Source organism: Shewanella sp. 3_MG-2023 (assembly GCF_030548765.1).
Classification (GTDB): domain Bacteria; phylum Pseudomonadota; class Gammaproteobacteria; order Enterobacterales; family Shewanellaceae; genus Shewanella.
The window spans coordinates 1-93238 of sequence record NZ_JAUOSH010000021.1 but is presented as its reverse complement, the minus strand read 5'-3'; the positions used below and the strand labels follow the sequence as shown (position 1 = coordinate 93238).

Sequence of the window (93238 nt, the reverse complement as noted above, 5' to 3'; positions counted from 1 at the left end):
TAAATGGCCTTACGAATATCCTGAGGATAATTGAAAAACGTATTTAAGTTGTGCCAATGATTATGCCATGACTTGCTGATTTGGGGGTATTGCTCATCCCAGGTATCGCTGAAACGGTCTAATTCAAGTAAAGCTTCCTCCTCCGTTGTTGATTGGTAGATGCTTTTAAGGTCCGCAGTGACTGCCTTGTAGTCTTTCCACGATACGTACTTTAATGAATTTCTGACCATATGTACGATACAGAGCTGTACATGAGTATCTGGATAAACGGTATTGATAGCATCAGGGAAGCCTTTTAAGCCATCAACACAAGCGATGAGAATATCCTCAACGCCTCGTTGCTGTAGTTCAGTGAGGACACCTAACCAAAATTTAGCCCCTTCATTTTCAGCTATCCAAAGCCCCATTAGCTCTTTGTGACCTTCAAGGTTAATGCCTAACGCTAAGAAAATAGATTTGTATAACGCGCTTATCCTGACGGATTTTTACGAGGATACAATCAAGGTAAACGATTGAGTAAATGGCATCTAAAGGTCGACTTTGCCATTCAATAACTTGCTCTAGAACGGCGTTGGTAACGCGAGAAACTAACGTGGGTGATATCTCTGCGCCGTACCATTCATCAAAGGCTTGAACGATATCACGAGTACTCATGCCTTGAGCGTAGAGCCACAATATTTTATCGTCCATAGAGGTAAATCTGGACTGGTGTTTTTTAACTAACTGAGGTTCGAAACTGCCTTCACGGTCTCGCGGCGTATCAAGCTCAAATTGACCATCTTCAGTTTGAATGCGCTTGCTGGTTTTACCGTTACGGCTATTAGCAGAAGTCGATTTATGGTGTTTCTCATAGCCCAGGTGGTCATCCATTTCGGCATTAAGAGCGGCTTCGACCGTTATCTTTTTGAGCATCAGACTGAATTGATTTAAGTCTTCTGGTGTTTTAATGCTTTTAGCAGCTTCTTTAGCAAAAGCTTCAATATCTTTTTTGTTCATGAGTGTCTGCCTATCCTTGACTCTCTATAGAGTACGTGTTGATAAGCAGTTACACAAAATTAGTTACAGTCTCTAACAGCATTTTTTAAAACACCTAATAGGCCTAACTATCTATTTAGTGGTGGTTTTGTTTTTTATCGAATGTCATCAACGAATAAATTAATATCCCTAAACAAACAATAAGCGACATCCCAACTGCAACAAAAGGCATCCAGTAGTTTACTGCTCCTGTGAACATTAGGTGGCTCCTAATATGAGTAATTCCATATCTTGATTATAGAATTAGCTCATATACCATTCAAAATCATCAATACTTCTCTTGATTTTTTAGCTCAAACAGCAAAACAAAAGTTGCTGATTTGCTTTGTTGTTATGTTGATTGAAAGTTGTGTGAAAGGACTTGAGCACAATTGTAAGAATATTAGCGCTTTCTAAGCTACTACCAGCGTTTCGCTTAACTCATAAGTGCCTTCTGTTTAGAATGTACATTACTTTAGAGTTGAATAAGATTTTAACACTTTAACTCACTTTTATTACTCCCCGCCCAACTAAGAAATGACATGAAAAAAATACTACTTATTACTATCTGTATGTTACTTACAGCGTGTGGGTCTGATTCTGAGACTCAGAAACCGCTACCGCCTAATGAGGGCACTCCGATCTCACCACCTTGTACAGTAGATTGTGGTGATGAAGGGGATAAGAACCCTGGTGAGGGGGAAAGCCCTATCGTACCTGTAATGCCAGCTTTTACTATTGAGCATTCCGATGATTCATACATTGCTGAAAGCACAGTGTTATTAAGTGTTCAATGGGAACGCGATTATCCTGCTGATGTCGAATATCAGTGGACACAGGTATCGGGTCCTGCAATTAGTATCACTGGCAATGACAAAACAGAAGCTAGTTTTTATGTGCCAACTTCTGGAGGCGCTGAAAATATAGGGATCCAACTTAAAATAACGAGTGAATATGAGAACAAAATTACCTCGGTAAATATTCCTGTTTATGCGCCATTAGGTTTAGTTGACATTGGAACCGTTAGATTACTTGATAATGACAAGAAACTAACGATTAATGGTGGGCATGATGGTGATTTGCTTTTTGAAAGCTCGCAGGATGAAATATTAAGTACTGACTCAGAAGGACTGTTAACTCCTCATGCTGTGGGTGAGTCACAAGTCACTGTGACACAGTTAGCTACAGATGTGTACCCAGAGCTATCTTCAACAATAACTATCACCGTAAACAAAGCAATTCGTGAACCAGTAGACTTACCTTTAATTAGCTTTTACTTTGGTGACTCTGAGCAATATCTTTCATTACCAGTAGATGATATTTCTGACATTGAATTTGAAAAGCCTTATGTTGTTGCCCTAGCTGATTTAGCCGCTCATGATATGACTCAAGCAGGGTCTAGCTTATTACTTGATATTCAAGGTGAAGGTGAAACCACCGTGGTTTATCACCAATCTGAAACTGACATCTATGAAGCGACAACATATGAGCAAGCAATAGAGGTACAGCATGCGGTATTTTCAAGTCAGCGCTATGAATACCCCATTGTGCCTTTAAGTGCAGAGTCAGTTCAAACGACCTATAAAAAAGGTGACAAGCTTAATTATAAATACAGTGCACGAATAATGAGTACTCGAGAGGAAGGAGAGCAATGCTCTACCTACTGGACCGATGAACAAGATGAAATAGGTTATTGGATATTTAAAGAATACTGTGTTGATCCTGGCGAGCAAATTGAATTACCTAGCGGGGTATTTAGTGCTCAAATTAAAGATGAAGACATAGATAATCAAAAAATAATTTGGGATACAGTACCGACTTACTTGCCGTTTACGAGCAAAGTGCTTGCTGCGAATTGGAATCGTTGTGAGTGGAGTTTTGCAGAGCAAAACTATATTGGTTATGCCGATAATGTAAATAACTATGAAGGGAATCAGACTTGTTCTTTTTTATATCATCAACAACCGCTTGAGTGGAAAAGCTGGCGGGAAGATGAAGAAGGGCGTTATAGCTTATCCACCTATGCATTTAAACCATCAACTTACCAAGGCATGATGGAAGTATGGGATAACCAATTATCTGAAATGGTGTACCTAGAAGTCAATTATGCGCAGCTTACTGTTGAGCGAAGTAACCGTAACCCTGATGATACTGAGCGAACATTAGAATTAGAAGTATGTGATGTTTGGTTCAATCCAGAAGTCGGCCCAGTAAGAGTGACTTGTGATGACCGTGCAAAAGATCCTACAGTCTACCCACGAAGAAGTCATCCCTTACTAGAGTTAAGGCTTGAGATTGAATCTATTCGAGAGCAGAGAGAGCATGACTATCTGACTTGTATAGAGTGCCACAACGATTCTTCTGTTGTAATGCATATGGAGTCAATGGGTTACCCAGAGCCGAGTATGTCTTGTTATGCTTGTCATGATGATGGAAAACCGATTGCCGTGCCACATGACTGAAGTTATCATGTTTTGCAATAAGTGGACGATGCAGTTGGCTTCACACTTAATCGCAAGTATAAAGAATAAAATATTTTAATTCGGTAGCAATATTCATGGCATTTAATTATGGTAATCAAATATTAATTTATCATAAGTAAATGCCATGAGTACGAACCTAACACACCTAAACTACCTGTACTGGTCAACCCAAACTGGACACTTTTAGTTGAGAATTTTCAAACGCTACTGGTGACAGATCACCATTAGCGGAATGTAGCCGTTCTAAGTTGTAATATTTCATATAAGTAGCCACGTCTTTTTCGAGACTGTTACACCCTCCCAGATTTCTTCATCCACTACAGATAGCAGCACTACATAATCACCATTTTATATTTTTGAATTCTTTAAATACCAGTAAGGCTGCACCAAATCACTTTGCTGCTTTGCTTTAACCCACAAAATCCAATAAAGATTGCTGTGGCTTAAAAATGTCACAATTAGATGAGTAAATGCGCGGGCTTTTCGTATATAATTTGCGTCCACTTAAAAAAGTGACCTTACTTTTGTTTTATACCAACATGGACTGTTGGTTTTGGAGTTGTTATGTCTCGTAAGTATTTTGGCACCGATGGTGTACGAGGAAAGGTGGGTGAGTTTCCGATTAACCCGTCTTTTGCGATGAAATTAGGTTGGGCTGCTGGGACTGTTTTAGCGTCAGCAGGTACCAAAGAAGTAATTATCGGTAAAGATACCCGTATTAGTGGTTACATGTTAGAAACCGCGATGCAAGCCGGCTTTTCTGCCGCAGGGATTAACTGTGCCTTGGTTGGCCCGATGCCAACGCCTGCTATTGCCTATTTAACATCGACCTTTAGAGCTGATGCAGGTGTGGTGATCAGTGCATCACACAATCCGTATTACGATAACGGCATCAAGCTGTTCTCAAACTCGGGTACCAAGCTTAACGATGCTCAAGAATTAGAAATTGAACACTTACTTGATCAAGCCATTAATCATGGCGCAATGTCGTGTGTTGATTCGGCAAAGCTCGGTAAAGTGCGCCGTATTGGTGATGCTGCAGGGCGTTACATTGAGTTTTGTAAAGGCACTCTTGATACCAATAAGTCCCTTGCGGGTTTGAAAATCGTGGTTGATTCAGCCAACGGCGCGGCGTATCACATCGCTAAAGAAGTGTATGCAGAGTTAGGTGCTGAAGTGATCAGTATTAATGATAAGCCTGATGGGTTAAACATTAATGAGCGCTGCGGCGCAACTCACCTTGATAGCCTTCAAACTGCAGTAATGGTACATGAAGCTGATTTAGGGATTGCCTTAGATGGCGATGCTGACAGGGTGTTGTTTGTTGATCACAACGGTCATGTGGTTGATGGCGATGAAATCATCTTTATTTTAGCGCAAGCGTTTCAACAAGCTGGTGAGTTAAATGGCGGTGTTGTCGGTACCTTGATGTCAAACCTAGGTTTAGAGCTGGCACTTAAAGAAATGGATATTCCCTTTATTCGCGCTAAAGTGGGCGATCGCTACGTGGTTGAGCAGCTGAAAAAAACCGGTTGGATGTTGGGCGGTGAAGGCTCAGGCCATATCTTAAGCCTTAAACATACCACCACGGGTGATGGTATTGTGGCATCGCTGCAAGTGCTTGATGCTGTAATTGAGTCAGGTAAAAGCTTAGCTGAAGTTAAGTCAGGTATGACAAAACTGCCGCAAGTGCTGATCAATGTGCGCTTAAGTGCCAACAACGCCGATGAAATTATTGCCTCTGATGCCGTGCAGCAAGCAGTAACAGCTGCTGAGCAAGTGATGGGTGATAATGGCCGTGTGTTATTGCGTAAATCGGGTACTGAGCCATTAATCCGTGTAATGGTTGAATCAACCGATGCGGATATGACCCAAACCCAGGCGCAATCAATTGCGGATGTGGTTAAAGCGGCAAGTTAATAATTTGTCTTATCAATCAGGGTAGATTTATCTATGCTATTAAATGCCAGAGTATTGATACTCTGGCATTTTTGTTATGCGCTAGGCATCAATTTCTATTGATAATTGGCGTATAATACCTTTAAAGCACTTTGATATAAGTACTTTGATACAAGCGCTTTAAAGGTCATTTTAATGTTGAAGGTTTACTGAGTATGATTTTAATCACAGGTGGTGCAGGTTTTATCGGTAGCACCTTAATACGTTACTTGTTAGCTCATACTCAAGAATCTATCGTGAATCTTGATGCCTTAAGTTACTCAGGTAACCTTGATTCATTAAAAGATGTCGCGAACTCAGAACGATATCACTTCGTTCATGCAGATATTTGTGATGCCAATAGTCTAAAACAGGTTTTTGCCAAGTTTAAACCGACAGCGGTAATGCACCTTGCTGCAGAAAGTCATGTGGATCGCTCCATTGATAATGCCAGTGCTTTTATGCAAACCAATATCATCGGGACATTCACATTGCTTGAAGTGTGCCGTGAGTATTGGAACACGCTAGCAACTGATGCTAAAACTGCGTTTCGATTTCATCATATTTCAACCGATGAGGTTTTTGGTGACTTAGATAGTGATGAACTGCCATTTTCTGAGCAGACGTCATATAAACCAAGCTCGCCTTATTCTGCCTCAAAAGCTTCTTCCGATCATTTGGTCAATGCTTGGCAGCGTACTTATGGTTTGCCAGTGCTGGTTAGTCATTGCTCAAACAATTATGGTCCTTACCAATTTCCTGAAAAATTGATCCCCCACACCATTTTAAATGCCTTAGCGGGTAAGCCGTTAACCGTTTACGGTAATGGCCTGCAAGTAAGGGACTGGTTACATGTAGAGGATCATGTTCGCGGCCTTTATCAAGTGCTGACACATGGCGAAGTAGGCCAAAGCTATAATATTGGTGGTCTTAATCAAGTGACCAATATTGATGTGGTTAACAGCATATGTGCGCTATTAGAGCAATTGGCACCAGAGGCTAAGCAAGGCTGCCAATCTTATGCTGAGTTAATTACCTATGTTGACGATAGGCCTGGTCATGATAGTCGCTACGCCATTGATGCATCGAAAATTCAAACACAGTTAGGCTGGCAACCCGTGCATGATTTTAATTTGGGGTTAGCTGCAACGGTTAAATGGTACATCGATAATCCTAGCTGGTGGCAACAGATCTTAACTGGTGACTACCGCCTTAACCGACTTGGGCTCGCTAATGGAAATATCAATGAGTAGTTTAAGCGCTGTGCAGCCCATCACTTCTGCACAGTATAAAGGCATTATATTAGCGGGTGGCACGGGCAGTCGCTTATTTCCGCTAACCCTTGGCACCTCTAAACAGTTATTACCTGTCTATGATAAGCCGATGATTTATTATCCCTTATCGGTACTCATGCTGGCGGGTATTAATGACATTTTACTGATCTCAACCTCTGAAGATCTGCCCAGCTTTAAACGCTTATTAGGCAACGGTGAACGCTTTGGTATTAAGCTCAGTTATGCAGAGCAAGCAGCGCCAGAGGGTTTAGCGCAGGCGTTTATCATTGGTGAGCAGTTTATTGGTGATAGTAACGTGGCATTAGTGTTAGGCGATAATATTTTCTATGGGCAAAACTTTACTGAAAAGCTAAAACAAGCTACAGCCAAAGCGTCTGGTGCAACCGTATTTGGCTATCATGTTAGCGATCCCGCGCGATTTGGGGTCATTGATTTTGACGATAAAGGTATTGCCCTAAGTATTGAAGAAAAACCGACCGTCCCTAAAACCAACTTTGCCGTTACGGGGCTTTATTTTTACGACAATGAGGTCGTATCCATTGCTAAAAGTATTACACCCTCACTAAGAGGTGAACTTGAAATTACCGATGTGAACATGGCTTATCTGGCTAAAAAAGCCTTAACTGTGGATATATTAGGACGTGGTTTTGCTTGGCTTGATACCGGAACCCATGACGCACTGCTTGAAGCGAGTCATTTTGTGCAGACCATTGAGAAACGCCAAGGATTAAAGGTGGCCTGTCTTGAAGAAATCGGCTTCATTAATGGTTGGCTATCTGTTGATGAGTTAGAGCAACAAGCACAATTTCATCAAAAAACGGCATATGGCACTTACCTAAGCCAACTCGTAGAGGAACATCGTTGATGAAGGTTATTGATACGACAATTTCTGATGTCAAAATCATTGAGCCTCAAGTGTTTGAAGATGAACGTGGCTTTTTTATGGAAACCTTTCAACAAGCTCGTTTTCAACAATTGCTAAAAGCCAATCAATCCTTTGTGCAGGATAACTATTCACGCTCACATTATGGTGTGCTTAGAGGGCTTCATTTTCAAACCCAGAAGCCGCAAGCTAAATTAGTCAGAGTCGTTAGAGGAAAGGTGTTTGATGTGGTTGTTGATATCCGTCCACAGTCCCCCTCTTATGGCGCTTGGGTTGGGATTGAGTTATCTGAGACCAACCGACGACAATTATGGGTGCCAGAAGGCTTTGCCCATGGCTTTGTGGCCTTAGAAGCGTGTTGTGATGTTGAATACAAATGTAGCGATTATTATGACCCTAAAAATGAAGCCTGCCTTAGCTGGGATGATGCTGATTTAGCCATAAACTGGCCTGTTAGGGAGGTCATTCAATCTGCTAAAGATCAACAAGGGTTATCTTTTCAGGCATTAAAAGCAATCCACAATGATCAGCAGTTAACCCCAAAAGCGGATGTCACAAAGTGAAGCTGTTATTGACAGGCGCTAATGGTCAATTAGGCTTGAGTATCAGACGCTGCGTTGCTGATCATAACGCCTTTTTAGCCACGAATAATGACAATAATCATAGACATATTAGCAGCTTTCTTAACACAGACTTGTCATCTCAATACATGCCAAATGAGCTACAACTTCTCACGGCAGATAAATCAGATTTAGAGATCAGTGACGCTAATGCGGTCATGGAAATGATTGATAGGCTTAAACCCGATTTAATCATCAATTGCGCCGCCTACACCCAAGTGGACCAGGCTGAAACACATCAGCAGCTTGCTGATGATGTGAATGCCACAGGGGCGAAGAATCTTGCCTTAGCGGCGCTAAAAGCATCTATTCCACTTATTCATATCTCAACCGATTATGTGTTTGATGGCAAAAGTGGCAGGCTGCCATCTCAAGCTGCAAGTTCAGCGCTGCCTGTAGATGAGCCCAAGCTTGCTGGTGGCCTTGAAGCAACCTTTGCAACCGCCTCTAACACTGCTATTGAAACTGCAATTGAAAACAGTCCAAGCCCATATTCTGAAACTGCTGTGCCAAATCCGCTGAATATTTATGGCGAGTCTAAGTGGCGCGGCGAGCAATTGATTACTGATATTCTGCCGCAGCACATTATCATTCGAACGTCTTGGCTGATAAGCGAATTTGGGCATAACTTTGCTAAAACGGTGCTGAGATTAGCCAAAACTAAACCGACTCTGGCGATGGTGGCCGATCAAATAGGTTGTCCTACTTATGCGGGGGATTTAGCCAAAGCGATATTAAACATCGCTGCGCAAATTCAGCAGGGTAAAACAGTTTGGGGCACTTTTCATTACTGCGGCGATACAGCTACCAGCTGGTATGGTTTAGCAAAAGCCATTGTCGATGAAGCAAGTGTACAAGCTAAGTTACTAACAGTTCCTACACTCAAGGGGATTGATACTCAGGACTATCCTTTGCCTGCTAAGCGGCCACCCTACAGTGTGCTTGATTGCCAGCAGATAAAAATGGCTTGGGGTATCGATGCTTGTGATTGGCAAGTATCCATTAAAACTTTGATTAGAAATCTCGATATAGATGTTTTATAACTTTTTTTAAGAGTATTTATAACGGTTTACAGATTTTGGTCAAGCTCAGCTTAAGTAATCTGCTACACAAATGCTAACTCATTAATCGGCCTAATCCTCCCAGTGTCTTTGGTTAACATCTAACCTTTCGCAGTTAGCTTTTCAGTTGTAACTCTCTACCACTTAGATGATTGGAGGAGTTAGTTATTACTTTTTAGATCATTATTCCAAACAAACCTTTTCATCCTTTTTATTCCTTTTTGTTATAGCTAACCCTTCATTAATAACTTTTACTATCAGTTGATACTGGTAATATGATTGCATGCAACTTTGGATTAACAATCATGGCTATGAGACGGATCATCATTTGTCTGTTTAAAGCGTATGAATTATTAAAGGTTTATTGGAATAGATATGTCGACACAATTGACTCATTTAAAGCAACTTGAAGCAGAATCCATTCAAATTATGCGTGAAGTCGCCGCAGAATTTGATAACCCTGTCATGCTCTACTCGGTAGGTAAAGACTCCTCGGTTTTATTGCACCTTGCGCGTAAAGCTTTCTATCCCGGCAAAATTCCATTTCCTTTGATGCATGTTGATACCAACTGGAAGTTTAAAGAGATGATTGCTTTTCGTGATCAAATGGCCGAAAAGTACGGCTTTGACTTAATCGTTCATAAAAACCCACGCGGTTTAGAAATGGGCTGTAGCCCGTTTGTCCATGGCAGCGCTAAACACACCGATATCATGAAAACTGAGGGCTTAAAGCAAGCATTAGATATGCATGGTTTTGATGCTGCTTTTGGTGGTGCACGTCGTGATGAAGAAAAATCCCGTGCCAAAGAGCGTGTGTATTCTTTTCGCGATAACAAGCACAGATGGGACCCTAAAAACCAACGTCCTGAGTTATGGAATATTTATAACGGTAAAGTGGATAAAGGCGAAAGCATTCGCGTTTTCCCATTATCAAATTGGACTGAATTAGATATCTGGCAATATATTTATCTTGAAGGTATTGAAATCCCATCGCTTTATTTAGCAGCAGAAAGACCAGTTTTAGAGCGTGATGGCACCTTAATCATGGTTGATGATGACCGAATGGAGCTTGAAGAAGGCGAAGTCATTGAGCATAAGATGGTGCGTTTTAGAACATTAGGTTGCTATCCACTCACTGGCGCAGTTGAATCGGTTGCACAAACCTTACCTGAGATTATTCAAGAGATGCTGCTTTGTACAACATCTGAGCGTCAAGGGCGAGTGATTGATAATGATTCATCCGGTTCAATGGAAAAGAAAAAAATGGAAGGGTATTTCTAAGCTTTTTAAAACCTCATTTTTATGAAGTGTTTGGCACTTCTGATTATTTGAACCATTACATTACCAATGTGTTGCTGCAGTTGAATATACGCTCAGAGCAGCGCGTTAGCTTAAGGAATTTATGATGTCTAATACCGCTTTAATCGCTTCAGATATTGAAGCTTATTTAAACGTCCATGAAAATAAAGATATGCTGCGCATTTTAACCTGTGGCAGTGTTGATGATGGTAAATCGACCCTTATTGGTCGTTTGTTGTATGACAGTAAAATGATTTTTGAAGATCAAATGGCGGCCATTGAAAAAGACTCAAAACGCTTTAATACCACAGATGAGTCGTTCGATTTAGCCTTATTGGTTGATGGCCTGCAGTCTGAGCGTGAGCAAGGTATTACCATTGATGTGGCTTATCGCTATTTTGCCACCGAGCAACGTAAATTTATTATTGCTGATACTCCAGGTCATGAGCAATATACCCGCAATATGGCAACGGGCGCTTCGACTGCTGATTTAGCGATTATTTTGATTGATGCAAGGCATGGGGTGCAAGTACAAACTCGCCGTCACAGCTTTATTTGCTCTCAGTTGGGTATTAAGCACGTCATCATTGCCATCAATAAAATGGACGCGGTGGATTACGACCAAAGCGTTTATCAAAATATTAAGAAAGACTATCGTGAGTTTGCTGAAAACCTGCAGTTTAACGATATTCGCTTTGTGCCGATTTCAGCATTAAAGGGCGACAATGTCGTCAACGAGAGTGCCAACATGACTTGGTACCCGGGTTCAACCATGATGAAACTGTTAAATACCGTGACGGTTGCCAAAGATAAAACCCACCCATTTCGTATGCAAGTGCAATACGTTAATCGTCCAAATCTGGATTTTCGCGGTTTTTGTGGCACGGTTGCATCGGGCGATATCCGCGTTGGTGATACCGTCAAAACCTTGCCTTCAGGTAAAGAAAGTAAAGTTAAATCTATAGTGACCTTTGATGGCGAGCTTGAAAAAGCCACTATCGGCATGGCAATCACTATCACCTTAGAAGATGAAATTGATATTAGCCGTGGTGACATGCTAGTTCGCCCTCATGAACTGCCATTATCAAGCAGCAATTTTGAGGCCGATGTGGTGTGGATGACTGAAGAGCCATTACATGTCGATCGTGAATATGCCATTAAAATGGGCAGTAAATCAGTTTATGGTTATGTCGAGAATGTGAATCACAAAGTTGATGTGAACACCCTAGAGACATTTGATGCACATCAACTTGAACTTAATGAAATGGGTAACTGTAACTTTGCAGTCAATGAAGCTGTGCAGTTTGATGCTTATGATATCAATCGAACCACTGGTGCGTTTATCATTATCGATCGCCTAACCAATGTCACCGTGGGCGCGGGGATGATAAGAAATTCATTAGAAGGCAAAGCAGCAACCACTGAAGCCAAACCTTCAGCATTTGAAATCGAATTTAATGCATTGGTTAGAAAACATTACCCTCATTGGGGCGCAAAAGTCATAGGCTAAGCTAGTACAGATGAGCACCTAGGCTTTATCAAAAAGCTGCAATGCGATTGATTAGCTTGCAGCTTTTTTTGACTTTGTATCCTTGAGGTTGGTTTCTATTTATGTCTACAGATGCATACTTAACAATAAGTATTTTCATACTAACGATTTGTGGTTTATTAAAATTTCAAAGTCGACCTGCTGCCGTGTGCGGTGTGACCTTATTATCCTTAGTTGCACTTGGGTTGGTGTCTAAAGCGCAATTATTATCGAGTATTGCTAACCCTGGGTTAATCACACTCATTCTATTAATCATTTGCTCTTTCGGGTTAGAGAAAACCCGATTGCTGAGAGTTATTGCCTCAAAAGTGATTGTTGTTGGCTATAAAGCCACTTTTTTACGGCTGTTTGGTGTCACCACGATTTGTTCTGCGCTACTTAACAATACCGCGGTGGTGGCGACGCTTTTGTCGCCAATACGTAATAACCCGCATCATTTTGCCAGTAAATTATTATTGCCTTTATCCTACGCGGCAATTCTCGGTGGCACGCTGACTTTAATTGGCACCTCAACCAATTTGATTGTAAATAGCCTGTATATTGATGTTGAAGGGCGTTCATTAGCCTTTTTCTCTTTTACCGCTATCGGCTTAATACTGGTGATTTGTTGCGGGGCCGTGTTAGCTGTGTGTGTCAGGTTTTTGCCAGAAAATGAACAGACTCTTGATGGTAATAAAGGTTATTTTATTGATGCAAAAATCATCGAAAATTCAGAGCTGATTGGCCGCTCTGTCGAGGCCAATGGTTTACGGCATTTAGAGTCATTATTTTTAGTTGAGGTCGTTAGAAAGGGAAGGTTAATCACCCCGGTCGCGCCAACAGAAGTGTTACAACAAGATGATCGACTTATTTTTAGTGGTGATATTGCAAAACTAGGACAATTAGGCCAGTTTTCAGGGCTTGAAACATTTGCCCATAAAAATGATTTAAAAGGCTCAAATCTCACTGAAGTGGTGGTAAAGCAAGAAAGTATTTTAGTGAGAAAAACACTAAAGAAAGTCGGCTTTAGAGCACTATTTGATGCCGCCGTGGTGGCGATTCGCCGAGATGGCGAAAATGTCTCTGGCAAACTTGGTGAAGTCGAGTTACAAGCGGGTGACTTTTTAGTGTTATCTGTTGGTGAGGATTTTAAATCTCGTCGTAATTTAAGCAAAAACTTTATTGTGCTTAGCGGCGTCGAAACTGAGATACGCCTTAACGGCTGGAGGGCATGGTTAGCTGTCGGTGGCTTTTTAACTTCAATAGCCCTTGCCGCATTTGGGGTCATTGATTTACTTGAAAGCTTAGTGATTTTATTAGGGCTACTGGTGTTTAGTCAGTCACTTAACGTCAATGAAGTGATGCGCCGATTACCGGTCAATATTTGGCTCATCGTCGCCTCTGCCATTTTACTTTCCCATGCATTGGTTAATGCTGGCGTTGTCGAATTAATTGGTGATGTGGTTAATCAGAGTGTCGATAAAGAGCATGCTTATATTGCCTTGATTATGGTTTATATTCTCACATGGTTGATGACTGAATTAGTGACCAACAATGCTGCTGCAGCGCTAATGTTTCCCATTGCTTATAGTTTGGCGCTCGGTTTTGGGGTGGATGTTTTACCTTTTGTGATGACTGTGGCATTTGCTGCCAGTGGCAGTTTTATTAGCCCTTACGGTTATCAAACCAATTTAATGGTGTTTAATGCAGGGCAATATAAGCTAAAAGACTTTGTCAAAGTCGGTTTGCCCGTCAGTATTGTTTACGGCTTAATCGTGAACATCAGCGTGCCAATATTTTTCCCGTTTTAATGGGCAGCTTTAAACAATAAAAACATAATATTTGTCAGTATTAACAGAACTAAAAAGTGAACAAGGAATAATCATGTCAAATACACCCTACCAAGACGTTAATGTGCTTGGTGACAAGTCAACAGATGTTGTTTGGCACTTGGCAAGTGTGTCTCGGGCACAGCGCATTAAGCTAAATGGTCATAAGCCTGCCGTTTTATGGTTCACAGGGTTAAGTGGCTCTGGTAAATCTACAATTGCCAACGCAGTTGATAAAATGCTTCATGATCTAAACTGTAAAACCTATGTGCTCGATGGTGATAACGTTCGCCATGGCCTAAATGGTGACTTAAGCTTTACTGATACTGATAGAGTTGAAAATATTCGACGAGTTGGTGAAGTATCCAAGCTATTTGTCGATGCGGGGCTGATTGTGTCTACTGCTTTTATTTCGCCTTTTTTAGCTGATCGCGACATGGTGCGAAGCCTGTTGGCAGCAGATGAATTCATCGAAATCTTTATTGATACCCCGTTAGCGATTTGCGAACAACGCGACCCTAAAGGGTTATATAAAAAAGCCAGAGCGGGCGAGATTAAACACTTCACCGGCATTGACTCAGCTTATGATGCGCCGACGAATGCTGAAATTCATGTGAAGACTGCAGAGCTAGATATTGAGCAGTGCGCTTTACAAGTGATTAGCTATTTAACAGATAACGGTTACTTATCGTAAGGCTTGGTTTTAAGCATGGTAGAAAGCACTTCTCAGCCAAAGATTTTTACACAAGGTTTGGCTTCAAAGAATCCACATTTGATCCTATGGTGCTTATGGCTAGAGTAAAAAATATTGAAGCGGCTCAAAAAGCATTAATATAAAGGATGTAAAGTGTGCCTAATAATTATTCCTGCTATTCAGAGAGCTTGAACAAGTGCGGCACACTAAAGTAACAAACTTTATTATAAGAAAACGATATCCGCCCTCAGAAAATTATTAAACTATTGAGTTATAACCGTTCATGGTAACCATATTTTTTATCAAATTTTAATACGGGCGTACAGTACTGCTATTGAGTGCTGCCATTGAATAATTAAAAAGGCCTTCACAAATATTTGTGAAGGCCTTTTTTGATAATAGTTATTGTCATCGTTTATTGATAAATAGGGACATTACTTTCTCATCATTCTCGCCACATACATGCCGTCACTATTGGCTTCAAAGGGCCATACGGTAATATGCTCAAGCTTAGCTTGGGTAAATGGGTGTACGCTGGTGATCAACTCAAAGTCACTATTGTGTTGTAAAAATTGCTGCACCACTTGTTCGTTTTCAAGCGGTGATAATGAGCAGGTTGCGTAGACGAGTTTGCCGCCTGGTTTTACCGCCTTTGAACTGCGAGTTAAAATATCTAACTGCAGTGCGGGTTTATCTTCGATACAGCTTGGCTCATCTATCCAGCGCATATCTGGGTTTCTGCGCCATGTGCCAGTGCAACTACATGGGGCATCAACCAGTACGCCATCAAAATGGGCTTTGGCTACCGGTAAAGCATCGCTTTTCCAGCGCGCCACAGTAATGCTGTCAAAGTTTGCTCGTTTAGCGCGCTTATTAAGCTCTTCTAGGGCTTTTGAACGAATATCTGATGAGGTAATAGTACCTGCTGTATTGTTGTTTGAGGCGGCATTTTGCAGCATCAATGAGCGCAGCTGTAATGTCTTACCGCCGGCGCCACTACAGGTGTCCCACCATTGCTCGTTTGCTAAAGGCTGACAGACATTGCCGATAACTTGCGAGGCTAAATCTTGAATTTCAAGTTTGCCCTGTTTGTATAAATCAACGTCATTGAGGTTAATGCTTTTGCTGCCAAGGCTTAATGCATCAGTAAAGTATTCATTGGCTAGGGCATCAATACCAGCTGCTTGTAATGTGGTAACAGCTGATGCTGTATCAATGCGCTGCGCTCTTGCCCAAATGGGAGGACGGCCACTCATGGCTTCAATCAATTTTAGTTTGTTTTGCTGATCATCAATGGTGCATAGCGCCCAAAACCAATCGGGTAATAGTTGAGTTTCAGCAAATTCAATGGTCGTGAATAACTGGCCCATAAGGCTATTTTTATGGCTAACATCAAAGTTTGTACTTGATTGCGGATTAGATGAGTTAGCAACATCATTAGCGTCAATGGTGTGATTTATCAAGCTGATTTGTTCGGGGCTTAAGCCGCCAAAGTGTTGCCACGCATCAGCAAACTGACGCCATTGATGATGCTCAAGTAAGGCACAAGTGCTGAGCATTTGATACCAAGTTTGTTGCTCATGCTGAGAACCAAGCTGTTTTAGCCAACCCCACCAACGAAATAGCCCAAATAAGGTTTCGCGGATCACGCGGCGATCTTTTGAGCCATGTTTTTTGTGCTCACGGAAGTAGTTCGCCACAATCCTATCAGCAGGCATTTTAGTGTCTAATACTTCATCGAATAACTTTTTGATGGTGGCAGAGTAGCTTAATGCTCTTTTTTCTGCGGGAGTATTAGCTTGAAGATGGGGTTGATTAACTGGTTCCATGACTCACTCAGGTTGGCTTTGCAGCGCAATGGGGATAATTGTGCTGCAGTTTACCATGACTGCTACTGTTGTTAAATCCGCGGTTGCAAGGTCAACAGCGGTTAAATCAAGGGATGTGACCTCAAATGCGACTAATCCTTAGATTAGTCGCCTTCCATTCTTGTGGATAAAAGACAATTTAGTAAAGCGCTCTTTTAAAACGGATGGTCTACCATCACCCAAGCATTGGTCGCTTCATCTGATTGGGCAAGGTCAAATCTTATGATAATCCCTGCAGTTAATGCCCTAAGTGACACGCCATAATCAAACTTTAAATCGGTTAATAATTCATTGGCAGTATAAGCTTCGCCAACGCGGCCTGCTTCAACAAAGCCCACTAATTGAAACCAATCTAGGCGTAAAAACTTAAGCCAGTTTACATCTTCGATGGGGTTGTTTTTGAAGGTATAGCGATATTCTGCAGTGCCGTATATGGAGGCTTTATCATGAAAACGACTGTTGTCATAACCGCGCATTCGATAAAAACCACCAAGTGTTGCGCCTTCGCTGTAAGGGGCATCATTGGTGATCCGCCTGCCTCCTTCGTCGTTATACTCAAGCTTCCATGAGGGCGAGTAACCTGTCCAAAAATTTAACGCTAATATACGCTGGGATGCCCAGTCGGAGGCGCCAAAAGAGAAGTATTTACTGGCTTCAAATTCGATAAATGTCCACTGATTATCAGAATCTAGCCAAGCCGCATCATGGGAAATGGCGACAAACTGCTTACTGCCGTAACTGGGGTTTCGTGAAAAGTCGGTATTATCATAAAGCAGTCCTAAACTCATCGCATGAACGGCGCCATCTAATTCTCCGTCTTCAAATTCAAAGGTTTCAAAGCGGTTAAATTGTTTCAGTGTCGCCACTGTGGCTCCAGACTCAAGCGGATTCCAGCTGTCACCGCCAGAGGGTTTTGAGCTCAGCAAGCCGCGGGTTAGTTCATAGTGTACTTGGCCTTTATCACGTGTTGCGCCAATAGGCAGAGTGTATTCAAGCTGTATATTCCACCAGTTTGACGAGCCATCAGCTTGTAAAAACTGTTCATTTGATGAGTCATTACTACCAGGGATAGGTGTGCCTGCAGGGGTATAATTTAAGGTGCCCCCTGCGTAGGCTTTTTTCTGTGGATAATAACCGACAAAGCCAACGGCACTTAAAAAGAAGCGTTCGGTTCGTGGTATTTTAAAGTTCCAAATTCCTGCGCCAACACCGTAACTGACATCGCCACCATAGACAGTAGCGCCAATCGTCATTTGTTCTTGTCCATAACCACTGACCATAGTGCCAATGCCTAAGTTTAATCCCATTGAGTCAGTGCTGAAAGCGTAGGGGAGTATCAGTTCTTCGGTACCAACCCTTGGGGACTCAGCGCGATTAACGATGGATTTAATATTCTTTGGCGCGCTATGGGCAAAAGATTGCGTCAGTAATAGTGAAAAGGCCAAAAGGGCGGTGAAATAGTATCGAGTCGAAGCTCGGGAAAAGCGCATTTTTATCATCCGTGAGCCTTTAACATTGTCGGTGAGTACGTAATTAACGGGCTGATAGTTAATCATTTTATTTATTAGATAAATATAGATGAAGTTGATTAAAAATCTAATTCGGCGGCTAATTTAGGCCATATTTATTGCGACTAGTTTGAGGGCGACGAGTGATAGCAGAGATTAAATCGCTATCACTAAATGCTATTTTGTCCCCAAAAGCTCAGTTGTTTGCTTGCAAGAATGGCTAAGATCAAGCGAAGTATCGAGTAAATGGGTATCGATGCCATACAAGCCGATAAGCGTATTAAACAAATTGTCATGGGAATGTGTCCCCTGACTCACTTGCGTGATGATACATTGACGGTCGAGTTGCTTTGACTGGGTGTAGCTTTCTGGTAACCATAGATACCAAGGCACATGGGTTTGCTCTGCTGGCGCAAAGGCATAAGGGGTGCCATGAAGATACATGCCGCTTTCACCTAGTGATTCACCATGATCAGAGATATACATCATTGCCACTTCATAATCGCTGGCATATAGCTCTAATAGTTTTACGATTTCTGACAAAATATAATCGGTATAAACTAAGGTATTGTCATAGACATTGATGATTTCTTCATCACTGCAATTTTCAAGATCGCTGCGCTCGCAGGCGGGGCTAAAATGCTGCTTATCTTTAGGGTAACGCTTGAAATAGGTAGGCCCATGGCTCCCTATCGTGTGCAATATCAATAATTGATTGGTTAAGGTTTGCTGCTTGTTTTCTAATCTCTGCTCGATATGTGAAGCGAACTCGCGCACCAGAACTTGATCATAACAGCTACTACCGTCACACAAGTCATCACTTGAGTCAGTCGGAATATTAAACTCAATCACATGGGCTGCCAGATGTTTATCACCGCCATCATTGTCAAGCCACACCACTTCTGCGCCTGCTGTATGAATAATGTCTAGTAGGTTGTCACTGGCCAGTGCTTTTTCACGGTTATAATTATCGTGAGTGAGGTCGGAAAACATGCAAGGTAATGAATGCGCGGTCGCGGTGCCACATGAGCTGACGTTATTAACAATAATGAAGTCTAAATTTTCAGTGTAAGGATTGGTGTTTCGATGATAACCGTAATAAGCCATATTTTGAGCGCGGGCTGTTTCGCCGACGACCAGTACAAATAAAGTTGGCTTAGTTGGGTTGATATCGATTAAGCGTGCATCTTGGCCTCTAACGGTATAAGGCAAGGGGGTGACAAAGTTGTTTTTATAAAGATATTTTACCGTATTGAAAGCATGGGCTGGTATGATCATTTTTTTAAGGTAAGTATTATTTCGCCCCATGGACACATAGTCCTTATAAAAGCCTAGCAGCACGACTCCTATTAAACCTAAGCCTACAACCACTAATGTTGAGCGTCTCATTAAGGATTTAACTACGCTTTGTGATGGCGTTAGGCGCACTCGCCACAACCATATGGTTGGAATTAGTCCAAACACCACGATATATAAAATAGACGTGGTGCTGATATAGGACAGGGCTTCGCCAGTATTGGTTTCAAAGATATTTTCAATCATGGCGTAATCAAAATATACCTGGTATTTCATGGTGCCATACATGGCTGCTGCAGAGGTGAGCAGTAAGATTGTCAGTAAGGGTTTAAAGATAAACCGAGACGAAAATAAGCAAAAAACAATGATAAAAATGCCCAAGAGTACGAGCGCCGGCGTAAGAGAGAACACTAAATGGCTATCAGCTGATAATTGAAAAATACGTTGGATAAGCCCAAAGTTAATCACCAGCGCAAAATACAGCGCCATCAGCACTATCATCGTTTCTTTGCTGAGTTCTTTTGGGTTAATGGCAGAATATAGGCGCGAGAATGCTGTCATATTAAATGCCTGCTGGTGATGTTAGTCTCTAGTTTTATACTAGTTGAAATTTGGATAGTCGTCCGCTAATTCACCGACACGGTTTTCAGTGTCTTGGTTAGTCTCGTTTAGCGGCGAATGTTTATCTCTTTAAAGCAAACTCTATCCACGGCCGTTTTATCACGATGATATAAGTCATTATCACTAAAAATCTAAGTCTAAGGCAAAGCATAAATAGCCCATTAAACCAATGGTATGCTTGAACTCTTCAGCGCAGAAATTAACAAAATCATCAGCGCAGACTTGCTCAATGGTGACAGGTTTGATGGCAATAAAATCTTTGCGCTTTAATTCTTCAATGAATGGATGATCTTTATCAAATCCACGCGGTGGTCTTATTAAACGGTCCCCAGATAACTCAAACCCAGCTGCGGCTAATTGTACCGAAGCCTTTTTATAACCGTTAGGGTTTTCATCAATACAATGACGAATGGCATTGAGGGCTTTTGATTCAGGATGCCATATTCCTGCCGCTAAAAAACAACCATCATTGGCAAGGTGTAAATATATGCCCGGGGCATGGACATCTTTTGCTTGAAAATGCCGAAACTGAATACCGACGTTAAGCTTATAAGGGCTTTTATCTTTACTGAATCGACTGTCTCGTTGAGGGCGCATCATACTGCCACCGACTTTTTTAGGTACTGCAGTCAGCCTTGGCGATAAGCTGAGGATGGGCCCTTGCATGGCTTCGATAAACTTAAGGGTTGGGGTGCGCACCAAATCTTCATAGGTTTGCTGATGTTGCTTAAACCATTCTCGGTTGTTGTTATCAGCTAACTGACTTAAAAAATTAAAGCTTTGTTGAGAATACATTGGCAGCCTTATTAGTCTTAATCATTCATTGTCTCATAACGGCATATGATAACCATTAGTTCAAATACTTGTTCAATCATATAGATTAAGGTTAAATTCAATCTATTAACAGCTAGGGTTAAGTATCAGAAAGGCTTATATTAAGCTAGCGCTATGCACTGTCAAAGGCTAATTATTGCAGTATTGATAGTCTAGCCTTGGGATTAAACAGAAAACGTTAAAGGTTTACCATGACGACATCGTTACAAGTGCTTGGTTGGTGTGAATGGGCCACATTTCCAGAAATTGCTAATGAACGGGTCAATATGAAAATTGATACCGGCGCCAAAACATCATGCTTACATGCTTTTAAAATTGAACCCTTTATAAAAAATGACCAAGATTGGATTAAAGTGTGGTTTCATCCTCAGCAAAAGTCGCTGCGTGAAGTTGTGTGTGAGTTTGCGGTGTTTGATCGTCGTAATGTCAAAGATTCTGGCGGACATATAACCAGCCGTTATGTGATAAAAACGCCGATTATCATTGGTGAGCATCATTTTGATATTGAGCTGACATTGACTGCTCGTGACAATATGCAATTTAGAATGCTGCTGGGCAGAAGGGCATTATCAGGAAGATTTTTGGTAGATTCATCCGCATCATACTTGCTTGGCGCTTAATTTAAATTGGTTTTTATTCACAAAACTGAGTCATAAAATAAGGACTTATCGTGGCTTTACATTCCGTATCAATCATCAACCCAACCGCTAGCCCATCGGCTTCAACTTCAACTTCAAGCCCTGTAAAGATGACGCCTTCTAAAATCGTCTGTATTGGTCGTAACTATGTCGATCATATCCAAGAGCTGGGCAATGAGATACCTGCAGATATGGTGGTATTTTTAAAACCCAATTCGGCCATCACAACAGAGCTTATTGCCTTTCAACAAGAGCCTATTCATTACGAAACTGAGTTATGTTTTATTATGGAAAACAATCAGTTCTCAGCAGTGGGTGTCGGTTTAGATTTAACCAAAAGGGCACTGCAATCTAGCCTCAAAACCCAGCAACTACCTTGGGAACGGGCAAAAGCCTTTAACGGCTCGGCGCTATTCAGTGACTTTATTCCCCTTGATTCATTAGGTAAATCAGCCTGCGAAAAGTGGGCTTTTCAATTATCAATCAACGAAAAAGTTATCCAAGTGGGTCACAGCGACTTAATGATGTATAGCACATCTGCCATTAAGCAATCGTTAACTGAATTTATCAGTTTAGAAGACGGTGATATTGTGATGACCGGTACCCCAAAAGGCGTCGGCGTGGTTAATGTGGGTGACTGCTTTAGCGTAAAATTATGGCGCGCAATAGACTACAGCGATAGCCGCTCACTTGAAAACTACATGCTTAATAATGTTCCGCAGTTAACCCAGCAATGGTTGGCTAAATAGTTTTGTTCAAGATAGTAATCTGATGCTTAGCCGCGAAAGCTTAAAGAGGAAATTTTGATTTTAAGGTCTATACTTTTAGCGAAAGACCTTTATCTTAAATCCTGCTAAAAGGAAAGTTAGTCTGTTATCAGGCTAATAAATTAGCTATAAATGAGCGGCTAATTAAATATGACATTTCCTAATTCCTGTATAGAAAAGTATTATCATTTATATCAAAACTTGTTCAATTTCTCTGGTGTGTCATGGTGGTTAATCGATTTATCTGAAGACAGTAATACCTACTATTGCAACGATAGTATGTGTGACATGTTTGCTTTAGATAAACAATTAAATCATCACAGCGTTAAAAAAACCTGTCCCATTGCTGGTGATTACAATCAAAATATTGCTATCAAAGATTCCCAAAAAGCCAACAAGATCCGCGATGATTATCTTAAATTAACAAACGGTGTCATCGAAGAGTTTAATAATCGTTTTCCTTACTACGACAGTCGCGTTGACGATGTACTTTATTTTACCAGTAAAGCAAGGGCGGTACTGCGTGATGATAAAGGCAACGCAATCATTTTATTTGGAGTAATTGAGTGTGAACGCACCAGTGCAGAACTGTTTAAACTATTGAAAATAGATAGCTTAACTGGGCTTAATAACCGCCGTGAATTCGATTCTCAATTAGATTTCGTCATTAATTTAGCCAAAAGAGAACAGAAAAATGTCTCTTTAATCATGTGTGATATTGATTACTTTAAAGCTTACAACGATAGTTTGGGTCATTATCAGGGCGATCAATGCTTAATAAAAGTGGCTCAGTGTATTGCCCGAGTATGCAGCCGTTCGACAGATGTGGTGTGCCGCTATGGTGGCGAAGAGTTTGCCATTATTTGTTATGGCGAAAATGTAGATACGGCTGCACTGGCAGAAGATATTCGCAAAGGTGTCTATGAATTAACTATTCCTCACTTTCAAGGGGCGGAATCGTTGGTCACACTGAGTGTGGGTTTTGTTACCATGACGCCAGATGCTGATACAACGGCCAGAGAGTTTATTGAAAAAGCGGATAGTGCGCTTTATCGCGCCAAAGATCAGGGCAAAAATTGCAGCATTGAATTTACACTTGAAGTGGCTTAATCACGGTGTCTTTATCAATATCTGTCGAGATCCCCGTGATCCGAGCGAAGCGAAAGTTGCGGGGTAGTTCACTAAGTTGACTGGATACGGTTTGGGCGATGGTATAAGTACAATTTTGGTTAATCTGAATATATGGATCTAGAATGTTAAATCTATAAGCCTTTGAAGTAAGGCTTATAGATTGAATTTGTATCATTCTCAGAGTTAATTCACCGCAGATTTCTCTAGCCGGCAGTATTAAAAATGTGGCTAAATGAAGGGCGTTGATGAATTTCAATTGGCACACTTAGTTTTCTTGCTAAGTCACTAGCTGCAATAATACCGCGAATATGATGAAGTTCGTGATCAATCACTAACATATGGTGCAAGCTGTTTTCTTTTAAAATACGTACCACATCGCTGACTTTTGCAGTGGCAATTTGATCATAGTCAAACGCTTGAAGATCTTCTCTTTTTACCATGACATCAGTCACTAGCACTTCATCAATGTTGTGTTCTAGCTTTTTCGCTGTCATTAATAAATTATGATGTGAGAGCTCTTGCATGGTAACCACACCAAGGAATTTATCATCCTTATCAATAACAAGTCGCATATAAGCATGGGTTTTTTCCATGATTTTACCTGTGCCTACCGCAGTGGTTGACGCATCAACTACGATTGGACGGGCAACATCAAAGTCAGTAAAAATATCTAATGCAGGTGAGTCCATATGTGCAACTTGAACTTTGGTTGACCATAGTAAGTGATCGACAGATGCGGTGCTGAATAGTTGTAAATTTCTCATTGGCTAACTCCGTTACATTAAAATAAGTAGATCTGGTAACTGAATATAGCGTTGGCTAACTTTCAGGATTGGTGCGACGTTTAAAATTGAGGGGCATCAAAAAAACCATAACCTTAGGCAGTAAGAATAGCGCTGCTTAAACATGTAAGGCAAGTACATGAATGACATTTAATATTGGTTAAGCCATTGTTGTGGTTGTGAGTTTTATGTGTGGTGTGTGCCTACTTGTGTTAATGTCGAACCTCTCTAAATTGACGAATCCATTTATCCATGGTTGGCTTGCCTACACTCATGGTTTGAGCAGCTTCAACAATTGAGTAATTTTGAGCTAGCACTAAATTGAGAAGATTCAAGTTTGAACCCTGCGCGAAAAAGTCTTCTTGTACGTTGCTCATAGTGTCACCTGTTAACTTATGAGGTGATGATATCATCTCTAACTAGGTGGCCAAATTAGCTATGACACTACTGACTCCACTCCACAAACTAAGTGCTGCTGTTGCAAGACAACGGCTATCAACAAAGTATGGCGACACAGAAATACAACACAGGCATTTTTACAAACCTAAAAACAGCTACGTTGGAATGTGCTACGACCTAAGGCCAACACTTAACGCGAATAGCGCTATAAAGATGCCTTATTGCTTTCGCATCAGTAAATACATTGCCGCACTAAGCAGTAGCATGGCAATGGTTGTATAAATCCAGTTAACATCGATATTGCCACCTGTCATTAATACAAACACCGGGATTAGAAAAACATAAGCTGAAACTTGTTGCGGTGCTAATTTTACACTGGCTTTTTGAAACAGGAAAAAGCTAATCGCAGTGGCAAAAACAGCAAGGTATAAGCACGCCAACCAAGCATTGCCAGAGACCTGTTGCCAGTTGAAGTCGATTATCTGTGGGGTTAAACAAACCGATAATATAATCGCGGCAGCGATTAGGCTCCAGCCAGTAAATACCATAAAGTTCTCTTGGCGATAGCAGGCTTTTATGACCAGAGGATTAGCTGCCATAGCAATGCAGCCCAGCATAAACAGACTGTAACCTGTGTTCCATTCAAAATCCAAGTTAGCATTCGATTGCTGCAGGACTAAAAAAAGTGACGCACTAAAGCCGACAATAAGTGCTAACCAATGGCTTAACTTACCCACCTTTCTATAAATTAGCATGGTTAATACAGCCGTAATTAACGGCAGCGCAGTGGAGAGTGCACTGGTGGCAAAGGCCGAGGTTTTAGTTAAGGCACTAAACATGGCAGAAAAATAACCCAGTGCGGGCAAGGATACTAAGGCATAACGCAATAGGCTTTTAGCGCTAGGTAAATTAAAGCGCCGAGTAACAATTAATAGGACCACAAATAATGAGGCAGCAATAACGTATCTAAGCCAAGTGGCAATCATTGGTGGAACCTCAAGCATTAATTGCTTGCCTACAGGAAAAGTCATCGCAATGATGAAGGTGAAAAATAGCATTTGGATATGGGGACGCGCCGACTTAAACATATGTAAACCTTAAATGAAAAAAGGGGCGAAAACTCGACCCTTTAGTGTTAATTCTAGCGACTTTTTCACATCGTGCTTTTTAAATAGCGACTTTGCTCTATGGGAATTAATGCTCCCTTTGAACGCTTTGTTGCCAAAACTGCTTCGACAAGTTGGCCGTTTTATTGGATAAACGAGTCATTTGCTCACATTTGATTTTAGCTTGGTCTGTTTGCGCTAAGCTGGTATTGGATAACTCATTAATCACCACGATGGATTGACTGATATCTTCGGCTACCGAGGCTTGTTGGCTCATGGCGGTGGCATTCATTTCTGCCATCGCCTGAATATTATCTAACGAGGCGCGTAACTGATCAAAAGCGCTATCGGCATCCTCTGCTAATTTCACTGAAAGATCTGCTTGTGCCTGACCTGCATCCATAGCTTTAGCTGCGCTTTGGGTACTTTGCTGAAAATTGCTCACAATGCTACCAATTTGAGTGGTGGACTCAGTGGTTCGCATCGACAATTGACGCACCTCATCAGCCACTACGGCAAAACCTCGACCAGATTCCCCCGCTCGGGCGGCTTCAATGGCGGCGTTAAGCGCCAACAAATTAGTTTGCTCAGCAATGCCTTTTATCTCACTAAGTACTGCTGAAATAGCATGGCTGTCATGTTCAATTGATTCAACAATGGTTGAGAAATGGGTCACTTCTTGTCTTAACTTACTAATGGCAGCAACTACATTCACCATACGTTCCTGACCTAATGTGGAAGCGTTATGACTACGGGTAATTTCTTGAGCTGTGTTATTGGTGTTATCACTGACTTCAGTAAAGCTGGTGGTCATTTCCTCCATGGCTGTGGCGACCTGAGTAGTTTGCTGGCATTGGCTTTGAGCACGCTCACGCGTATCAATAATAGTCTGATTAAGTTGCTCACTTTGTTCACTAATTGATGTGGCTGAATCAGCCATGCGGCCAACGACGCCACCGGTTTCAGTGATTAAGTAATTTAATGCTAAATCGATTTTGCTTATGTCAGTTTGGCTACCGGTTAAAATGCCGCAGGCAATGGGGTCGTCAATGATGGTAGTGGCTTTAACCATTAACGCTTTCAAGGGTTGGCAAAGGTAGTTTATGCCTAGTGCTGCGACAATAGTGCAGATTGTCGCGGCCGCAATGCTAAGGGCTGGAGTTGAAATCATGCTGGTGGCAATTGTGCTGATTAACAAGATAAACATTGCCCATAAACTTAGCTTGCCGACAAAACTCATGATGGGACTAGCGAGTTCTTTTGGCGCTATGCCATCATTGAGTTGCTGATAAACCTTTTCTGCAGTCGCAATTTGGGCTTTGGTTGCTTTACGACGAATCGACTGAAATTCATGTATTTCACCATTTTCATATACTGGCGAGATATAGGCATTAACCCAGTAGTATTTACCGCTTTTAGTACGGTTTTTGACGATACCAACCCAAGGTTTTCCGGAGTTAATACATTGCCACATAGACTCGAATGCTTGAGGCGGCATATCTGGATGGCGAACAATATTATGGGGCTGCCCATGTAATTCATCTGCGCTAAATTCTGAGATGTTGATGAACTCTTGATTGGCGTATTTAATGTTTCCTTTAAGGTCGGTGGTCGATAACAGAATGCAGTTATTGGTGAGTGCTCGCTCACTATTTATAATAGGTTGATTTATACGCATGGTAACCATTAGAGGATATAAAAGTGGCTACATTTTGCCTGAGCTGCATTATGGATAAATTGATAGCGGTCAAGTATTTATGATCTATTGTTAAGATTTAAATATTAGCATTTCAATATGTTAACTTTAAAATTAATCTGTTTCACCGTGTCTTATTATTACAAGGGCAAAATGACCAAGTGAGATAAAACAGCTAAGCAGCCAAAAGGGGGAATTACTTTCCTCAGGTCTTTTGTCATTCCCTAATTTGTTGCTTAGACCGAATTTTGCAATAAATAGATTAACAATTTAAAGCTTCAGAAATCACTATTGCTTATCAAGATAATCAACCACGGCCTCAGTGCGATTTTCTGCATGTTCGATTAACTCATCAATAGCGCGATAGAAGTCACTTGAGCTTTCTAAGAATGAATAACCTGACAATTCAGTGGTGGCATAGGGCTCAATTAATGCTGAGTAACTGTTGTAGATCGCCTGCATTTTATTCGTTTCATAGGCATCATTAATTACAGTGAGTAAATATTGGTTATAGGTATCGCGATAAGTGTCATCGGCATAAATTTTAGCAATCAGTGGCCAGCTGTTTGAATTAATATCGGCAAAATCTAACGCTAGAGCGCCGCCCATTTTGCCATCTTGTAAGGCTTCATTATTGTCCCATGGGATCCAGGTGAGTTTTGCGGTATCTGGGTCGTTGTATAAGTAAAAATTATGCGGCATTAGGCCATAGGTGTCCCAGTTTTGAATCACTCCGTTTACGGCTAAATACTTAAGGAACACATCCACATCAAATACAGTTTCAAGGTTTGCGCGCCAGGTTTGTGGGTCAGTGCTGGCAGTATCGTCATGTAAGGCGTCAAATAATGCGAGGATATCTGACCAATCCTCATCATCTTCATTGGTTTTCTTCTCAAAGTTGTCTTGGCTAAATGTGCCTTCAATAAACATGGCACCATCATCTTCTGGTTTATATAGGTTGCCATCATCGCTAGCAAACTGGCTATCAATCACAGTATCGTCGACTTCTTCAACCAGCGTATATAAGCCAAAATATTCAGGGCCGTCACCATGATCAACATACAAGGTGTAAAAAGCGGTATGTGATACTGCAAGGCCCGCATCTTTAAAGACATCAGCAGCGACTTTTTCACGTAAAAGTGACTCATCATCATAGTTATTTTTCAGGCTTAACTTTTTGAAACCATAAAAGCGTTGGTTATCGATTTGGGGGTAATCATCTTCAAATTCATCAAAATCTAACTTAAACGACAACTTAAGCACGCCGTTCTGCCAGCTTGATTGCAACGACGAGTTACCTTTAAAGCGGATCCCAACGCGATACCATTGCTTGCCTTCATAATAGATATCCGCAGGCACCATTATTGGGTTTTCATCGCTATCTAGAAGACTATTAGAACCTGAAGATGTGCCAAAACTGCCGTAGGTGTTCGTCATATCATCGAGCATGCTATTCCAGCGGTCTTCGGTAACCACAAAATCTAAGCGTTTGACTTCAGTATCACTGAATACTTCTTCAAAATTAGGATCGACATTTTTACTGTGAGTCTCATCAGTCCAATCAATGGTCTCAAAATCTGTGTCACTGTAATCCTCTTCTGGAATGATAATGCCAGTTTCAGGTGTGGTGTCTTCGGGCTCTGTGGTTTCGTCGTTACCGCTGCAACCTGAAAGTAATAAACCACAGCTAAGGCTTGCGAGTAATAAAAACTGTAAGGGGATCCCGGTTAATCGAGTCGATGAAAAGCAAGCAATATTGAGCATAAGAAACTCCTGATAATGACGCTATTTTTTGGTAAATGAACGGAATACAAGGTTATTGTCAGGTTAGGGTAATCAATTAAAGTGCAGAACTGGTGCAGAAAGGGTGGAACAAAGCAGTAGTTTTATTGAACTGTCTTGATTGAACCGCCTAGATGGCACCATTTTGATAGGTCGTTAGTTAAGCGGTGCAGTCAATCGCTGCAATCAACTATGGATTTAGGGGGCTGAAAGCGGTTAAAACGATGGGACTGTATTATTAACCTAGTGCTTACTCGTTGTCAGTTAAGACTATACGTGGTCAGTTAAGACTATACGTGGTCAGTTAAGACTATACGTGGTCAGTTAAGACTAGGCGTGGTCAGTAGAAACTCTAGCGACAATATCTGCAGTGGTACCGGTTTCAGCCAGCTTTGGGAATATAGAGTTAACGCTATTGTTATGAACATCCATATTAAAATCAGTAATGGCATCTGTAGCGATGGTGACATTGTAGCCCAGCTCAAATGCTTGTCTTGCGGTTGATTCCACCCCCATGCTGGTGGCGATACCACTAATGACTACTTGGGTGACTTTTAATGATGCTAAGTACTTATGCAGCTCAGTTGAAGCAAAAGCGCCCCAAGTGTTTTTGGTTAACTGTAAATCCTCTTGCTGAGGTTGTAACTCATCAATCAAGTGGCTCCAATTTTCTGGTTTTTGTTGCTGCACTCTGACTTGTTCGGTGCGCCCAGGAGCGATGCCATCAACATTAACTAATACAATGGGCAAACTGGCATAGCGAAATAATGACACTAACTTACAACTATTCTCGATGACTTCTTGGATGGGGTGGCAAGTATCTAAGGTCACCAGACCTTGTTGTAAATCGATTACGATCAAGGCTGTTTGGGCATCAATGGTGGTAATACTCATAACGATAGCTCCTAGTTGTTAAGCGGCTTTGACTGACGAGGATCAATACACCCAATATACCATCATAGCTTAACGGACAAGGGCTAGCATTTCTGAGTCGGCAGTATCGTTGGTTTTTGGTGATAAATGACAGCAGTAACGGAAAATAATTTTACTTGGGATAAGGATGATTTTGCTGCTAACTCAGAGCCCTGAGTAATAACTGCTTGAATTACCACCTAGAAGCACGTAATACTCTTGTTAGCATGTTTATTGTTCAATCCGATATGGAGCATCGATTTTGGAGCATATAGTTTGGAATTTAGACCCTGTTATGTTGTCGTTTATGGGGCTAAAAATACATTGGTATGGCGTGTTGTTTGCCACCGCCATTATCAGTGGTTTTTTGGTTATGAGGCGTATTTACGTGCTTGAAGAGCTTGATGTTGAGTCATTAGATGATTTAGTCATATATTGCGTGGTTGGCATTGTTGTGGGGGCGCGATTAGGGCACGTGTTATTTTATGAGCCAGGCTATTACTTTGCCAACCCCTTAAAAATATTTGCCATTTGGAAAGGCGGGCTTGCCAGTCACGGCGGCACGGTCGGCGTGTTATTAGCCATGTACCTTTATAAACGCAAGGTGCAGTTACCGTTTTTATTCTTGATGGATCGCATTGCCATTGCTACGGGGATTTTCTGCTTTTTCGTCCGTATGGCTAATTTTACCAATTCAGAAATTGTCGGGGTGCCAACTGATAAGCCTTGGGGAATAGTTTTTCAGCGTATTGATATGCTGCCACGTCATCCGGCGCAATTATATGAAGCAATCACCTATTTAGGGCTATTTATTCTAATGTGGCTGCTATATCGCTTTACTGAGATGAAACAAAAACAAGGGGCATTATTAGGGCTATTTCTAGCGTTGGTTTATGGCTCACGTTATTTAATTGAATTTGTAAAAGTAAGACAGGCTGACTTTGCCCAAGATTGGAGTATGAGTGTAGGGCAAATGCTTAGCGTGCCATTTGTGCTATTGGGGCTAGGGTTAGTGGTTATGGCTTATATGAAAAAGCTGCCAGATGCTTCAGTCAGTTAGCTTTAAGCGATAAAAAAATGCCAGCGATTATATCGCTGGCATTTTTCAAAAAGGGATAGATATTTTGGTGCTGCAAAATGCTAAGCGCTCACTTGAGCTTAATCGCGCAAGGTCCTACTGCGTTTCTTAAGGGGACTAGCTTTTATTGGCCAAGAGATTTTTTTACTCCCGTAGTAGCCAAGCAGCATACTGGCCATGAACCAGTAAATCGCCGACTCACCGCGTAACAAACTTGCCACCGCAGGTCCTGGGCAAATGCCTACCATTCCCCAGCCAAGACCAAAAATAACTGAGCCAATAATTAACTTAGGTGTAAGCCCCTGTGGCGTCGTTGGCATTTCATCGCCATTAACGGCATGAGTACGGGGTTTGATTAAAAAATGATAACTTGGCAAAAATACCAATAGTGCGCCACCAATAACAAACGCTAAGCTGCCATCCCAATTGCCGGTGACATCCAAAAAATTAAGCACCTTGTAAGGGTTTACCATTTGCGAAATATTCATACCTAAGCCAAATAACAGCCCGGTGATTAACCCTACTAAGACCTTAAACATGCACGCCTCCAGACAACCACACCACTAACGCCGCACTTAACATAAATATCACAGTGGCAATCATTGAGCGCATTGATAGGCGACCTATGCCGCAAATACCATGGCCGCTAGTGCAGCCATTAGCGAGTTGGGTACCAATACCGACAGCTAACCCGCCAACCAATAACCAAGTTAATGAATAGTCAGGTAAAGCGGCAGTGTGAAGGCCCATTAAAGGGTCAAACAATAAACTGGCAGCCATGGCGATAACAAAAGCCACTCGCCATGCTCTGTCTTTGTTGTTAGCGCCAAAAATGCCGCCTAAAATGCCACTGATCCCGGCTGTTTTGCCACTCAATAGCATGAGCATGGTTACCGAAAGGCCTAATAGCATTCCGCCAAATAAGGCACTCCAAGGGGTGAATTCTGTCATTCAACACTCCAATATAATTTAACGGCTGTAACACCTAATTGTCAGCGTGGTAACAATTAACGCTATCGCGCAGCATTAATTTCACACAAGCCATTGTTAAAGCAAGGTTTAGAGCAGTATACAAGAGCGGGTATATTAATAAAATCTAATCTTATGAAATTTTGTTTAACTAGTTGTGCATTAGAAAAAACTTATGGATAATGTGTTTTATTCAATATGTGAACTATATAGAACGATGAATAAAAAGTATGGCAGACGACATCGTCGCAAAACACTAAGTTGCCATTACAGTTATTTCAGTTCAGCAATCGGTTGTAACGGGAGAGAGTCATGTCAAAAATTTTAATTATCGGTGGTGTAGCGGGTGGCGGATCAGCTGCAGCGCGTGCTCGTCGTCTTAGTGAAGATGCTGAAATCATCATGTTTGAACGAGGCGAGTTCGTATCGTTCGCCAATTGTGGTTTGCCTTACCATATTGGTGGTGACATCAAAGATAGAAGCAAGCTATTGCTACAAACGCCAGAAAGTTTCTTGGCACGCTTTAACGTTGATGTTCGCGTCATGAATGAAGTAACTGCAATCAATAGCGTAACTAAGTCGGTCACGGTAAAAGATTTGATCAGTGGCAATGAATACACTGAAACTTATGACAAGCTGTTACTTAGCCCAGGTGCTGGCCCCATTGTTCCGCCTATTGCTGGCATTGATAATCCGCTGACGCACTCGTTACGCAATATCCCAGATATGGATCGCATTCTTAATACCATCAAAACCAATAAACCCGAGCACGCAACAGTGGTTGGCGGTGGCTTTATTGGGTTAGAAATGATGGAAGCGTTTCATCAACTAGGGATAAAAACCACTTTAATTGAAATGGCCGAGCAGGTGATGACTCCTGTTGATCGTGAAATGGCAGGATTTGCTCATGCTGAAATTCGCCAGCAAGGTGTGGATTTAAAACTTGGAGTAGCACTTGAAGCTGTTGAGTTTACTCCTTGCGATCATATCTTAAGTATTGAGTCGGGCGAAAATGAAGCCCACCAACACAAGCAAGGTAAGTTAAGCCTTAGCCTTAATAATGGTGAGTCCTTAGAGACTGATATTCTTATTATGGCCATTGGTGTTCGACCTGAAACCAAACTTGCTAAAGAAGCGGGTTTAAAAATTGGCGATTTAGGCGGTATTTATACCAATGAAAACATGCAAACCAGTGATCCAGATATTTATGCCGTTGGTGATGCAGTAGAAGACAAAGACTTTGTGACTGGTAAGCAAACCTTAGTGCCGCTAGCAGGGCCAGCTAACCGCCAAGGGCGTATGGCAGCAGATAATATGCTTGGCCGCAATGAAACCTATAAGGGTACACAAGGCACCGCAATTTGTAAGATTTTTGACCTTGCAGTTGCTTCAACAGGTCAAAATGAAAAGCAATTAAAGCGTGATGGCGTTGAATACCAAAAAGTGTATGTGCATACCGCAAGCCATGCAAGCTACTACCCAGGCGCAGAAATTGTCTCGTTTAAAATGCTATTTGACCCTAAAACAGGCAAGATTTTTGGCGCTCAAGCAGTGGGCAAAGATGGGGTCGATAAACGTATTGATGTGATGGCGGTTGCCCAACGTGCCGGTATGACAGTTGAACAGCTACAAGACCTTGAACTGACCTATGCACCGCCTTATGGCAGCGCTAAAGATGTCATCAACCAAGCGGCATTTGTAGCCAATAACCTTATCAAAGGTGATGCAAGCGCGATACATTTTGAAGAAATGGATAATTTATCGGCAGATCAACTCTTGTTAGATGTCCGTAACCCAGGCGAGCTTGAAGCGGGTGGCTGTATCGCTGGCGCGATTAATATCCCTGTAGATCAACTGCGTCAACGCATGAGCGAATTACCAAAAGACAAAGAAATCGTCATTTATTGTCAAGTAGGCCTGCGTGGTAATGTTGCTTATCGTCAGCTGGTGAATAACGGCTTTAAAGCCCGAAACCTTATCGGCGGTTACCGCACCTATAAGTTTGCTAAAGCATAAAACCTGTTTTATAAGTTTTAGTTCTAACGCCAAAGCCAGCATTATTTGCTGGCTTTTTGTTTTGATAAATTGGTGTCTATTCCAAAGGTTCAAGTAGCTTGTGCGATTTTATTATTTTTAACCGGCAACCTTAACAGTGGCCAACCCATAATGTTACCCTCGTTGTAACAATGTTTAATTTGTTGTTGTTCGTTTACCGATACGATGTGCAGATGCGGAGTTTTTGAGCTAATTGCATTTTGAGGGGTAACAAAGCAATGAATAAAATTTTATTCAATTTTTAATTTTGCAACAATCAATATATTCCTGTAAGCACTGATTAAAGGTGTTTGTGTATTGATAGAGTGAGCTAATGCTTAAATTGAATCAGCAAGTCAGAATCCAAGTTGATGATGTATTTATTCAATATCATATATTTGATGTTAACCAACCTGTGATGGTTACTTTTTCACCTTATTCAGAACCTATAACTGAAGAGCAGATATCTTCAGGTAAATCTGCATGGGGTTTTGAGCTATTTGCTAAACGACAATTGAATGTAGTCGCTTTTAATCATATTGGTAAAAACAATATATTCGAATCCCAAATTTTTGAGGCATTTTTAGTTGATTTTGGAAAACAATTAACCTTATTTCCTAGCCGAATTGGTTATGGTGCAAGTTTGGGCGGTTTTGCGGTAGCGCTTTACGCTAAAACACTAGGTCTTGATAGAGCGTTATTGTTGATGCCTGTGAGCACATTCAATCAAAGTATAGCTCCGTGGGAACCTAAAACTTTTTCGCATTCAAGAGGGGTGGGATTAGATGCAAGTGGATGTACTATTCCTTTAACGATCATCTATGACCCCTTATTTGTTCCAGATAAACTGCATAAAGAGCGTTTTGCAAGTTGTGTAAAAGTATTAACTATCACAGGTGTTGGTCATCGGGTTCTTAGAGCTCTTCGAGACTTAAATATGCTATCTTCTGTGGTATTGGAATATAGAGAAGGTGATATAAATAGCGATAATTTCTATCAACGCACCCGTAATAGACGTAATTTATCCTATTACTTTAAGCATATTCGTACCGTAAATACTGGCAAGCTGACTAATAAACGCTTAATGATTATTTACCGTCACAAGTTGGCTTACCACTTGAAAAACCTTGATGTTAATCCTAAAAAGATCATAACTAAGCTAAAAGTTAGCCTGTCAAAAAAAGTGATTAGATTAATGAAAATTTTTAGACTTCAGCCATTGCGTAATTAGGCGTAAGGCGTACCTATTGGTTAAGCTTAAAAGTGGCAGTAGATTAGGAAATTTTGTCGTACTAGAAGTTGAAATTAACCATGAACTTTAAGCAACAAAAAAGGCATCTTTCGATGCCTTTCTTTTTAAGCTTTAAACTTTTTGAATAAACTTAATAGCTTATTTAAGCTAATTAGTTCAGCCAATTACTTCAACAGCGCCACTGCTTCCATATCCAGTTCTATATCAGTACAACCTTTGGCACAATATATTCCTGGTGCTTTGTCTGTCGGCTTCGCCTTTTTAGTATTAGGCGGTAATTGCAGCGTGAGCGGTTTTTTACATTCACTGCATTCTGCGCTGTTGCCTTTCAGCATGCGCTTTATCAAGTTCTTTTGTTGGTTAAATGACTCTTGTGTGGTGCCATTTACCGCTGAAAAATCCAGTTTTTGTGTTTCGCTCATTACCGCTACCTATATGAAAATTGTCTTAGCTTGATTACAGCACTTAATCACTTGACCTGATCAAGCGGGCTCCAACGTTGTAATGCTACTGGTATTGCTACGCCTTGGGCGGTCAGTAGATTAATACGTGCTTGATAAGCTGCGCCGTGCATCAAGTGTTTTGCTAAGTCTACCGCATTTCGCTGGGTATAATCATCTAAATAGCTGCCTTTTGCCCATTCATTGAACGCGCCAAGTGCTGGACCTGCCCAAATTTGGTAATCCATTTCACGGCCAACTTCACCTGAATTCGACCAGCGACTTGAAAGGCCAAGGTACCAACGGAAAATAAGCGCCATTTTACGTTTTGGATTACCTTGTGCGCGTTCGATTTGCTTAGGATCGCGTTCGTTAAAATGCGCCACTGTTCCTGCCCAAATCTCATCAAGGCTTGAACGGAATACTTGTTTTTCAAGTTTTTCACGCTCCTCTGCTGGAATCGCTTCAATTGACTCATAACGGCTATAAATCTCATAAAGCTTGTTCGCGCGCATCGGGAATAACGTGCCGCGTTTAACCACTTGCAGTTTCACGCCCATTTCGAACATGTCCGCAGCGGGTGCCATGGTCACGTCAGCCATTTCAGTGGTGGCAAGCAGTTTACGAGTATGTTCACTGGCGCCTGCTTCAACACACGCTTGGTTGATAGAGCCGGTAACAATATAAGCTGCGCCCATATTGAAGGTCGCCAGCGCGGCATCAGGGGTACCCACGCCGCCACCACAACCGACACGAATAGGCGGGTTGTAGTTGTATTCAGCTTGTACCTTGTCTTTTAAGGCCAAGATAGTCGGCAGTAACGTCACTAAAGGTCGGTTATCGGTATGACCGCCAGAGTCAGCTTCTGCAGTAATATCATCAGCCATAGGAACAAGCTGAGCTAGCTCCATTTGCTCGGGGGTGATTAAGCCTTCATCAACCAATTTTTGCAGTATTTTAACTGGCGCAGGTTGCATGAACTTAATCGCGACTTCGGTGCGGCTCACTTTGGCGATAACTTTGTTAGCAACAACCACATTGCCGCTAGCATCACGGCTTAAACCTGCCGCGCGGTAGTAAACAATTTGCGGTGTTAAGCCTAAGAAAGCCGATGCTTCAACGGTGCGTACTTTATGTTTTAAAAATAACTCAACGCTACCACGCTCAAGGGCTGGCTCGCTTGGGCTGTGAATTAAGTTAAACATGTATGGGCCGTTTGGCAGCGCCGCTTGAATGCGGTTAATGGCTTGCTCTACCCGTGAAGGAATTAAGCCCGCAGCGCCAAACGAACATAAGATGCCCGCTTGACCGAGGGCGATAACTAATTCTTCAGATGAAATACCATTAGCCATTGCGCCAGCATAGTATGCGTATTTAACCCCGTGTACACGGCGGAAGTTACTATCACCTAAGCTCTGGGTGCCAAGTGCGGGTGCAAAAGCGCTGACAGGTAAGTCTTGGCCGCTGCTAATGCTTTCTGTGACCACTTGGGCTTTTTGAGAAACCCCTAAGCCTTTTTCAGGATGGCTCACCAAGTAACAAGCTTGGGAAAGCTCTTTTAATTTATTACCGATAGCGGCAGGGTCAAAGCTGGCATCACTTGGGGCAACTTGCCAAGGCCATGGAGATAGCTTTTCGTTTTGAGTGCTAATTGTCATTATTAATCCTTATGCCTCTTCGATACAGATTGCGATATCTTTTACTTCGTAAATTCTTAAGCCATCTTTGCTTAAGTTTGCGTCACCAATAATGATGCGCTTGCCGTTTTCATCTTTCACGGCGCTGATATGCACGTCTAATGACATTTGCTTGTTCAGCGGGTTAATTTGACCGCGATACTTCCACTTTATGTCAGATAAAATCTGGCCAAACTTCGGATTGGTAAAGCCTTTACCTAAGTCTTTACTGATGGCGTAAGTTTGCATTAACTCGATAATAGCTTCAACGCCTAATGAGCCAGGCATAACCGGATCTTGATGAAAATGGAACTGGAAGAACCAATCGCTTGGGTCAATGGTGCGTGAACCCGATAGGTAACCTAGACCATTTTTACCGCCTTTATCAACGATTTCAGCTTTGTCGATAAAGTTAAGCTGACCGCCAGCTAAGCGATAATGTGGCTGGTTAGCAGGGGCGTGGAATACCCGCGACTGCTTATCGAGTAAATCGACAGTAATATCAGCGGCGACATTATTATCAATATGCCAAGGATGAGTAATACGGCCGTTATCAATCCCTAATTGGTTTTTAAGGGCGTCGCCTTTAAAGTAACCAAATACTGCGCTGCCTTTATAAAATGGCTCGCCATCAACACTTAATTCAAAGGTAAAGCTTTGAATGATGTTACTACCTGCAATCACGGTGGATAATAACTTTGAGTCATTGACGATAGTTTTACCGCGTAAATCAACATCACGTAATAGCTCACCGCTACCATCTAGGTTACGGAAGAATAACTCTTGGCCCGGGAAACCTAGTGTGGTGCCCATATAGCCTGAGATAAAGCCGTTAGGTTGCAGAGAAATTTCCATTAATACCGAGTAAGGCATCACTGAAGCGTGGCTGTTTTTTGTAAAGTACCAAGCGTCTGCAGGCACTTCGTATTCAGCGATACACGATGACGGCTTTTTAAGTTCGCCACGTTTACCTTGAATATCGACCACTCGCGTAGTGAGCTGCAAATCGCCACATGGGGTACGTGGTGGTATAAAGCCGCGGTAAATGCTGAAGTCTGGGCCAAAACAGTTTTCAATGTTGCCGGTTGCAAATTCGAACATGTGGTATGGCGTAAATGGTAGCGTATCAGGGCTGCGGTTTGGGTAATCAGGAATAAGCGGCGCTTCAACATGTTGCAGCGGAATAACGCCTTTATTGGTTGCTGCAGATAGGTCAGGTATTTGTGACATTAACGGTGCATTTTTTGATGCTTGGCCGCTAGCTTTACTCGTCTCAGTACTCGAAACAGTCGCAGTGTCGTTAATAACAGTATCGTTAATATATCGCGCGCACTCGCTCTCTTCTTTAAGCATCACACCCAGATTTTGGAAATCAACCACAGCTTTACCGTTAAGCAAAATATCAATATTGGCTTTGGCATATGGGCGAGGGTGAATACCAATCTCAGTCACTTCCATGCGGTAAGTCAGTTCACCGTGTTGTGGCAGAACTTGACCACGACAACGCACTTTTTGCGAGGCATTTTCAAGTGGCTGGAAACGACCATTTTCAACTAAGGTGTGCATACCAATATGCAGCATGAAGAACTGCAGTAATTGACCACAACCTTCAGCCATTAGTGAGCCAGCCATGACCTGGTCGCCCTGGAAATGACACGGGAAATACCAGTGATCAGGTGCCAGTGTTTTATGACCTTCAATGAAGCCTAAGCCCCATGCGCCGCCATGAACATCTAGATTGCCAACTTGCTCAATCATTAAGAATTTTTCAGAGGCGAAGCATAATGAATCTTGCTTACCTGAAGCCAGTTGATGGTTTTGATGCTCACCAGCAAAACAAGCGCCGATATCGGCGTGCAGTAAGTTATGGATTTGACCATAATCAAACTGGGTTTGAGCGCAATGCAATAATGGCTCAAAACGTGGCTTATTCGGGTTGTTAAACGCATCTTCACGCAGTTTAATTTCATCTTCGGTGCGAATTACGCCTTTACCATCATCAAGTTCTTGGTCAGTAAAGAAGCCTGCACAACCACCGTCCATTTTCAGGATCATCTTATCGCCAACAAAACACTCGTAAGAGAAGAAGAATAATAAGGTGTCGCCATTTTTAGCGAAATTATTAATCTTAATGTCATAACGAAGCGTGTCGCCACCGCGTGGTAAGTCGTCTAAAAAGGTCAGCGTACAATCAAGTAAACGATAAACGCGCTCACCTTTGTTTTCAAAATCAATGCCCAAGTAACTGATCAGCATTAAGTCACATTGACCAGATTCAACCGCGACAGCCCAAGGTATTTGGCCATCAACTAAATAGGGCGCATCAACTGGGATATCATATTCAGTGGTCATTGAACATGGCTTATATTGGTTCATGGTGGCGTCTAATTTAGTGACGCGCGAGACCAATAAGTAATCAGTGGTAGGCAGGCGTACGCGGCGTGAGTAGTTATCAATAACAGCGTAATCAGGACCAAATACCTTGGCGATGTCGCCTTCAGCGTATTCAACTAAATCAGCATAATTCCAGATACATGGCTTATCCGCAGGGATAGGCGCGATATAAGGTGGCACACTGGCATGATTTGGGCGCAGTGTCGGCGCGACTGCGACTGCAACTGGCTGAGCTAGCACGTTTACTGCTTGAGTCGGGGCGCTTTGTACTGGTAAAGCGTACGACTGACCATTGGCCTGCGCAAGTTGCTGCTTCATCAGTGCATCAGCAACTTTCAAACCTTCATTACGGCTTTTTAAGAATGCCAGTTGCGCTTGATGTGCTAACCACTGGTTTTGTTCAAAAGCAGTTAGATGTGCTGGCGGAACTTGTGCTTGAGCTTGTGCAAGCGAAGGTGTTTGCACTGAAGATGCAGGTTCCTGTTTAGCAGGACTGAACTGGGTAGAACGATCTGAAAACGGCATAGGGGACTCTATTATTGTTGATGGTGAATTCACCATCGCTTGTTTAGTCGTTGAAGTATTTTGCTGCTCACTCATTTGAGGTGCTTCAAAATGTCCTCGGCTCGTCATTGCTGTGACAGCAGCAGACGCTAAGGGTTTTATTTGGGCTGTTTTAGCTCGGATGCTATTAATCTCAGCCAGTGGCGCATCGACAATATGTTGGTAAATATCGCGGCCACCAAGGCTAACTTGCTTAACTAAGCTGAGCTTCTTGGCTGTTTGCTGCTGGATATCGATGTCTAAACGCTGCTGACTCGCACCTTGTTGCTGTGAAGTTTGACTCAGCAATAGCTGTGAACATTGGTTTTCACTCAATGTGGCTATGATTGCATGTTGAGGCTCTGCTGCGTTATTGAGAGCAAAAGACTTAGGCAGTGCTAACAAACCATGTAATAAACTGGCGATTCCAGATGCAGCAAAGGTATGGCCAATACAAGATTGAGCAGTAGTGCTTAGGGACTGGCTAAACAACTGCGATAAGGCTTGCGAAGCCTTGATGCTTGACGTGTTTAAACAAGCAGGTGCTTGGTTTAATTCTACTAATTGAATATCCGTACTAGTTAACCCTGTTTGAGTCAGCAAGGTATCAGCGATTGAGCCGATTTGTTCACTATAACCAAATTCAAGGCTTTCAATGGTGCCGTAACTGCCAGCAAAGCCAGATGCATTTATATCTGAATCAGTCATATCTTGATCAGAAAGCGCGCCTAGGGCTTGATGGATCAAATCTATATTGGAAGCATTTGCTGTAGCGGCTTGTAATACGATTGCGCCAGCACCTTCACCAATTGATAAGTTCTGCTTACTGGCACTAGCTTGAGCAAGCGAGGCTGTCTTTAGGACGATATTCTCAATGCTACCTGATAAGTCTACTGCAGCAATAATCACTGCATCCAAAGGCTCTTGGCGAGACTCCATAGCCAGTAGATTTTGCGCCACATCAATACAGCGGTTAACCGATTGCTCACCGGCAGAAATCGTGAAAGCAGGGCCATTGAAGTCCCAAAGTGATGAGATGCGCGATGCCATAATATTACCAATGAAACTGGTATATTGATTTAACTTCGCCGCATCTAACACGCTATCCATCGCAATGGTTTCAAGGGCTTGGTATTCAGACTCTGACAAGTTAACGCCATGAGCTTTTAGGCTGGCTGCTATTTGCGTATGCAAGTTAACACGGCCACGGAATTGATGTAATTCAAGCTCTGTTTCCATGGCGACTAGCACAGCAACCTTACTGCCTGATTCAAGCTTGGCGTCATGAATGGCTTCATCTGCGACTTTCATTAATAGCAGTTGTTGCGAGATTAAGCGGTCATCTTCATTTGGCGGCACTTTGAAGCGCAAGAAGTCAAAATCAAACTGATTGATGTACGCACCTTTTGGCGCCGCTTCACCTTCAAGGTTAATACCAAACTGTGATAATAATTCTGGGTGTTTATCTAAGCCTTTCCAACGTTGTTCAGGCAGGGCTGTAAATGCCGATTGTTTAGCATCAATCGCTTTAGCAAAGGCATTAATACTTGATAGTGGCCCGAAATGAGCCGCCATACCGGTAATGTGCATTGGCGCTTGGGCATTGATTGTAGAAGCTTGAGTCGTAGAAGCATTAGCTGTAAAAGCATTAGTCTTCGAATCAATCGTTTGAGCTTTACCTTGATAAGACTCAATTAATAAATGCGCGTTACAACCACCAAATCCAAATACCGAGACTCCCGCATGGCGAGCATTATTCCCTGCCTTATCAGGCCAAGGCAGTACATCACTTGGCAAGTTAGTGTTACCAAAAGTACTGTTTGGTGAATTGATGGGGGCGCTGACATTGATACTCGGTGGTAACACACCTTGGCGCATGGCAAAAATCATTTTCATGATCCCTGGCATACCTGCAGCCGTTAATAAGTGACCTAGATTTGATTTAGCCGAACCAATTAATGGCGTATTCGAGCCATTAAGCTTATCTGCAAAGAAGCGTTCCATTGAGGTGAGTTCAACTTTATCACCTAGTGGGGTTCCCGTTGCATGGCACTCAATCACTTCAATATTGGCAGGGCCAAAGCTTTCATCATGCATAGCCGCATCGGCATAAGCACGTTCAAAGGCTTTTACTTGGCCGTCGCTATTTGGGCTTAGTACAAATTGGCCTTTACCGTCATTAGATAATCCAATACCGCTCACTAAAGCGTATATATGGTCACCATCTCGTTCTGCATCTTCAAGACGTTTTAGCACTAATACGCCAGCACCTTCACCAGCAAACAGACCTTTAGAATTACTATCAAAAGGCGCTGAAATACCATGATCTGGGTAAGCGTGAAATATTGAAAAACCCATATTAATAAAGAATGGGTCAGCACCTGATACAGCGCCAGCTAACATCATGTCAGCTTTACCAGTATGTAAGTAATCACAGGCAAGTTTTAATGAGTAAACTGAACTAGCACAAGCTGCATCAAGGCTTAATTGCGCCGCGCCTAAACCCAGTGCATCAGCAACCAGTTTCGATGCATTATGGGCAATGGCACCATTAGACAGTGATGCTGGGATTTGCTGCTGATTAAAACCGTCACCATCAAATGATTGTAAAGTGAAATTGGGTTGCTGCAATTTATGCTGCAAGGCTTTTTCAACTGCGCTGTGATATAGCGGTACAAATAATTCATTTGATTTTGCTGTTGGGAACGACAAGGTTCCCATGACAATACCGGTGCGATTAAGCGTTAGATTGTGCTCAGCATTATTAATATCAACACCCGCATCAATAAGGGCTTTACGGGCAGTATCGGTCGCCCATAAAAAGCTGTCGTCTAAGCCGTTAAATTGCTGCGCTGGAATGCGGTAACCTTCAGCATTAAAGCTGAAGTTTTGAATGTAGCCACCTTTGTCGCAATAAAAGCGGTCTGATTCACCTTGTACACCCTGATAACCGGCCGGATTAGCGTTCAGTTTTTGACTGCTAATGGTGCTACGAGAATCTTTTTTATCCAGCAGGTTTTGCCAAAATTTAACGGGCGTGTCAGCGTCAGGATATTGGGTGGCTAAGCCGACTACTGCGATTTTAGGTACGCTGCCAGCGTTATTTTTATTAGCATCGCTAGAGGCAATATTTTTCATATTCGATTGAGAACTCAAGATTGTTCTCCTTCTAATTGTGGGGCTAAAGTAGCATCCGCTTGAAGATTGTTCACTTCAAACTTAAGTGTGCTAGCCAACAAATTCGCTAACCCTTGTGTAAGGCAGGTCAGCGAAACAGGTGCTTTGTGGCTGATAAGCTGGGCAATACATTTAAGCAGCGCAGTTTGATCGTCTCCACCTTTGGCATTGACGGCAATGGCTTGGCAAGGCTCTGAAACTGTAGGACTTGTGCGAGCAATTTTATCAATCAAGGTGGTTGTTTGGCGATCGGCGCCGATTTCAACAAAAAGTTTCGCGCCTAATTTACGTGTGTTGTTAACCAACTCAGTAAAGTTAAGCGGCTGACAAAAGGTGTCAGCGATTGAGGTTGCAATATCAAGGCTGCTGACATTAATCGGTTGTGAACTTGCTGCGCTGATAAATTTTATCTGTGCAGTTTGTTCAAGCTGCTCATTGTGGTGAAGCGCTTGTTGATAGAATTGAGCCACTTCGCGATGAATTAGCATGGCTGGCGCAGTATGCATTGCGGTCACGCGATTTGCTGCAATGCCGCGTTTGCCGATTTGTTTTAGCAGCGCTTTACAACTGGCTTCACATCCTGCCAGCACGCAAGTATCACCTTGAATGATAGCGAGATAACAACGAGGATATTGGGTTAAAACCGCTTCAATATCGGCTGGGGTTGCTCTAACCACAAAACTATTCCACACGATATCGTCGCTTTGATTCAGCTGCCATGCCTGGCGCACGCAATCTAAACGACCTGAAATATCGGTAGTAAAAATAGTACTGGTTTGCGTCGCCTCAATCATACTGTGGGGTTGCTTCCAAATACCAAGACTTGCCCACATCGCCGCTTCGCCCATGGAGTAACCCATGGCAAAGTTAGGTTTTACATTAAAATATTCGCTAAGCACTTTGGTTAAGATATAACTTGCACCCACACCTGCAATCGCCAGTTCACCTAAACTCATATCAGTGACTTTAGCGTTATCAGCATAAATGCTATCTGCTTGCAGCATGGCTTTTACATCACCATCACGTTCTAGCTGAGCATATAAGTCAGGGAAGAAGCGTGGCAGTTGACTGAACATTTGTGGGTATACAGTGCCGACACCCGGGTAGACGAAACAAAGACCATTCGTGCCCAATGGCTCATTGGCCGTGAGTATCAAACAGCTACCTGATGGGGTCTTGTATTCAACTTCCGATGGCGAGCTTGCTAATGTATCTGAAGTACTTAGCATCGCCAACATGGCTTCAATCTCGCTGCATGCAGTTTCAATTGAATTGCCCATGATCACCGCAGCTTTTGCTGCTTGGTGATCAAACTGGTTTAGATTGTTCAACATCAGTGCTAACAGCGTGCTGTGGTTGACATTGATTGCTGAACTGGCACTTGTATTGGCAGCTGGGCTAGTAGTAACACTGGCACTTGGGTTAGTAATAACTGCAGCAATAGCGTTTAGCTGGCTTTGTAACTGCGTCAGTTGCTGCTGTATACCTGAGACTGTGCTGGCAGATATTGGGAAAAACAATCTGGTGTTATCAAGTAATGAGCTTGCCTCACCAAGTTCAGTTCCCTGAACGAATACCACCGCGTGTTGCATTTCGGCTTCAATAAAATTGAAACTGGCGACGCGGCTTTGGTGCATTTCACTAAACCAATACTGTTTATTCGTACTGTTATTCTTACTGTCATTCGTTGTTGGCAAGCTACGAGTCGCAAGGTGGCCAATCAACTGAATCAGTTCAAAAAACTTATCTTTATAGCTAGTGCAATGAGTCGCATCGATTTGAGTTGGGCTAACATGAGCCCGTTTGGCTTGAGTTAGTGCTTGTTGCACTGCGTCTGATAACTCGTGGCCTTCACCCATACCGGTTAAATAGGCATGGGGATGACATCGATGTTTTGCTGCAACAATGGCTGGCATCATTAACAAGCTATATGGCAAAGCTGGATGGCTTAGCAATACCGTTTGTTGTTGCTCAATACGTTCAATCGCTTGAGCTAAATAGTCGCGAAAACTCATGTTTAAGTTTGTGGCGGTATTTGATGTGCCATCTAATGACGACACATCAATTTCAAGCGGGATGGCTGTCGCGCCTAATGTTTCAGTCAATGAACAAGGTTTGATAGCAGCAAATGCATTGTTATTTGCATGCAAGGAACCATTAGCTCCATTAGCAGCTTGCGCCAATGATGCAGCATCATTGGCAATCAGTTTTAAGGCGATGCGCATGCTTTTTACTGATGCAACTTTTGTTGGCTCAGGCTTTGACATCACAGAAGTTGATTGATTACTCACACCGACTCCTGCAAATCAGCAAGTGCTTTAGCCGGGGCTAAAAAAGCCTCATTCAAGCTTTTGCTAATGGTTGTTTTTGCCGCTGTCATGGTGCAACTTAAGCGACCATCTTCATGGTAAAGCGCAATGTCAGCAGTCAAAGAGCGACTAGTACTTTTTACGACATTAAGCACTAAATAACCTTGGTCATTTGATGCAAATGGCGCATAAGTGGTTAGCTCACCAATGGTTGATGGCAAACTTGCTGCGTCATGCTTTATTCGCGCCCACACTAGCATTGCTTGTAGCAGTAGATCTTCTGCAAATGCCTGACTACCACCGATTTCAAGTTGCGCTTCAAAACCTAAACAATCAGTTTGTTCAATTTCTGGCAAGGTCACTTTACAAATAAGCTGGCTATCATTTGCAACCAATACTTGCTTGATCCCTTGTAAACGTGGGCCATGAAATAAGCTGCCGTTTGAATAAAGTTCACTGTCAGTACTAATGGCCTTGTTGTTTTTAACCTTATCAATGATTGACGCTAACTGAGCCATTTTATCGGTTGCTGTAGTGGCAACTTCATTAAGTAATGCACTGTTGACGATTAAGTTCGCTTGGTATTGCGGCCTTAATAACGCGTTAGCATCACTGTTACCGTCAAGTACCCGGCTAGAAATCAATGCTTTTAAGCCTTCAGCGGTTTCAGTTAACTGCAGAGTTAACTCTTGTGGCTGGGCCGACTCAAAAATAATGCCTTTAAGTAACTTATAATCTTTGGTGCTTACAGGTAAACCACATAGCTTTTGCGCTGTTTCACGCATCCATTGTATGGCGCACACTGTCGGCAGTACTGGATTACCCGCGATGCAATGATCTTCAATGAAGGGCATTGCAACCGGATTAAGTACTCTTACAACAGATAAGCTGCGAGGCTTATCTGCTGCAGTTGCACTGTTAGATACAGTATTTAAAAAAGATAATGTCAGCGAACTCTCAGCATTTAGCGCAGAGTCCGCATTAAGCTTTTTTACAGCTGAACCAGTTGCTTGTGCTGAAGAATCTGAACCTTGCATGCTCGAACCAATCAGCATTTGAACACCGGTTTCAGATAACAGACTGTGGGCAAATAAGTTTGCGCCTTTATCTAACGGAATAACGTAAACGCCACGTTCAACAAACATCTTCTTCAATGCTGAGCTGACCATTCCGCCATCCCAAGGGCCCCAGTTAAAGCTCATTACTTTGGCTTGCGGATAGTTATTGGCAAGTTGTAATGCGGTTTTATTGAGGATCTCATTGGACATTGAATAGTCACTTTGTCCGGTGTTGCCGTAGAAACCAGCAGCAGATGAAAACATAGCAACCAGCTTTAATTTACTGGCATCAATGGCATTAATGATACCTGCAAAGCCGGTGACTTTAGTGCCGTATACACGACCTAATTCAGCTAAGGTTTTGTCTTGGATATGCTTATCAGCCAATACACCTGCGCCATGAATGATGCCGGTAATTGATTTGAAAGCTGAAAGCGATTGCTTAATGGCATCATCTGAGCTGACATCCATACTGATATATTCAGCACTTGCGCCCACTTCAGTGAATGCTGCTAAGGCGCGGTCAATTTCTAAACTACTGGTAATTGGCCATACTAACGCGTCAATTTGTTTTGGCGTTGGCTTGTTACCTTGAGATTGAATAAAACCAATTGCAGCCGCTTTTAATTCTTTAGCTTGTTTGCCTTGCGCCCATGTTGGCAAGTTTGCCCCAAGGTGTTGGCTACGGCCTGCAAGGATAAAGTGAGACTTTGTCTGTTTAGCAAGTGTAAGCGCACATTCAAATGTAACCCCCTTAGCACCGCCTGTGACTAACACAGTATCATTGCTATCAAGGGTAGTAGTTTGATAGCGCGTTTTTGCGGTTGTGGTCGCTGTTAATGTATGACGGCCTTCGCTACTAATACCTACCTCAACAATCTGATTGGCAGAATTAACATCAAATAACTCAGCAATAACGGCATCAGCAAGGTCCACAGCTTCAAAGCTTGGGGCGATATCTAATGCTCGACAAAACACTGTTGGCCATTCATGGCTAAGGGTTTTACTTAGACCTGAAAGCGCTGCTTGATTTAACTCTGCAGTGGCGAGTTCATTACTGTTTAAGTAACCAAAACCACCATCAATACGACTAACCGTCATAAAGCTTACACGTTCAGTTTTTGCTAATTCGGTAAAGCTTTTCTGCAGGTGCTTAGCCATTAAAAAAGCTTGTTCAACAGCAACAAAACCTGCATCACTTAGCTGCATGACATTGTTCGCAGTGGCAAGTTGTGGTTGTAGGTGAACAAAACCAGCCACTTTATGGGCTTTACTGATTTGTGCAATGACATCACTAATCGCGTCATCATTTACAGCCGTTAGGTTGTAACTTTTGATATCACTGCTTAGCGGTGATTGTGCGCTAGTGACTGATTCTGGACTACGAATAACGGCGACGGTTAGGCCTGTTGCGGTGAGTTTTTCTGCGAGAACGCCTGCGTTATGACCATCATCATTGATGACGATACACGCGTCTTTTGAAAAACCATCAACTAACTTATCCGCCGCTGGTAGCTTTTTTAGCGCGACTTCCTGATGTGGAGGTAAGTCAGTTGCTAATTCAGATACTGTAGTCGCTGTCGTGTCAGAAACTACATCAGCTGATAGCTTGCTGTTTATAGCGCCTGTGGCGAGTTTAGAGTTCATATAAGATACGATTTCACCAAGCGTGCGACACTCAGCTAAATCTTCTGGGTTAAGCTCTGGTAAACCTGGTAGCTCGTCTTGTACCGTACCAAGAATCTCTACGCGCTTGATAGAATCGATACCCAGATCTGCTTCCATGTCCATGCTAAGTTCTAGCATTTCAGTTGGGTAACCAGTTTTGTCAGCAACCACTGACATCATGGTGCTTTGTACTTGTTCAGCACTTAAACCAGAAGCGACAGGTGCCACTTGAGCTACAGTTGCTGACGCAGTAGCAGAACCAACTGGTAACTTAGAGTTCATATAAGAAACGATTTCACCAAGGGTACGACATTCTGCTAAATCTTCTGGGTTAAGCTCAGGTAAGCCTGGTAGCTCATCTTGAACAGTCCCTAAAATCTCAACACGTTTTATAGAGTCGATGCCTAAGTCTGCTTCCATATCCATGCTAAGTTCTAGCATTTCTGTTGGGTAACCAGTCTTCTCTGCAACAACTGACATCATAGTGCTTTGAATTTGTTGGGCGCTCAAGGCTGTCTCAGCGGATAAACCAGAAGCTACAGCAGCGGCAGAAATCGCTGGTGATTCAGAGCTCATAGCGCCTGCGGCTGGCAGTTTGCTGTTCATATAAGAAACGATTTCGCCAAGGGTACGACACTCAGCTAGATCTTCTGGGTTAAGTTCAGGTAAGCCCGGTAGTTCATCTTGTACTGTGCCTAAAATCTCAACACGTTTGATCGAATCAATACCTAAATCCGCTTCCATATCCATGCTAAGTTCTAGCATTTCTGTTGGGTAACCGGTTTTTTCGGCAACCACTGCTAGCATGGTATTCAATACAGTTTCAGCCGATAAACCTGAAACGACATTAGAAGCAACTGGCGCAACTGAAGCTGTAACGGCTCCAGCGGCAGGCAGTTTAGAGTTCATGTAAGATACGATTTCGCCAAGAGTACGACACTCAGCTAAATCTTCAGGGTTAAGTTCAGGTAAGCCTGGTAGCTCATCCTGTACAGTGCCTAAAATCTCAACACGTTTGATTGAATCAATACCTAAATCCGCTTCCATATCCATGCTAAGTTCTAGCATTTCAGTTGGGTAACCGGTTTTTTCAGCAACCACTGCTAGCATGGTATTCAATACTGTTTCAGCCGATAAACCTGAAACTACAGCAGAAGCAACTGGCGCAGCTGCAGCTGTAACGTTTCCTTCCGCTGGTAGCTTAGAGCCTTCAGCGGGTAACTTAGAGTTCATAGCGCCCGCGGCGGGCAGTTTGCTGTTCATGTAAGATACGATTTCGCCAAGGGTACGACATTCAGCTAAATCTTCTGGGCTAAGTTCAGGTAAACCCGGTAGCTCATCTTGTACTGTGCCTAAAATCTCAACACGCTTGATTGAATCGATACCTAAATCGGCTTCCATATCCATGCTAAGTTCTAGCATTTCAGTTGGGTAACCGGTTTTTTCAGTAACCACTTCTAGCATGATATTCAATATGGTTTCAGCAGATAAACCAGAAACGACTGAAGAAGCAACTGGCGCAGCTGAAGCTGAAACGGCTCCAGCGGCTGGTAGTTTACTATTCATATAGTCAACGATTTCGCCAAGGGTACGACACTCAGCTAAATCTTCTGGGCTAAGCTCTGGTAAACCAGGTAGCTCATCTTGTACTGTACCTAATATTTCAACGCGCTTGATTGAATCGATACCTAAATCCGCTTCCATATCCATGCCAAGTTCTAGCATTTCAGTGGGGTAGCCAGTTTTTTCAGCAACCACTTCTAACATAGTGTTCAAGACTGTTTCTGCTGATAAACCAGCAGGCATTAATTGCACTGGAGCTGCTGACGCTGAAATAGGTTCTGCAGTAACGGTTCTTGCTGGTGCTAATGGGGCTGTTACTTTTGCTGCAGGCTCTTGTGCTATCTGTGATTGTGTTACCGGAGCTTTTGCTACTGGCGCTGCAACAGGCGCAGGTACTTGAGTTGGCGTTTGAACTGTCGCTGTTGCTGCAACAGCCTGAGTCATTGCTGGAGCTGCTGTTGTTGCTACTGTCTGCGGCTGAACTGGCAGCGAAGTGCCTGTTAGCATAGCAAGGGCAGACTGGCTTGATTGTGCTTGCTGCTCAAGGAACAATGTATGGCTTTGTAGTGTTTGTGCTTGATGCTGGTGGAATAGCTCCATTGAGCGCTGTAAGCTCTCTGGAATAGCGAGTCCTGCCGCAACCATTTTGCTTTGCTCTGTCATCAGGTGAGTAAAGGTATCACCGTATTGTTGAGGAATAGCCAAGAACTGCTGATGTAAGTTTGCAGCTTGTTGCTGGGCATTGAAAAATGCTTCTAAGCTACCAGTTCCTGCAGCAGGTTGCGCTAGTGCATTGCCAGCTACAGGCGCAGTGGTTACTGTATTGCTAACAGCTGGTGCGTTGGCATTGGCTGAGGCCACTTCAATATATTCAGTTTTTATCACTTCTTTTTCCACAATCTTTTCTACTATTTTCTCAACTGGCTTTTCAACAATCTTCTCAACGATGGTTTCAACCACTTGTGATGTTACTTGACCTGTCGCCAATGATTTTTCCATTTTTGCAAGGGTTGGCGCGCTAATATGGTTCGATGCATTCAGTTTGACGTTCATGCCTTTAGGTTTAGCAGGCGCTGCAATGTCAGCTTGGTATGGATCAATTTCAGTCAAGGGTGCGCCCAATACACAAAGTTGCATAGCAGCAATGCGAAGCTGGGTATCACTATTACCTTTAGGATTCGGGTTTATGCTGACAACAGAAACTGACTCAGCTTTATCGCCCAAGGTGGCTTGTACCAGTTTTTGAAGAATGTTCTTAGGACCAAATTCAACAAATACCCGTGCACCCGCGTCATACATATTATTTAGCTGATCAGTAAAGCGCACTGATTGCAGCATATGTTGCTTGAATGCCGCTTTAATTGATTTAGCATCTGTTGGGTGTTGCTCACCGCTAGCATTTGAGAACAAGGCTACTTTACTTGCGCTAAATTTGACTTTATCAATGGCTTTAGCAAATGGCTTTTGTGCATGACCCACAAGCGGAGTATGGAAGGCGCCAGATACTGGCAGTGCAATTGCTTTAAAGCCTAATGCGCTAATGGCTTTAGCCGCAGCTGCGCAACTTTCAGTAGGACCTGCAATAACAAGCTGAGTCGCTGAGTTGTAGTTAGCCACTTTTACGCCATCAAAATCACTGATGCAGCTTTCTAATTTTGCGATATTTTCAGCATTGGCCGCGTCAGCATCATTTGCTGGCAAGATAATGGCGTACATGGTGCCTTTATCAAGTGCATTACCGTCTTTATCAACAGCAGATGCTGCCATTGACTCGCCGCGTGCAAAAGATAATTGGTAGTAGTCATCATTAGAGATAACACCCGCTGCACATAATGCAGAAAGCTCACCAAAGCTGTGACCCGCAAACATGTCAGCAGCAAATCCTGCTTGAGTGAATAACTGGTATTGACTCATGCTGACGACACCAATGGCGCTTTGGGCGTTATCAGTGCTCGTCAGTAACGCTGCTTGAGCCTCTTTATCTGCTTTTTCAAATGCAGGGATTGGAAATAAGACTTGTGAAAGCGGCGTTTTGTTAAAGCTAGCGAAGACTTTATCAGCCTTGTTAAGCTGCTGACGCATTTCTGGGAAATGACAAGCGACTTCAATACCCATGTTTAAGTATTGAGAACCTTGACCTGCAAATAAGGCTGCAACTTTAGCTGACTTGTTACCTTTAGCGGCAGTATTAATTAAAGCGGCTGAGCGGTAGCTAGTGCCTGAAGGCAATTGCCAAGCATCACTGCTTTGGCTTTCAAGCTGTTTTAATGCCAATTGTAATTGAGCCGTTAGCTCTGCTAAATTCGCAGCAACTAAGCCTAAACGTGGCGCGTTTACATCTAATGTTCTAACGGCATATTGCTTAGCGATGCGGGTAAGTTCAGCTTGAGCAATACTGGTGTTGTCAGTATCAGTTAGCTTAGCGATGGCAGCGATTAACGTGCTAACTTCAGTTTGAAGTGCCGCTTTATTATCGGCGCTAATTAACACACTTTGAGGTACTTGGCGTTGACGGTATTTCGCATCACGAGCATGTTCTGCTGTGTATTCTTCAAGCACCATATGGAAGTTAGTACCGCCGAAACCAAATGAGCTAATACCAGCACGACGCGGGGTGCCATCAGGGCGCGGCATCCAAGGGCGGGTTTCGGTATTTAAGAAAAACGGCGAATCTTCAACATTTAGTTTGGGATTAGGCTTAGACACGTTTATGGTTGGTGGCAGCACTTTATGATGCAGGGCTAGGGCTGCTTTAATAACACCTGCCGTGCCAGCTGTTGACTTAGTGTGACCCACTTGAGACTTAACTGAACCTAAAGCAATGTGTTGTTTAGTGTCATTAAACTCGCCAAAAACGGACTTAAGACCGTTAAATTCAGCTACGTCACCTGCAGCAGTACCTGTACCATGTGCTTCAATTAAACCAACAGTGTGAGGCTCAAAACCGGCATCATCATAAGCTCGTTTTAATGCTTTTGCTTGGCCTTCTGGGCGTGGCGCATAAATTGATTTAAATTTACCATCTGATGACGCGCCCACACCTTTAATAACAGAGTAGATTCTATCGCCATCACGTTCAGCATCTTCAAGACGCTTCAGCGCCACCATGCCGATACCTTCACCGATCATCATACCTTTTGAATCGATATCAAATGGTTGAATGGTTTCGTTAGTGGTAAATGCAGGCGTTTTAGAGAAACTCATATACATAGAAGGTGAGTTATCAGTACACACACCACCGGTGATCATCATTTCACTGCGGCCTTCAACCAGCTCTGTTAATGCCATACGCATAGCGGCTAGTGAGCCTGCACATGCTGCATCAACCACACAGTTCATGCCACCTAAATCAAAGCGGTTAGCAATACGACCAGCGATAACATTACCTAAAGACCCCGGGAATGAGTTTTCTTCCCAGTGAACATATTGGTCTTGGAATTTCTTGATCAGCATATCGCTGTCAGCATCACTTAAGCCGCTACTTTTAAATACCTTTTTAAGTACAGGATATTGTAGGCGCGCAGTTAGGCTAGCATTGATTTTTTGACCGCCGCCCACGCCGAGCGTAATACCGATTTTATCGGTGTCATATTCAGGTGTTACACCCGCATCGGCAAGCACCTCTTTGGCGATAACCAATGATAATAATTGTGAGGTGTCAGTGAGCTCTAGGATATTTGGCGGTAGGCCAAACTCCATAGGGTTAAAGTCAACGTCAGGGATGAAGCCACCGCGCTTACAGTAACTTTTATCTGGGGTTGTTTTGTCTGCATCGAAGTAATCTTCAGGGCGCCAGTGCGACTTAGGTACTTCAGTAATGGCATCAATTTTTTCACTGATTAAGTCCCAAAACTTATTCAAGTAACGCGAATTAGCAAAGATACTTGCCATGCCGACAATGGCGATAGGCATATCTTTAAGACGCTTATTGAGTCGTTTGTCTTCAACTAACTCTTGTGGGGTCGGTTCTTGGCTCATTTTGAGTCTCCGTTGTTCAGTCTATCCATAGCTGAATTATTTGTAGAGTGTGCTGCTTCCGAAGCATGCATGGTTTTAGCGCCCGGGAAGCGAGCTAAAAAAGTGTGGTAATTTTTTACGAGTAATTTTCTTAAATGAAACGGGCCGTGCTTTAACACATAAGCGATATAGCGATTAGTCGCTTGGGTATGGCTGTCTTGATAGATGTCGAGATAAACCCAGTCAGTTGCGAAATCAACACCCAGTAAAATCGAGTAACTTTCTTTATCCGTTAATTGTGGTGGAATCGTCAGTGACACCACTTGCACCACATTGTCTTGAGTGGCTTCAGGTAAGGATAAGGTTTTGGCTAAGGTTTCTGGGTTCAAAGTATAAGTGGCGACATCAGTGCCTTGAACAATAGGTAACTGGTTGAAATAGCGCTCGGGCACATAGGGGCTTTCGAATTCATCAAGCTTTGATACCCCGTAGCGTTTTAAGCAGCGGGCAAGCCCTGAGCGAGAGACATCCTTATTAATAAACTGCTGGGTTACCTTAAGCAGTCTGTCCAACGGCATTTTTAATTGGTAGCGCAAACCGATCACCACATACTCTTCCATTGGCGACAATGTGGTTTTGAGGTGATGTGGCGTGGTGGGGGTATCGCTGACAGAATCACGCTTACGCCACTTTCTCACGGTGGCCTCTGAAATATTGAGGATTTTAGCTAATTGGCTCACGCTAAAGTCAGACGTTTGAATGAACTGACGCATTTCAGGGGTGGTGGTGGCATTACGGTGACGCACCACTGGCGTGCTAGTGTCTGTCGTCACTGATTTCTTTATCGCAGCTTTTGCGCTTGGCTCTGCTGTCATTTATATAATGCTACTGTCATTAAGGCTTAACCTTGGTCTGTATTTTTGCAATACAATCTGTTGGGACTAGTAAAGATGAACAATAGTTAATCTTCATAATCATCGTTTTAGCACAATCGAGCAAGCAGAGTACCTGAGGTTTCGGGTCGATACAATCACCCGAGACTGATTATTCACAGATCAGACCATAACTAGCGAGCAGTTGTAAGCTCAAATGAGTATTTGTTATGAAATTTAATTGGTGAGTTAAAGCCTGATCTAGGTCAACTTTTAATCATAGTTACAGTTCTATACTGAATTTAAATAGCGCTAGGCACTTGCTTTAAATGACATGAATTATCTCACTTGATTTGCAAGGCGGACAGGCTCTTAAAAGGTGAACAGCAAGGTTTCACTGACTAATCAGTTAATCCTGTCGGCATACTTTTACTGAGATTGAGTTATTACAGCTAAACATGTGAAGCTAACAGTGCTTAAAGCGAAATGGATTGATTAACTATGTGATAAAGGGAGGCCACAATGGCTGATTTCACCACTGAGCAAATCCGTAATTTGGCTGTAATGGGTCACACCAACGCAGGCAAATCCTCTTTACTCGAAGCATTACTGTTTAGCGCCAATGCAATAACCTTAAAAGGCAGGGTCGACAAGGGCACAAATCATGCCGATTTCACTGCCCAAGAAAAAGCCCACCACCACAGCCTAGAACCTTCCTTTCTTAATTTTGACTTCCAAAACCACCATTTAAACGTTATTGATACTCCAGGTTTACCTGATTTTATTGGCAGAGCATTATTGCCTCTTTCTGCCGTTGAATCGGTATTATTGGTGGTCAATGCCAGCACTGGGATTGAATCGGTAACCAAAAGAGCCTTTGAAGCAGCCCGAGCGCAGGGCAAAGCAGTGATCATTGCCATTAACCACTTAGATGGCAACGAAGCTTTAGTTGCTGAATTGCTGACTGATATCCAGCAGCAATTTGGTCATCGCTGCTTACCCGTTAATCTCCCCAATGAAATGGCTAATGATGTGGTGGATTGTTATCTGCATTGCGATCTAAAAGCGAAAACCTTATTCAGCGATGTGGAAACTGCCCGTGATGAACTCATTGATACCGTGCTTGAAGAAGATGATCGGTTAATGGAGCTGTATTTAGAGCAAGGTGATTCATTAACCCCAGAGCAATTGCATGCGCCGCTAGAAGCCGCATTGCGAATGGGTCATTTAGTACCAGTATGTTTTACCAGTGCAGAACAAGACATTGGTATTAGCTCGTTACTGGAAATGCTGACTAAGTTGATGCCAAGCCCTCTTGAAGCTAATCCGCCGCAATTTATCAAAGGCTTTACTGAAAATGCCACCCCTATTGATGTTAGCCAAAAAGCTGATGACCATGTATTAGCCCATATCTTTAGAGTGTCAATCGATCCATTTTTAGGCCGCATGGGCGTTTTTCGTTTATACCAAGGCACCATAGAAGTGGGCATGAAACTGTTTATCGGTCATAGCCGTAAACCCTTTAAAGTGACTAACATTCTTAAGTTACAAGGGGACCAGCATAGTAACGTCAATCAGGCTATCCCGGGTGATATCTGCGCCATTGCTAAAATTGATGAGTTAGAAGTTGGCGCTGTGCTGCATGACAGCCATGATGAAGATGAATTTCATTTACCTGAGCTGGTATTGCCGCAACCTATTTTTGGCTTGGCCGTGTCTGCAAAGCGCCGCGGTGATGAACAAAAAATATCGGAAGTGCTACATAAGTTAGTGGCAGAAGACCCAAGCTTACAGATTGCCCGTAATGAGGCAGAAGGACAAACTGTGCTGCAAGGCCAAGGTGATTTACATCTGCAAATTGCATTAGAAAAAGCGCAAACGCTGTTCAATGTTGATATGGACACTGACACTCCAGCCATTGCTTATCGTGAAACCATAATGGGTGAGGCGAGCTTTAGATATCGTCATAAGAAGCAATCCGGTGGCTCTGGCCAATTTGGAGAAGTAGAGCTTAAAGTTGAGCCCCTTGAGCGTGGTCAAGGTTTTGAGTTTGTCAGCAAAGTGGTCGGGGGCTCGGTACCCACTCAATATATTCCCGCGGTTGAAAAGGGAATTAAAGAAGCTATGACAGCTGGTGAGCTTGGTGGGTTTCCGATGCAAGACATCAAAGTTACTGTATTAGATGGCAAACATCACAGTGTGGACTCTAAAGAGATTGCCTTTGTGATGGCGGGTAAAAAAGCCTTTATGGAAGCCGTTAAACTTGCTCAGCCAGTGGTTTTAGAGCCTATCGTTGAAATGAATATTTGTGTTGCTCAGCAACATGTGGGCGATATCACCGCCGATATCAGTAGCGAGCGAGGTATGGTGTGCGGCACACAAGCCGATAGCTCTGGCATGGTCACAGTTGAAGTCGAAGTGCCCTTGGCTAATGTCAGTGACTATTCCACTAGACTAAAATCGATGACGGGTGGTGACGGTCAGTTCTCGATGAGCTTTAGTCGCTATGACGTACAACCTCAGCAAGCGGCAAAGACCACCGCGATGGCTTAATCGCCAAGGGTTCACCATGAGTAGTTAATCGTTGCCAACGGCAATAAATGGGTCTTAATCGCAAGCTAATAGGATTAAAACGGCAGGGGCTGTAATGTTCCAGCCGTTTTTATTTATTTGGCGTATTACACAGACTATAAATTCAGTTAGAAACAAGCGACAATGGCTTTTTGTTTTACTATTGAGTTGATTTTGAATTCTGACACCAAGATAAATCTATTTTTCTGTCCGCTTACCACGGCAGTATTGGATCAAGAAACCACCTCATTGGTGTCATCTTGGTTGCCTGCAGATGAAACCCAAAAAGTGAATCGCTATATTCAACAATCAGCCCGTGAAAAAGGCTTAATGGTTAGAGGTTACTTGCGGGCTTTGTTGTCGCGTTTTGCCGATATAAAGCCCAATGAATGGGTATTTGAATATGGCGAAAAAGGCAAACCGCGTTTAACTGATCTGCAATTTCAGCAAACGGGTTTAGGTTTCAACATCAGTCACAGTGGTGACTGGTTATTGGTGGCTATTTATCAAACTAATGCCCCAATGCAAGCGTTTGAGCTGGGGGCGGATATTGAGCGGCGCCGTGATAGCACCAATATTCATTCGATATTAAATCATTACTTTTCTGAACCTGAAGCGGCAGCTTTATTAGCTTTACCAGCAGTGGAGCATAGGGAACGTTTCTTTGATTTATGGACCTTAAAAGAGTCTTACATTAAGGCCAAAGGCTTAGGCTTAGCTTTATCGCTTAAATCATTCGCATTTGATTTTCAATCGGCTGAAAAAAGCGAGCTTAAGCTGAATAAAGGCGCTGTCATACCTTTACAATTCAATGTCTCTTTGCGGCTGATAAATGATGACAAAGAGCGCTTTGAGATTGAAAACCAATGGCATTGTAGTTTAGGTAAGCTTAATGAGAGCTATCGGTTTGCCATTAGCTTTTATAGTGGATGTGTTGCGAACGAGCCTGAATATAACGCTGAAGTAATAGATTGGGCTGAGCTTATTATTGATTCTCATTAAGTTGCCTTAAAGGCATGCCTAAATTGATCGTTAGCTAAGTCGGTTTACCTGCAGATCAAAAAAGGCACTAAAAAGTGCCTTTTAAGTTGTAATATCATTTTTGAAATTACTGTCTCGCTAAACGATGTGTCTCAGGCGGCTGCTCAAAATCACTTCTAAATGGATTAATATCTAAACCTCCACGGCGAGTATAACGGGCATAAACCGTTAATTTAGAACATTGGCAATAACGTTTTAAGTCAGTAAAAATACGCTCAACACATTGCTCGTGAAATTCATTGTGTTGACGGAATGAAATCAAATAACGCAGTAACTTCTCTCGATCGATTTTAGGACCTTGGTAGCGGATCATCACGCTACCCCAATCAGGCTGAGAGGTAATTAAACAATTCGACTTTAGCAAGTTGGATGTAAGTGTCTCAGCAACATGTTTCTCTTCAGTGCTGTCTTCAAGGTACTCAGGTTTAAATTGATAATCATCAACTTCAATATCAAGTTCATCAATACAGTTACCCGGTAATTCGACAATGCGCTGGGTATTAAAATGTTTTGGCTCGATGATTTTTACCGTGACCTCGCCATTGGCACAGCGGCTAAGATCTTGTTGTAAAGTTTGTTGTACTAGTTCAACACTGTCAAAGCGGGTTTGATTAAAGCTATTTAAATAAAGCTTAAATGACTTTGATTCAATTAAGTTATCACTTTCGATGGCAAGGTAAACTTCAATGATGGCTACCATAGGCTTGCCTTTGGCATTAAGCCAAGATAGTTCATAGCCAGTCCAAATATCAGCACCTTGAAAAGGTAACTCAGCCGTTAATGCAATGGCATCTCTATTTAGCTTACGAGGAACCCCTTGCAGCAATGATGCATCATATTCAGCTTGATATTGCGTCGCTTGACCTAAAGTTAAACCTTTAAGTGCTTCAGCATCACTATAGGGATCGTGATTGTGTGTCATCTAGTGTGTTTCCGTGTCAAAATAGGCCTTTATTATAATACCAATTTATATAATTAGGTAATCACTGTACGTGACAAATACACCAATCTATTTGGTCACAAACAATATTGGAGCATCTTAAGTGTCTTGTTCAACATCATTGGATCAATTTTCTAACCGTTATATTCAAGCTTACCAAGATACCTTAGGGGAATTACCGCGATTTTACCCAATGGGTCAAGGGTCTAGTTGTATTGAGGGCCAGTATGATCTTGAATCTGATGAAGCGGTATTTTGGCAGACTGTTAAGCGTAAAAGCACCGCAGACTTTAGTAATGTCGAACATGCTTTAGAGCTTAAGCTGCATGATGATATCAATGATTTTTACGGCCACTTCTTTTCAGCATCACTGTATTTTGATTCAAACTGGGGCGAAGGCGAATTACTGCAAGTTTGGAATCAGCAAGACTTTGAATCTTTGCAGCAAAATATCATTGGCCACTTGATGATGAAGAAAAAACTCAAACAAGCACCAACCTGGTTTATCGGTGTATTGGGTGATGGCGATAACATGCTAACGGTTGATAATGAAGATGGCAGTGTGTGGATTGAAGTGCCAGGCAATAAGCCCCATGAAAAGCTTGCTGATAGCCTAGCTGGGTTTATCGATAGCCTAACGCCAAGAGTCACACCAGCAATTGAACCTGTAGAAGAAGATCATGGCCATGTGCCACATCCGGGGATTTGGCAGCGAATGAAAATGATGTGGAATGACTTATTGAGACGAAAGTCATAGATCAACGTTATTAATTTGCGATAAACCAAAAAGCCTGACTTATAGATTAATTAAGTCAGGCTTTTTGTTGAAAAGAAGGTTAATGATGCAGCTGTTCTGATCGATGTTAGATACTTCAGAACAATAACGTTTGAAATTATTACTGATGATCCCATGAGATATTCGACACAATTCTGCATGGCTCACATCTGAAGTGAAACATATCCAATAATGGCTCATCCAATAACCACTGTTTCGATCCACAGCGTGGACAGGCTCGTTCTTTTTCAGACTGTAAACTTTCACCACCAACGCGATAAAGATAATAGTAAGTCGGAATTTTGGTAATAAATTCAATTCTGCCGCGGATATCCCAGCCTCGTCTAAATAAATCACTTTTATGACTGGTCAGTTCTTCTAATGCTGCAAATTCAGCTTTGGTTGCCGCCGCCATTTGCAGTTCATCACAAGCTTGCCACTCTGTTTGCCAGCGAATAACTCGCTTATGGTCGCCATTAAAGCTTGCTGGAATTTGATATAGCGGAATAGGGAGAAGGTTGTCGCCACTTCTTAATGGTGAGCACATATGTACATAGCTGGTGTAAAGCACCTGCCAGCTGGGAGTGTCGATATTACTTTGCTCTGAATTGATATCTTGGCCGATAAACTTTTCACGTGGCGCCAATAACTTTGCTTCAGTTAGCATAGTTAATGCTTGCTTGACCCATGGGCTGTTGTTACGGGCTGATAAACTGTTTTTTTCAGGTATTAATAGCCTGACTTTAAACTCACCTTCATTAAGTGCGACAGCAAATTCTCGTCCTAATACTTGGCCATTGGCTCTGAGTGCTTCTAGAAAGTTATTAATGGCTTTTTCTGCCGCAGTGATAGTGGTATCGGCGAAACATTCAAATCTGAGTTCAGTGACAAACATGGTTTTCCGTTTTTAGCTGGTTAAATGTATTGAGGATGTGGTGCTTAACTTTCTAATTGTACAATTCGTTTTTCAAGTGCTGCTATCTTTAGGGCAAATTCACTTTCGACAGCGTCAAATTTAGCCTGCCATTTTTGTTCTAGCGCCGTTAATGGGTCTTGAGCCGTTTCAGTATTAGCTGGCTGTATCATGGCTGCTAAATCGGGTAAGTCTTGCCATTGCTCTTTGGGGATGGCTTTAAATTGCTGCAAACCCTGAATAAGGGTTGGCATGGCTATCCGCGTACCTAATTTACCTTTTATTAACGCTAATGTTGGCGTATGACCTGCTACAGCAATGGATTTTGCCGCCGCAAGGACTTGTTCAATTGGACTCATAATTAGTGAAAATCCTTAAATATCGGTAGTGAAATTACTCAAAAAGTGAGACATGGTTTTAAATGGTGAATAAAATCAAGGCTTTAATTTTTGGCACACTTTTAGCTTAATCAGTATTGAGAACAGTATAACTTACTCTGAAAAACAGTTTCAGTAGAAATTACATTAGAACCATTTGAAAGGGACGTATTATGAAAGCAAAATTGGGTGCAGCATTAATTATGGCTATAGCAGCGACTTCACTAACTGGTTGCGTATTGAATGTGGGCGATCACGAAGGTAAGCGTAGTGATTCATATTGGCAAAAACAACAACAAACTAATCGTAATAACTTAGCGAAACTTTCAATCGGAATGGCAAAAGATCAAGTCACCATTTTGATGGGAACGGCTGATTTCAGTGAGGCTTATGTGACCCAAGCTGACGCTGAAAGTCCAAAGAAAGAGGTTCAGGTGTTTTTCTACCGTACTCAATGGAGTAAAGGTGACGGCAAAACCACAAAAAGTGAATGTACCCCAGTTGTAATAAGTGACAACAAATTAGTGGGTTGGGGTGAAACTGCTTACCAAAACATTTAATTTCTTAATAAAACGTCCAGTTGGTCTATTAATTCAGACCACTGGCCGTCTTGATGTAAGGCCTCTTCAATAAAGTGTCTTTGCGATTCTGACCAAAATCCAGCCTGTGCAATGGTGCTATTTTTAGCCAGTTTATGTTGTTCGATAAACTGGTTAATATCTTCCTTAGATGAACTTAATCCTAATTGCTGAAATAAGTGTTCAAATGTTGTCGTTGTCGTATCCATGAGCTTTCACCATGTATGAATGATATTACTTTACTAAGATTAGGTGACCCTATTTAAATTGCAATATGTTTCAAAGTTGTTAAGTTGAGACTATCAACTGGATTAGTTAAGAGTGACATCATGGAAAACAACACTTTGCCCCCGAAAACTCAAGCTGCGCCGTCTTTGGATGAACAAACTAACGATCAACCTAGAGCGGTTTATTTGACTGCGGAAGATCTAAGAGTTGCAGCATCGATTATTTATAATGCCTATCATGATGATCCATTTTTTATTGAAGCTTTAGCCACTGCTAATAAAGCCAATTACGAACAAAAACTGCGGGCTGCAATCAGAGAAGAGCTCACAGAGTTATGGCAGCAAGAGCAACCATTAATTGGTTGGTTTGAAGGCAAACGTCTCATCGGTGTCGCCTGTGTGATCACCCATCAAGTGCCTCTTGGTGAAAGTCGTTACTGGCACTGGCGTTTAAAAATGGTACTCGGCACTGGTTGGAGTTCAACCCAAGCATTTATTAAAAAAGAGCATACCATCTTAGAAAGTTTACCGAGTAAACAATACGGTATTTTACAATTTATCGCTTTGAGCCCTAATGAGCAAAGAAAAGGTAATGGGGCAAAATTAATTCAAGCGGTGTTAAGTTGGTGCGATGAGCAGTTAGAGCTCGATGGGATCGGAGTATTTGTTAACAACGATAAACATGCAGCGCTTTTTATTGGTGAAGGTTTTGGCCATTTGTCTGATCAAACCATTGGCTCTGTTGATGGTGAGATATTAATTTATCAAAGTAAATCGGAGCAATAAATGGCTGATAAACAGTATCAAGACTTTAAGTCGTTTTATCCTTTTTATTTATCACAACATCAAAATGCCACATGTCGGCGCTTACATTACCTCGGCTCTGGACTGATAGTGTTATTGCTGTTGGTGACTCTAGTTAGCCAGCAATGGTGGCAACTATTATTTATCCCTGTCATCGGTTATGGATTTGCATGGATTGGTCACTTTGTATTTGAAAAAAACAAACCTGCTACTTTTGAATACCCGCTATACAGTTTGCTCGCTGACTGGGTAATGTTTGCGCAAATGTTAAAAAAGCTATTCCTCTCAAAGTCATAAACAGGCAAGTTTCACTTTGGCGTGTAAGACTTATCTCACATACCCTGTAAGTTATCTAACTTTAGTCTGTATGCATTCTCTAGCTGAATTTGTTTTTTACCAATTAAAACATAGCCTTAAGTTTTCAGGTCTGTTTTGGTGACGAGAATTTATTGGTTTGTGAGTAAATGGGGTGTTTTCTCGTCAATGAATTTAGCTAAAATATTACACAAGGTCGCAACATAAATAGAACAGGGTGTTTTGTTTAATATTGCACTTATAATGAATAGTCATATTGTAAAGCCAACAACCTTTGGTCGTTAATGTCTCAGGATGAGATGAAAATTAAAGGAAGGGGGCTGGTTATTCATTGAGATATTTATATGAGAAAACCTCTTATTAGCTATCTCAAAATATGAATTCAGGACGAAGTCAGGACACGCTCAAGGAAAGGGCATAAGCTCAGTTATGGATAACTGAAACTAGGATGAACCCTCTCAGGATGATGACGGATTGCAGGATGCAGCATACCAGGATGGTAATCTAGGAGTAAAACTGTCAGTCAAAGGGATAGACTGTTCAATGGATTGAAAGCTCAAGTATTCAGCAACTGGCAAGAATACAAGGAAATTGAGTAACAGGGAATAAAGGGAGCAGGGAGCAAATAATCGCATGGATGGAGCAGGGAAGCACAATTTAGCCGGATAAGCTAACAGAGCGTAAAATAGGCGCAATCTTAATTTATTAGGATTGCGCTTTTTACATTTCAGAAATACAAATGTTAAATATGTGAATTTTTTTGCAGTGGTTAATTTCCCTAATAGCCAGAGTGTTTGTGCGATATATCTCACAAGGGGTGTAAGCCTTATCGCATTTGAAACGCGCCTTAAATTAGGTTTATTTTAAAGTTGTTGTTTTTATTGATTTTAATTTGACGCCTGCTGGTTTAGTGGTGTTACTACTTTGTAATTACGCTGTAATGTGAATACTTATGACTTACCTGTTGAACCATATGAACTATAATAGATACCAAGAAAGCAAATATGCACAGGAAGTGCTTAAGTTGTATCAATAGGATTATAAGTAAAGTGTTTTCTGCTCTACAGTGACTTTCAAATCAAGGTAAAATGTACGCTATGGACAGTGGCATGATTAAAAGGTTAGTGACAAGGAGTTAACTAATACCCCATCACTGCAGTTTATGGATATAAGCGACTTTATTAGATTGAAGGACATCAATTAAGGGATTTACGCCATAAGGGATTTATGGTGATTGCATTGGATGCAATAACTTGATTAAAGGATGTCATGGAAGAACCCCAAGGATGAATTAAGGACACGCTTAAGGATTTGAGCAGGCTCGGTCAATGGATAATCGAGTAAGATGGAAAGTACTTAAGTGTACAAGGAATATCAAGGATTGAATAAGGATAGCGCTCGGAGCAAGTTAGACGCATGGATGGTGCAGGGAGCACAACAATAGCTGGATGGCTTAACAAAAGCACAAGAGACCGCGGCAATGATTTGTCGCGGTCTTTCTTTTGGCTAGCGTTTAATAAATAACGATTTTCCAGTAAAAAATGGTTTATGCAGTATGGCTTACCTATTGAGTCGTTAAGCCAATAAATTACTTACACTTTCCGGAGTTGCAGCTAGATGCGCCGCCACAACCACCAAACTTACCTTTTGCCATCGGCGCATCCATCCATTCTGGCTCTGGGAAAATAGGCCAATTTATTTTTTCTATTTTTTTACCATGCATTTGGATATGCGCGCGATATTGGTTCATGCCATCGGTGCTAAATTCAAACAAAAATTTAGCACGCCAACAAAGGCCAGTAGTACCACCCAGGCTAGGTCTTGCTGACTCCATTGCGATAGCAAGGAGTTGTACTTTTTGCTTGCCGCAGGCGCTTTCAGCATACTTACGGCTAATTTCTGCCATTTGTCGTAATTGCCAAAAGAATGCGCCCACAACCACGACTGCTACGATTAAAATAAAATCTGACATCATTGGCTTAGTGCCTTAAATAAACCGCCAATAGCCGCTGATAGTTTCTCACTTCGTTCGGTATTTCTTAGTTCAAGCAACAGCGGCTGGCGTAAACTCGGTATAGACACGATATCAGCAAATACTTGGTTAAAGAAGATTTGTGGCTGATTTGCTAAGACTTCTAGATAAAGTTTGCGAGTTTGGTCATCTTTTAATGCAATCCAGTTTCTGGCAGCAATGGTGATCAATAAGTTTTCATCAAGTTGTTGGTAATTAACCAATTGCTTAATGGCTTTTTGAGTTAACTCAGCTTGTGAAGCAAGGGCTCTAAGATAGATATGCTTATGCTCAACCGGCGCTTGAGATAACTTATCAAACAAGGTTTGTGCAAGCACTGCATCAATGGTCACATGTTCTAAGCATTGGCAAATAGCTGCTTGAACTTCAACTGGGGCAAATTCAAAAGCGGCATTAATTTCTGCAGCGTGGTTATGTTGATCTAGGCGCACACAGATGTCGGCAATGCCTTGAAGCCCTAATTGCTGCCACGAGTCATCCACTTTCTTTGGACTTGCTATCAGCGCAGCAAAGTAGCTAGCGGCAAATTGATATTGCGCTGATGGTTGCTGGCTTAATTGACGTTTTACTAAGGCATTAAATAGCGCTAGCTTTTCCTGGCTAGGCTTGAAGCTAAAAGGGTGATTAGCATAGCGCTCTTGTTCTTCATCACTTAATGCTTTGGTTGGATCTTGCCCTAGAGCTTCGAGGATCATTTTGATGAATTGACTGCGCTGCGCTGGAGACAACAAGCCTTGCTCATCCAGTGGCAGCTTTAAAAACCAAATAAAAGGTGGCTGTGCTTCGCGCCAAAACACGATGGCAAATTGTGCATGACCTTGAGTTGGAAAAGGGTAAGGGTTTTTTAATGCTTCAATTTGATTAAACAACATCATATCGATGTTTTCGACTCTGCGGCCTAAATCATAAACCTGAAATTGAGTATTAGCGGTGTCTAAAAATTCACTTAGGGTTTCGAGTTGTGTCATGGTGTTTTTATATAGCGATTAACTTGTGCGTATTATAGGGTTAACTGCCTCCTGATGATATAATTAGTCGCACAAACAATCGTGTTATTTCAAACTTGTGTGAGCGATAAATCACAGTTATGCCGTATATTAAAACAGAGCAATACTTAATTCAGATAGAACAAAACCTTAAAGATGCAAACCTTTGGTCATCGACTAAACCTTCTGCTCAAGCGCTTGCGAGCAGTTCTCCTTTTGCCTGCGATACCATGGGGTTTGAGCAATGGTTGCAGTTTATTTTTATCCCTAAGATGCAACAGCTTATTTGTATGAAGCAGGCTTTACCTACTCAAATAGCCTTAGCCCCTATGGCGGCACATGTGTGGAGTCAGCGTGATGATCTTAATCCTTTGATACGTTTATTGGCTGAGTTAGACACCTTTTTAAGTGAGCAATAACATGATAGATGATGAATATTTCGATGACCAAGAAGATGCAGCGAGCCTTCAAGCTGAAACGCTAGCAGCGGAGGGGCTTGAAGATGAAACGCCGCCTGAGTTAGAAATTCTTTTTGAAGATGAGCATCTGGTGGTTATTCATAAGCCGGCTGGTTTGTTGGTGCACCGCAGTTACCTTGCAAGAAAGGAGCGCTTTTTTGCGATGCAACTGACTCGAGACCTAGTGGGCTGCCATGTGTTTCCGGTGCACAGATTAGATAGACCCACATCTGGAGTGTTAGTTTTTGCCAAAAGCAGTGAAGTCGCCAGAGCGCTTTGTGAGCAGTTTGAACATCATCAAGTGACGAAAGAATATATCGCTTTGGTTCGAGGCAATATGCATGAGTCAGATCGTTTAGATTACGCTTTAAAAGTAGAACTAGATGATGTTGCCGACAAAAAGGCCAATAAAGATAAGCCCGCACAAGAAGCGGTAACTGATTATAAGCCGTTAATGAATGCAGAGATCCCATACAGTTCTGGGCGTTATCCCAGTAGCCGCTTTTGCTTAATTAACCTTACACCGCAAACGGGCCGTAAACATCAACTGAGACGACATATGGCGCATTTACGTCATCCTATTATTGGTGATACCACCCATGGTGATGGTAAGCAGAATAAGTTTTTTAGATCGCACTTTGAGATAAATCGTTTATGGCTTATCGCTAAGTCAATTCGTTTTACTCATCCTGTGACCTTAGAGAAAATGCATATAGAAACAGAATTGGAGCAAGAATGGCTGAGGATATTTGAGCAGTTTGGCTGGGATGATGCGCTTGATTGCTCAGCACCTATGGATATTGCTTAGTAGGCTATAAAAAATTCTTACGTAAAAACTATCACGTAATAATAAGTTACGTAAGAATCTTAAAGATAAATCCAAGTACTTGGTAAGTGCGCTTATTAAGTACTTTGTTTTAAAGGGGTTTTATTGTGTTTTAACAATAATGCCTTCAACTTCTCGAACTCATCAATTTTTGCAAGTGGCTCGCTAGTATCTTGTTGTTCACATCTAAAGTAAAAGTTTCGCCTAATATGGGCGGCCTTATGCTGGAGTTTGAACAATCTATGCCGGTTGGCTTGGCGCATAACAATAACCTTAACGTTTAGATAAGTTGTTACTTTTGTTTGTATTTCATACTTGCAGCCCAGCGCTGGAATGCAGTATGGTGAAGCTATTAACTCAAATTAGTCAGCATTTAAGCTGTAATAATCAATGCAGTCAGTGAGCTTGGGGAAAAGTATATCATGGATAAAGTTAATATAGTGTTCGGAACAGTGTATGGAAGTGCACAATTTGTTGCTGAAACATTAACCGATAAGATCGCACAATTGGATTTTAATACCCAATTGTTTCAGCCAACTGAGCTATTAGGCTATGTTCCAGCTGAAGATGAATTACTGATCATAGTGACCTCTACCACTGGTCACGGTGACTTACCTGAAGATATTGCGCCATGGTTTAATGAGTTGCGCTCAATAGCGCCTTATTTGCCTAAGCTTAACTACAGCGTTATTGCCTTAGGTGACTCAAGCTATGAAACATTCTGCGGCGGAGGAAAACAATTTGATGAACTGCTTACTGAACTCGGTGCAACCAGTATTACGCCGCGCCTTGAAATCGATGCCTGTGAAACCATGGAACCAGAAACAGAAGCCACACAATGGATAACAACTTGGCAAACCGCAGTAACCCAGTCGCAAGACAGTTAAGGTTATTAAGCCAGCGGTGGTTTAAATTTGCTCAGCGTCTTAGTCAGGCGCTGTTAATTCCCATCGCCATTTTACCCGCTGCAGGTGTCATGCTCGGGCTTTCTGCCAATCCCCTTCCTTTTATATCTACCGAACTCGCCATCGTGCTTTCGAATGTGGGTAATCTAATTTTTACCATGATGCCGCTATTATTTGCGATAGCTATTGCCATTGGCTTTTGTCAAGACCAAGGTATTGCCGCCTTTGTCGCAGTTTTTGGCTTTGGCGTTTATATTTCAAGCCTTGGAGCAATGACAACCCTTTATCACTTACCCTCGAGGCCCATTTGGGGGATGGAGACAATGGATACCGGAATTGCTGGTGGTGTGCTGATTGGCGCGCTGACTTGTTTGGTGGTGCGATTGAGTGAAAATGTAAAACTGCCAGCAGTGTTCTCATTTTTTGAAGGCCATCGAAGCGCTGCGTTAATCATTATTCCATTTTCCATGCTGATGGCGTTCATCTTAGCTTTTATTTGGCCCACACTGGCCTATGAAATCGATTCTTTATCCTTATGGGCTGTATATCAAGAGCCTGCTGTCGCCTTTGGTGTTTATGGCGCCATTGAACGATTACTTATTCCATTGGGCCTACACCACATTTGGAACGCGCCATTTTACTTGGAAGTGGGACAATATATTGATGACGGTAAATTGGTGAGAGGTGAAATAGCTCGCTATCTTGCTGGTGATCCTGCTGCGGGTAATTTTGCTGGGGGTTACCTCATAAAAATGTGGGGACTCCCTGCTGCAGCGTTGGCTATTTGGCGTAGCGCGGATAAATCTGAACGTAATCGCGTTGCCGGGATTATGCTGTCAGCGGCAACCGCAAGTTGGTTAACTGGGATCACCGAACCCATTGAATTTGCCTTTATGTTTGTGGCGCCGATATTGTTTTTAATTCACGCCATTCTGACTGGTGTGGCCTATAGCGTTTGTGTTTTGCTTGAAGTAAAACACAGTGTGGTGTTTTCCCACGGACTGATTGATTTCAGTTTGTTGTTTGCTCAATCAAGTAATACTCAATGGATTTGGTTTTTAGGGCCATTAACGGGGTTTGTTTATTATCTTTTATTTAGGGTGAGTATTGTAGCATTTAACTTAAAAACCCCTGGGCGGTTAGAAGCTGATGGTCACGGCAATAAAGAAAGCCTACGCAGCATGATTAGTGCTCTTGGCGGGGCAGACAATATTGTTGAATTAAATGCTTGTTTAACCCGCTTACGCATTACAGTCGTGAATCCAAAACTTGTCGATAAACCCAGGTTGATGCGCTTAGGCGCGAAAGGGGTGATCAAAGTGGGGCATGGAGTACAGGTTGTATTTGGGACTAAGGCGGAAAGTTTGCGCAAACTACTGCAAAAGTACCTAGACACCCGTAAATGATTATTAAAACCTCATAAATATAGCAACTCTTTTAACTATTTAATAATTAGGTTGCTATAAAAAAATCAATTATTGATATATCTGGTTATTTAATTACATCTCCCATAAAAGCTATGTTAAAAGTAAAATATAGTTTTTAGCCAGCTGCATTTTATTTGAATGTAAACGTCATCGATTTAATTCTTGTGAGCCAATAGTTTATGAAGTCTAAAAGTAACCCAGTTAACAATACAGCAAGCCTAGAGCGAAAAATTTTGATCACTGATTGTGAAGATGCAAAAGGCCTTATCGCTAAAATTACCGGGGTGTGTTTTGCCCATAAGCTAAATATTATTAAAAACACCGAATTTGTTGACCATGAACAAGGACGCTTTTTTATGCGTACTGTGCTTGAAGGGCAAATTAACGATCAGCAGTTATTGGCAGACTTAACTGAGGTGTTGCCTCTACAAAATCACATGAAGTTGGTGGATGCAGGCCGAAAACGTATTGTCATTTTGGTCACCAAAGAAGCCCATTGTTTAGGTGATATTTTAATGAAGTCCTATTATGGCGGCTTAGATGTTGAAATCGCCGCAGTGGTAGGTAATTACGATGTGTTGCAAGGCTTAACTGAAAAGTTTGATATTCCATTTCATCATGTTAGTCATGAAGGTTTAGACCGAGCCCAGCACGAGCAAGCGATGCTTGAGGTTATAAAACCCTATAATGCTGATTACATTGTATTGGCAAAATATATGCGAATTTTAACTCCTGAGTTTGTCGCTGAGTTTCCCAATACCATTATCAATATTCATCACTCATTTTTACCGGCATTTATTGGCGCCTCACCTTATCGTCAAGCGTGGGAGCGTGGGGTAAAAATCATTGGTGCGACAGCCCACTTTGTCAATAATTGCTTAGATGAAGGGCCTATTATCAAACAAGATGTGATTAATGTTGATCATAGTTTCAGCGCAGAAGAACTCGCTCATAATGGCCGCGATGTTGAAAAAAGCGTGCTGAGTAAAGCCCTGCAGCTTGTCCTTGATGAACAAGTAGTAGTCTATGGTAACAAAACCGTGGTTTTTTAGACTTTTAATGAAGTAACAAAAAGGTCTGTCAGAGTTATCTGGCAGACCTTTTTTATATCCAATAAGGGGCTCATTTAGCTGTAAGCGTTAATAAAGCGGGTTATTGCTTATTTGCTGATAAAGTAGCAATGCCGCCACCGTTATAAGTTTGAGTGTAGCCTGCAGCGGCTAACTCATCGTTGGCAATACCGCTTCTGCGGCCGCTGCGGCAATACAATACGATGGCTGTATCTTTGGCAATATTTTGTTTATTTAGCTCTTTAAGGGCGATATTAAAGGGAATATTAATCGCGCCCTCAAGGTGACCTGCGGCAAACTCTTCAGCGGTTCTTACATCCAATATCATCGCACCCTTGTTAATTTTCTCCCACGCAATAACGGGATTCATATCTTGGGCAAGGCTTATTTTACTCACTGTTAATACCATTAAGCACATGGCAAGTAGGGTGAGGGCTTTAACAGCTTGAATAGTAAATTTATTACAATCTAATGGCTGCACTGTGGCTCCTTATTGATATATTTTTGCAATGCTATTGGGTTGCTTTTTCTGCTTCGGTTTTTAGACCGAGTTTTTTCATCACCATAGCGGCGGGACAAAAACCAGTAAAAGCACTTTGAAATAGATTAGCACCAACAAATGCTGTCAGCCAAATAAAATGGTGACTGACGGTAGCGGTAAGCACTAAAGATAACAGCACCATAAAGCCGGCAAAAGCCATAATTGATCTTTCAATAGACATAAGTAACTCCTTAAACGTTAGATTAGTTGTGGATCCCTTGGCGGTTTTTCATTACTGCGTAATACAGTACTGGGATAACGACCAAGGTTAAAATGGTTGAAATAAATATCCCGAAAATAAGGCTGATTGCTAGCCCACTAAAAATCGGGTCATCAATGATAAATAGTGCGCCAATCATGGCGGCAAAGGCCGTTAACATAATTGGTTTGGCGCGCACTGCGGCGGCGTTGATCACGGCTTGTTCAAACGGTACACCTTCGGTTGCCTGTTGATGGATAAAATCAACCAGCAAAATTGAGTTTCGCACTATGATACCGGCCAGCGCGATCATGCCTATCATTGATGGGGCGGTGAATTGCGCCCCGAGTATTGCGTGCCCTGGCATGACCCCAATAATGGTTAATGGAATGGGCGCCATAATAATCAGTGGCACGGTATAAGATTTAAATTGTGCGACTACTAATAAGTAAATCGCAATCATACCCACCGCATAAGCAATACCCATATCGCGGAAGGTTTCATAAGTTATTTTCCACTCGCCATCCCATAGTACGGCAACTTCATCTAAGCCGTCGGGCTGATTGGCAAAGTATTGGCTCATTGGGTATGCTGCTTCACCACTTTCTTGCTCATGGTTTATTTGGCCTACCATATCAAACATGCCATACAAAGGGCTGCCTGTCGGGCCTGCCATATCGGCAATGACCATGATCATGGGCACCATATTTTTATGGATAATAGTGGTATCAATGCTGGTTTGTTTAATTGAAGCCACATCAGCAAGGGTGACCATTGCTCCTGAGGCTGAAGGGATTTTTAATAACATCACCTGATGCATATCCACCTTGGCGGCTTCATCAAGCTGCAGCCTGATTGGTGTTGGCAGGTGCAAGTTGCTTTGATAAAGGTAACTGGCATCTTTGCCATCAATTGCCGCTTGAATAGTATTAACAATACTTGAGTAAGCCACCCCAGCAATTGCAGCGCGATTACGATCAATACTCACTTGCCATTTGCTTTGCTGTGCGGGTAAATAAATATCCACATCTACAACATGCTCAGTTTGCTGAAAACGGCTCATTAAATCGTTAGCCGCTTGTTCGCGCAGCGCTGTGGTTGGTGCGTAAACTTCAGCCACAATCGGTGACCATACTGGTGGCCCTGGAGGCACTTCAACAATTTTGATATTGGCATTGTAAGCGACACCAATGGCTTGTAAAGGCTCTCTCACTGACATAGCAATATCATGACTGTTTCTATCACGTTCTGACTTTTCAACCAGATTGACTTGAATATCAGCCACTTCTTGGCTTTCACGTAAAAAGTAATGTCTCACTAGGCCGTTAAAATTCATTGGCGAGTGGGTGCCTGCGTACAACTGCAAGTGTTCAACTTCTTCAACAGTCGTCAGATAAAGTCCAAGCTCTTGTAGCAGTTTTTGATTTTGCTCAAACGGCGTGCCTTCAGGTAGATCAACAATCACCTGAAACTCCGATTTATTATCAAAAGGCAGCATTTTAAGCACAACGGCTTGCATGAAGGGTAATGACACCGCGAGTGCGATTAGTAGCACAATGCCTAACGCCATAGCTTTACGCGCCTTACTGGCGTGTTCACCATCAAGAAATGGTTTCATGATGAAAGTGAAAAAGCTCAGTAATTTAGTTGAGGCTGTTTCTGTATGGGGTTGCTCATTTAGGTCACTGCTGGTGTTACCTCGGTGAGCTTTGGCATTAAGCCATTTATTACTCAGCCATGGGGTCATCACAAAAGCAATCAATAGCGAGATAAGCATGCCCATACTGGCATTGATGGGAATAGGGCTCATGTAAGGCCCCATTAAGCCAGAAACAAACGCCATTGGCAGTAATGCCGCAATAACGGTAAAGGTGGCCAAAATTGTCGGCCCGCCCACTTCATCCACAGCCTGTGGGATTAATTCTGTGAGCGGTTTATTACTCATCGCCATATGACGGTGAATGTTTTCTACCACAACAATGGCGTCATCCACTAAGATCCCAATTGAAAATATCAGTGCAAAAAGTGAAATACGGTTAAGGGTAAAGCCCCATGCCCATGAGGCAAATAATGTCAGTGCTAAGGTAATAATAATAGCGACGCCAACAATGGCTGATTCGCGGGCGCCCATAGTTAATAGCACCAATATCACCACTGCAGCGGTAGCAAAAATTAATTTAAATATCAGTGTGCTGGCTTTTTCGCCCGCGGTAGCGCCATAGTTACGGGAAACAGCGACATTGACGTTATCAGGAATAAGTAAGTTATCGAGTTTGGCAACTTTATCTGTAATTAAATTGGCAATATCTACCGCGTTTTCACCGGCTTGCTTACCAATAGCAATGGTTACAGCAGGGAATTGACCTTGCTGATTAGCATGCCAGACCTGCTGCTTTTGAATATCGCTTTTCAAGGTGATATCAGCAACATCGGCTAAATAAACCACCTTGGCGCTGGCAGGCTCAGTGATTGAGTTATTAGCGGGTATTACTTTGATAACCAGGTTTTTAAGATCGTCAACTGAGTCTAAAAACTGTCCAGTTTGAACCTTAATCTCTTGATTATTTTGGGTTAATGAACCTGTTGTTGAGACGGAATTATTACTGTTTAGCACTTGCTCAATTTGTTCAATCGTGATCCCAAAACTGTTTAGCTTACTAGGATCTAAGCGAACATTGGCAATAAGCTCATGCCTACCTTGAGAATATATCTCACGGGTGCCTGGGATACGTTTTAGTTCAGTTTCTAGTACCGTAGCGACTTTAGTGAGTTGCTCAGGGTTCATGGTGGGATCATCTGACCATAAGGTGAGACCAAAAATAGGTACGTCATCAATACCGCGAGGTTTTATCAGCGGCTCACCAATGCCTGCGGCTTGATTGAATTTATCAAGATTAGAATAAATTTTATTGTATAAATCGACAACAGCTTGTTCTCGAGCAATGCCCACTTTGAAGATGGCAATGATTAAGGCGCCGTCAGGCTGTGAGAATGAATAAAGGGTATCAACACCTTTAATTTCTGAAATAATTTTTTCGGCAGGTAAGGTAACCTGATTAGCGACTTGCGTAGGAGTTGCACCTGGATAGGGGATAAACACATCAGCAAAGGTGACATCAATTTGCGGCTCTTCTTCTTTAGGGGTTATGAGTACCGCAAATAAGCCGAGTAGTAATGCCAAAATAGCCAGTAAAGGGGTGATAGCACTGGTTTGAAAGTTCTTAGCAATGGTGCCAGAAATACCTAAACGAGGTTCTGAATTAGCCATGAACTACTCCTTACTTTGGTTAGCTGCGCGCAGTAACACGTAGCGACTGGCGTTATGGATAATTTCATCACCTTTATCAAGACCTGATAACACTTCAACGGTTTGCTGTTGCTTGTCAACTTTTCCGAGGCGAATTTGTGTTAACAAGGTGTGCTGACCCACTTTTCGGTACACGCCATCCAGATCATTGACCTGATAAAGAGCACTTAAGGGAATAATGACCACGTTGCTGGTTTTAACGGGTACCGCGATTTTAACCCATTGGCCGGTGAGTGCTTGAGGATGACTAAAGTTAATTCTTACTTGATGCTGATGACTGTTGGCATCGGCAAATTGGTAAACATTGATATCGTTGCTGATAACTTTTTCACCATTGGTTAAGGTTAATTCAAGCTGCTTAGCCGCTTGCAGGTTGGCTAAGTAACGCGAGGGAACATTAAAAGTGGCACGTAACTCTCGGGTATCAAAACCGGAAAATAATGGCTGACCATATGAAATGGTTTCACCGAGTTCAATAAAGCGTTCAGTCACTCGGCCTTCAAATGGCGCAGAAACCACAGTGTAATTTAAACTTTGTTTTGCTTTATTAAGCTGAGCTTTTGCCGCGGATACCGCTTGTCTACTGGATTTGGCATTGGCGGTTGCTTCATCCATTTGCCCTTGAGATATGGCCCCTTGAGGAAACAGCGCCGCATAACGAGTCAGTGTCGCTTGTGCTTCAAAGTTCATGGCTTCTGAACTGGCAAGCTGAGCCTCTGCCGCATTAAATTCTGCGGTCTGCTCATCACTGGTAATTTCAAGTAAAGACGCGCCCGCGGTGACCACATCATTGACATCATAATTGACCTGAATAATGCGCCCTGAGGTTTGTGCTGACACGGTAGCGGCTTTAATCGCTTCCACTTGTCCATCAATGATTATTGATGAAACAGACTCTGTTTCAGTGACTGTTAGGGTATCAAAAGCTTTATCGGTTTTTAGTTTGTCTGTATCAGCTATAGCGCTATAGCTAACAATAGCCAGCAAAGTAGGTATTACTGCACTAAATAAAGATAAGCGTTTGTGAAAGGTTGCCATGTACCACCTCAAAAATTTGTTTATGAGAAAATTCTAATGGACTTTAATGTTAAGCGCAATTCATTTATGAGAAAAATCTAATGAAAGTATAGCAGATATAAAAAAACCACCGATGGATCATCGATGGTTTTAAATTAATAATCGTTTTACTTAGGCATTTTAAGCTTTGCTATAACGATTTAACTAATTAAGTTAACTATATTTTTAGTTAAATATTAGCTTAAAAAGTGTAGTTATACTGGATTGAGAAGTAATTCGCACCAGATTCAGTGTATGCATCTATCGGTAATAAAATCGCATTTGTTTCTTCAACATGAACCTTTTCGCCAACGACCAGTGTGTAACCGAAGTCGATGCTTGATTTTTCGCTGAAGTTATAGCTAAAGCCCGCTGAATACCAAATACGGTCAGAATCAGGAATTGATAGTGATGATTGTTCATCAACGACTCCTTTATCACTTGCAATACCAGCACGTACTGTCCAGCTATCATCGATATCGTAAGTTGCACCAAAACTTAGGAACCAAGAATCTTTCCAATGATAATCTTTAAGGATTTGCTCTGGTGAACTAGGGTTTTCAAGAGTAATACTGTCAAACGAGCTCCACTGAGACCACTGCGCGGTATAGTGAATTGCAAATTTTTCAGTTAGCTGATGGTAACCTGCAAGTTGTGCGATATCTGCTAATGGGATATTAATATCTTCGAATTCGGTACCCACATACATAATGTCGCCGCTTGCTTGCATTTCAGGGCTTATACGGTAGCTTAAACCTAAACGATGATTTTCGTTGATTTCGTATGCTAAACCAACGATACCACCCACAGCCCAGCCGTCTGCTTCAACTTCAACTAACGACCCACGTGATAGCTTACCTGAGCCTTGAATAAGATCGATACCTAAACCTAAACTTAATGCATCATTAATACGATAAGACATGCTCGCATTTAGGTTGATGGTAGCTACTTCAGTGTTTCCTAATAAATCAACTGGGCTAATGGTACCTTCAACCTCTGTTAGAGGTGTTAAATCTGCGCCAGTACCGAAGTTACTGAAAGCGGCAAAACCAAAGGCGAACTGCTCATTTACAGGGTTGATATAGTAAGCGTTAGGAATGAATTTCCCTTCAGCAGCGTTATCAATTGAGCCTAAGTCTTGACCTAAGAATTGCGCGTCTGTGACTTCAACGTTTACGTCGGCATAGGTAGCACCAATAGAAAGCGCTTTTTCATCAAATAATGCCATTGCCGCTGGGTTGCGAGCCAATACTGAAGCGTTATCTGCGATGATGGCATCCCCCGCCATTGCGCGGCCTAAACCGGTTGCAGACTGGCTGTTGAGTTGAAAACCCGCTGCGAATGTTTGAGTACTTGCTAAAGCTACAGCTGCTGCCAGTAGTGTCTTGTTGAATTTAGTCATAATTATTGCTCATCTTTATTGTCGCATATGCATGAATACTGCATGTGTTCATATCACTGCCACTTATATTTGAGCGCATCTTAGGTAACACAAGTAAGCTATACAACTCCGACCAGTGACTTTTGGTGTTGCATTTTTGTTAATAATTTGAGCTATTAAATATAATTGTGAGAAGGTCTTACAAACCTTTGTGGGAGTTAACGCTGTAATTTCAGTGGTTTGAGTTTGATTTTGTAATGATAACTTTGTTAGGTTGCTGTAATTAAGAATTGTGACTAGGGCTGCTTTTTAGCTAACACCTGTACGCTGAGTTTAGAATCTTTACTCTAGAAATGAGCCAGCCGACTAATTGTTGTTAACGAAAAAGTCGGCAGGTGTTTACTAAGGGTTAACCTTGTAAAGCACTAAAGTGACTGGCGAAAGACCTTGAATGAGGCCACCGTCTCTGTGCTTGCAGGAAATAGCTTACTGACTAAGATACCTGCCAATGAGGCGAGCAAAAATCCAGGGACTATTTCGTACAAGTCAAAAATACCACCAGAGAGTTGTTTCCAGACCACCACGGTCACCGCACCGACAACAATTGTTGCTACAGCGCCGTTACGACTATATTGCTGCCAAAATAGTGATAGTAATACCACAGGGCCAAATGCTGCGCCAAAGCCTGCCCATGCGTAGCTCACTAACCCTAGGACACTGCTTTCAGGATTAAGTGCAATGACTGCGGCCACAATAGCAATGGCGATAACCCCCAAACGGCCCACGAGCATTAACTCTTTATTACTCGCATCGGGTTTAATCCATTTGCGATAAAAGTCTTCAGTTATTACGCTTGAACAAACCAAAAGCTGTGAATCAATGGTGCTCATGATCGCGGATAAAATTGCTGCAATTAACAAGCCGCCAACCCATGGATTAAACGCAGCATGGGCAAGGTGAATAAATACAGTTTCTGGGTTATCTAGGGGAGTGTCGGCAAAATACAAGGTACCAGCGATACCCGTTGCCAATGCACCAATCAGAGAAATACCCATCCAGCTCATAGCAATGCGACGAGATAACTTAATGTCTTTAGCGCTGCCAATGGCCATAAAGCGAGATAGAATATGTGGCTGGCCAAAATAACCTAAGCCCCAAGCCAGTAATGACACTAAGCCGATGACTGTGGTGTTTTCACTGACAAACGACAGCATGGCAGGGTCAAGTTGCTGCAGGTTTTCTTGAGTCTCAGGTTGGCTGAAGATGGCAACAGGTACAATAAGTAAGGCCACTAACATTAAACAGCCTTGGAAAAAGTCAGTCCAACTGACGGCAAAGAAACCGCCTACAAAAGTGTAAGAAACGATGATTACTGAACCTATAATGAGTGCTAAGGTGTAATCAAGGCCAAATACTTTTTCAAATAATATTGCGCCGCCAACCATACCTGATGAGGTATAAAAGGTGAAAAAGACTAAGATGGTGACCGCAGCAACCATTTTTAATACGCCTTGGTTATCATGAAAGCGATTTTCAAAAAAGTCAGGTAATGTCAGCGAGTTGTCAGCCAGTTCAGTGTAAATACGTAAACGTTTGGCGACAAAAAGCCAGTTGAGCCAGGCACCAAATATCAGTCCAAAACCAATCCAAGCTTCACCTAAGCCGCCTAAATACACTGCACCAGGTAAGCCAAGTAATAACCAACCTGACATATCTGATGCACCAACACTTAAGGCGGTGACAGCAGGGCCCATTTTTCGACCACCCAGAATATAGTCGTCAACGGTATCTGTTTTACGATAAGCCCAGTAGCCAATCCCCATCATTAACGCGAGGTAGCCGATAAAAGTGATTAGAATGGGGGTTTCTATGGTCATGATACTTCCGTATTTTTATTATTGTGGCGCATATGCTAGCAGATGTATGAGCCAGTGCACAATTTGGGAAGTAAATTTGATGTGATAACAAGCACTCAATAAGTTTACATTGACTGCTTATTATCTAATTGATAGGAGATGGTTACAGGTTGTGACTATAACTAGATAAAGGTTTGCTCTATTTCAGATTTAACAAACTGTAAATCAGTATCTTGCTCTGCAACTAACATCATGAATGCCCCAGCTGTTTGAAAGCCCAAGCCCTGATAGTGTTGATCTGCAAAAGCTTCTTCGGTAACCATTCTATTTTCAGCCGGGACAATAAAGAGGGTGACTTTACCGTCTTTACCTTCCATCACTAAGTGCAAGCTTTTAACTCCTTGAAAGTCACAATAGGAGGTATAAAACACTTTTCCGGGCTGTTGAATGAATTTGGCGTTTTCTAAACCGCCAATACCAGCCAGTTTAAAATTAACATCTTCAAAGCCAACATTTTGATCAACCAGCATTGATTTGGGTTCATGGTATACATGAGCGAGCGCATGCTCAGCTAAGTCAACGGGGGCAAATTTTAACATGCTAAAACTTAAACCGATGACTAATGCCACGGAGGCAGCCATAGCCATTAAATAACGAGTATGCTTTTTTTGCTCCTGATGTTTATTCAGTTGCTGACGTAATAATAATTTATCTGCTAAATCATTAGGCACATCAATATTAAGCGCATGGGTAAGCTTACTGTCTAATGTTTTTAATTCACTGACTAACTTTGCATCAGACTCAGACGCAGCAATTTGTGCCAAGAAATCTTCATCTTGGCTGTTGGGGTCGTCATAGGCATGGCGACGAAATTGTAGATCATCCATTTGATTGACCTCTAACTTCAGGAGACTCTAAAGCGTCTTTTAATTGATTACGGGCACGAAATAATCGCGTCATGACGGTGTTTCTATTAAGTTCAAGCAACTCTGCAATTTCTTCACCACTAAAACCGCCAATGAGTTGCAGCAGTAATGGCTCTCGATATTCAATCTCTAATAAGCCGATCTGTTTACGTAGCCAATATTGCTCTGTTTGCTCTTCTGTAGTGGAAGACTTTTGGTCTTCAAGCAAATCTTGCTCTACATCACTGTAGTCAAACTGCTTACGTTCAAATCGACGGGCATTCTCTCGGCGTAAGATAGTGATCAGCCATGCTTTAGCGGCTTTGTCATCTTTTAAAGAGTCAAGCGCACGCCATGCACGTAAAAAGGTTTCTTGAGTGACGTCTTCAGCAACATGTTTATCGCCGATAAGCCAATAGGCATATCGGAAGATATCTGCGTGAAGTGCCCGGACGAGGCTGTCGTATCGTCGCTGTTTAGTTAACATGTCAGATATGACCGTGGGTTCGGACTTTTTATTTCGCAAGCTATCAAACATTTTTATCTTTTTGTTAAAAATATTATGTTCGATAGCTTAAAAGGTTACTGATGAATAGCAAGTATAATTATGCTTGCTATTCAATCAGTTTATTCGTTAAGGGTTTAACGAACTCAGTGCAGATGGGGAGTTTACTGCAGAATTATGACTGTAACTCTCAATGGCTTTTAATAAAGCCGCTTTATCAACAAATGTTGAAGATTGGCTGTATTTAGCCTGCTGTAATTGATGAGTTGCTTGAGCTAGCGCAGTTGATAACTGGCTAATATCAGCCAAGTTCATTGGTTTGTTTAGTAATGTAGAAAAATGCTGCTGCAGTAATGTAATGACTTGAGATACATCATTTTTATCACAGGCGAGGCTGATGTCTTTGATGCTCACTCGAGCAGAGGAGGACTGAACATCAACATTTTCAGAGGTAACTGTTAGCGACTTTTGCTTACGGGCGTTTAACCATAATGCGACCGTGATAAGCCATAATGCGGCAAATAGCAGTGTTAACCAAGGCCAAAAACCAGGATTATTGCTGGGCTGTGTAACCTCAGGTGTAATTGGCGTTGGTGCTTGTTCTGGATTAGCCGCAATGGTCACTGTTCTTGCTGGAATGGTGGTAAATTGCTGCTGACGTAGCTGCGAGTTCCACCACGGAATTGTAATTTCAGGAAGGGTAAATGTTCCAGCTTTGGTTGGCACGATAGCAGTGGTAAGGCTGTACTGAGCCACTACATGGTTTTCTCTAAGTACAGTTTGTCTAACTGGTTTTTCTGGATATGATTTCAGCGCACTTGGCATAGCTAATTCAATGTCAGGCAGGCTATTACTGTCAGCATTAGATGCGATGATATTAATGGTGCGGGTGATTGGGCTACCCACTTCAAATTCACTGCTGTCTTCAGGCCACACTTCTTTAGCGATTAATAAATCACTGACGAGCCAATCACCTTGATAGCTGTCAGGTATGGGTTTAATTATGATTTCAGTATCTTCAGCAGCAGCTTGCATCGGACGGCTTTCATTAAAGCCAAACATGCCGCCACGTCGTGGTGCTTCAACTAAAATATCACCTGAAAAACTCGCACCTTTAATGGCGAGTTTACCTGGAGTATCGGCAATCATGGCATAGGTTCGCTCAATTACGCGAAAACGGCGGCCATTAACCACTTCAACACTGTCTTGATCTTCGCCAAGCTGCTTGATCTCAGCACCTGATATTTCTGGGGCGCTAATGACACCACGCTGTAATTCAGCAGCTAAAAATAGCTTAACTTTATAGGTAATTAATTGGCCCACATAAGCTTCTTGAGTGCTAACTTCGCCTTCCACAAACAAATTGCGCATTTGCTGAGGCTGGGAGCCAGCATCTAAAACCGTTAACTCGATGGGATTAGATTGAATACCTTCCATAGTAAAGGCAGGAATAGTCACAGTGCCGCTATTTTTAGCCGATAATAATACTTGCCAGCGGGTTTCTTTACTGGAGTTGAAGTTAACGATTTGCGTGCTTCGTCCTACGCTAGTGCGGCCGACAACAAAGTCTTTTAGCAATATTGAGGTGTCTAATGAGCCTGCATTAACATCATCATCTGCGGTGACGTTTAATACAAAATACTCACCTTGCATGACGGGGTTACGGTCCACCGTTGCTTGAATGTTAGTGACCGCGAGTGCTTGCCCTGTAAAAAGAATAGCGACTAGGGCTAAAATGATTCTGTTTACCACTGTTGTTTATCCTTAGGAAGTTGGCCGTTTTGACGACGCTTTTGATATTCCAATAGCATTTTGTTTCTAATTAATACTTGTGGATCTTCACTGACTGCGCGAAGTGCTCTTTCTAAATCTGCTGGCAGCGGCTCTTCAGATAAAGCCGATGAGGCCACTGGTGTGCCAGACTCAGATTCTGGCTGTTGTTCTGATGTTTCAGCAGCTTGAGCTTGTTGTTGAGTCTTGTCTTGTTGCTCAGCAGTTTCAGGCTCAGCTTGAGCTTGGTTATCTTGACTGTTAGCTTGCATTTCAGCTTCATTATTATCGGCTTGTTGCTCATTTTGTTGAGATGAAGCTGATGAACTTTCGTCAGCCTCATTGGGGCTGTCATCTTGTTGAGAGTCACTAGATTGCTGATCCTGCTGAGAATCATTCGCAGATTGCTCTTCTTGTGACGGGTCATTTTGAGACTGCTGCTGTTGAGATTGCTCAGAGCTAGACTCATCACTTTGAGATTGATCTTGCTGTGATTGATCTCCTTGAGATTGATCATTTGATGACTGCTCTTCATTTGACTTCTGGTCAGATGATTGGTTGTCATCACTTTGCTGATCCTGCTCCGACTGTTGCTCTTGTTGCTGCTTCATTTGCTCAGCCAAAGCGAGGTTTTTCTCTGCCTGAGGAAAATCTGCTTGTTGAGTTAATGCTTGCTTATAACGCTTTATCGCCTCATCAATTTTATTGAGCTGCAGTAAACTATTGGCTTGATTATATAAACCATTGGCAGAGTCATCTTGCTCAAAACCGCTTAAGGCATTTTCATAGTCACCAGCCTTATATTGGGCGCTAGCTTGCCATTGAGGCTGGTCAAATTGCTCGGCAGCTTTAGAATAGTCTTCTGCTGATTGAGCCTGATTAAATTGCTCTGAGGCTTGTTGATCGGCGGTTTGCCATAAATCATCCCAGCTATTAGCTGAAGCAGGAGTTGGCTGCATCAATAAGCCTAGCGTGAGGACACTCACCATAGGCAGTACTGTAAATCTAAAACTCAGCAGTACTGGAATAATCAACAGGAGGGCAATATAAGGGCCTAAATCTTGCCAAGCTTCACCTTCAAGTTCGGTGGCTTTTGCATTACCATCATTAGCAAGCCATGCTTCGAGTTGGCCCAGTGCTGCGCCGTCTGCCCGTGCTGGTAACATTAAACCGCCAGTGGGAGTAACCAATTTATCAAGCAATGAAAAGTCAGTTTTATCAACCACGATCTCACCGGCATTATCGCGCATGAGCTGACCATCTGGCAGCTGTATTGCTGCGCCTTGTTGGCTACCAAATGCCATCACCGATACTCGATATCGACTGCCATCCAGCGCTTTTGCTGCCTGCGCATATTGGGCTGCATTAACACCATCGGTCATCACAATAATATCACCGCTGATATGCCCGCCTTGACCTAATAACTGTTGGGCAAGGGTAAGGGCGGCGGCTAAATCTGAGCCTCTAACGGGCATAATGTCCGGGCTTAAGGTTGGGAGCAGATTTAATAGGGTAGAGCTATCACGGGTTAACGGACTAATAGTAAATGCATCTCCCGCAAAAGCGATTAACCCAGTTTCACCTTCTTTTAAATTGGTTAAAAAATCGGTGGCTCGATATTTGGCCTGGGATAGTCGATTAGGTTTTTGATCGGTTGCATACATGGATAAAGACATATCCATTACCAGTACACGCCCTTGCTCGCTAGCGAACACAGGTAGGCTTTGTTTATTCACGGCAGGGCCCGATATGGCCACAACCGCAATAAACCAACACAGCATTAATAACCATTTGGGTTGTTTTTTGATGTGTGCAGACTCACTGATCAGGGTGCTAGCAAGGTGAGGGGCAATATAGTGTTGCCATGCAGAGTTATTTTTACTCTGGCGCCACAAAAATAGTCCAATAATGGTTAATGGAATTAAGGCCAATAGCCATTCAAGGCGGATAAAATGCAAACTCATTATTTATCCTCCTTGTAAAAGGCTGAAGTCAGATTTTTAGGTAAATTCATTTGACTACGTAGACTAATACTTAAACTGATTAATAACGCTAACAACAATGGCCAGTAAAATAACTCGCTTTGGGGGCGGTAGGTTAATTGGTCGCGACTGACAGGCTCTAATTCATCAATTTTTTGATAAATTTCTTCTAGCTCTTCGCTATTACGGGCTCTAAAGTAATGACCATTGGTCATTTCTGCAAGCTGTTGTAATTGCGCTTCATCAAGATCTGCTGACGGGTTTACTTTTTCAGTACCGAAAATACTGCGTCTTTCCAGTATTTCAGCGCCAACACCGACGGTATAAATAGTGACATTGCGCTCTGCAGCGATGCGAGCTGCCACTTCAGGTTCTATGTTACCTGCGTTATTTGAACCATCGGTGAGTAAAATGAGCACTCGGTTACTGTCGTTAACGTTATCAAAGCGTCTCACCGCCAATGCAATTGATTCACCAATGGCGGTTTGTTTGCCCACTAGGCCAATTTGACTATCGGCGAGAAACTTTGCCACCGAGCGTCTATCTTGGGTCAGTGGCGCTTGTAAATAGGCGTGATCGGCAAATAAAATTAACCCAAGGCGATCGCCATTACGGCGTTCGATAAAGTCGCCAATCACATGTTTAATAAGGGTCAATCTATCAACCGTTTTGCCTTCAACAACCATGTCTTCAATTTGCATACTGCCGGATAAATCTACTGCCAGCATTAAGTCGCGCCCTTCAGATGGCAGCTCTATAGGCTCGCCTAACCATTGGGGCCTGACAAGTGCGCACAATAAACATGCCCACATTAACCAATACAATTTACGGGATGGTTTGTCAGCATGGCTTGATATGACCTGATCAGCATTAGCGATGCCAGGAAGTTGCAGGTGACCGCCATTATTTTTTGAAACGCGCTTTGGTTTTAACAGCCAAGGTAATGGCAATAAAAGCAATAACCACGGCCATGCTATTGAGAACATGATGCCTCCTGTGGACTATTTGCTTGAGTATTTGCGCTGTTAGCGATGCTTTTGATGGCATTAAGGGGCGCAAAGCGAGCTTTTTTAGTTAACCAAGACTTGGCTAACTTAAATAACTGCTGCTTTTCAGCTGCATTTAAGCCACAAGCTTGATAACGCTTGGCTAATAACAAGCCAATTTGGCCTTGCTCTGCTTGCGGTAACCTTAGCTCAAGCCATTTGAACCATTGGTCGCCATCAAGTTGTGCAAAATCCTGTCTGGGTAAATAACTCAAGGCAGTTCGTTTTAGTAAGCTATTAATCTGGCTTGGATATTGACTGTCATTTATATCAAGTTGCTGTAGTTGCGCTAATGCGGCCTTTCTCGGGGCGTGATATTTGGCACGTTTTCGCAGCTTGATGAAAGTGATGACACCAGCCGCGATAATGATAATCGCCACTAGCCAATAACCGGGGGCAATGGGAAATTGTGATATTGGCTGCGGCAGCACGATATCTTCCATTTGCATTAATGCGGGATTGATTTGAGGAGCATTCATCTAACGTAATAGTTCCAATTGATCGCTAAGACTCTTACCTGCATCGATAAAGCGGGTTTGAACTTTGAGCATTTTCATTAATTCAATAAACTGTTGTTGACGAGCTAACTGTTCATTTAACCACACATCGTAGCTATGGCGAGTTAAGGTAAGTTGTTGCTTACCATCACGTACAGGCAGTGAAAATCGCTTTGGTAACGCTAATGTGCCTTGTCGTAATGGGTCTGTAATAATAAAGGCACCCACATCACAATGGCGTTTAAGCTCGGTGAGTGCCGCTAAACATTCTTGGCTAAAGTGCTGGCCATCAGTAATTATCCATACCAGTGAGCCGGGTTTTGCGATGCGTTGCAATCGCTGGCAAGCCCGTAAAATATGCTGGGGATCTTGGGGTAATTCATCAAAGTGATTTAACTGGTTTTGATGCACTTTGATTAATGCTGATGTGAGCTGCAAAATACCTTGTCGGCGACTGCGGGGTTTTAACTCCACATGTTCGGTTTCACTGGCAATCAATGCCCCCAAACGGTCACCGTGGTTAATGGCGTTCCAGCCAAGTGTTGCTGCGACATGGGCGGCTTGCAGAGACTGTAAAAGCAAACTCGAGCCAAAAAATAAGCTATGACTTAGATCGACCAGCAAGATAATAGGGCGTTCACGTTCTTCAATAAATAATTTGGTGTGGGCCTTGCCAGTTCTGGCCGTAACGCGCCAGTCTATGGTGCGCACATCATCACCATTTTGATAATGTCGCACTTCGGCAAATTCCATTCCACGCCCTTTTATGAGGCTGCTTCTATGGCCTGCAAGGCTGGCTTTTGCGCGGCTACGTTTCTCAGGCATCGCACGGGCAATACTCTGGCAACTTATTAGCTCTTGCTCATTAAGGTTGACGCCATTACTAAATAGCGGCAACTCTTTTTCAATTGACATAGCGGTTACTGACATAGTGGCTATAACTCAACATTAAGGTACAGCCACTTGGCTTAAAATATGATTTATGACGTGATCTGCACTAATCCCTTCTGCCTGTGCCTGATAACTCAACAGTAGACGGTGGCGTAAAACATTAGGCGCCACAGCTTGAATATCTTCAGGTGAGACAAAATCGCGTTGATGTAACCAGGCTCTGGCTCGCGCGCAGCGCTCTAATGAAATTGAAGCGCGGGGACTCACGCCGTATTCAAGCCACTTGGCTAGTTCTGGGCTATAACGCTCTGGCTGACGAGTGGCCATAATAATTTCTACGATATAGCTTTCAAGGGGCTCAGCTAAGTACAGTTCCATCGCTTGTTCACGGGCAGAAAATACATCTGCTTGTACCACAGGCTCGATGGTCGGTAACTGATGAGTCAGTGCTTCGTTACGAGACTGACGCAAAATCTGACGCTCGGTATCGGCACTTGGGTAATCTAAATTTAAGTGCATTAAGAAGCGATCTAATTGCGCTTCAGGTAGCGGGTAAGTCCCTTCGTTTTCAAGTGGGTTTTGGGTTGCCATCACTAAAAAGAGTTTTGGCAGCGGGTAACTGTGTTTACCTACGGTCACTTGTCCTTCAGCCATGGCTTCAAGTAATGCGGATTGTACCTTCGCTGGAGCGCGGTTAATTTCATCGGCAAGGATTAAGTTATGGAAAATCGGCCCCGCTTCAAATTCAAAGGTACCCGTTTGAGCGCGATAGATATCGGTGCCGGTTAAGTCCGCTGGTAATAAATCAGGCGTGAACTGGATGCGATGAAAGTCGCCTTCAACGCCATCACATAATGCTTTTACTGCACGGGTTTTGGCTAAACCTGGAGGGCCTTCAACCAGTAAATGACCATCGGCAATAAGTGCGATGAGCATATTTTCAGTTAAAACCGGTTGTCCCAAAATGACATTATCTAAATAAGCGCGTAAAGAATGAAATCGACTCAAAGGCATGATGATACTCAAATTTGTTGTCTAAAAAACGTTATCTAATTCACTCTATGTTAATGAATTTTATTGGCCTTTGGCTAGTAGCATTAACAGAATTTCATTTTTATTTATTCGTGGTGTTCATTAGCTGCAACTAAAGGTGCGTTAGCTAGCTTTAATCGATACTTAAATATATTAATAAAGCTAATGCTCTAAAGTTTAACCTTCTGTATTTAATATATAAATCACAATCGGGTTGTTAATTTTGTTGGAAATTATCAGGTTATTTTCATACGGGTGTTTTAAACTTGCTAATTAAAAGTTAGAATCAGATCACACTTTTATGGTCAGACCAGATAACGCTGACAAAATGGATTTTCACTGAAAAGCCTATAAAGGCTAAACAATTAAAAGAGGGTGAACAATGAGTGATAGACAACAAGTAACCAATGCCCGCGGCGAGCGCATTGCAATTGTAGCGGGTTTACGAACGCCTTTTGCCAAACAAGCCACCGCATTTCATGGCGTTTCAGCTTTAGATATGGGCAAAATGGTGGTTAATGAATTGCTTTCTCGCTCAGAGTTAGACCCAAAAACCATTGAGCAATTAGTTTATGGTCAAGTTGTGCAAATGCCTGCTGCGCCAAATATTGCTCGTGAAATCGTATTAGGCACTGGCATGGATGTATCAACGGATGCTTACAGTGTCACTCGTGCTTGTGCGACAAGTTTTCAATCGGCAGTGAATGTGGCTGAGTCAATCATGACTGGTAATGTTGAAATTGGTATTGCTGGCGGCGCAGATTCATCTTCTGTTTTACCGATTGGCGTGTCAAAAAAGCTGGCTCATGCGCTTGTGGACTTAAATAAGGCCCGTACCTTTAAACAAAAATTCGCCATTGCACGTCGTTTGGGTTTAAAAGACTTAATGCCGGTACCGCCAGCGGTTGCAGAATATTCTACCGGTTTGTCAATGGGGCAAACGGCTGAGCAAATGGCTAAGACCTATTCAATTAGCCGCGCCGATCAAGATGCACTGGCTCATCGCTCACATACTCTGGCAACAGAAACTTGGAACTCAGGTAATTTACGCGATGAAGTGATGACGGCTCATGTGCCTCCTTATAAGCAGTTTATTGATCGTGATAACAACATTCGTGAAAACTCAGTTTTAGAGTCTTACGCGAAATTACGTCCAGCTTTTGATCGCAAACATGGTTCAGTTACCGCAGCCAACAGTACGCCGCTAACTGATGGCGCATCAGCAATTATCTTAATGAGTGAAGGCCGTGCCAAAGCATTAGGTTATCAGCCTATTGGTTACATTAAGAGCTATGCCTTTACTGCCATTGATGTTTGGCAAGATATGTTAATGGGGCCATCTTATGCTACGCCGCTAGCACTAAAGCGTGCTGGTATGCAGTTAGAAGATTTAACCTTAATTGAAATGCATGAAGCATTTGCAGCGCAAACCTTAGCCAACATGCAAATGTTTGGCTCTAAAAAGTTTGCTGCAGAAAAGTTAGGCCAAAATCGTGCGATTGGTGAAATCGATATGAGTAAATTTAACGTACTAGGTGGTTCATTAGCTTATGGGCATCCATTTGCGGCTACGGGTACGCGTTTGATCACTCAAGTATGTCGTGAACTTAAACGCCGTGGTGGTGGAACCGGTTTAGCCACAGCCTGCGCAGCAGGTGGTCTTGGCGCTGCAATGATAGTAGAAGTGGAGTAATTCTGATGGAAAAGACATTTAATTTACAACGCCGTGAAGACGGTATTGCGGTTTTGACTATGGATGTTCCTGGTGAAACCATGAACACCTTAAAAGCAGAATTTGGCCCAGAAATTAGTGACATTCTTACCGAGATAAAAACTGACGCTAGCATTAAAGGTTTAGTGATTATTTCAGGAAAATCTGACTCTTTTGTTGCTGGCGCTGACATCACCATGTTAGATGCCTGTACCAGTGTTGCTGCTGCCAAAGAACTATCACAACAAGGGCATGTGGTATTTAATGAATTAGAAAACCTCACTATACCGGTTGTTGCTGCTATTAACGGTGCCTGCTTAGGTGGTGGATTAGAGCTAGCGCTAGCGTGTCATTTGCGTGTGTGCAGCGACAGTAAGAAAACTATTATGGGTGTGCCTGAAGTTCAACTTGGGTTATTACCAGGTGGCGGGGGAACCCAACGTTTACCAAGAAAAGTCGGTATTACTACAGCGCTCGATATGATGCTAACAGGTAAGCAGCTGCGTCCGAAACAAGCACTGAAAATAGCCTTGGTTGATGACGTTGTTCCAGAGTCTATTTTGCTTGAGACTGCAGTTGCCATGGCAAAAAAAGGCAAGTCTGCTGCTAAAGTGGTTAAAAAGTCTGCTTTAAACAAGTTGCTTGAATCAACCAGTACGACTCGTGACATTATTTTTGATCAAGCCGCTAAACAAGTGATGAAGAAAACCCAGGGTAATTATCCTGCTCCTGCTAAAATCATTGATTGTGTTAAGCAGGGTATGAATAAAGGCATGATCAAAGGCTTAGAAGTTGAAGCAAGTCATTTTGCTGAACTTATTATGTCACCAGAGTCAGAAGCGCTTCGTAGTATATTCCTTGCAACCACAGAAATGAAAAAAGAAACCGGTGCAGAAGGGGGCAAACCTCGCAAAGTGAACAAGGCACTGGTTATTGGTGGTGGCTTAATGGGTGGCGGAATAGCCTCTGTGACGACAACCAAAGCTAAAATTCCTGCTCGTGTTAAAGATATCAATGAAACCGGCTTAAGTAATGCGTTGGCTTATGCTTATAAGTTGTTAGCCAAAGGCGTTAAGCGTCGTCATATGACTCCGGCAGTTAGAGATAATCTAATGGCGTTAATGACGACAACCACTGAATATAGCGGCGTAAAAGATGCTGATATCGTAGTAGAAGCAGTATTTGAAGATTTAGCATTAAAACATCAAATGGTGAAAGATGTAGAACGTGAATGTCATGAAAATACTATCTTTGCATCTAACACATCTTCATTACCAATCAGCCAAATAGCCGAAGCGGCCAGTCGACCTGAAAATGTGATTGGTCTGCATTATTTCTCGCCAGTTGAGAAAATGCCGTTAGTGGAAGTGATTGCGCACAAGAAAACCTCCCCAGAAACCATTGCTACGACAGTGGCCTTTGCTCGTAAGCAAGGTAAGACACCGATTGTTGTTCAAGACGGAGCCGGTTTTTATGTAAATCGTATTTTAGCCTTATACATGAATGAAGCTGCGCAAGTGCTTCTTGAAGGGCAAAAAATTGAATTTTTAGATAAAGCGTTAGTTAAGTTTGGTTTCCCTGTAGGACCTATTACTTTGCTAGACGAGGTAGGTATTGATGTTGGTGCTAAGATCGCGCCGATCTTAACTAAAGAACTGGGTGAGCGCTTTGAAGCTCCAAATGCATTTGATAAGTTACTTGCAGATGACCGTAAAGGCCGTAAAAACGGCAAAGGTTTTTACCAATACGGCAACAAGAAAAACAAAGCTAAGCTAGTGGATGAAAGTGTATATCAAGTACTAGGCATTAATAATCAGTTAAGTGGTAGTGAAAGCGATATTGCTATGCGTTGTGTTGTGCAGATGCTAAACGAAGCTGTTCGTTGTTTAGATGAAGGCATTATTGCCAATGCAAGAGACGGTGATATCGGTGCTATTTTTGGAATTGGTTTTCCGCCATTCTTAGGCGGTCCTTTCCGTTATATGGATACCATGGGGATCAATAATCTAGTGTCAAAATTACGTCAGTATCAGCAATTACATGGCGAAAGATTTGCCCCTTGTGAAAGATTAGTCAAAATGGCTGATGAGGGAGCGAGTTTTTATTAGTCTAAACTAAGACTTTAAGGATTACACATTTAACAAAGCGGCAACATGATGCCGCTTTTTTATTCTAAAGTGGCAGAGATTTGCCTGTTTTATGTACACTGCGGAATGTTTTGACTGTGGCTCAATTAAAAATCCCCATAGCTTTGAGTATTTGGCTTGGTTATAATGCGACCAAAGCTAGCATTGAACACAAAAACTTAATGCTACGAGCTTAAGAAATGATGTTAACTGAATGAATTGTAGAGGTTTCAGTGGTATTTCTAGTGTTTATTATTTCAATCTTATCGGCGATTTATCTTGGCAATTGTGCTTTTGCTCAAGGTATGGCAGTAAAAAGATGGTCATTTGCCGGTTTGTTGATGGGCCCTCTGGCTTACCCATTGTTCAACAGTCATAAATATTTATTAACCCGTAAACTAGCGGTTAGTAATGAACAGCAACAATACTTTTAGCAAACTCCGCGTATTAAAAAGGGAGCTAATGCTCCCTTTTTCTTTGCCTGTAAAATATCACTACAAGACTTAGTTCCACCATGCTTTAGCTGGGATGACCTCTAGATGCTCAAGGCCTTCAGGTAATTTAACTTTCTTACGTTGCGGCTGTGCAATTCCTAGTGCTTTTAATAAAGAGTTAAACATAATTTTATCTCCTTAAGCGATGCTTGAATTGGTGTATTTAATGTATGGGTTATGGGCAAATTTTGTTGTCGATTCTGAATACTTTATGTAAGGGTTGTGAGCAAGTTCAGTCGTTGCTTCTGAGTACTTGATATAAGGGTTATGAGCTAACTCAGTCGTTGCTTCTGAATACTTAATATAAGGATTGTGAGCAAGTTCAGTCGTTGCTTCTGAGTACTTGATATAAGGGTTATGAGCTAACTCAGTCGTTGATTCTGAGTATTTGATATAAGGGTTGTGAGCTAATTCAGTCGTTGCTTCTGAATACTTGATATAAGGATTGTGAGCAAGTTCAGTCGTTGCTTCTGAGTACTTGATATAAGGGTTATGAGCTAACTCAGTCGTTGCTTCTGAATACTTAATATAAGGATTATGAGCTAATTCAGTCGTTGTTTCTGAGTACTTGATATAAGGGTTGTGAGCTAACTCAGTTGTTGCTTCTGAATACTTGATATAAGGATTATGAGCTAACTCAGTCGTTGCTTCTGAATACTTGATATAAGGATTATGAGCTAACTCAGTCGTTGCTTCTGAATACTTGATATAAGGATTATG

The 93238-nt window shown here is 42.3% G+C and carries 68 protein-coding genes and 3 pseudogenes; 30 read left to right on the top strand and 41 right to left on the bottom strand.

The features are described 5' to 3' along the window. Positions 1-996 (bottom strand): annotated as a pseudogene (locus Q4591_RS13175) (IS256 family transposase); the annotation flags it as partial. A 560-nt stretch (positions 997-1556) separates the two neighbouring features. Between Q4591_RS13175 and Q4591_RS13170 the strand changes: the two are divergent. Next, positions 1557-3476 carry a cytochrome c3 family protein gene (locus tag Q4591_RS13170; protein WP_303461415.1) on the top strand — a complete coding sequence of 640 codons (1920 nt, stop codon included), beginning with the start codon at positions 1557-1559 and terminating at the stop codon, positions 3474-3476. Between the two features lie 184 nt (positions 3477-3660). Here the strand turns inward: Q4591_RS13170 and Q4591_RS13165 are convergent. Next, positions 3661-3783, bottom strand: a pseudogene (locus Q4591_RS13165) (IS3 family transposase); the annotation flags it as partial. A 278-nt stretch (positions 3784-4061) separates the two neighbouring features. On the opposite strand from Q4591_RS13165, the gene glmM reads away from it, so the two are divergent. From glmM to cysC, 9 genes are all read left to right on the top strand, one after another. After that, positions 4062-5417 carry a phosphoglucosamine mutase gene (gene glmM, locus Q4591_RS13160; RefSeq protein WP_303461413.1) on the top strand — a complete coding sequence of 452 codons (1356 nt, stop codon included), beginning with the start codon at positions 4062-4064 and terminating at the stop codon, positions 5415-5417. Positions 5418-5611: 194 nt separating this feature from the next. Beyond that, complete coding sequence (gene rfbB, locus Q4591_RS13155; RefSeq protein ID WP_303461411.1) at positions 5612-6688, top strand: dTDP-glucose 4,6-dehydratase; 1077 nt, start codon at positions 5612-5614, stop codon at positions 6686-6688. After that, complete coding sequence (rfbA, locus tag Q4591_RS13150; protein ID WP_303461409.1) at positions 6681-7595, top strand: glucose-1-phosphate thymidylyltransferase RfbA; 915 nt, start codon at positions 6681-6683, stop codon at positions 7593-7595. Before rfbB ends, rfbA begins: the two co-directional genes overlap by 8 nt. After that, complete coding sequence (rfbC, locus tag Q4591_RS13145) at positions 7595-8176, top strand: dTDP-4-dehydrorhamnose 3,5-epimerase (protein WP_303461423.1); 582 nt, start codon at positions 7595-7597, stop codon at positions 8174-8176. Before rfbA ends, rfbC begins: the two co-directional genes overlap by 1 nt. Beyond that, entirely contained in the window at positions 8173-9276 is a 1104-nt protein-coding gene (locus Q4591_RS13140) for a dTDP-4-dehydrorhamnose reductase (RefSeq protein ID WP_303461407.1), read from the top strand. The genes rfbC and Q4591_RS13140 overlap by 4 nt, the downstream gene beginning before the upstream one ends. Before the next feature lie 393 nt (positions 9277-9669). Beyond that, entirely contained in the window at positions 9670-10575 is a 906-nt protein-coding gene (gene cysD / locus Q4591_RS13135) for a sulfate adenylyltransferase subunit CysD (RefSeq protein WP_076537299.1), read from the top strand. Positions 10576-10696: 121 nt separating this feature from the next. Continuing rightward, positions 10697-12103 (top strand): sulfate adenylyltransferase subunit CysN, encoded by a 1407-nt coding sequence (cysN, locus tag Q4591_RS13130; protein WP_102475723.1) that lies wholly within the window; start codon positions 10697-10699, stop codon positions 12101-12103. Positions 12104-12204: 101 nt separating this feature from the next. Next, complete coding sequence (locus Q4591_RS13125) at positions 12205-13932, top strand: SLC13 family permease (RefSeq protein ID WP_102437577.1); 1728 nt, start codon at positions 12205-12207, stop codon at positions 13930-13932. Between the two features lie 73 nt (positions 13933-14005). After that, positions 14006-14644, top strand: coding sequence for an adenylyl-sulfate kinase (cysC, locus tag Q4591_RS13120; RefSeq protein WP_303461405.1), 639 nt, complete (start codon positions 14006-14008; stop codon positions 14642-14644). A 434-nt stretch (positions 14645-15078) separates the two neighbouring features. Here cysC and Q4591_RS13115 read toward each other — a convergent pair whose 3' ends face one another. The 4 genes from Q4591_RS13115 to Q4591_RS13100 form a co-directional block, all read right to left on the bottom strand. Then, complete coding sequence (locus Q4591_RS13115) at positions 15079-16473, bottom strand: RsmB/NOP family class I SAM-dependent RNA methyltransferase (protein ID WP_303461403.1); 1395 nt, start codon at positions 16471-16473, stop codon at positions 15079-15081. Between the two features lie 194 nt (positions 16474-16667). Continuing rightward, a complete protein-coding gene (locus Q4591_RS13110) occupies positions 16668-18002 on the bottom strand; it encodes a BamA/TamA family outer membrane protein (protein ID WP_303461401.1) in 1335 nt (444 codons plus the stop codon). A gap of 195 nt (positions 18003-18197) precedes the next feature. Continuing rightward, positions 18198-19877 (bottom strand): phosphoethanolamine transferase, encoded by a 1680-nt coding sequence (locus Q4591_RS13105; RefSeq protein ID WP_303461399.1) that lies wholly within the window; start codon positions 19875-19877, stop codon positions 18198-18200. A 183-nt stretch (positions 19878-20060) separates the two neighbouring features. Then, on the bottom strand, positions 20061-20732 hold the full coding sequence (locus Q4591_RS13100; RefSeq protein ID WP_303461397.1) for a DUF2461 domain-containing protein: 672 nt from the start codon (positions 20730-20732) through the stop codon (positions 20061-20063). Between the two features lie 230 nt (positions 20733-20962). Between Q4591_RS13100 and Q4591_RS13095 the strand changes: the two genes are divergently transcribed. From Q4591_RS13095 to Q4591_RS13085, 3 genes are all read left to right on the top strand, one after another. After that, a complete protein-coding gene (locus Q4591_RS13095) occupies positions 20963-21391 on the top strand; it encodes a RimK/LysX family protein (protein WP_102437565.1) in 429 nt (142 codons plus the stop codon). 128 nt (positions 21392-21519) lie between these two features. After that, a complete protein-coding gene (locus Q4591_RS13090; RefSeq protein ID WP_303461421.1) occupies positions 21520-22158 on the top strand; it encodes a fumarylacetoacetate hydrolase family protein in 639 nt (212 codons plus the stop codon). A gap of 168 nt (positions 22159-22326) precedes the next feature. Further along, positions 22327-23286 carry a diguanylate cyclase gene (locus Q4591_RS13085; protein WP_303461394.1) on the top strand — a complete coding sequence of 320 codons (960 nt, stop codon included), beginning with the start codon at positions 22327-22329 and terminating at the stop codon, positions 23284-23286. 224 nt (positions 23287-23510) lie between these two features. On the opposite strand, the gene Q4591_RS13080 is transcribed toward Q4591_RS13085, so the two are convergent. From Q4591_RS13080 to Q4591_RS13055, 6 genes and pseudogenes are all read right to left on the bottom strand, one after another. After that, on the bottom strand, positions 23511-24071 hold the full coding sequence (locus Q4591_RS13080; protein WP_303461392.1) for a CBS domain-containing protein: 561 nt from the start codon (positions 24069-24071) through the stop codon (positions 23511-23513). Positions 24072-24316: 245 nt separating this feature from the next. After that, positions 24317-24461 (bottom strand): annotated as a pseudogene (locus Q4591_RS13075) (IS3 family transposase); the annotation flags it as partial. A gap of 245 nt (positions 24462-24706) precedes the next feature. Beyond that, positions 24707-25576, bottom strand: coding sequence for a DMT family transporter (locus Q4591_RS13070; RefSeq protein ID WP_303410873.1), 870 nt, complete (start codon positions 25574-25576; stop codon positions 24707-24709). A gap of 106 nt (positions 25577-25682) precedes the next feature. Next, positions 25683-27272, bottom strand: coding sequence for a PAS domain-containing methyl-accepting chemotaxis protein (locus tag Q4591_RS13065; RefSeq protein ID WP_303410872.1), 1590 nt, complete (start codon positions 27270-27272; stop codon positions 25683-25685). Between the two features lie 306 nt (positions 27273-27578). Beyond that, positions 27579-29054, bottom strand: coding sequence for a CotH kinase family protein (locus Q4591_RS13060; protein WP_303461389.1), 1476 nt, complete (start codon positions 29052-29054; stop codon positions 27579-27581). A 348-nt stretch (positions 29055-29402) separates the two neighbouring features. Continuing rightward, positions 29403-29966: an isochorismatase family protein gene (locus Q4591_RS13055; protein ID WP_102520740.1), complete on the bottom strand. Its 564-nt coding sequence runs from the start codon at positions 29964-29966 to the stop codon at positions 29403-29405. 280 nt (positions 29967-30246) lie between these two features. On the opposite strand from Q4591_RS13055, the gene lgt reads away from it, so the two are divergent. Then, positions 30247-31044 carry a prolipoprotein diacylglyceryl transferase gene (gene lgt, locus Q4591_RS13050; RefSeq protein ID WP_303461387.1) on the top strand — a complete coding sequence of 266 codons (798 nt, stop codon included), beginning with the start codon at positions 30247-30249 and terminating at the stop codon, positions 31042-31044. 98 nt (positions 31045-31142) lie between these two features. Here the strand turns inward: lgt and Q4591_RS13045 are convergent, their stop codons facing one another. Next, positions 31143-31601: a YeeE/YedE family protein gene (locus Q4591_RS13045; protein WP_303461385.1), complete on the bottom strand. Its 459-nt coding sequence runs from the start codon at positions 31599-31601 to the stop codon at positions 31143-31145. After that, the gene (locus Q4591_RS13040; protein ID WP_076537249.1) at positions 31594-32013 is read right to left on the bottom strand and encodes a YeeE/YedE family protein; all 420 of its coding nucleotides are present in this window, start codon (positions 32011-32013) and stop codon (positions 31594-31596) included. The genes Q4591_RS13045 and Q4591_RS13040 overlap by 8 nt, the downstream gene beginning before the upstream one ends. Before the next feature lie 330 nt (positions 32014-32343). Between Q4591_RS13040 and Q4591_RS13035 the strand changes: the two genes are divergently transcribed. Both Q4591_RS13035 and Q4591_RS13030 read left to right on the top strand, forming a co-directional pair. Next, positions 32344-34047: an FAD-dependent oxidoreductase gene (locus tag Q4591_RS13035; RefSeq protein ID WP_303461383.1), complete on the top strand. Its 1704-nt coding sequence runs from the start codon at positions 32344-32346 to the stop codon at positions 34045-34047. Positions 34048-34399: 352 nt separating this feature from the next. Then, complete coding sequence (locus tag Q4591_RS13030) at positions 34400-35296, top strand: hypothetical protein (protein ID WP_303461381.1); 897 nt, start codon at positions 34400-34402, stop codon at positions 35294-35296. A gap of 185 nt (positions 35297-35481) precedes the next feature. Here the strand turns inward: Q4591_RS13030 and Q4591_RS13025 are convergent, their stop codons facing one another. The 6 genes from Q4591_RS13025 to Q4591_RS13000 are packed head-to-tail and all read right to left on the bottom strand — an operon-like array spanning position 35482 to position 54977. After that, positions 35482-35739: a hypothetical protein gene (locus Q4591_RS13025; RefSeq protein ID WP_076537243.1), complete on the bottom strand. Its 258-nt coding sequence runs from the start codon at positions 35737-35739 to the stop codon at positions 35482-35484. Between the two features lie 47 nt (positions 35740-35786). Beyond that, entirely contained in the window at positions 35787-37415 is a 1629-nt protein-coding gene (pfaD, locus tag Q4591_RS13020; protein WP_102437546.1) for an eicosapentaenoate synthase subunit PfaD, read from the bottom strand. A gap of 9 nt (positions 37416-37424) precedes the next feature. After that, positions 37425-43508, bottom strand: a complete 6084-nt coding sequence (locus Q4591_RS13015; RefSeq protein ID WP_303461418.1) for a beta-ketoacyl synthase N-terminal-like domain-containing protein — start codon at positions 43506-43508, stop codon at positions 37425-37427. 14 nt (positions 43509-43522) lie between these two features. Then, entirely contained in the window at positions 43523-45838 is a 2316-nt protein-coding gene (locus Q4591_RS13010) for a PfaB family protein (RefSeq protein ID WP_303461378.1), read from the bottom strand. Next, entirely contained in the window at positions 45835-54123 is an 8289-nt protein-coding gene (locus tag Q4591_RS13005) for a type I polyketide synthase (RefSeq protein WP_303461376.1), read from the bottom strand. Before Q4591_RS13005 ends, Q4591_RS13010 begins: the two co-directional genes overlap by 4 nt. Beyond that, positions 54120-54977 (bottom strand): transcriptional regulator, encoded by an 858-nt coding sequence (locus tag Q4591_RS13000; protein WP_241901113.1) that lies wholly within the window; start codon positions 54975-54977, stop codon positions 54120-54122. Before Q4591_RS13000 ends, Q4591_RS13005 begins: the two co-directional genes overlap by 4 nt. A 519-nt stretch (positions 54978-55496) precedes the next feature. Here Q4591_RS13000 and fusA point away from each other — a divergent pair. Beyond that, complete coding sequence (gene fusA, locus Q4591_RS12995) at positions 55497-57527, top strand: elongation factor G (RefSeq protein ID WP_102520709.1); 2031 nt, start codon at positions 55497-55499, stop codon at positions 57525-57527. A 192-nt stretch (positions 57528-57719) separates the two neighbouring features. Continuing rightward, positions 57720-58547, top strand: a complete 828-nt coding sequence (locus tag Q4591_RS12990; RefSeq protein WP_277869087.1) for a 4'-phosphopantetheinyl transferase superfamily protein — start codon at positions 57720-57722, stop codon at positions 58545-58547. A 106-nt stretch (positions 58548-58653) separates the two neighbouring features. Here Q4591_RS12990 and queF read toward each other — a convergent pair whose 3' ends face one another. Further along, positions 58654-59508 carry an NADPH-dependent 7-cyano-7-deazaguanine reductase QueF gene (gene queF / locus Q4591_RS12985; RefSeq protein WP_102437534.1) on the bottom strand — a complete coding sequence of 285 codons (855 nt, stop codon included), beginning with the start codon at positions 59506-59508 and terminating at the stop codon, positions 58654-58656. A gap of 121 nt (positions 59509-59629) precedes the next feature. Here queF and syd point away from each other — a divergent pair, with 121 nt between their 5' ends. Further along, a complete protein-coding gene (gene syd, locus Q4591_RS12980; protein ID WP_102520708.1) occupies positions 59630-60283 on the top strand; it encodes a SecY-interacting protein in 654 nt (217 codons plus the stop codon). A gap of 139 nt (positions 60284-60422) precedes the next feature. Here syd and Q4591_RS12975 read toward each other — a convergent pair whose 3' ends face one another. Both Q4591_RS12975 and Q4591_RS12970 read right to left on the bottom strand, forming a co-directional pair. Further along, positions 60423-61196 (bottom strand): Zn-ribbon-containing protein, encoded by a 774-nt coding sequence (locus tag Q4591_RS12975; RefSeq protein WP_303461372.1) that lies wholly within the window; start codon positions 61194-61196, stop codon positions 60423-60425. A gap of 44 nt (positions 61197-61240) precedes the next feature. Beyond that, positions 61241-61573 carry a hypothetical protein gene (locus Q4591_RS12970; RefSeq protein WP_102437528.1) on the bottom strand — a complete coding sequence of 111 codons (333 nt, stop codon included), beginning with the start codon at positions 61571-61573 and terminating at the stop codon, positions 61241-61243. A 191-nt stretch (positions 61574-61764) separates the two neighbouring features. On the opposite strand from Q4591_RS12970, the gene Q4591_RS12965 reads away from it, so the two are divergent. Continuing rightward, positions 61765-62151 carry a DUF3192 domain-containing protein gene (locus tag Q4591_RS12965; RefSeq protein WP_102475704.1) on the top strand — a complete coding sequence of 129 codons (387 nt, stop codon included), beginning with the start codon at positions 61765-61767 and terminating at the stop codon, positions 62149-62151. Here the strand turns inward: Q4591_RS12965 and Q4591_RS12960 are convergent. Continuing rightward, positions 62148-62378, bottom strand: coding sequence for a DUF2789 domain-containing protein (locus Q4591_RS12960; protein ID WP_102437524.1), 231 nt, complete (start codon positions 62376-62378; stop codon positions 62148-62150). The two genes, Q4591_RS12965 and Q4591_RS12960, sit on opposite strands and share 4 nt — an antisense overlap. Positions 62379-62543: 165 nt before the next feature. Here Q4591_RS12960 and Q4591_RS12955 point away from each other — a divergent pair, with 165 nt between their 5' ends. Together Q4591_RS12955 and Q4591_RS12950 are read left to right on the top strand one after the other, a co-directional pair. Beyond that, positions 62544-63182, top strand: coding sequence for a GNAT family N-acetyltransferase (locus Q4591_RS12955; RefSeq protein ID WP_102437597.1), 639 nt, complete (start codon positions 62544-62546; stop codon positions 63180-63182). Continuing rightward, the gene (locus Q4591_RS12950) at positions 63183-63497 is read left to right on the top strand and encodes a DUF962 domain-containing protein (RefSeq protein ID WP_102475703.1); all 315 of its coding nucleotides are present in this window, start codon (positions 63183-63185) and stop codon (positions 63495-63497) included. Positions 63498-65103: 1606 nt separating this feature from the next. Here Q4591_RS12950 and Q4591_RS12945 read toward each other — a convergent pair. Together Q4591_RS12945 and Q4591_RS12940 are read right to left on the bottom strand one after the other, a co-directional pair. Next, a complete protein-coding gene (locus tag Q4591_RS12945; protein ID WP_102437520.1) occupies positions 65104-65490 on the bottom strand; it encodes a DUF3301 domain-containing protein in 387 nt (128 codons plus the stop codon). Beyond that, positions 65487-66515 carry a DUF3549 family protein gene (locus Q4591_RS12940; RefSeq protein WP_303461370.1) on the bottom strand — a complete coding sequence of 343 codons (1029 nt, stop codon included), beginning with the start codon at positions 66513-66515 and terminating at the stop codon, positions 65487-65489. The genes Q4591_RS12945 and Q4591_RS12940 overlap by 4 nt, the downstream gene beginning before the upstream one ends. Before the next feature lie 119 nt (positions 66516-66634). Between Q4591_RS12940 and Q4591_RS12935 the strand changes: the two genes are divergently transcribed. The 5 genes from Q4591_RS12935 (at position 66635) to purU (ending at position 71201) form a co-directional block, all read left to right on the top strand. After that, on the top strand, positions 66635-66952 hold the full coding sequence (locus Q4591_RS12935) for a YqcC family protein (protein ID WP_102520705.1): 318 nt from the start codon (positions 66635-66637) through the stop codon (positions 66950-66952). A 1-nt stretch (position 66953) separates the two neighbouring features. After that, the gene (gene truC, locus Q4591_RS12930) at positions 66954-67799 is read left to right on the top strand and encodes a tRNA pseudouridine(65) synthase TruC (protein WP_303461367.1); all 846 of its coding nucleotides are present in this window, start codon (positions 66954-66956) and stop codon (positions 67797-67799) included. Between the two features lie 440 nt (positions 67800-68239). Beyond that, positions 68240-68704 (top strand): flavodoxin, encoded by a 465-nt coding sequence (locus tag Q4591_RS12925; protein ID WP_102520704.1) that lies wholly within the window; start codon positions 68240-68242, stop codon positions 68702-68704. Then, positions 68656-70128, top strand: a complete 1473-nt coding sequence (locus Q4591_RS12920) for a PTS transporter subunit EIIC (protein WP_102475700.1) — start codon at positions 68656-68658, stop codon at positions 70126-70128. The genes Q4591_RS12925 and Q4591_RS12920 overlap by 49 nt, the downstream gene beginning before the upstream one ends. Before the next feature lie 200 nt (positions 70129-70328). After that, positions 70329-71201, top strand: a complete 873-nt coding sequence (purU, locus tag Q4591_RS12915) for a formyltetrahydrofolate deformylase (RefSeq protein WP_303461364.1) — start codon at positions 70329-70331, stop codon at positions 71199-71201. Between the two features lie 100 nt (positions 71202-71301). Here the strand turns inward: purU and Q4591_RS12910 are convergent, their stop codons facing one another. From Q4591_RS12910 to Q4591_RS12845, 14 genes are all read right to left on the bottom strand, one after another. Beyond that, positions 71302-71637 (bottom strand): rhodanese-like domain-containing protein, encoded by a 336-nt coding sequence (locus Q4591_RS12910; RefSeq protein WP_102520711.1) that lies wholly within the window; start codon positions 71635-71637, stop codon positions 71302-71304. Between the two features lie 94 nt (positions 71638-71731). Then, positions 71732-71941: a DUF2892 domain-containing protein gene (locus Q4591_RS12905; RefSeq protein ID WP_102437507.1), complete on the bottom strand. Its 210-nt coding sequence runs from the start codon at positions 71939-71941 to the stop codon at positions 71732-71734. Positions 71942-71963: 22 nt separating this feature from the next. Continuing rightward, positions 71964-75227 carry an efflux RND transporter permease subunit gene (locus tag Q4591_RS12900; RefSeq protein WP_303461362.1) on the bottom strand — a complete coding sequence of 1088 codons (3264 nt, stop codon included), beginning with the start codon at positions 75225-75227 and terminating at the stop codon, positions 71964-71966. Positions 75228-75230: 3 nt separating this feature from the next. Next, on the bottom strand, positions 75231-76304 hold the full coding sequence (locus Q4591_RS12895; RefSeq protein ID WP_303461359.1) for an efflux RND transporter periplasmic adaptor subunit: 1074 nt from the start codon (positions 76302-76304) through the stop codon (positions 75231-75233). Between the two features lie 220 nt (positions 76305-76524). Beyond that, positions 76525-77724 (bottom strand): outer membrane protein transport protein, encoded by a 1200-nt coding sequence (locus tag Q4591_RS12890; protein ID WP_102520700.1) that lies wholly within the window; start codon positions 77722-77724, stop codon positions 76525-76527. 404 nt (positions 77725-78128) lie between these two features. Then, a complete protein-coding gene (gene putP, locus Q4591_RS12885) occupies positions 78129-79580 on the bottom strand; it encodes a sodium/proline symporter PutP (protein WP_102475696.1) in 1452 nt (483 codons plus the stop codon). A 161-nt stretch (positions 79581-79741) separates the two neighbouring features. After that, complete coding sequence (locus Q4591_RS12880; protein WP_102475695.1) at positions 79742-80446, bottom strand: DUF3379 domain-containing protein; 705 nt, start codon at positions 80444-80446, stop codon at positions 79742-79744. Next, entirely contained in the window at positions 80439-81002 is a 564-nt protein-coding gene (locus Q4591_RS12875; protein WP_303461356.1) for a sigma-70 family RNA polymerase sigma factor, read from the bottom strand. The genes Q4591_RS12880 and Q4591_RS12875 overlap by 8 nt, the downstream gene beginning before the upstream one ends. Positions 81003-81098: 96 nt before the next feature. Continuing rightward, positions 81099-82721 (bottom strand): BatD family protein, encoded by a 1623-nt coding sequence (locus Q4591_RS12870; RefSeq protein ID WP_303461353.1) that lies wholly within the window; start codon positions 82719-82721, stop codon positions 81099-81101. Further along, complete coding sequence (locus tag Q4591_RS12865) at positions 82715-84703, bottom strand: VWA domain-containing protein (RefSeq protein ID WP_303461351.1); 1989 nt, start codon at positions 84701-84703, stop codon at positions 82715-82717. Before Q4591_RS12865 ends, Q4591_RS12870 begins: the two co-directional genes overlap by 7 nt. Next, positions 84703-85707 (bottom strand): VWA domain-containing protein, encoded by a 1005-nt coding sequence (locus Q4591_RS12860; protein ID WP_102475692.1) that lies wholly within the window; start codon positions 85705-85707, stop codon positions 84703-84705. The genes Q4591_RS12865 and Q4591_RS12860 overlap by 1 nt, the downstream gene beginning before the upstream one ends. Continuing rightward, on the bottom strand, positions 85695-86246 hold the full coding sequence (locus Q4591_RS12855; RefSeq protein WP_303461349.1) for a DUF4381 domain-containing protein: 552 nt from the start codon (positions 86244-86246) through the stop codon (positions 85695-85697). Before Q4591_RS12855 ends, Q4591_RS12860 begins: the two co-directional genes overlap by 13 nt. After that, entirely contained in the window at positions 86247-87194 is a 948-nt protein-coding gene (locus Q4591_RS12850) for a DUF58 domain-containing protein (protein ID WP_241904013.1), read from the bottom strand. A gap of 18 nt (positions 87195-87212) precedes the next feature. After that, positions 87213-88169 carry a MoxR family ATPase gene (locus Q4591_RS12845; RefSeq protein WP_102437486.1) on the bottom strand — a complete coding sequence of 319 codons (957 nt, stop codon included), beginning with the start codon at positions 88167-88169 and terminating at the stop codon, positions 87213-87215. Positions 88170-88569: 400 nt separating this feature from the next. Here Q4591_RS12845 and fadI point away from each other — a divergent pair, with 400 nt between their 5' ends. The 3 genes from fadI to Q4591_RS12830 all read left to right on the top strand — a co-directional run bounded on the left by fadI (position 88570) and on the right by Q4591_RS12830 (position 92458). Further along, positions 88570-89880 (top strand): acetyl-CoA C-acyltransferase FadI, encoded by a 1311-nt coding sequence (gene fadI, locus Q4591_RS12840; RefSeq protein WP_076537168.1) that lies wholly within the window; start codon positions 88570-88572, stop codon positions 89878-89880. A gap of 5 nt (positions 89881-89885) precedes the next feature. Beyond that, positions 89886-92006 (top strand): fatty acid oxidation complex subunit alpha FadJ, encoded by a 2121-nt coding sequence (gene fadJ, locus Q4591_RS12835; protein WP_102475690.1) that lies wholly within the window; start codon positions 89886-89888, stop codon positions 92004-92006. Positions 92007-92269: 263 nt separating this feature from the next. Continuing rightward, a complete protein-coding gene (locus tag Q4591_RS12830) occupies positions 92270-92458 on the top strand; it encodes a hypothetical protein (RefSeq protein WP_241901111.1) in 189 nt (62 codons plus the stop codon). Positions 92459-92656: 198 nt separating this feature from the next. Here the strand turns inward: Q4591_RS12830 and Q4591_RS12825 are convergent. After that, on the bottom strand, positions 92657-93238 hold a 582-nt coding region (locus tag Q4591_RS12825), incomplete at its 5' end, for a hypothetical protein (protein ID WP_303461346.1).

Excerpts from the sequence above, each read along its gene's own strand:
- Q4591_RS13170 (WP_303461415.1), top strand. The coding sequence starts at position 1,557 with ATGAAAAAAATACTACTTATTACTATCTGTATGTTACTTACAGCGTGT.
- glmM (WP_303461413.1), top strand. The coding sequence starts at position 4,062 with ATGTCTCGTAAGTATTTTGGCACCGATGGTGTACGAGGAAAGGTGGGT.
- rfbB (WP_303461411.1), top strand. The coding sequence starts at position 5,612 with ATGATTTTAATCACAGGTGGTGCAGGTTTTATCGGTAGCACCTTAATA.
- rfbA (WP_303461409.1), top strand. The coding sequence starts at position 6,681 with ATGAGTAGTTTAAGCGCTGTGCAGCCCATCACTTCTGCACAGTATAAA.
- rfbC (WP_303461423.1), top strand. The coding sequence starts at position 7,595 with ATGAAGGTTATTGATACGACAATTTCTGATGTCAAAATCATTGAGCCT.
- cysD (WP_076537299.1), top strand. The coding sequence starts at position 9,670 with ATGTCGACACAATTGACTCATTTAAAGCAACTTGAAGCAGAATCCATT.
- cysN (WP_102475723.1), top strand. The coding sequence starts at position 10,697 with ATGATGTCTAATACCGCTTTAATCGCTTCAGATATTGAAGCTTATTTA.
- Q4591_RS13125 (WP_102437577.1), top strand. The coding sequence starts at position 12,205 with ATGTCTACAGATGCATACTTAACAATAAGTATTTTCATACTAACGATT.
- cysC (WP_303461405.1), top strand. The coding sequence starts at position 14,006 with ATGTCAAATACACCCTACCAAGACGTTAATGTGCTTGGTGACAAGTCA.
- Q4591_RS13115 (WP_303461403.1), bottom strand. The coding sequence starts at position 16,473 with ATGGAACCAGTTAATCAACCCCATCTTCAAGCTAATACTCCCGCAGAA.
- Q4591_RS13110 (WP_303461401.1), bottom strand. The coding sequence starts at position 18,002 with ATGCGCTTTTCCCGAGCTTCGACTCGATACTATTTCACCGCCCTTTTG.
- Q4591_RS13105 (WP_303461399.1), bottom strand. The coding sequence starts at position 19,877 with ATGACAGCATTCTCGCGCCTATATTCTGCCATTAACCCAAAAGAACTC.
- Q4591_RS13100 (WP_303461397.1), bottom strand. The coding sequence starts at position 20,732 with ATGTATTCTCAACAAAGCTTTAATTTTTTAAGTCAGTTAGCTGATAAC.
- Q4591_RS13095 (WP_102437565.1), top strand. The coding sequence starts at position 20,963 with ATGACGACATCGTTACAAGTGCTTGGTTGGTGTGAATGGGCCACATTT.
- Q4591_RS13090 (WP_303461421.1), top strand. The coding sequence starts at position 21,520 with ATGACGCCTTCTAAAATCGTCTGTATTGGTCGTAACTATGTCGATCAT.
- Q4591_RS13085 (WP_303461394.1), top strand. The coding sequence starts at position 22,327 with ATGACATTTCCTAATTCCTGTATAGAAAAGTATTATCATTTATATCAA.
- Q4591_RS13080 (WP_303461392.1), bottom strand. The coding sequence starts at position 24,071 with ATGAGAAATTTACAACTATTCAGCACCGCATCTGTCGATCACTTACTA.
- Q4591_RS13070 (WP_303410873.1), bottom strand. The coding sequence starts at position 25,576 with ATGTTTAAGTCGGCGCGTCCCCATATCCAAATGCTATTTTTCACCTTC.
- Q4591_RS13065 (WP_303410872.1), bottom strand. The coding sequence starts at position 27,272 with ATGCGTATAAATCAACCTATTATAAATAGTGAGCGAGCACTCACCAAT.
- Q4591_RS13060 (WP_303461389.1), bottom strand. The coding sequence starts at position 29,054 with ATGCTCAATATTGCTTGCTTTTCATCGACTCGATTAACCGGGATCCCC.
- Q4591_RS13055 (WP_102520740.1), bottom strand. The coding sequence starts at position 29,966 with ATGAGTATTACCACCATTGATGCCCAAACAGCCTTGATCGTAATCGAT.
- Q4591_RS13045 (WP_303461385.1), bottom strand. The coding sequence starts at position 31,601 with ATGTTTAAGGTCTTAGTAGGGTTAATCACCGGGCTGTTATTTGGCTTA.
- Q4591_RS13040 (WP_076537249.1), bottom strand. The coding sequence starts at position 32,013 with ATGACAGAATTCACCCCTTGGAGTGCCTTATTTGGCGGAATGCTATTA.
- Q4591_RS13035 (WP_303461383.1), top strand. The coding sequence starts at position 32,344 with ATGTCAAAAATTTTAATTATCGGTGGTGTAGCGGGTGGCGGATCAGCT.
- Q4591_RS13030 (WP_303461381.1), top strand. The coding sequence starts at position 34,400 with ATGCTTAAATTGAATCAGCAAGTCAGAATCCAAGTTGATGATGTATTT.
- Q4591_RS13025 (WP_076537243.1), bottom strand. The coding sequence starts at position 35,739 with ATGAGCGAAACACAAAAACTGGATTTTTCAGCGGTAAATGGCACCACA.
- pfaD (WP_102437546.1), bottom strand. The coding sequence starts at position 37,415 with ATGACAATTAGCACTCAAAACGAAAAGCTATCTCCATGGCCTTGGCAA.
- Q4591_RS13015 (WP_303461418.1), bottom strand. The coding sequence starts at position 43,508 with ATGAAAAATATTGCCTCTAGCGATGCTAATAAAAATAACGCTGGCAGC.
- Q4591_RS13005 (WP_303461376.1), bottom strand. The coding sequence starts at position 54,123 with ATGAGCCAAGAACCGACCCCACAAGAGTTAGTTGAAGACAAACGACTC.
- Q4591_RS13000 (WP_241901113.1), bottom strand. The coding sequence starts at position 54,977 with ATGACAGCAGAGCCAAGCGCAAAAGCTGCGATAAAGAAATCAGTGACG.
- fusA (WP_102520709.1), top strand. The coding sequence starts at position 55,497 with ATGGCTGATTTCACCACTGAGCAAATCCGTAATTTGGCTGTAATGGGT.
- queF (WP_102437534.1), bottom strand. The coding sequence starts at position 59,508 with ATGACACACAATCACGATCCCTATAGTGATGCTGAAGCACTTAAAGGT.
- Q4591_RS12975 (WP_303461372.1), bottom strand. The coding sequence starts at position 61,196 with ATGTTTGTCACTGAACTCAGATTTGAATGTTTCGCCGATACCACTATC.
- Q4591_RS12970 (WP_102437528.1), bottom strand. The coding sequence starts at position 61,573 with ATGAGTCCAATTGAACAAGTCCTTGCGGCGGCAAAATCCATTGCTGTA.
- Q4591_RS12965 (WP_102475704.1), top strand. The coding sequence starts at position 61,765 with ATGAAAGCAAAATTGGGTGCAGCATTAATTATGGCTATAGCAGCGACT.
- Q4591_RS12960 (WP_102437524.1), bottom strand. The coding sequence starts at position 62,378 with ATGGATACGACAACGACAACATTTGAACACTTATTTCAGCAATTAGGA.
- Q4591_RS12950 (WP_102475703.1), top strand. The coding sequence starts at position 63,183 with ATGGCTGATAAACAGTATCAAGACTTTAAGTCGTTTTATCCTTTTTAT.
- Q4591_RS12945 (WP_102437520.1), bottom strand. The coding sequence starts at position 65,490 with ATGATGTCAGATTTTATTTTAATCGTAGCAGTCGTGGTTGTGGGCGCA.
- Q4591_RS12940 (WP_303461370.1), bottom strand. The coding sequence starts at position 66,515 with ATGACACAACTCGAAACCCTAAGTGAATTTTTAGACACCGCTAATACT.
- Q4591_RS12935 (WP_102520705.1), top strand. The coding sequence starts at position 66,635 with ATGCCGTATATTAAAACAGAGCAATACTTAATTCAGATAGAACAAAAC.
- truC (WP_303461367.1), top strand. The coding sequence starts at position 66,954 with ATGATAGATGATGAATATTTCGATGACCAAGAAGATGCAGCGAGCCTT.
- Q4591_RS12925 (WP_102520704.1), top strand. The coding sequence starts at position 68,240 with ATGGATAAAGTTAATATAGTGTTCGGAACAGTGTATGGAAGTGCACAA.
- Q4591_RS12920 (WP_102475700.1), top strand. The coding sequence starts at position 68,656 with ATGGATAACAACTTGGCAAACCGCAGTAACCCAGTCGCAAGACAGTTA.
- purU (WP_303461364.1), top strand. The coding sequence starts at position 70,329 with ATGAAGTCTAAAAGTAACCCAGTTAACAATACAGCAAGCCTAGAGCGA.
- Q4591_RS12910 (WP_102520711.1), bottom strand. The coding sequence starts at position 71,637 with ATGTGCTTAATGGTATTAACAGTGAGTAAAATAAGCCTTGCCCAAGAT.
- Q4591_RS12905 (WP_102437507.1), bottom strand. The coding sequence starts at position 71,941 with ATGTCTATTGAAAGATCAATTATGGCTTTTGCCGGCTTTATGGTGCTG.
- Q4591_RS12900 (WP_303461362.1), bottom strand. The coding sequence starts at position 75,227 with ATGGCTAATTCAGAACCTCGTTTAGGTATTTCTGGCACCATTGCTAAG.
- Q4591_RS12895 (WP_303461359.1), bottom strand. The coding sequence starts at position 76,304 with ATGGCAACCTTTCACAAACGCTTATCTTTATTTAGTGCAGTAATACCT.
- Q4591_RS12890 (WP_102520700.1), bottom strand. The coding sequence starts at position 77,724 with ATGACTAAATTCAACAAGACACTACTGGCAGCAGCTGTAGCTTTAGCA.
- putP (WP_102475696.1), bottom strand. The coding sequence starts at position 79,580 with ATGACCATAGAAACCCCCATTCTAATCACTTTTATCGGCTACCTCGCG.
- Q4591_RS12880 (WP_102475695.1), bottom strand. The coding sequence starts at position 80,446 with ATGGATGATCTACAATTTCGTCGCCATGCCTATGACGACCCCAACAGC.
- Q4591_RS12875 (WP_303461356.1), bottom strand. The coding sequence starts at position 81,002 with ATGTTTGATAGCTTGCGAAATAAAAAGTCCGAACCCACGGTCATATCT.
- Q4591_RS12865 (WP_303461351.1), bottom strand. The coding sequence starts at position 84,703 with ATGAGTTTGCATTTTATCCGCCTTGAATGGCTATTGGCCTTAATTCCA.
- Q4591_RS12860 (WP_102475692.1), bottom strand. The coding sequence starts at position 85,707 with ATGTTCTCAATAGCATGGCCGTGGTTATTGCTTTTATTGCCATTACCT.
- Q4591_RS12855 (WP_303461349.1), bottom strand. The coding sequence starts at position 86,246 with ATGAATGCTCCTCAAATCAATCCCGCATTAATGCAAATGGAAGATATC.
- Q4591_RS12850 (WP_241904013.1), bottom strand. The coding sequence starts at position 87,194 with ATGTCAGTAACCGCTATGTCAATTGAAAAAGAGTTGCCGCTATTTAGT.
- Q4591_RS12845 (WP_102437486.1), bottom strand. The coding sequence starts at position 88,169 with ATGCCTTTGAGTCGATTTCATTCTTTACGCGCTTATTTAGATAATGTC.
- fadI (WP_076537168.1), top strand. The coding sequence starts at position 88,570 with ATGAGTGATAGACAACAAGTAACCAATGCCCGCGGCGAGCGCATTGCA.
- fadJ (WP_102475690.1), top strand. The coding sequence starts at position 89,886 with ATGGAAAAGACATTTAATTTACAACGCCGTGAAGACGGTATTGCGGTT.